This is a genomic window from Providencia lanzhouensis, assembly GCF_050469745.1.
GTDB lineage: Bacteria > Pseudomonadota > Gammaproteobacteria > Enterobacterales > Enterobacteriaceae > Providencia > Providencia lanzhouensis.
On record NZ_CP174123.1, the window covers coordinates 2,017,457 to 2,132,799 of the forward strand.

The 115,343-nt window shown below is 43.0% G+C and carries 101 protein-coding genes, 1 pseudogene and 1 other annotated feature (2 of these 103 running past the window's edge); of the genes and pseudogenes, 57 read left to right on the forward strand and 45 right to left on the reverse strand.

Going from position 1 to position 115,343, the window contains the following annotated elements; genetic code table 11:
* Together ACIH2S_RS09485 and ACIH2S_RS09490 are read right to left on the reverse strand one after the other, a co-directional pair.
* Positions 1-438, reverse strand: the 5' portion of a protein-coding gene (locus ACIH2S_RS09485; protein WP_196712355.1) for a threo-3-hydroxy-L-aspartate ammonia-lyase. 531 nt of this gene lie to the left of the window's left edge; only the first 438 of its 969 coding nucleotides appear in the window; its start codon is at positions 436-438; its stop codon lies off the left edge, out of view.
* Positions 439-482: 44 nt separating this feature from the next.
* On the reverse strand, positions 483-899 hold the full coding sequence (locus ACIH2S_RS09490) for a RidA family protein (protein WP_108478135.1): 417 nt from the start codon (positions 897-899) through the stop codon (positions 483-485).
* A 388-nt stretch (positions 900-1,287) separates the two neighbouring features.
* Here ACIH2S_RS09490 and ACIH2S_RS09495 point away from each other — a divergent pair, with 388 nt between their 5' ends.
* The 5 genes from ACIH2S_RS09495 (at position 1,288) to ACIH2S_RS09515 (ending at position 12,025) form a co-directional block, all read left to right on the forward strand.
* Positions 1,288-5,022 (forward strand): DUF4132 domain-containing protein, encoded by a 3,735-nt coding sequence (locus tag ACIH2S_RS09495; RefSeq protein WP_349487817.1) that lies wholly within the window; start codon positions 1,288-1,290, stop codon positions 5,020-5,022.
* 37 nt (positions 5,023-5,059) lie between these two features.
* Complete coding sequence (locus tag ACIH2S_RS09500; protein WP_108478133.1) at positions 5,060-6,169, forward strand: ATP-binding protein; 1,110 nt, start codon at positions 5,060-5,062, stop codon at positions 6,167-6,169.
* A gap of 78 nt (positions 6,170-6,247) precedes the next feature.
* Positions 6,248-8,806, forward strand: a complete 2,559-nt coding sequence (locus ACIH2S_RS09505) for a DUF5682 family protein (protein WP_430248568.1) — start codon at positions 6,248-6,250, stop codon at positions 8,804-8,806.
* Positions 8,799-9,959 carry a VWA domain-containing protein gene (locus tag ACIH2S_RS09510; protein ID WP_036948005.1) on the forward strand — a complete coding sequence of 387 codons (1,161 nt, stop codon included), beginning with the start codon at positions 8,799-8,801 and terminating at the stop codon, positions 9,957-9,959. The genes ACIH2S_RS09505 and ACIH2S_RS09510 overlap by 8 nt, the downstream gene beginning before the upstream one ends.
* Complete coding sequence (locus ACIH2S_RS09515; RefSeq protein WP_430248538.1) at positions 9,956-12,025, forward strand: SWIM zinc finger family protein; 2,070 nt, start codon at positions 9,956-9,958, stop codon at positions 12,023-12,025. Before ACIH2S_RS09510 ends, ACIH2S_RS09515 begins: the two co-directional genes overlap by 4 nt.
* A 48-nt stretch (positions 12,026-12,073) precedes the next feature.
* Here the strand turns inward: ACIH2S_RS09515 and ACIH2S_RS09520 are convergent, their stop codons facing one another.
* Positions 12,074-12,559, reverse strand: coding sequence for a MarR family winged helix-turn-helix transcriptional regulator (locus ACIH2S_RS09520; RefSeq protein ID WP_108478131.1), 486 nt, complete (start codon positions 12,557-12,559; stop codon positions 12,074-12,076).
* An 84-nt stretch (positions 12,560-12,643) separates the two neighbouring features.
* Here ACIH2S_RS09520 and ACIH2S_RS09525 point away from each other — a divergent pair, with 84 nt between their 5' ends.
* The 3 genes from ACIH2S_RS09525 to ACIH2S_RS09535 all read left to right on the forward strand — a co-directional run bounded on the left by ACIH2S_RS09525 (position 12,644) and on the right by ACIH2S_RS09535 (position 15,332).
* A complete protein-coding gene (locus tag ACIH2S_RS09525; protein ID WP_108478130.1) occupies positions 12,644-13,522 on the forward strand; it encodes an EamA family transporter in 879 nt (292 codons plus the stop codon).
* A gap of 51 nt (positions 13,523-13,573) precedes the next feature.
* Positions 13,574-14,215, forward strand: coding sequence for a DNA oxidative demethylase AlkB (gene alkB, locus ACIH2S_RS09530; protein WP_108478129.1), 642 nt, complete (start codon positions 13,574-13,576; stop codon positions 14,213-14,215).
* A gap of 91 nt (positions 14,216-14,306) precedes the next feature.
* A complete protein-coding gene (locus ACIH2S_RS09535) occupies positions 14,307-15,332 on the forward strand; it encodes a threonine aldolase family protein (protein ID WP_108478128.1) in 1,026 nt (341 codons plus the stop codon).
* Between the two features lie 46 nt (positions 15,333-15,378).
* Here ACIH2S_RS09535 and ACIH2S_RS09540 read toward each other — a convergent pair whose 3' ends face one another.
* Positions 15,379-15,966, reverse strand: a complete 588-nt coding sequence (locus ACIH2S_RS09540) for a TetR/AcrR family transcriptional regulator (RefSeq protein WP_108478127.1) — start codon at positions 15,964-15,966, stop codon at positions 15,379-15,381.
* 111 nt (positions 15,967-16,077) lie between these two features.
* Between ACIH2S_RS09540 and ACIH2S_RS09545 the strand changes: the two genes are divergently transcribed.
* The 4 genes from ACIH2S_RS09545 to ACIH2S_RS09560 all read left to right on the forward strand — a co-directional run bounded on the left by ACIH2S_RS09545 (position 16,078) and on the right by ACIH2S_RS09560 (position 19,002).
* Positions 16,078-17,283, forward strand: coding sequence for an MFS transporter (locus ACIH2S_RS09545; protein ID WP_196712357.1), 1,206 nt, complete (start codon positions 16,078-16,080; stop codon positions 17,281-17,283).
* A 70-nt stretch (positions 17,284-17,353) separates the two neighbouring features.
* Positions 17,354-17,812 carry a YaiI/YqxD family protein gene (locus tag ACIH2S_RS09550; protein WP_108478240.1) on the forward strand — a complete coding sequence of 153 codons (459 nt, stop codon included), beginning with the start codon at positions 17,354-17,356 and terminating at the stop codon, positions 17,810-17,812.
* A gap of 110 nt (positions 17,813-17,922) precedes the next feature.
* Entirely contained in the window at positions 17,923-18,570 is a 648-nt protein-coding gene (locus ACIH2S_RS09555; RefSeq protein ID WP_108478125.1) for a homoserine/threonine efflux transporter, read from the forward strand.
* 21 nt (positions 18,571-18,591) lie between these two features.
* Positions 18,592-19,002 (forward strand): hypothetical protein, encoded by a 411-nt coding sequence (locus tag ACIH2S_RS09560; RefSeq protein ID WP_036947981.1) that lies wholly within the window; start codon positions 18,592-18,594, stop codon positions 19,000-19,002.
* Positions 19,003-19,086: 84 nt separating this feature from the next.
* Here the strand turns inward: ACIH2S_RS09560 and mnmH are convergent, their stop codons facing one another.
* Complete coding sequence (gene mnmH / locus ACIH2S_RS09565) at positions 19,087-20,181, reverse strand: tRNA 2-selenouridine(34) synthase MnmH (RefSeq protein ID WP_108478124.1); 1,095 nt, start codon at positions 20,179-20,181, stop codon at positions 19,087-19,089.
* A gap of 144 nt (positions 20,182-20,325) precedes the next feature.
* Between mnmH and ACIH2S_RS09570 the strand changes: the two genes are divergently transcribed.
* Positions 20,326-20,589, forward strand: a complete 264-nt coding sequence (locus tag ACIH2S_RS09570; protein WP_036947975.1) for a DUF3811 domain-containing protein — start codon at positions 20,326-20,328, stop codon at positions 20,587-20,589.
* 172 nt (positions 20,590-20,761) lie between these two features.
* Positions 20,762-22,639, forward strand: a complete 1,878-nt coding sequence (gss, locus tag ACIH2S_RS09575) for a bifunctional glutathionylspermidine amidase/synthase (RefSeq protein ID WP_108478123.1) — start codon at positions 20,762-20,764, stop codon at positions 22,637-22,639.
* 71 nt (positions 22,640-22,710) lie between these two features.
* Here the strand turns inward: gss and ACIH2S_RS09580 are convergent, their stop codons facing one another.
* A complete protein-coding gene (locus tag ACIH2S_RS09580; RefSeq protein WP_108478122.1) occupies positions 22,711-23,805 on the reverse strand; it encodes a porin in 1,095 nt (364 codons plus the stop codon).
* A gap of 292 nt (positions 23,806-24,097) precedes the next feature.
* Here ACIH2S_RS09580 and ACIH2S_RS09585 point away from each other — a divergent pair, with 292 nt between their 5' ends.
* On the forward strand, positions 24,098-24,844 hold the full coding sequence (locus ACIH2S_RS09585) for a DUF4184 family protein (RefSeq protein ID WP_108478121.1): 747 nt from the start codon (positions 24,098-24,100) through the stop codon (positions 24,842-24,844).
* Between the two features lie 30 nt (positions 24,845-24,874).
* Here the strand turns inward: ACIH2S_RS09585 and ACIH2S_RS09590 are convergent, their stop codons facing one another.
* The 6 genes from ACIH2S_RS09590 to ACIH2S_RS09615 form a co-directional block, all read right to left on the reverse strand.
* On the reverse strand, positions 24,875-25,765 hold the full coding sequence (locus ACIH2S_RS09590; RefSeq protein ID WP_080675592.1) for a GNAT family N-acetyltransferase: 891 nt from the start codon (positions 25,763-25,765) through the stop codon (positions 24,875-24,877).
* A 14-nt stretch (positions 25,766-25,779) separates the two neighbouring features.
* Complete coding sequence (locus ACIH2S_RS09595) at positions 25,780-27,054, reverse strand: phenylacetate--CoA ligase family protein (RefSeq protein WP_108478120.1); 1,275 nt, start codon at positions 27,052-27,054, stop codon at positions 25,780-25,782.
* 68 nt (positions 27,055-27,122) lie between these two features.
* Positions 27,123-29,528, reverse strand: a complete 2,406-nt coding sequence (locus tag ACIH2S_RS09600) for an acyl-CoA reductase (protein WP_430248541.1) — start codon at positions 29,526-29,528, stop codon at positions 27,123-27,125.
* 1 nt (position 29,529) lies between these two features.
* Positions 29,530-30,657 carry an acyl-protein synthase gene (locus tag ACIH2S_RS09605; protein WP_430248542.1) on the reverse strand — a complete coding sequence of 376 codons (1,128 nt, stop codon included), beginning with the start codon at positions 30,655-30,657 and terminating at the stop codon, positions 29,530-29,532.
* Positions 30,658-30,914: 257 nt separating this feature from the next.
* Positions 30,915-32,096 (reverse strand): MFS transporter, encoded by a 1,182-nt coding sequence (locus tag ACIH2S_RS09610; RefSeq protein ID WP_036947957.1) that lies wholly within the window; start codon positions 32,094-32,096, stop codon positions 30,915-30,917.
* An 87-nt stretch (positions 32,097-32,183) separates the two neighbouring features.
* Entirely contained in the window at positions 32,184-32,606 is a 423-nt protein-coding gene (locus ACIH2S_RS09615; protein ID WP_132495973.1) for a MerR family transcriptional regulator, read from the reverse strand.
* 169 nt (positions 32,607-32,775) lie between these two features.
* On the opposite strand from ACIH2S_RS09615, the gene ACIH2S_RS09620 reads away from it, so the two are divergent.
* The 3 genes from ACIH2S_RS09620 to ACIH2S_RS09630 all read left to right on the forward strand — a co-directional run bounded on the left by ACIH2S_RS09620 (position 32,776) and on the right by ACIH2S_RS09630 (position 35,829).
* A complete protein-coding gene (locus ACIH2S_RS09620) occupies positions 32,776-33,321 on the forward strand; it encodes an AAA family ATPase (RefSeq protein ID WP_132495974.1) in 546 nt (181 codons plus the stop codon).
* A gap of 264 nt (positions 33,322-33,585) precedes the next feature.
* Positions 33,586-34,899: a type II toxin-antitoxin system HipA family toxin YjjJ gene (yjjJ, locus tag ACIH2S_RS09625; RefSeq protein ID WP_430248543.1), complete on the forward strand. Its 1,314-nt coding sequence runs from the start codon at positions 33,586-33,588 to the stop codon at positions 34,897-34,899.
* Between the two features lie 48 nt (positions 34,900-34,947).
* Entirely contained in the window at positions 34,948-35,829 is an 882-nt protein-coding gene (locus ACIH2S_RS09630) for a LysR substrate-binding domain-containing protein (protein ID WP_349487828.1), read from the forward strand.
* Here ACIH2S_RS09630 and ACIH2S_RS09635 read toward each other — a convergent pair.
* A complete protein-coding gene (locus ACIH2S_RS09635; protein WP_108478112.1) occupies positions 35,818-36,534 on the reverse strand; it encodes a sulfite exporter TauE/SafE family protein in 717 nt (238 codons plus the stop codon). The two genes, ACIH2S_RS09630 and ACIH2S_RS09635, sit on opposite strands and share 12 nt — an antisense overlap.
* Positions 36,535-36,851: 317 nt before the next feature.
* Here ACIH2S_RS09635 and bla point away from each other — a divergent pair, with 317 nt between their 5' ends.
* Both bla and ACIH2S_RS09645 read left to right on the forward strand, forming a co-directional pair.
* Complete coding sequence (gene bla / locus ACIH2S_RS09640; RefSeq protein ID WP_349487829.1) at positions 36,852-37,709, forward strand: class A beta-lactamase; 858 nt, start codon at positions 36,852-36,854, stop codon at positions 37,707-37,709.
* Between the two features lie 404 nt (positions 37,710-38,113).
* On the forward strand, positions 38,114-39,235 hold the full coding sequence (locus tag ACIH2S_RS09645) for a cupin domain-containing protein (protein ID WP_036947940.1): 1,122 nt from the start codon (positions 38,114-38,116) through the stop codon (positions 39,233-39,235).
* 48 nt (positions 39,236-39,283) lie between these two features.
* On the opposite strand, the gene ACIH2S_RS09650 is transcribed toward ACIH2S_RS09645, so the two are convergent.
* On the reverse strand, positions 39,284-40,192 hold the full coding sequence (locus tag ACIH2S_RS09650) for a LysR family transcriptional regulator (RefSeq protein ID WP_036947938.1): 909 nt from the start codon (positions 40,190-40,192) through the stop codon (positions 39,284-39,286).
* Between the two features lie 151 nt (positions 40,193-40,343).
* Between ACIH2S_RS09650 and ACIH2S_RS09655 the strand changes: the two genes are divergently transcribed.
* The 5 genes from ACIH2S_RS09655 (at position 40,344) to ACIH2S_RS09675 (ending at position 44,789) form a co-directional block, all read left to right on the forward strand.
* Positions 40,344-40,553 carry a tautomerase family protein gene (locus ACIH2S_RS09655; RefSeq protein ID WP_036947935.1) on the forward strand — a complete coding sequence of 70 codons (210 nt, stop codon included), beginning with the start codon at positions 40,344-40,346 and terminating at the stop codon, positions 40,551-40,553.
* 15 nt (positions 40,554-40,568) lie between these two features.
* On the forward strand, positions 40,569-41,594 hold the full coding sequence (locus ACIH2S_RS09660) for a quinone oxidoreductase family protein (RefSeq protein ID WP_108478109.1): 1,026 nt from the start codon (positions 40,569-40,571) through the stop codon (positions 41,592-41,594).
* Positions 41,595-41,831: 237 nt separating this feature from the next.
* Complete coding sequence (locus ACIH2S_RS09665; RefSeq protein ID WP_430248546.1) at positions 41,832-43,460, forward strand: DUF4139 domain-containing protein; 1,629 nt, start codon at positions 41,832-41,834, stop codon at positions 43,458-43,460.
* Between the two features lie 120 nt (positions 43,461-43,580).
* Positions 43,581-44,327 (forward strand): bifunctional NADP-dependent 3-hydroxy acid dehydrogenase/3-hydroxypropionate dehydrogenase YdfG, encoded by a 747-nt coding sequence (ydfG, locus tag ACIH2S_RS09670; RefSeq protein WP_108478107.1) that lies wholly within the window; start codon positions 43,581-43,583, stop codon positions 44,325-44,327.
* A 90-nt stretch (positions 44,328-44,417) separates the two neighbouring features.
* Entirely contained in the window at positions 44,418-44,789 is a 372-nt protein-coding gene (locus tag ACIH2S_RS09675; RefSeq protein ID WP_006659792.1) for a DUF1283 family protein, read from the forward strand.
* 82 nt (positions 44,790-44,871) lie between these two features.
* Here the strand turns inward: ACIH2S_RS09675 and bioD are convergent, their stop codons facing one another.
* The 3 genes from bioD to ACIH2S_RS09690 form a co-directional block, all read right to left on the reverse strand.
* The gene (gene bioD, locus ACIH2S_RS09680; RefSeq protein ID WP_036947919.1) at positions 44,872-45,549 is read right to left on the reverse strand and encodes a dethiobiotin synthase; all 678 of its coding nucleotides are present in this window, start codon (positions 45,547-45,549) and stop codon (positions 44,872-44,874) included.
* A 141-nt stretch (positions 45,550-45,690) separates the two neighbouring features.
* The gene (locus tag ACIH2S_RS09685) at positions 45,691-46,902 is read right to left on the reverse strand and encodes an ROK family protein (protein ID WP_108478106.1); all 1,212 of its coding nucleotides are present in this window, start codon (positions 46,900-46,902) and stop codon (positions 45,691-45,693) included.
* Positions 46,903-47,038: 136 nt separating this feature from the next.
* Positions 47,039-47,944 carry a LysR family transcriptional regulator gene (locus ACIH2S_RS09690; protein ID WP_108478105.1) on the reverse strand — a complete coding sequence of 302 codons (906 nt, stop codon included), beginning with the start codon at positions 47,942-47,944 and terminating at the stop codon, positions 47,039-47,041.
* 112 nt (positions 47,945-48,056) lie between these two features.
* Here ACIH2S_RS09690 and ACIH2S_RS09695 point away from each other — a divergent pair, with 112 nt between their 5' ends.
* The 3 genes from ACIH2S_RS09695 to tus all read left to right on the forward strand — a co-directional run bounded on the left by ACIH2S_RS09695 (position 48,057) and on the right by tus (position 51,065).
* The gene (locus ACIH2S_RS09695) at positions 48,057-49,319 is read left to right on the forward strand and encodes an MFS transporter (RefSeq protein WP_108478104.1); all 1,263 of its coding nucleotides are present in this window, start codon (positions 48,057-48,059) and stop codon (positions 49,317-49,319) included.
* A gap of 114 nt (positions 49,320-49,433) precedes the next feature.
* Entirely contained in the window at positions 49,434-50,006 is a 573-nt protein-coding gene (locus ACIH2S_RS09700) for a lytic polysaccharide monooxygenase (RefSeq protein ID WP_036947909.1), read from the forward strand.
* Positions 50,007-50,159: 153 nt separating this feature from the next.
* A complete protein-coding gene (gene tus / locus ACIH2S_RS09705) occupies positions 50,160-51,065 on the forward strand; it encodes a DNA replication terminus site-binding protein (protein WP_108478103.1) in 906 nt (301 codons plus the stop codon).
* A gap of 60 nt (positions 51,066-51,125) precedes the next feature.
* Here tus and fumC read toward each other — a convergent pair whose 3' ends face one another.
* Complete coding sequence (fumC, locus tag ACIH2S_RS09710; protein ID WP_036947899.1) at positions 51,126-52,523, reverse strand: class II fumarate hydratase; 1,398 nt, start codon at positions 52,521-52,523, stop codon at positions 51,126-51,128.
* A gap of 178 nt (positions 52,524-52,701) precedes the next feature.
* Between fumC and manA the strand changes: the two genes are divergently transcribed.
* The 3 genes from manA to add all read left to right on the forward strand — a co-directional run bounded on the left by manA (position 52,702) and on the right by add (position 56,777).
* Entirely contained in the window at positions 52,702-53,877 is a 1,176-nt protein-coding gene (gene manA, locus ACIH2S_RS09715) for a mannose-6-phosphate isomerase (RefSeq protein ID WP_108478101.1), read from the forward strand.
* Between the two features lie 108 nt (positions 53,878-53,985).
* Positions 53,986-55,626, forward strand: coding sequence for a YdgA family protein (locus ACIH2S_RS09720; RefSeq protein WP_036947894.1), 1,641 nt, complete (start codon positions 53,986-53,988; stop codon positions 55,624-55,626).
* Positions 55,627-55,775: 149 nt separating this feature from the next.
* Positions 55,776-56,777 (forward strand): adenosine deaminase, encoded by a 1,002-nt coding sequence (gene add / locus ACIH2S_RS09725; protein WP_108478100.1) that lies wholly within the window; start codon positions 55,776-55,778, stop codon positions 56,775-56,777.
* A 182-nt stretch (positions 56,778-56,959) separates the two neighbouring features.
* Here the strand turns inward: add and ACIH2S_RS09730 are convergent, their stop codons facing one another.
* Positions 56,960-57,937 (reverse strand): bile acid:sodium symporter family protein, encoded by a 978-nt coding sequence (locus tag ACIH2S_RS09730; protein WP_108478099.1) that lies wholly within the window; start codon positions 57,935-57,937, stop codon positions 56,960-56,962.
* 222 nt (positions 57,938-58,159) lie between these two features.
* Positions 58,160-59,203 carry an oxidoreductase gene (locus tag ACIH2S_RS09735; protein ID WP_108478098.1) on the reverse strand — a complete coding sequence of 348 codons (1,044 nt, stop codon included), beginning with the start codon at positions 59,201-59,203 and terminating at the stop codon, positions 58,160-58,162.
* A gap of 129 nt (positions 59,204-59,332) precedes the next feature.
* Between ACIH2S_RS09735 and ACIH2S_RS09740 the strand changes: the two genes are divergently transcribed.
* The 10 genes from ACIH2S_RS09740 to osmB all read left to right on the forward strand — a co-directional run bounded on the left by ACIH2S_RS09740 (position 59,333) and on the right by osmB (position 69,142).
* A complete protein-coding gene (locus tag ACIH2S_RS09740; RefSeq protein ID WP_036952319.1) occupies positions 59,333-59,773 on the forward strand; it encodes a DUF2569 domain-containing protein in 441 nt (146 codons plus the stop codon).
* 87 nt (positions 59,774-59,860) lie between these two features.
* Entirely contained in the window at positions 59,861-60,442 is a 582-nt protein-coding gene (gene rsxA / locus ACIH2S_RS09745) for an electron transport complex subunit RsxA (RefSeq protein WP_036952315.1), read from the forward strand.
* A complete protein-coding gene (gene rsxB / locus ACIH2S_RS09750) occupies positions 60,442-61,044 on the forward strand; it encodes an electron transport complex subunit RsxB (protein ID WP_036952312.1) in 603 nt (200 codons plus the stop codon). Before rsxA ends, rsxB begins: the two co-directional genes overlap by 1 nt.
* Positions 61,037-63,535: an electron transport complex subunit RsxC gene (rsxC, locus tag ACIH2S_RS09755; RefSeq protein WP_430247329.1), complete on the forward strand. Its 2,499-nt coding sequence runs from the start codon at positions 61,037-61,039 to the stop codon at positions 63,533-63,535. Before rsxB ends, rsxC begins: the two co-directional genes overlap by 8 nt.
* Positions 63,536-63,546: 11 nt before the next feature.
* Positions 63,547-64,626: an electron transport complex subunit RsxD gene (gene rsxD, locus ACIH2S_RS09760; RefSeq protein WP_036956568.1), complete on the forward strand. Its 1,080-nt coding sequence runs from the start codon at positions 63,547-63,549 to the stop codon at positions 64,624-64,626.
* A gap of 9 nt (positions 64,627-64,635) precedes the next feature.
* Entirely contained in the window at positions 64,636-65,265 is a 630-nt protein-coding gene (gene rsxG / locus ACIH2S_RS09765; protein WP_036956566.1) for an electron transport complex subunit RsxG, read from the forward strand.
* Entirely contained in the window at positions 65,265-65,981 is a 717-nt protein-coding gene (locus ACIH2S_RS09770; protein ID WP_108478095.1) for an electron transport complex subunit E, read from the forward strand. The genes rsxG and ACIH2S_RS09770 overlap by 1 nt, the downstream gene beginning before the upstream one ends.
* A gap of 19 nt (positions 65,982-66,000) precedes the next feature.
* Positions 66,001-66,642: an endonuclease III gene (nth, locus tag ACIH2S_RS09775; RefSeq protein WP_036956562.1), complete on the forward strand. Its 642-nt coding sequence runs from the start codon at positions 66,001-66,003 to the stop codon at positions 66,640-66,642.
* Between the two features lie 121 nt (positions 66,643-66,763).
* Positions 66,764-68,707 carry an exoribonuclease II gene (locus ACIH2S_RS09780; RefSeq protein ID WP_108478094.1) on the forward strand — a complete coding sequence of 648 codons (1,944 nt, stop codon included), beginning with the start codon at positions 66,764-66,766 and terminating at the stop codon, positions 68,705-68,707.
* Positions 68,708-68,935: 228 nt separating this feature from the next.
* Positions 68,936-69,142 (forward strand): osmotically-inducible lipoprotein OsmB, encoded by a 207-nt coding sequence (osmB, locus tag ACIH2S_RS09785; protein WP_006659769.1) that lies wholly within the window; start codon positions 68,936-68,938, stop codon positions 69,140-69,142.
* Positions 69,143-69,223: 81 nt separating this feature from the next.
* On the opposite strand, the gene yciH is transcribed toward osmB, so the two are convergent.
* The 5 genes from yciH to ACIH2S_RS09810 all read right to left on the reverse strand — a co-directional run bounded on the left by yciH (position 69,224) and on the right by ACIH2S_RS09810 (position 72,691).
* Positions 69,224-69,550 carry a stress response translation initiation inhibitor YciH gene (yciH, locus tag ACIH2S_RS09790; protein ID WP_036956560.1) on the reverse strand — a complete coding sequence of 109 codons (327 nt, stop codon included), beginning with the start codon at positions 69,548-69,550 and terminating at the stop codon, positions 69,224-69,226.
* The gene (pyrF, locus tag ACIH2S_RS09795) at positions 69,547-70,284 is read right to left on the reverse strand and encodes an orotidine-5'-phosphate decarboxylase (RefSeq protein ID WP_036956559.1); all 738 of its coding nucleotides are present in this window, start codon (positions 70,282-70,284) and stop codon (positions 69,547-69,549) included. Before pyrF ends, yciH begins: the two co-directional genes overlap by 4 nt.
* Before the next feature lie 45 nt (positions 70,285-70,329).
* Positions 70,330-71,502: a lipopolysaccharide assembly protein LapB gene (lapB, locus tag ACIH2S_RS09800; protein ID WP_036956558.1), complete on the reverse strand. Its 1,173-nt coding sequence runs from the start codon at positions 71,500-71,502 to the stop codon at positions 70,330-70,332.
* Positions 71,503-71,508: 6 nt separating this feature from the next.
* A complete protein-coding gene (locus ACIH2S_RS09805; protein ID WP_006659765.1) occupies positions 71,509-71,826 on the reverse strand; it encodes a LapA family protein in 318 nt (105 codons plus the stop codon).
* A gap of 154 nt (positions 71,827-71,980) precedes the next feature.
* Positions 71,981-72,691, reverse strand: a complete 711-nt coding sequence (locus ACIH2S_RS09810) for a phosphatase PAP2 family protein (protein WP_108478093.1) — start codon at positions 72,689-72,691, stop codon at positions 71,981-71,983.
* A gap of 229 nt (positions 72,692-72,920) precedes the next feature.
* Here ACIH2S_RS09810 and ribA point away from each other — a divergent pair, with 229 nt between their 5' ends.
* A complete protein-coding gene (gene ribA / locus ACIH2S_RS09815) occupies positions 72,921-73,517 on the forward strand; it encodes a GTP cyclohydrolase II (RefSeq protein WP_036956569.1) in 597 nt (198 codons plus the stop codon).
* Between the two features lie 247 nt (positions 73,518-73,764).
* Positions 73,765-74,742 carry a porphobilinogen synthase gene (gene hemB / locus ACIH2S_RS09820; RefSeq protein ID WP_036956556.1) on the forward strand — a complete coding sequence of 326 codons (978 nt, stop codon included), beginning with the start codon at positions 73,765-73,767 and terminating at the stop codon, positions 74,740-74,742.
* A gap of 101 nt (positions 74,743-74,843) precedes the next feature.
* On the opposite strand, the gene ACIH2S_RS09825 is transcribed toward hemB, so the two are convergent.
* The 3 genes from ACIH2S_RS09825 to cysB form a co-directional block, all read right to left on the reverse strand.
* Positions 74,844-75,293, reverse strand: coding sequence for a hypothetical protein (locus tag ACIH2S_RS09825; protein ID WP_036956555.1), 450 nt, complete (start codon positions 75,291-75,293; stop codon positions 74,844-74,846).
* Positions 75,294-75,479: 186 nt separating this feature from the next.
* The gene (gene acnA, locus ACIH2S_RS09830; protein ID WP_108478091.1) at positions 75,480-78,152 is read right to left on the reverse strand and encodes an aconitate hydratase AcnA; all 2,673 of its coding nucleotides are present in this window, start codon (positions 78,150-78,152) and stop codon (positions 75,480-75,482) included.
* Positions 78,153-78,245: 93 nt separating this feature from the next.
* Positions 78,246-79,220: an HTH-type transcriptional regulator CysB gene (gene cysB / locus ACIH2S_RS09835; RefSeq protein ID WP_108478090.1), complete on the reverse strand. Its 975-nt coding sequence runs from the start codon at positions 79,218-79,220 to the stop codon at positions 78,246-78,248.
* Between the two features lie 289 nt (positions 79,221-79,509).
* Between cysB and ACIH2S_RS09840 the strand changes: the two genes are divergently transcribed.
* Positions 79,510-81,543, forward strand: a complete 2,034-nt coding sequence (locus tag ACIH2S_RS09840; RefSeq protein ID WP_430247332.1) for a M13 family metallopeptidase — start codon at positions 79,510-79,512, stop codon at positions 81,541-81,543.
* A 331-nt stretch (positions 81,544-81,874) separates the two neighbouring features.
* On the opposite strand, the gene sodC is transcribed toward ACIH2S_RS09840, so the two are convergent.
* Entirely contained in the window at positions 81,875-82,408 is a 534-nt protein-coding gene (sodC, locus tag ACIH2S_RS09845; protein ID WP_430247334.1) for a superoxide dismutase [Cu-Zn] SodC, read from the reverse strand.
* A gap of 389 nt (positions 82,409-82,797) precedes the next feature.
* Positions 82,798-85,416: a type I DNA topoisomerase gene (gene topA, locus ACIH2S_RS09850; protein WP_036956550.1), complete on the reverse strand. Its 2,619-nt coding sequence runs from the start codon at positions 85,414-85,416 to the stop codon at positions 82,798-82,800.
* A gap of 287 nt (positions 85,417-85,703) precedes the next feature.
* On the opposite strand from topA, the gene ACIH2S_RS09855 reads away from it, so the two are divergent.
* The gene (locus tag ACIH2S_RS09855; protein WP_036956549.1) at positions 85,704-85,961 is read left to right on the forward strand and encodes a DUF2498 family protein; all 258 of its coding nucleotides are present in this window, start codon (positions 85,704-85,706) and stop codon (positions 85,959-85,961) included.
* A 94-nt stretch (positions 85,962-86,055) separates the two neighbouring features.
* Here ACIH2S_RS09855 and sohB read toward each other — a convergent pair whose 3' ends face one another.
* A complete protein-coding gene (gene sohB, locus ACIH2S_RS09860; protein ID WP_108478087.1) occupies positions 86,056-87,102 on the reverse strand; it encodes a protease SohB in 1,047 nt (348 codons plus the stop codon).
* A gap of 178 nt (positions 87,103-87,280) precedes the next feature.
* On the opposite strand from sohB, the gene ACIH2S_RS09865 reads away from it, so the two are divergent.
* Positions 87,281-88,042 carry a YciK family oxidoreductase gene (locus tag ACIH2S_RS09865; RefSeq protein ID WP_036956547.1) on the forward strand — a complete coding sequence of 254 codons (762 nt, stop codon included), beginning with the start codon at positions 87,281-87,283 and terminating at the stop codon, positions 88,040-88,042.
* Positions 88,043-88,065: 23 nt separating this feature from the next.
* Positions 88,066-88,656, forward strand: coding sequence for a cob(I)yrinic acid a,c-diamide adenosyltransferase (gene cobO / locus ACIH2S_RS09870; RefSeq protein ID WP_036956545.1), 591 nt, complete (start codon positions 88,066-88,068; stop codon positions 88,654-88,656).
* Between the two features lie 32 nt (positions 88,657-88,688).
* Here cobO and ACIH2S_RS09875 read toward each other — a convergent pair whose 3' ends face one another.
* The 4 genes from ACIH2S_RS09875 to rnm all read right to left on the reverse strand — a co-directional run bounded on the left by ACIH2S_RS09875 (position 88,689) and on the right by rnm (position 92,876).
* Positions 88,689-89,393 (reverse strand): hypothetical protein, encoded by a 705-nt coding sequence (locus tag ACIH2S_RS09875; RefSeq protein WP_430247337.1) that lies wholly within the window; start codon positions 89,391-89,393, stop codon positions 88,689-88,691.
* 641 nt (positions 89,394-90,034) lie between these two features.
* The gene (gene rluB, locus ACIH2S_RS09880) at positions 90,035-90,952 is read right to left on the reverse strand and encodes a 23S rRNA pseudouridine(2605) synthase RluB (RefSeq protein ID WP_036956541.1); all 918 of its coding nucleotides are present in this window, start codon (positions 90,950-90,952) and stop codon (positions 90,035-90,037) included.
* A 196-nt stretch (positions 90,953-91,148) separates the two neighbouring features.
* Complete coding sequence (locus ACIH2S_RS09885; protein WP_036956539.1) at positions 91,149-91,769, reverse strand: L-threonylcarbamoyladenylate synthase; 621 nt, start codon at positions 91,767-91,769, stop codon at positions 91,149-91,151.
* A gap of 240 nt (positions 91,770-92,009) precedes the next feature.
* Positions 92,010-92,876 carry an RNase RNM gene (rnm, locus tag ACIH2S_RS09890; protein WP_108478085.1) on the reverse strand — a complete coding sequence of 289 codons (867 nt, stop codon included), beginning with the start codon at positions 92,874-92,876 and terminating at the stop codon, positions 92,010-92,012.
* A 188-nt stretch (positions 92,877-93,064) separates the two neighbouring features.
* Positions 93,065-93,166: a sequence feature (Trp leader region), on the forward strand.
* A gap of 26 nt (positions 93,167-93,192) precedes the next feature.
* Here rnm and ACIH2S_RS09895 point away from each other — a divergent pair.
* The 5 genes and pseudogenes from ACIH2S_RS09895 to trpA all read left to right on the forward strand — a co-directional run bounded on the left by ACIH2S_RS09895 (position 93,193) and on the right by trpA (position 99,826).
* Complete coding sequence (locus ACIH2S_RS09895; protein WP_108478084.1) at positions 93,193-94,767, forward strand: anthranilate synthase component 1; 1,575 nt, start codon at positions 93,193-93,195, stop codon at positions 94,765-94,767.
* Positions 94,767-96,397 (forward strand): annotated as a pseudogene (trpD, locus tag ACIH2S_RS09900) (bifunctional anthranilate synthase glutamate amidotransferase component TrpG/anthranilate phosphoribosyltransferase TrpD). Before ACIH2S_RS09895 ends, trpD begins: the two are co-directional and overlap by 1 nt.
* Position 96,398: 1 nt before the next feature.
* Entirely contained in the window at positions 96,399-97,775 is a 1,377-nt protein-coding gene (gene trpCF / locus ACIH2S_RS09905; protein WP_321146596.1) for a bifunctional indole-3-glycerol-phosphate synthase TrpC/phosphoribosylanthranilate isomerase TrpF, read from the forward strand.
* Positions 97,776-97,829: 54 nt separating this feature from the next.
* Positions 97,830-99,020 (forward strand): tryptophan synthase subunit beta, encoded by a 1,191-nt coding sequence (gene trpB / locus ACIH2S_RS09910; protein ID WP_349487842.1) that lies wholly within the window; start codon positions 97,830-97,832, stop codon positions 99,018-99,020.
* Positions 99,020-99,826: a tryptophan synthase subunit alpha gene (trpA, locus tag ACIH2S_RS09915; protein ID WP_036956532.1), complete on the forward strand. Its 807-nt coding sequence runs from the start codon at positions 99,020-99,022 to the stop codon at positions 99,824-99,826. Before trpB ends, trpA begins: the two co-directional genes overlap by 1 nt.
* 397 nt (positions 99,827-100,223) lie before the next feature.
* On the opposite strand, the gene ompW is transcribed toward trpA, so the two are convergent.
* Positions 100,224-100,865 (reverse strand): outer membrane protein OmpW, encoded by a 642-nt coding sequence (gene ompW, locus ACIH2S_RS09920; protein WP_154599228.1) that lies wholly within the window; start codon positions 100,863-100,865, stop codon positions 100,224-100,226.
* A 407-nt stretch (positions 100,866-101,272) separates the two neighbouring features.
* Between ompW and ACIH2S_RS09925 the strand changes: the two genes are divergently transcribed.
* Positions 101,273-102,028, forward strand: a complete 756-nt coding sequence (locus ACIH2S_RS09925; protein WP_036956530.1) for a YciC family protein — start codon at positions 101,273-101,275, stop codon at positions 102,026-102,028.
* 76 nt (positions 102,029-102,104) lie between these two features.
* Here ACIH2S_RS09925 and ACIH2S_RS09930 read toward each other — a convergent pair whose 3' ends face one another.
* Positions 102,105-103,859, reverse strand: a complete 1,755-nt coding sequence (locus ACIH2S_RS09930) for a SulP family inorganic anion transporter (RefSeq protein ID WP_272533824.1) — start codon at positions 103,857-103,859, stop codon at positions 102,105-102,107.
* 268 nt (positions 103,860-104,127) lie between these two features.
* Here ACIH2S_RS09930 and ACIH2S_RS09935 point away from each other — a divergent pair, with 268 nt between their 5' ends.
* Complete coding sequence (locus ACIH2S_RS09935) at positions 104,128-104,688, forward strand: septation protein A (RefSeq protein ID WP_108478077.1); 561 nt, start codon at positions 104,128-104,130, stop codon at positions 104,686-104,688.
* A 189-nt stretch (positions 104,689-104,877) separates the two neighbouring features.
* Entirely contained in the window at positions 104,878-105,303 is a 426-nt protein-coding gene (yciA, locus tag ACIH2S_RS09940) for an acyl-CoA thioester hydrolase YciA (protein WP_006658727.1), read from the forward strand.
* 63 nt (positions 105,304-105,366) lie between these two features.
* On the opposite strand, the gene ACIH2S_RS09945 is transcribed toward yciA, so the two are convergent.
* Together ACIH2S_RS09945 and ACIH2S_RS09950 are read right to left on the reverse strand one after the other, a co-directional pair.
* A complete protein-coding gene (locus ACIH2S_RS09945; RefSeq protein ID WP_430247342.1) occupies positions 105,367-106,104 on the reverse strand; it encodes a TonB family protein in 738 nt (245 codons plus the stop codon).
* Positions 106,105-106,228: 124 nt separating this feature from the next.
* A complete protein-coding gene (locus ACIH2S_RS09950) occupies positions 106,229-106,402 on the reverse strand; it encodes a YciY family protein (RefSeq protein ID WP_132496008.1) in 174 nt (57 codons plus the stop codon).
* Between the two features lie 281 nt (positions 106,403-106,683).
* Here ACIH2S_RS09950 and cls point away from each other — a divergent pair, with 281 nt between their 5' ends.
* Both cls and ACIH2S_RS09960 read left to right on the forward strand, forming a co-directional pair.
* A complete protein-coding gene (gene cls / locus ACIH2S_RS09955; RefSeq protein WP_036956524.1) occupies positions 106,684-108,144 on the forward strand; it encodes a cardiolipin synthase in 1,461 nt (486 codons plus the stop codon).
* Between the two features lie 56 nt (positions 108,145-108,200).
* Positions 108,201-108,533, forward strand: a complete 333-nt coding sequence (locus tag ACIH2S_RS09960) for an HI1450 family dsDNA-mimic protein (protein WP_430247344.1) — start codon at positions 108,201-108,203, stop codon at positions 108,531-108,533.
* Positions 108,534-108,580: 47 nt separating this feature from the next.
* Here the strand turns inward: ACIH2S_RS09960 and ACIH2S_RS09965 are convergent, their stop codons facing one another.
* From ACIH2S_RS09965 to oppA, 6 genes are all read right to left on the reverse strand, one after another.
* On the reverse strand, positions 108,581-109,957 hold the full coding sequence (locus tag ACIH2S_RS09965; RefSeq protein WP_108478076.1) for an SMI1/KNR4 family protein: 1,377 nt from the start codon (positions 109,955-109,957) through the stop codon (positions 108,581-108,583).
* 197 nt (positions 109,958-110,154) lie between these two features.
* Positions 110,155-111,153 (reverse strand): murein tripeptide/oligopeptide ABC transporter ATP binding protein OppF, encoded by a 999-nt coding sequence (gene oppF, locus ACIH2S_RS09970; RefSeq protein WP_036956517.1) that lies wholly within the window; start codon positions 111,151-111,153, stop codon positions 110,155-110,157.
* Positions 111,150-112,139, reverse strand: coding sequence for an ABC transporter ATP-binding protein (locus tag ACIH2S_RS09975; protein WP_036956515.1), 990 nt, complete (start codon positions 112,137-112,139; stop codon positions 111,150-111,152). Before ACIH2S_RS09975 ends, oppF begins: the two co-directional genes overlap by 4 nt.
* A gap of 11 nt (positions 112,140-112,150) precedes the next feature.
* Entirely contained in the window at positions 112,151-113,059 is a 909-nt protein-coding gene (oppC, locus tag ACIH2S_RS09980) for an oligopeptide ABC transporter permease OppC (protein ID WP_108478075.1), read from the reverse strand.
* A gap of 15 nt (positions 113,060-113,074) precedes the next feature.
* The gene (gene oppB, locus ACIH2S_RS09985) at positions 113,075-113,995 is read right to left on the reverse strand and encodes an oligopeptide ABC transporter permease OppB (RefSeq protein ID WP_036956512.1); all 921 of its coding nucleotides are present in this window, start codon (positions 113,993-113,995) and stop codon (positions 113,075-113,077) included.
* Between the two features lie 66 nt (positions 113,996-114,061).
* Positions 114,062-115,343, reverse strand: partial view of an oligopeptide ABC transporter substrate-binding protein OppA gene (gene oppA / locus ACIH2S_RS09990; protein WP_420720245.1) — the 3' portion only. 305 nt of this gene lie beyond the right edge of the window; 1,282 of the gene's 1,587 nt are visible here — the last part of the coding sequence; its start codon lies beyond the right edge, outside the window; it ends in the stop codon at positions 114,062-114,064.

Consider the following 115,343-nt stretch of genomic DNA (forward strand, 5'->3'; position numbering starts at 1 on the left):
GGTCAATCCCTCTTTTTCAGCCAACTCGCGACAAAGTTGCTCTCTATCTTGGGTATAGCGGTCAAATCTAATCACTTTAGCGCCGTAGCCTTGGGTGGCGGCAACTTTGACTTCTGGAGAATCAATTGGCATCAAAATGGTGGCTGGAATATTTAACATTTGTGCCGCCAGCGCGATACCTTGCGCATGGTTTCCTGATGAAAATGCGATCACACCCGCTTTCTTTTGTGTAGGAGTGAGTTGTGAAAGGGCGTTTAACGCGCCACGAAATTTAAATGCCCCCATACGTTGGAAATTTTCACATTTAAAGAATAACTCAGCGCCAAACTCTTTGTTGACTGTCGTGGACGTCATCACTGGGGTTTTGTGAGCAATACCTGCAATGCGCTGTGCTGCGGCTTCGACATCTTGATAGGTCGGTAATGTTAATTCAGACATGATATACCCCATTATTAAATGGCTAATTGGTAATAACTTGATTTTTATAACAACGCGTTCGCTGCGACAGCGGTTGCTTCAATTTCGATCCCTGCACCAAAATGCAGTTCACTAACACCCGCAACGGCGCGAGCAGGACGAAACTCGCCAATCCAATTGGCATAAATTTGATTAAAAACCGGCCAATTGTCCATATCCGCGATATAAACCCGAACCTGAACCAATTGTTGCCGACCGATACCATTGGCAGATAAGCAAGCCTCTAAATTTGCTAATACCTGTTCTGCTTGCTGAGTAAAGGGTGTGTCCGCATGGACATTTCCTTGGCTATCTGTGGGTAATTGCCCCGATACAAACACGAAACCATTCGCCGTGACTGTGTGTGAATAGTGCCCTCTTGGTGGAACCAGCTGGGAAGCATTAGTGTATACGATATCTGTGTAAGCGGTATTTTGGCTCATTGATTTTCCTCATTCGGAAATTTAATTTATACAATAAGTCTAATATTGGACTATATGTTTAGTCAATGGCTTTTTGCTGTTTAAATGAACTAAAAATTTTCGTCAACTTGCCGATGATATCTGGGCAGATCAAGCTAAAAATGAGAAAGATTGTTATAGATGGCATTTTGCTCACAACGTCATACATTACTGATCAATCTTCCATAAACAGGCGGTATTTGAAGCAAGTGTTGGGAAAATAGCGGGGGAATAATTAAATTATTGGTATTTAATTCCAGATGAATAATTAAGCAATAAAGTTAAATAATCAGGAATAAGAATAATCAAATTGAGATGAATAACTAAAAATGATAAGAAGTTGTTATATAACTACATTTAGGAAATTAACATGGCTAAAATTACCTTTGACCTTCTGGCTATTTATGGCGAAAAAGGGGAAACCGCAGGATTACAATATTTACAAGAATCCCTGCTTCCTTTTGCCGCATTTGAAGAAAGCTTACCCAAATCGCTCTTTGATTATGTCATTGAGGGTAAATCCCCTGAAATTCTCATGAAACTGGGGCAGTTGGACAAAGAAAAAGCCACAATCTTATTAGACAAACCGGGAACGGTGGATTGGTGGTGGGGAAGCCACAGTTTTGATGCCGGCTCGTATAGCAAAGTGATCCGCCAAGGTAAGAATGCCCGCCATAAACTGTATTCCAAAGTGGGTGATGATATTACACCAGCGCAAATAGCGCGTTTTGCTAAAGTGGTCGCGGCGGCTTGCCAAGAGGTGAATATCAAAATTTTGACGCCAGAATTGCCTTCTTGGATGCTGTATTTACTGTGTGATGCATTTGTAACCACCTTTGAAAATTCACGCCATGCTAAATATGAACATCGTAAACATTGGAACTACGAGCTGCTAAGCCAGTTAGTGGAAAATGAAGCGGAACAACCGGGTAACACCGTGCTATACGGTATTTTTGATAGACAAAATCTGTCGGATTATCACTACGAAAATATGGTGTTATTGTTTGCTATTCCAGGTTTAAAAGAATACTTAATTGCTGAGCAAGATTTTATTCGCCAAAGCCTACTGAGCAATTTATCCGCCAGTGGTCAGATCCAATTGATCGATACGCTGAGAAAAGACGAAGCGCTGTATAGCGTGTTTGCCGATATTTTAGTGCTATTGGCAACCAGTTCACTGAAAACCGTGCGTTCAGCGGCTGAGCCAGTGATGTCTATTCTGCCGGAAGAGGCGGTTAAAACCCACTTAACCAAAGTACTGCTTGAAGGAACGCCAAAACAGCGTACGCAAGCGGCGGATCTGTTCGCCCGTATTGGTAAAGATCGAGATATTCTTGAAGCAGCGTTGAAAGTGGAGACCAACAAAACCGTCCTCAAGAGCATTGAAAGTGCGATTTCTCGCTTTGATGTGATGGATTGTGCGAGTGAAGTGGAAGAGGTCGAAATTCCAGAGATTATCCCGATGGAAGATACGCCACTACCAGAAAGCGCAGTCGATATTTTGGTATCTAACTTCCGTGAAATGCTGCAAAAAGCCAAAGAAAATGCTGAGCGCGAACTGGAAGAAAACAAACAAGAAAAGCATAAATACACGTGGTCACAACGCCATTACAAAGAGTTCAGTCAACACAGTGAAGACGAATGTGCTGGCTTATTAGCTAAACTAAACTCGGGTGTCGGAGTGATTACCGATCATGAATACAATGTCATTAAGCACAAAGAGCGCATTAATAATTTACCGGAATTCACGCTATTCCACGCGTTGCGTTTGCTGAGTCATAACCGCTCTGATGTTGAGCATTTTTCTCACTATCAACTCACTCGTGAAGTTCCCGTTCGCATCTTATCGCAACTCGATTTACGTCAATTAGAAAAAGGGCTTGAGCAGTGCCATTTTAAAAATGCGAGTCGCTTAATTGCTGACTTATGCCTGCGTTCATACAGTGATGGATTAGGGCTATTTAGAGCGCCGGAACAAATTTGGCCGTTCTTTATGCAGTACCCCGATTTCTTAAGTGAAGCGCTGGGGCTTATCCCGCAGCACCAAGGGCATCGTTATTACCAAGAGTATGATGCGTCTAATGCGGTAACCATTTTAGGTAAATACCCGACCATTCCGGCACGATTCATTCCTCGTATTATGGAGTTGGCGCTGGGTGAAAACAAAACTCACCGTTTAAGTGCTCAAAAATTGCTGGAAACCTTACCAAGCATTCACGTTAATGCGGCAGAAGGCCTTGATTCTGGTAAACAAGAGATCCGCGTTACTGCTATCGAATGGTTAGCTCGCTTAAAACATCCAGATTCACTAAAACCGCTGTACGCGTTGCTGAAAAAAGAGAAACGTGAAGTGGTAAGAGCCGCATTATTAACGGCATTAGAGCAATTTGGCGAAGATATTTCCGGTTACTTGGCACCGAAAGTTTTGTTGGCGGAAGCGCAAAAAGGCTTAAAAGCCAAAGCACCCGCGAGCATGGCATGGTTTGATTTGGACGCCATTCCAGCCATGACCTGGCAAGATAATAAAAAGGTGGATGCGGACATCATCCGCTGGTGGATCATTCTGGCGGTGAAATTAAAAATGCCGGCGGGTAATGGGCTATTACAGCGCTATATCAGCTTATTATCATTAGACAGCCAGCGTAAGTTAGGTAGCTTTATTCTCAACAGCTTTATTAGCCAAGATGTGGCAGGACCATCACTGGAAGCGGCGATGGCGGAAGCACAAAGAGATGCGCCATCACGCTTGAAAAACTACCAAGATTGGCTAAAACGCTGGCCTGAATACTATGCCAAGTATGAAAACTTCACCCTTGAGCAGACCATCAACGAGATCAAAAACGAAGTATTAGGCCGTTATTTAGGCTCGGCTATCAGTGAAAAAGGGATGCTTGCGTTGATTTGTGGTGTGGAGGGACATGTTGCCGTAACCATGCTGCGTAACTATATGCGTGACCATTACCAGCGCCGTGCCCAAATTGAAGCGATGATTGACGCGATTGCCGTCAGTAACGATCCGCTGATCATTCAGCTTTTATTATCATTATCGCGCCGTTATCGCACCGCATCAGTCCAAGAAAAAGCCCGCGGACTGGTGGCTGATATCGCACAACGTAACGGTTGGAGCGCGGATGAACTGGCAGACAGAACTATTCCAACTGCGGGTATGGATGAAACGGGGACTTTAGTACTGGAATATGGGGATCGCACGTTTACTGCCAAGCTCGATGCTCAGCAAAAACTGGTGCTATTTAACCCTGAAGGTAAAGAGATCAAAGCGCTGCCGGCGGCACGTAAAACCGACAACGAAGAGCTGATTAAAGAGTCGAAAAAACTCCTAACATCCAGCAAAAAAGAGCTTAAGCAAGTTATTGAATTACAGACTGCGCGTTTGTATGAAGCGATGTGTGCAGAACGTTTGTGGAGCACGGCGGATTGGCAGGAATACATTCAAAATCACCCAGTGATGCGTGGTCTGATTGAACGACTGGTTTGGTTAGAAGTGAAAGATGACCAAGTGATCAACCAATTCCGTCCATCCGATGATGGTTGCTTGTTGAACCTTGATGACGATGAAGTCGAATTGAGCGTAGATTCCAGCATCAAGCTCGCTCATGCGGCGTTATTATCAGACGCTGATCGTAAAGCGTGGATTGCTCATTTTAAAGATTACAAAGTCAAATTCCTATTCTCGCAGATGGATCACACCATTCCAGATCTGGCGTTAACGCTCACGGAAATCGAAGATAGAAAAGGCTGGCTAACGGATACCTTCACCCTACGTGGCGTGTTAACCAAAATGGGTTATCAGCGCGGCCAAGCGGAAGACGGCGGAAGCTTCTGTCATTACTTCAAATATTTCTCCAGCCTAGATTGCTATGTGTATATGGAATTCAGTGGTAGCTATGTCCCAGAAGAAAATATCCCTGCGGTGTTGTACTCCTTGAGTTTTGACCAAGCACAAAAAAGCTCGTGGGATAGAGGCTATGTGGAACTGAAAAACGTGCCGCCGATCCTGTTAGCCGAAAGCTATGCTGACTACCTGAAAGTCGCGGATGCCTGTAGCGGTTTTGACCCTGAATGGGAAAAGAAAACCCCGTGGTAATCATTGATTAATCGACGCATAAATTTAGGAAACCAACATGGCTAAGGCGAAACAAGTAACAGAAGGCGTTCTGCGTGAAAGCGCAGAAGTGCGCTTTGCGGATGAATTAGAACGATTAACCCAAGCGGATAAAGGCAACCCTAAACCACAAGGTTGGCTACGTTCCCCGCGGGCGGTACGTCAATTTATTCTTGGGGATGAGGCACTGCAAATTACCCCTAAATTTTTTGGTGACGATGCGCTGGTTGATCGCGCCATTGTGACCTTACTGGGTAAACAAGGGTTAATGCTGGTGGGGGAGCCTGGTACGGCGAAATCCATGCTGTCCGAGTTATTAGCGGCGGCGATTAGTGGTGACTCAGGTTTAACCATTCAAGGCACGGCGGGTACCACAGAAGACCATATTAAATATTCGTGGAACTACGCGCTGCTACTGGCGGAAGGTCCTACAGAAAAAGCCTTAGTGAGTTCACCGCTCTACCAAGGAATGCAACAAGGTAAAATTGTGCGCTTTGAAGAGATCACTCGCTGCCCACCTGAAATTCAGGATGTGCTGGTTAGCATGATGTCAGAAAAGCAAATGATGATCCCTGAGATGAAAGATAATGCACGGATCAGCGCCAAGTCAGGCTTTAACTTGATTGGTACTGCCAACTTACGTGACCGCGGTGTGCATGAAATGTCATCGGCACTTAAGCGTCGATTTAATTTCGAAACCGTCAAACCCATTCAAGATCCGGCATTTGAAATTGAACTGATCAACAAACAACTGACTGTTGAGCTTGGCGAGCTGGATGGCAAAGTGACTGTCCCAACGGACGTGATCGAATTATTAGTCACGACTTTTCAAGAATTACGTTCAGGCAATACCAAAGATGGCGGGAGCATCAAAACCCCAGATGCGGTGATGTCTACGGCAGAAGCAGTTAACATCGCCTATGCCTGTGCATTGGAAGCTCACTATTTGGGGAATGGAACACTGAACGCAGGCGCTGTCGCGCGTCAGCTGATTGGTGTGGTACTCAAAGATAATGCGGATGATATCAAACGGATGCGTTATTACATTGATAATGTTGCCCGCGAACGTGCGAAACAGAGCGAAGCATGGAAAGCCTTTTTCGATGCATCCCGTGAATTCTGGCAATAATATCCGTCGTCGCAGTGTGGTGGTAAATACATCGCCACACTGTCCCTATGAGAGACATCATCGGTGAGTTTATCAACGATCACATTGCAACACATCACATTGCCGGAACGGCTACAAAATGCCCTTGAACAGTGGCAAAGGCTAGGAGAGCATCAGCTCTATTTTGCGCCTGTTCGTCATCATAGCCCCGCCTGTGCTTATAGCGTATTGAGCTTAATTGAGCAGGTTAAGCCTGACTATGTGCTGATAGAAGGTCCTGACAGTTTTAACCCATTAATTGCGGGTTTATTGGATGGTGATACACGTCCACCCGTGGCGATTATGGGGCAGACTACCCTGAAAAGTGCGCCTACTGAATCAGATGAAAGTGACGCTGTCACGAGATCGGCGTATTTCCCATTTTGTGAATATTCCCCTGAGTGGCAAGCGTTACACGTAGGGCAGCTGCATCAAGCTCAACTGCGTTTTATTGATTTGCCGTGGACAGCACAGGTAGAACTTGATCTGGAAGGCGAAAGCCAGCATCAAAGCCTGCAACGGGAACGCTACCTTGCTCATAGCTTATTTATTGCTCAGTTGACGAAAAAGTGCGGGTGCCGTGATCACGATGAACTGTGGGAACATCTGTTTGAATTGCGCCCGTTAATGTCGGTTGCCAATTGGACTGATTTCTTCCGCGATACCTTTATTTGGTGTGCCTTGGCACGTTTAGATTTCGAGCCAGAAGTACTGGCTTCGGAGGGTTCAACTCAGCGTGAAGCCCATATGCAAGCGCACATTCAAACCATTAAAGCCGCAGAGCCAAACGCGAAAATTGTGGTCGTGACGGGCGGGTTTCATACCTTGGCACTGCTTGAAGGGCTTGGTAAAGCGGCGTCGCAGCAATTTAAACTCTCTTCCGAGCAACAAAAGCAATTTATGGCTCAGCAAAAGTTGGCAGACCGTGACAGCGCTTGGCTTATCCGTTATAGCTTTGACCGGCTTGATGCGTTAAATGGTTATGCCTCCGGCATGCCTTCGCCAGCCTTTTATCAAAAAGTGTGGGAAGGGTTGCTGGCACAACGCACTGATCAAGCTCAGCAAAAAATGACTGCTACCGCGGCTTATCAAAATCAGCTTGGTATTCAATTTTTGGCTTACGTGGCCGAAGTGTTACGGGAAAAGCAATTTGATGCAGCGCCAGGGTTTTTATCTGTTAAGCTCGCCGCAGAGCAAAGTCTGAGACTTGCCGTATTTCGTGGGCACACGGGCGCGGGTCGCTATGATCTATTGGATGGGCTGCAAAGTGCGTTTATCAAAGGCAGCTTAGATGAAAGCCAAGATGAACTGTGGCAGCAAATCAAAACCTGTTTTTCTGGTTTTACCTTGGGGCAGATTCCTAAAGGAACCATCACACCGCCATTGGTTTCTGAAACCTATTCATTGGCGAAAGGCTTTCGCTTCAAATTGGACGATACTTTAGCCAAAGTCAGCCGCTTAGATGTATACCGTAATAAGCAGCACCGTTTACGCAGCCGTTTTCTGCATCTTTTGAGTTTTTTAGAAATCCACTTCGCCAAACCGCTTTCTGGTCCCAATTTTTTTTCGGGCAACCAGCTGGATTTACTGTTTGAAGAGTGGCAATACGCGTGGACGCCAAATGTGGAAGGGGAGCTGATCGCGCTTTCTGAAAAAGGCACGCAATTAAAAGCCATTGCACTGAATAAAATTTTGGCGATGGAAAAGCAACTTGAAGAGCAAGGTGTCAGCCGTTCTAGCCAAAGCGCGGTGACATTGCTAATGCAAGCGGCATTGATTGGGCTTCATCAGCGCATTCCAACGTTATTTACGTTATTAGATAGCTATATTCAGCAAGATAGTCAGTTTGAATCATTGGTGACCTGTGCTCATAAACTGGTACACCTATGGCGCGGGCGTAGTTTCTTTGACCTCGAAGATGAAACGGGCATCAAACAGCGGATTGATAAAGTACTCTCCCAGGCCTTTTTCTGCTTAGATCAGGTGGCCCAAGGGGATGAACAGCAGCAAGAACACTATTTTAATGCGCTGCTGTCTTGCCGTGAATTAATCACCTTTATGCCGGAAATTAGCCGCGATACGGATTATTCCGCAGAATTTTATGCACAATTGAGCCGGTTGGATGGGCGCCTTAATCACGCACCGCTAATTAAAGGGGCGGTGGATGCTATTCGTTATCTTGGTGGTCAAATTGATGAATCGGTACTGACCGAGGAAATTCAGCGAACGTTCAGTTTAGGTAGCGACCCGGAACTGGCTATCGGTTATTTCATTGGCATTATGCGTACCGCACCGGAATTGGTTGTGCGCTTACCCCTATTAATTGAGCTACTCAATGAACTGTTGAGTGAGTGGGATGATGGACGTTTCTTGCAAGTATTGCCGGATCTGCGCTTTGCGTTTAGCCAATTAACCCCGAAACAAAATGCGCAAATGGCGCGGGTGGTCGCACAAAAATTATCGATGGATACCCAAGATTTAACTCTCCATCAGACACAATTCAATCAGCAACAATTACTCCAAGCCATGGAACTCGAACAAAAAATTCAGCTTCAGCTTGAAAACCAAGGGTTAACTGAGTGGTTTTCGTTGCAAAATGAGGGGCTATCTCATGGATAAGCAGCCAGAAGATGCGCAATTAACCGAAGAACAACTTCAATTAGCGAAACGCTGGCGCCTTATTTTAGGCCAATATGCGGATGGCGCTCTGGGACAAGCGGCACTAAATGGTGATGAGCTCAAAATCGAACGGTCATTGGATTTTTTATATCGCCGTGAATATCAACGTCGCGGTTTACGCCAAGAAGGAGGCCGCCATGGCTCGCTAGATGCGTCCCAATTGACGGCGGTTAACTGGCTGAACCAAGCCCGTAAATTGTTCCCGAACAGCACCTTTGAGCGAATGCAGTCGCAGGCATTAGAGCGTTATGAAATTAGTAGTTTATTAAAAAGCCCGCAAGCCTTGAATGCAATGGAGCCCACCAAAGCCTTAGCTAAATCGTTATTAAGTTTACGCGGTAAAATGAGCGAAGATACGCGGGATGCGGTGAAGAATATTATTCGCAAAGTGGTGGATGATATTTTAAGCCAGATGCGAAACCAATTTCGCCAAGCACTAACAGGGCGTCGTAACCGCTTTAAGCGATCGCTACTCCCTAATAGCCGTAATTTTGATTGGCGAGCTACTATTGCTGCGAATTTAAAGAATTATGATCAACAAAATCAGCGCCTAGTGATTAAAACCCCGTATTTTAACTCCCGCCAGCAACAGCATTTGCCGTGGGATGTGATTTTGTGCGTCGACCAAAGTGGCTCGATGGCGAGTTCGATTATGTATGCGGCGGTGTGCGCCAGTATTTTAGCGGCATTACCGACAGTACGTGTCTCTTTGGTGGTGTTTGATACCCAAGTGGTGGATCTCAGTCATTTAGCCCACGATCCGGTGGAAGTATTAATGACCGTGCAGCTCGGCGGGGGAACCGATATCGCGAAAGCGATGCATTATTGTGAAAGCTTGATCCGCAACCCAAAACGCACGGTGATTTCGTTGATCAGCGACTTTGAAGAAGGCGGGGCATTGAATAATCTGCTCAATTGCACCGAGCGCTTGAATAGCCAGCAAGTGAAATTGTTGGGATTAGCCGCTTTAGATGATGATGCATTGCCGGTTTATGATACGGAAATTGCCCAGAAGCTGGCGGATCGCGGTATGAGTGTGGCGGCGTTAACCCCAGAGCATTTTGCTCACTGGCTGGCTGAGGTGATGCAATGAGTTGGAAAACCGTTTATTTACATTATGATGACGATGCATTGGCCGTATTTGCCAACATCGGGTTGCTGCGCCGCGCCCGTAAGGATCTGGAAAGTGGTAAAGTTTCTCCGGTTTGTTTAGCGGATGGAACTTTTACCAGCGATGGTCAGCAAGTCACGTTAGATCCTCAAGGGGTGCAAAAAGCCAGCTGCGATTGTTCGGCCTCGGGTTGCTGCAAACATATTCTGGCTGCGGTGCTTTGGGTACAAACAAACAGCGATGAACAATCGATTGATTCTACAGAAGATAGTTCAGAATCTGTCGATATTGAACCACTATTACCCGAGTTGCTGGCATTCGATGTTCCCGCATTAATCAAGCAAAACAGTAAGCCAGATTGCCGCTTGGCAGTGAAGATCTTACAGGATTGGCAAGATCATGCAGTGATCTTGGATGACCAATCGAATCAGCTGAAAATCACGATCCCCAATTATGATGAGCCAATTATCTATATTCGGGGGAATGGCTTTCAAGGGATGCTGTCGTCATTACCGGAGAAGCAGCAAAAAGCCCTCCATTTGGCAGCGGTCGCTAAGGTATTTCTTCAGCATAACCAGTCGTGGAGTTGGCCTGATGATCTGATGCCTAACCGCGAGGTCACGCTAGCATTGAGCGACGATGAGCAAACGGTGATTGCGACTATCCAGCGTTTTATTCACGATATGCTGCGTCAGGGGATTTCTCATATAAGCCAAAGCAGTGCTGCGCAATTACATTTATTGAATATGTCGGCGCGTGCGGAAGGTTTACCTCGCTTAGCCAATTATTTAAAGCGTTTAAGCTATCAAGTGAAATTATTAGCCCAGCGCCATTTCACGATAGATGAAGGGCAAGTATTGCGGTTTATCGCGCAGATCAGAGGCTATCTTTACCAATTAACTCACGCCAGCGACGATAAAATTGCGCAATTGCGCGCTTTTGGTCGTCGTCAATATGACAGTAAAACGGACATTCTCTCTTTGATCCCAATCCATGCCGAGTGGTGGCAAACTCAAAGTGGCGCCATTGGGGGAACGTTTAGTTTTTGGGATAACCAAGAGAAAAAAGTGGTGCAGTGTAGCCAAGCACGCGCCAATACCCTCGACCCGAATTTCACCCGTCACAGTGTCTGGCAAACGCTAGCCATTTGGAAACAAACGGCAGATAACCTGATGCACAGTGGTTTTGAGTTGCACAATCCCCGCTTATCCGATGAGGGCAAACTTGCGGCTAGCGGCGATAGTCATGCAATTAGTCGCAGTGCAGTTAGCCAAGCGCCGCACATTTCATTCGATGATTACCAAGCATTGAAAAGTGAGCTGGGATTTGAGGATTGGAAAGCGGCAACGACCTATTTCAATGCGCTCACCGATGATGCTCAGTTTGAGCCTGCTGTGCTACATATCGATAGCTACGAACCGCTACATTGGAATGAAATCGAGCAGTGTGTCAGTTGGACTGTGCTGGATGGAAACCGGAATCGGGCATTTTTGCGATTAAATTGGCAAGGCACAGAAAATCACAAAATTGAAGAACTGCGTTTTATCACTCAGAAAGGTTGGGAAATTAGTGCGGTATCCGTTAAAGTAAGCGTCTCTCAGCAACAATTACAACTAACTCCGAAAACACTCTGGTTGAAAAAAGAGCAGGGTATTGAGCTGTTTTACCTCGATTTTGAATCAGTACCTCGTAAAAAACAGTCTTCCAAGTTTATGACGTCGATTGCTGAATATATGGCGAAAAAGCAGCAAGACCGCACAGCATTTGCGCCAGTGCCAACACTGGCACAGCAGATTACCCGTCCAATCTTGGCGGTATTGGAAACGCAAAGCTGTACAGGGCGCGCACAGTTATCCGCGAGTCAAATTGACGAGTTAAACTTTGTGGTCAGGACATTGCACGACTTGGGGATGTTATGGTTTGCTAAGCAACTGGTGCATTACGTAAAAAAGGAAAATCAAACCGCCGAAAATTTACTGCGCTTGGTGTACCTTTGCGACCAATTTGAGCGTTCGCAAAAATTGATGCCTTTTGAGTTGAATAGCTAATTTAGCTCGTAAAAATAGAGAGGGAAAAGGAATTCCCCTCTCTACATTTTATGATTCTAAATAGTTTAGAAACGTCCGTAGTAGCTGATTCAGCGCTTGTTGCTCTTCATTTGACAGTGATGCCACTAAACGAGATTGGTTTTCGGTATGGGCTGTCACTACGCGATTGATCAAATCCAACCCTTCAGTTGTTAAGCTCACCAAAAAACCGCGCCCATCATCAGGATTGACATGACGCGCCACATAACCGGCTTTCTCTAGCTGATCGATGCGATTGGTCATGGTACCGGATGTCACCATCAAGGTAGCAAGCATATCGCTGGGTGACAGTGTATAAGGGGAACCCGCACGGCGCAAAGTGGCGAGTACGTCAAAACTTGATCGGTTTAGGCCAAATTGGGCAAATACCTTTTCCATTTCACGGGTCAAGTGATGGGCAACGTTACCTAAGCGACCAATCAGCCCCATGGCGCTGATATCAAGATCGGGGCGTTCACGTTCCCATTGTTGAGTGATTTTATCTATTCTATCCATAGGCAAATCATACAATAATCTATCTTGACGTCAAGGTAGTTTGAATTTATCTTGACCTCAAGATAAATCAACGTGAGCGTATTCATGAATAGATATTGGGTTCTATTTTTAACGGCATTAGCACCGATAGTTTGGGGAAGTACCTACTTGGTGACGACGGAAATGTTACCTGCGGGTATGCCGTTGACGTTAGCCATGCTCCGAGCCTTACCCGCAGGATTGCTACTTTTACTATTTTTACGCAAATTGCCTCAGGGGATTTGGTGGGGACGAGTACTGATTCTCGGCATTTTAAATTTTTCGCTATTTTGGTGGCTGTTGTTTATCTCCGCATACCGTTTACCGGGAGGTGTGGCGGCAACGGTGGGGGCGATTCAACCGCTGATTGTGTTATTCCTTAGCCGTTGGCTATTAAGCAGTTCGCTATCGAGTATTTCGATATTTGCCGCACTGAGCGGTATTTTCGGGGTAGCTATTTTATTATTGACGCCAAGTGCCGCGTTAGATTTAACCGGGATTATTGCGGGCTTAGCCGGGGCGTTCTCTATGGCGGCAGGAACGGTATTAAGCCGTCGTTGGCAGCCTCCAGTCTCAGCATTAACCTTTACCTCGTGGCAATTAACCGCAGGCGGGTTAGTCTTACTGCCGTTTGCGCTGTTACTTGAACCTGCGTTACCTTCTTTGAGTTTGTTAAATATCGCAGGTCTGAGTTATTTAACTTTGATCGGTGGCGCACTGACTTATGCATTATGGTTTCGTGGCCTCGCTATCTTAGGACCCAGTTCAGTAGCATCGCTGGGATTCTTAAGCCCGATGAGCGCCGTTATCCTAGGATGGCTGTGGCTTGATCAACAACTCAGCCCATTACAGTTACTCGGCATGTTGGTGATTTTACTCAGCGTCTGGGGTAGCCAAAAAGCAGAGCGTAAATTGGCATTGAAAAGGCAGCAACAAGTCGCTTAAATGGTCAGGGTGTCTTATATAGGTAGACACCCATTTTACTGAGTGGTGACTATGTTATTTCCTGATGAAGAGAATATGATTGAGATTGCGCCAGACGCTTATCTTCTTAAAGGTTTTTTGCTTGGGCAAGGGGAGCCGTTATTAGCTGCATTGCATGAAGTGATTGCTCAAGCACCTTTGCGTTATATGGAAACCCCTGGCGGATACGCTATGTCTGTGGCAATGACCAATTGCGGTGATTGGGGCTGGGTTACGGATAATAAAGGCTACCGATATTCCTCTGTCGATCCGATGACTCTGCAGCCATGGCCCATGATGCCCGCATTATTTAAACAGTTGGCGATAAATGCCGCTGAAAAAGCTGGCTTTTCTCATTTTGATCCTGATGCCTGCTTAATTAACCGCTATGGTGTGGGGGCTAAAATGTCGCTGCATCAAGATAAAGATGAAGCGGATTTCTCCCAGCCGATCGTCTCCTTTTCACTAGGATTGCCCACTATCTTTGATTTTGGCGGAGATACGCGAGAACATCCGCGTCAAGCTATCCCATTAGAGCATGGGGACGTCTTGGTCTGGGGCGGACGTTCACGGCTCAATTACCATGGGGTACGACAAATCAAATCAGGCGTTCATCCTCAACTTGGGGCTTACCGTTTTAATCTGACATTTCGTCGCTCACAGCTTATGAAGTGACTCGTTTCTGCAAGCCAAAAAATATCATTGAATATTGAATAATATCCGCATATAACTGTTGGCTTGTTTTTAACTTAACGGTAGGTTGCCAATGTACAGCTTTATTAATGATTATAATGAAATAGCGCACCCAGCAGTGATGGAAGAACTCAATAGCTTAGCGGGTAAGCGTTTTGAAGGATATGGTACCGATACGTTATGTGCCAGTGTGGCTGAGCAAGTGAAACAGCGCATTGGACGCCCAGATGCAGATATCCATTTCTTTAATGGTGGTACTATCACCAATTTAACGACCATCTCTCATATATTAAGACCTCATCAGGCTGCTATTGCGGTAGATTCAGGGCATATCGCGGTGCATGAAACAGGGGCAATTGAAGCCACAGGGCATAAAGTTTTCACTGTTCCTTCAGCATCGGGTAAATTAACGCCAGCGCTGATTGAGCAAGTTTTAGCGCATCATACCGATGAACACTGTGTGCAGCCAAAATTGGTGTATATTAGTAACTCGACAGAGATTGGTACGGTATACCGTAAAGATGAGCTGGTTGCGCTGCGTAAAGTGTGTGATGAGCATGGTTTATGGCTGTTTATGGATGGTGCACGTTTAGCCTCAGGCTTAATGTCCCATGCGAGCGACGTAACGATTGAAGATATCGCTCAGTTGACGGATGTTTTTTATATCGGTGGCACTAAGATTGGTGCATTGACCGGTGAAATTCTGGTGATTTTAAACCCAAGCTTGAAATCTGATTTCCGCTTTAGCATCAAGCAAAAAGGGGGATTGCAGGCGAAAGGTTGGTTATTAGCGGCACAATTTAACGCACTGTTTAAAGATGACCTTTATTTCAAATTGGGTAAGCATCTCAATGATATGGCGATGCATTTAGCGGCATTCTTTACGCAACAAGGTTTTGAGTTCTTAGCGCCAGTTGAATCAAACCAAGTGTTTGTGGTGCTACCGGATGATTTAGCGAAGAAATTGTTGGAACATTACGTTTTAAGCAGTATGCCAGCGCCTGAAGCGGGTAAAACTTGTGTGCGTCTGTGTACTTCATGGTCCACAAGCGAACAAGATGTTGAAAAATTTATAAGCGTATTTAAGTCACTGCGTTAATTGCGTCATGAGTAAGCCCACTATATGGGCTTACTGTTATCAGCGATTATTTAGCAGGGAGTTTTAGTCCATTCAGTAGCATATTAATGCTAGCAATACTCTGTTTTAGCCGAATTTCACTCTTATCTTGCGCTATCCAGTAGGCCGCTTCGGATAAGCCTCCATTCAGTAACGCGGCGAGGGCGCGAGGCTCTACGTTGGCAATAACATTATCTTCTACCAGCTTGGCGATGATTTTTTCAATAGCGTCCGCACATTGTAAGTTAGATTTTGCAATGGCTTCTCCTAATACCGCTTTAGCATCTCGCAAAATAATTTGCTGATATTCAGGCTCTAGCGCCATTTCTAAATAGGCATGACAGCGTTGTTGAAAGCTTGACCACAGGTCATCGCTGTTGTCCGTAATTGTTTGTAAACGTTGGTTCATTTCAGCATCTATTTGTTCGACAACCGCCAAGAATAATCCCTGTTTGTCTCCAAAATGGTGATATAGCGCGCCGCGAGTCAATTCAACACTGGCAGTTAAATCATCCATTGATGTGTCTGCATAGCCTAAACGGCAGAAGAAATCCCGTGCCGTCGCCAGTAATAGGGCGCGAGTTTGTTCCATTTGGGCTTGTGTTCGTCTTGCCATAAAACCTCTTACATACATTGCGTATGATTGTTTACATTCATCTCGTATCAATATATCATTTTTATACATACACACCGTATATATATTGAATTTTTATTATGGAGATACTGCATGCTGAGTCGATACCAACAACTTTTTCACGCTTCAGGAAGCATCCAATTCGCCTTAGCAGGGCTTTTGGCTCGCTTAGCGTTACCCATGATGGGGATTGGGATTATTACCATGCTGTCAATGTTGCAAGGAAGTTATGCACTGGCAGGTGGCGTTTCAGCCACTTTTGTGCTGACTTATGCCTTATTATCGCCGCAGATTTCTCGCCAAGTGGATAGCCATGGTCAGTTTCGCGTATTGCCGTTAGTGACTTTTATTAGTGTTCTGGGCATGGGGCTAATCGTGGCGTCTACGTGGTTAGGGCTCTCTTATATTTGGTTATTTTTAGGAGCATTTCTGTCGGGCTTTATGCCGAGTATGTCGGCGATGATCCGCGCGAGATGGTCGCAGATCTACAAAGGGGATCCGCTACTGCAAACGGCGTACTCGTTGGAAACTGTATTCGATGATTTGACATTTATTGCGGGACCTCCCTTATCCGTCGGGCTGACAGTGGTTCTGTTCCCACAAGCGGGAATTATGATTGCGGGTATTTTATTGCTGGTGGGAGTCTTGCTCTTAGTTTCTCAACGTAAAACAGAACCTGCCTTAGTCGATAAGCACCAGATGATGAGCGCGAAGGCGTCTATTTTGCGCCTGCCAAGTTTACAACTGTTGATTATTCTCATGATTTCGCTGGGCGTGATTGTGGGGACGGTCGATATTTTGAGTGTGACGCTGGCACAGATACAAGGGCAGCCGGCGATGGCGAGTTTAGTGTTATCACTGTATGCCATTGGTTCTTGTGTGATGGGGGTGGTATTTGGAGGGATGCGTTTATCAATGCCTTTGCCGCGTATGTTGCTAATCAGCGGGGTTCTGACATTGCTGTCGATTATTCCGTTGCTGTGGGTCGGGGGAATTTTGTCGCTGTCGATGGTGATGTTTATATCTGGGCTATTTTTTGCACCAACGATGATTATCGGTATGTCGCTGGTGGAAAATATTGTTCCCGATCACCGTTTAACGGAAGGAATGACATGGCTACTTGCGGGACTCAATATTGGCGTGGCATTTGGGGCGATGCTCTCAGGTAAAATGGTGGATGAGCTTGGAATTTATGCAGGATATTGGGTTGCTATTGCTGGCGGTATTTTGGTGGTGGTGTGCTCACTCATGAGTTACGGGCTATTGATGCGACAAGAAACGGCAGTTTGTTCCTCTTAAAAGACCGCGTCATGCTATTATGCTCACCATTAATTTTTAAAAGATGAAATAGATAGGTTATATGTCAATGATGGTGATTTGGGTGGATGCGGATGCATGCCCTAAAGTGATTAAAGAAGTGTTATATCGCGCGGCTGATAGAGAAAAAGTGCAAATTACATTTGTGGCGAACCAGCGTTTATCGGTTCCGCCTTCGATGTTTTTAAAAACTCTGCAAGTTCCCGCTGGGTTTGATGTTGCAGATAATGAGATTGTTTTACGCGCACAAGCCGGCGATTTAGTGATTACTGCTGATATTCCGTTGGCAGCGGAAGTCATGGAAAAGGGCGCGGTGGCGTTGAACCCTCGAGGTGAACGTTACAGTGAAGCCACCATTCGTGAAAGACTGACAATTAGAGACTTTATGGACACGATGCGAGCTAGCGGCGTGCAAACTGGGGGGCTTGCTAGCTTAAACCAACGTGATCGCCAACAATTTGCAAATGAGTTAGATAAGTGGCTGCTGCAACGTCGAAAATCGTTGGGATAGTGTTTTTAGTTCATTCGCATACGGTGGATTTTCAATAACCTGACGTAGGTTGCACCTCGATGGGTTATCCCTGTCTATAATAAAAAAATCCTCCGCTAATGTGAGACACCATGATGGATCCACTACACAGCATTCTGATTACCTTGTTTTTGTTTGTTTTGACCTTTTTTAACCCTGGTGCCAACTTATTTACGGTGGTTCAGACAACGTTAAGTTCAGGAAAAAAAGCCGGATTAATTTGTGGTTATGGGGTTGTACTGGGGGATGCGATTTATTCAGGGTTAGGGCTATTTGGGCTGGTGGCATTAATGACACAGTTTGAGTCGTTATTTTCCCTGATTAAGATTTTGGGTGGATTATATTTATTTTATTACGCGATCAGTGTCTTTCGAAATAAAACGCAACTGTCTCTTGCCACCGAAAAAAATACAGAAAATTTTCCAACAGGCGTTTATTTTCGTCGAGGGTTAATTGCTGACTTATCTAACCCACAAACTGTTCTATTTTTCATGAGTATTTTCTCTACTACGATTTCACCCTCAACACCGCTGTGGACTAAGCTTGTGATTTGGCTAGGAATTGTGGTGGCTTCTCTAATTTGGCGTATTATATTATGCCAGACATTTTCATTATCTTCTGTAAGACGAACATATTCCCGTATCCATAAAGTGATAGGCAAAGTGGTCGGATTGATTTTAGGCGGGTTAGCTTCTAAATTAATTTACCAAGGTATTACTGAGATTGCCTTTAAAAAATAAGCCTCACTGAAAGGACCATAAATGGGAATAACTGCATTGTATTTGGCGGCTGTGCTAACATGGATTGTTGCACTATTGCATTTTGCGTGTCTGGTTTGGGGTGCAGCTGGATTTAAGTGGCTCGGAGCAGGGGAACGGATCGTTAAACAGGCTCAAGAAGGGCATTGGTATCCACCATTTACGGCGATTTTTGTCGGCACGGTATTAACCATTTGGGGATTGTACGCATTCAGTGCAGCTCAAGGTTCTTTTTCTTTACCCTTTACTCAATCCATTCTAATTGCCATTGCTGCTGTATTTTTAATTAGAGCGGCGATATTTCCACTGATCAAAAGCCGCTTTAAAGGCAATAGCGACCTATTTTGGTATGTCAGTTCCGGGTGCAGCTTGATATTGGGGGCACTATTTTTAGTGGGTGCACTGTTACGCTAAACAGGAAGTACGTTAAACAGGCTTGGAAATGGTCAATAAGGTGACAGCGTCACCTTATTTTAATATTGAAGGATACGTGTAACATTATTGAGCGGTGGATTTTACCCACTCAGTGACTTCCTCAAATGTTCCTTTGAAAACAATTCGATCCTGTTTCTTGCTTAACTGATAGCGGTACATCGGATCATAATATTCATGAAGAAGTGGTGTAAGCCATGAGAAATGAACGTCTGTTTTTTCCGTTTTACGTTGAGCAATCAGCGCATCATCAAGGAGTTTAGTTAGTTCAATCGCTCGCTGGGAACCTAAACGTTTACGAATAGCATGTAGACCATGATGTAGATATTCGCTGTAGGCATTCCAACCTTGTTCTTCACCAAATGCGGCAAGAAAATCGTGGGTCATTCGGTCAAAATATTCCTCTTTTAACCTTTCCATACGGCGCTCAATGGGGTCTTCAACCACCGCAATTGTTGCTGTTTCCATTGCTTGGCGTAGTGAATCGGGAAGGCTGTTCACGCCAATGGCTCGACCTTCATCTTCAAGCACCCACCGGTTGTGATTAGGAGCTTTTTTTAACATAGAAACCGCTAAATGGTTTTCAAACGTCGCCTGTGAAAATTGGGCTTCTAAAGTACGCCCAAAGGAAGAGCCTCGATGATGGGCAATACCTTCTAGATCAATACTATCTTCAAGGCTTTGAACTAATAGTGTTTTGCCATTTCCAGTGCAACCGCCAATCAATATTACTGGGCGTTGAGCGAGTTCGTTAATTGCATCGATGGCAGTTTGGCGTAAATTTTTATAACCCCCATTAATAAGCGGATATTCAATGCCCGCTTCTTTTAACCATTGTTGAGCAATATGGGAGCGCATTCCGCCGCGAGCGCAGCAAAGATAGCCTTCTGGGTTTTGTTGACACGCAGTTTTCCACGCATTAATTCGATTTTCACGTAATTCACCCGAGACTAATTGATGCCCTAACTCGACCGCTTTGTCGGAGCCTTTTTGTTTATAACAGATCCCGACGGTGGTACGTTCATCGTCATTCATTAAGGGTAAATTGAGTGCCGATGGCATAGCGCCTTGTTGAAATTCAACGGGGGCACGAACATCAATGATTGAGGTGTCAGAAGCGAGGATCTGGCGAATTTCAGGTGTGGAGAGCGCTAATTCCATAATAAATAAAATGATTCATATCAATTCGGATTTCGATAAGGGCTACTATACTCCTAAATAGGGATGATGGCACCTTATCTGGGACGAAAAGAGAACGGAGTGCTATATTGGAAGTCGTCTTTCAACTTTCGAAGGAGTAATGACATGAAAACCCTAACACTGCAAGAGATGACTGAAACGCAAAGAATGCGGGTGAGGCAACGGCTGGCTCAAGAACGTAAAAGTTTAGGGCGCGAGTTGACCAATTCAGAAGAAAGCAAAGTCAAAAAATTGATCATTACCGAAATCTCGGCTGAAGTTGAAAAAGAAGCCAAAGCCTTAAGAACCCAAAAGAAAAAAGAGCGCGTAACAGGGAGCAATGTGACCTACAACTGGTCATCTAACAACCATACTCGCGGTTATCGCTAACAAAATTTTCTCATTAAATTCAAGATCAACACCAAAAAGCACCTATTAATAGGTGCTTTTTTTATGCCATGAAAAAACGCAGTGTTTTGACTATTACAAGCGTATACTGATTATTAGCATTCATATAATTGCAATTTAAATAATATCAGTGAGCTGTAATAGGAGTCTGATCATGACAGAAGAACATGAACCGTTTGGCACTTTACTTGGCTACGCCCCCGGTGGTGTTGCAATTTACTCTTCCAATTACAGTTCCATTCCCGATTTAGGTGAACGGGATGATATCTCTTTTCGCAGTTATATCAATAATGAATACATGGGATATAAATGGCAATGCGTTGAATTTGCTCGTCGTTTTCTTTATCTCAATTATGGCGTGGTGTTTACCGATGTCAGCATGGCGTATGAAATTTTCGCATTACGTTTTTTGCGCCATGTAGTGGATGACGGCATTTTGCCATTGCGCGCGTATCAAAATGGCAGCCAAATGAAACCCACCGCAGGAAGCTTACTGATTTGGGCGGAGGGGGGTGAATTTGAGCATACTGGGCATGTTGCGATTATTACCCAAGTTTTTGATAACAAAGTTCGAATTGTTGAGCAAAATGTTCTACACCATAAACTCCCTGCGGGTCAGCAGTGGACTCGAGAGCTACCGCTAAACACTGATAATGGAAGTTATACGTTGTCTGATACATTCACCGATACCACGATCCTCGGTTGGATGATACAAACGGATAATAACCAGTATGCCTATAAAGAACCTGAAATTAATCCGCAATTGATGGAACTGCACGCGGCTCAGTTAGATAGCCAAGTCAACTTCAAGCAATGCTGGTTAGATGAATCTAACCCGATTGAATTAGCCTATGTGAAGGCTAACCATGGGCATAAATTGAATGCCAACCCTCACGAATATTTCACGATTTCCAGCACTGCCGAAAATCAGCTAATGCAGGCAACAAATGAAGTTCATTTGATGTATTTGCATGCGACTGAAAAAGTCCTCAAAGATGACAACTTACTGAAACTTTTCAATATTCCCGAAATTCTCTGGCCGCGTTTGCGTTTATCATGGCAAAACCGCCGTCATGATATGGTGACGGGTCGCCTTGATTTCTGTATGGATCATCGTGGATTGAAAGTTTATGAATACAATGCGGATTCAGCTTCTTGCCATACTGAAACAGGGTTAATTATTGATAAATGGTCAAAAGTAGGCGGCATCAACGCGGGCTGGAATCCTGGTGAACGACTGCAAGAGTTACTTACGGATACATGGAAACACACCACTGCAAAACCGTTTATTCACATTATGCAAGATCGAGATAGTGAGGAGGATTATCACGCTCTGTTTATGGCTCAATCCATTAAAGCGGCGGGATTTGAATGTAAAATTATCCATGGTTTGGATGAGTTAGTCTGGAATGAAACGGGTCAAGTGGTGGATGGTGAAGGGCAGGTGCTTCAATGTGTATGGAAAACATGGGCATGGGAAACCGCTTTGGAGCAGTTACGCCAAGAGAGTGAAAGTGACCTTTCTGGTTTACCTATCCGAACCGGTCATCCACATCATAATGATGTCCGGTTGATTGATGTGCTGTTGCGTCCAGAAATTCGTGTTTTTGAACCATTATGGACGGTGATCCCAGGCAATAAATCAATCCTGCCGATTCTATGGTCACTGTTCCCGCATCATCCATATTTATTGGATACTGATTTTGAGATTAACGATGAGCTACGCCAAACGGGGTATGCCGTGAAGCCTATCGCGGGGCGCTGTGGTAATAATATTGGGCTAGTTAATCATCAAGACGATATTCTGGATGAAACTTGTGGGCAATTTGCCCATCAAGAGAATGTTTATCAGCAATTATGGTGTTTACCGAAAGTGGCAGAACGTTATATTCAAGTCTGTACATTTACGGTGGGTGGACATTATGGTGGTGCATGTTTACGTTCTGATCCTTCTTTAGTCATTAAGAAAGATAGCGATATAGAACCACTTTGGGTGCTTGACGACGATGACTACCTGAAGCAACGTCAGTAAAAATAAGAATAAAAGCAAAAGAAATGGCGCTATCTTTAATACTGAAGATAGCGCCACTTTCGAGATCTAGATTAGAACTGATACACTAAGCCCAGACCTAAGACATTATCCGTATTGATGTTGTGCTCACGAGTAAACTCATTTTTATTCAATAAGTTAATTTTGTAATCAACAACAGCGGACATGTTGTTGTTGAACTCATAAGCTGCGCCAACAGCCACATATTTCACTAAATCTTTGCTGCCATATTCACCAAGATCTTTCCCTTTAGATTGGTTATAACCAATTGAAGGGGTTAAGCCGAAATCTAAGGTATAAGTAGCAACAACTTCTAAGTTTTCTGTTTTATTGGCAACAGCTTCAGCATCATCTTCGCCATAGCGAGTTGCATTCAGTGCTTGGCCATACATCGCTGCGATGTAAAGGTCTTCCCACTCAAATTTACCCCCGACGTTCCACACTTGCGCGCGTTCACCTTTTGCACCAATAGCGCCATCACGCTGGCTTGGTGTACGACTTGAGTTTGCATAGCTGCCCCCTAAGGTGACGCCGTAACCTAATTCATAAGCGGTGGATAAACCATAACCATCACCGTTATTTTTTAGTGCATCTTCACCAGAGGATTTATTCTGATCGCCATTCTTGCCTTGGTATTGCAGGGCGAAGCTTAAGCCATCAACATAGCCGAACATATTATTATTGCGATAAGTTAATAAGTTACGGTTACGTCCCATCATGAAATTATCTTCTTGATCCATGGTGTCCGCGCCCCAAAGTGGGAGAACATCAGTCCATGCATTGATATCGTAGTTCACACCATAATTACGACCGTAATCCAAAGAACCAAAATCAGCGAATTTTAAACCGGCATAAGCTAAACGGTTTTGGTTTTCATGATCACTTTCAGATTTATTGGTTGGAGTTTCCCATTCAAAACGACCATAACCTGTGAGTTGATCGTTGATTTGCGTATCACCACGGAATCCTAAACGAACGCGTGAATCATCACCATCTTCACCACTTTTTGAATCGGCAATATAGTGGCGAACATCAATTTGTCCATAGACATCAAATTTGTTGCCATCTTTGTTATAAACTTCTGCCGCGTTAGCTGCGCCTGCGAATGCCAGAGTTGTAATAAGTATTGCTAATTTATTGTATTTCATATAAAAATCCTTTAAATCACGTATAAAACAGTTGATTTTGTGCATGGATGGGAAATAAACCGCGTATATTATCAACGTAAGGTATCAATTCAGGCAATATATAATTAAATGAGAATCATTCAATGAGTGGATTGCACTGAACTAAATATAATTACTCGCAAATTATTTCGTAAAATCGCTATTTGGGAAGTGCGAATGGAAGGCGGGGGTTTCAGGATAATCGTATAGTGAACTGGAACGGCAACATTTAGAATGTGATGCATACCAAATGATCATAGAAGGATAATAATTGATGCCATGGACGTTTTCTCATCCTGCGGTTGTGTTTCCTATTAAGCATTCTTTCTTGGGAAAATGGCTAAGTTTGCCTGCGATGATCCTTGGGAGTTTGAGCCCAGACTTATTATATTCGTTTGGATTGTATCGATTAGCATCAGAAGCCCATCGTATTGTGGGATGGCTATCTATTGGATTACCTCTTTGCTTTATTATTTATGTCATTATTCTGAAGCTGGCTTCGCCATTATCAACCGTTATACCTTTTGCGATTAAAAAAACGCAGGATCGGTCTATCCGAAATATTTGTATTCTCGCTATATCTTTCTTTATTGGCGCATTAACGCACATTGTTTGGGATTCTTTTACGCATGATACAGGCACGATGGTGCGGTCATGGTCATTTTTACAGTTCAACCTCACCATGACGGATAAACAAGAAATTGCTATTTATAAAATTTTGCAGCATTCCGGATCATTATTAGGTTTGCTCTATTTAAGTTATCAATATTGGCGATATCATCGAAAACAGCCAAAAATACAGCAGCACATTGATAACCAAAAACTCAAAAAAATAATGGGGATAGGTGTTGTTTCCGCGCTATTCGCGCTACCTATTGCCTATTATCTCACACCGAAATTACCCAATTTTCACTTTAACCGCTTCGTTTATTTAGAACTTACCATGATGGTGCCATTTTTCTTTGGTGGTTTAGTTACTTATGGGATTTGGACATTTTACCGTCAATGCCGCTTACGTTAAAATATTCAAGGTTTTTGTAATTTCAACATTTCAGCACATTGCAGCCTCTTGTAACTTTTGTGCAATTGGACAGCATAACTGGAGATGTTGGGGGTTAAAACCACGCTGAAATAACCAGACCCATTCGCCATGACTATCGAGAATTAAACCTGCATCTCGATAACCGACTTGGTAAAAAAAGGGCAGATATTTGGCTAGCATGGCATTGATAGGAACCTGAATATAAATACGCCGCTCATAGGGTAGATGCGCGAGTTCATTGATGACCCCACCTGTTATTTGATGCAGTGTTACGTTTATGCGCTCCCCGCTATCACACACCTCAATGGGAAAAATGTGAAGGTTTGGCATAGCAAATGGCGGTTTATTACCGAATGGCGCGCTCAGTAATGCCAGTGTATTTGGCTGAGTTCTCATCGAACTGAGTGTTGGTACGGGTTTTGGCTGCAAAGTTTGTACGCCCACAACAACACTTTCAAATGACCCTGATTCAAAGGGGGAGCCGACATAATCCCGCAATAATGCGGTGGTATGAAACCCTAAATTTTTTGCCAATAGCTGTGAACCTAAATGGCTGCATACCATTTTAATGGTCAGTGTTGTTAATTGCTGCCGGCGAGCCTCTTCATAAAGGTACATACCAAGCTGGAATGCCACGCCACGATGCCGGGCAGCAGGATGGGTGACAATCATCGCCAATTCTGCATTAGTGGTAACGCTAGCGTCTCGTTTTAAGGCTGCATGACCGATGATTTTGTTATTTTTTATAGCCACAGCACTGCACCAAATGCGTTGTTTATTGCGCCGAGTGATCATCGCGGGGATATAAAGCTCGGGATAAACGTAGCGGTCTGCGTATACATCACGAAAAAGCGCGCTGATATCATTAGCATCTGTTGCGTAAAAATTTCGGATATTCATTATTTATTTTTCTTCTAAACGTATGTTCGGTTATCGATAATTCGCTGTAATTTACCTGTTCGAATATTGCAAATAAGCTCATCCTGTTGACACCATTCAATAACCCAATGTAGTTGGTCACTTTCGAGTTGCTTCACGGCATGGCTATATTTTTTTTGGATTGTATGACCAAGAGTTTTGGCGTGATTATCATCGCCCAAAAAAGCAATACGTAGTGTTAATTGGTCATAATAGCCATGATGTTCTATTAGCATTTGCCACTGTTGCTCGCCAAGTAGTTCGCTAATTAAAGCGTCAATCTCATCAGGGTAAATCGTGGAGTGGCCAACACGAATACGATGCCCAAAGCTACTTCGTCCATGTAAAAAGAACCGACGAGCTGGCTGTCCCTTTGGTTCAGACCAAGCAGCAGTATCGCCAGTTGGATAGCGGATCAACGGCATAAGCTGACGGGTTAAGTTTGTGATAACTAGCATGCCGGTGCGGCCTTCATCCTCAATTTGTTCGCCAGTGACCTCATCAATAATTTCAACGATAGTTTCAGGTTCAAAAACTCGATGCTCTCCAATTTGACATTGAGCGTCACTCTGACCTATTAGTCCCGAATCAACCCCCGCACAGCCGATAGAGGCAATACGGGCACAAGGAAATGCGCGTTGAAGTAACAATGATTGTTCGGCAAATAGGCTTTCTCCTCCAAATAGAAGCAGGGAAATCTCCAATAAGGGTTGGTGTTGTTGGGTAGCTTTTGCTGCTAGTTGTAATAACGTTGCAGGAACTCCCGCGAGAACATTGATTTTATGTTGGCGAATTTGAGTAAATAAGCCTTGAGGATCGATTGTGCCGCTAAATGGATATTCACATAGGGGAATATCTGCATGGAATAGGGCTTGATGGATAAATAAGAAACTCGAATAAAGATCCCCAGCGAAAAATAGATTTCCAACCCGATCGCCAGATTGTAATTGGTTTGACAGGCTACGGCTAAAGCGGGTCACAAAGGCATACCATTCGTTATGGGTATAAAGCGATAATTTACAGGCTCCAGTGGTGCCGCCTGTTTTAAATACCAAACCATGAGTAAATGGAGCCGTTAAGACAGGCCAACTGGCCAGGTCATGGTTCCCAGCCCAATATCCAGCAGAATTGACGAGGGGTAAATCACAAAGCTGCCAGCCATGTTTGGGGATCTTCCGGTAATGCTTCGCATAGTAAGGTGAGTGCTGACGAGCAAATTCAACTAGCTGTTCAAGCGATAAGATAGTGGCGTCATTGATGTATGTTTTCATTTGTCGACCCCAATCCTGTATTTATGAGAACTGTATTCATGAGTGCTATATTTCTGAACGCTTAACATTTATCGTTTATCAATGACTAATAGCGTTTTACCACTTTGAGGATTGCACTCAAATGTGGTTGATGGGCAACGGATAACTTCAAATTCAAGTAACGCTGCATCAAGTATCATGAGTAACACCGGGTCACTCTTAAGGCGATTTTGTACTTCTATTGTGTCACCATCAGCGAAAACACGCATCCGGTCTAATTGGCTAAGGGGGTTATGATCTAAGATGAACTGTATTGGAACGTCTGCCAGTCGAGCTAGCTGCTGCATTGGGATAAATGCACTGCCTATGCGGGTCAGGTTGTCATGGCGGTCTAGAAGTTCAAAGCGAGGCGTGAGTGCGCCACAAGGGCAGGCGCCTTTCACCCAACGCCCAAGATCACCAATGTCGTAGCGAGTGACCCGATGTCCATCTCGGTTGCGAGAAGTAAAAAGTAAACGACCGACTTCTCCTGATTTAACGGGAATATCGCTGGTTATTTCGACTATCTCTAACCACTGAATATCAGCCATTAAATGAAATATACCGTCTTTGCTTGCCTTACAGGCGTGGCCTAATGTACCAGCATCGGTGGAACCATAGAGCGCAGAGCGAATAGTTTGGATACCGAAGCTATGCCAGAAATCACGTTGGGCAGGACTTATTGGCTCACCACCGGTCAATATTTTTCGAATGCCGCCATAGCGGCGTAATGGTACTGCTTGTTGCGTAAATAGCTGAGAAAGCGTGCTTGGCATGCCGATAAGTGTATTAACTTGCTGACTCACGATCATTTCGGCAATTTCGCCATAGTCATCATTTTTGGGACCGCCCATAGGAAGATGGGTCACGTTAGCTTTATCGAGGATGGTGAAAAAACTAAGTAAACTACCGTATAAATTTCCTGAGTAGAGTAAATTCAGTACGTTATCATTGGCGGGGTCAAGACCTGCGGCGAAGATACCATCTGCGGCGGCTTGCATTTGAAGATGATAGTCACGATAAGTAAAGCCGGATAACTTAGGAGTGCCAGTGCTGCCACCACTGCGGAAAAATAATTTAGCGCTAGGCTGTATCGTGTTTTCAGTGAATGACAATTTGTCCATAATGGGTTGTTCTGTAAGTAAATTAGGTTCCTCGAGTGGGAGGTCAAGGGTGGCTAAACCGGATAAACTATTTTCATCGAGAGTTACACTAACTCGCCGAGTGAGTCGATTTAATGCAAACACTCCATCATGGGGCTCACCGTGATAACCTGAATGAATGCACCCAGGTGTGGTGATGCGATTAACCCCAGCAGCCAGCAATTGCTGACTCAGGTTCGCTGTATCATTTGTCGTTGAAATCAGAGCACAGGTTTGCAAGTAAGTACGCCATGGGCGTAAGGTTTCAATCAGTTTATGGCGAGGCAAGGGGCGTAATAAGAGCGTTCTATATAGTGGTGATGGCTCAAATTCAATGGTATTTTTTAACCAAATACGCCAATTATCCCCACTCCAGCAGAGGTTTTGTGCATCTGCAAATACGTTGTCTAATTCGTTAAAGGCGTTTGCAGTGGTAATATCCGCCGCGGATGTGATGTCTGGTTGTTGAAATGGCCAGTAATGACAACGTCGATGCATTGCCTGTGCTAGATTATTTCCCACGTCGATGAGTGTTGGTAAGGATTCAGTATCGACGAAGATACTCTGTGGGCTCGAACATGATAGCTGATTAAATCGACAAACTTCATCCGCAAGTTGATCCAAATTTTTGTCAGTAATGCCATTTGGGATTAACCAAGAAAAACTGATTTTATGACCCCAAGGGAGCCAACGGCAATTCGGCGAAAGTTGTTCTTTTATACTTGTTAGTGTTTTATCCGCCCCCCATGCAGAAACGCCATCAACCTGCTTTATTAATTGGGGAAGGTTTTCTATTGCCACAGGTAAGATGGCGACATAGTTCTTCAATACATGGGTTTCGTCACACGCCAGAAATGCGTGTAATAATTCGAAAGTTATCCCTTGTTGACGGGAGCTTGTACGCAACCAGTTAATATTACCCACTAACAAACTTTCGATTATGGCTAAAAAAGGAAGAGATGTGGCATTTGCGGGTGTGATATGCAATACGACTCCCAACGGCCGCCAACTTTCAAAATGAGGTTGAGATAAATGGGGACGGCGTAAAGAGAATGGTGAACGCCCTAATTCATGTTCGAGTTTAAAACGTAATGCGGTGGGATGACAAAATTGTTTGATTTCGTTTCTTAGTACCTCATCAATTTTAGGTAAAAAATTAGGGTCTTTTAATCGGGTGATAAAACGTTCCGCACAGGTCAATAGGGCTTCGAGAGGTAAAGGTTGCCCCAATGTGCTTGGCAGCATTTCAGTGAGTAAACTCAAGGACTGATTGGGATTGAAATCGGGGTAATGTTTTCCATAAATGAGGAACATATTATTTTCCTTGGTGTAGTTCTGAGGCGGCTAATGCGCAACTCCGTGTTTTATGTTGAGTTGCACGACCAAGCAGTTGAAACCAGTCAGTTCCTAGACCACATCCACATTCAGCACCTCGATGTAGGATCGCTAAATCGCTCATCAAAATGCTATGGGCTGGGCAGGAGGTTATATAGGGGGAAACCAATTGTAAGAAACCGCTTTTGCCATACCCTTTTATTTCAAAAGAGTAGGTATCTCGCACCCACGCTTTAGCATAGACAGGAAGGTGAAAATGGTGATGAATACATTCGATATAGGGAACACCATGCTCAATGGCACCATAACCATCTCGGCAACGTTCGTTGATGATCCCTAATTGTTTGGTCAGTCTTTGGTAGAGCGTAGTTTTAGGGATTTTTTGTTCTGCATATGTTTTCCAACTGCCGCCAAAAAGTGTTAATGAGTCGGGAGGTAATGTTAGCGGAGGCAATTGCATATCTTGCATCATTTCAAGTACAAACCAGATAAAAGCAGGGAAACCAAGTATACGTACAGGGGCATCATCAAGGGAAAAACGCTGTAATGCTTGGATCACGCCTAGCGGGTCAAATTGATGACCTTTTCCCGTATGTCGTAAGGCATAAACAACCTGTTTAATTGGCGCATATTTGCATAAATATTGATCAGTATACGTTGTGCCTAGGGTAATTGAATCGACGGGCTCATAACTGAGTAATAGGTAGTTACACGGTGTTTTCGGTGTAACCCAGTCATAATATTGGAATATATGATCAACCATGTTCAGCAAGGCGTTAATACTACGTTCATCAAAACGCATCCGGCTTTTTTGCCCCATAGTACCCGACGATGTTAGCTCTAACGCATCATTGCCTGTGTGGCTAACCAACAGATTATGTTTGAAATAGTTGGCAAAGATTGGCGGTAAGTCTCCCCATGAATTGATTTGCGGGTTTTCCGGGGAAATATGATGTTTAATCAGCCATTGGGCATATTTGGGGGTGTTTTTTATATGGAAAAAAACGAGTTCCTGCATAGCGTGATGGAATAATAATTCGCTTGCCGCCGTACAATTATAAGGTTGATTTAGTTTGCATAATTCATCGACAGTAGGGACAGATATCATAAGATATTCCTTTAGCCCAAGGAGTAATTGAATAAGAAAAAGGTGTTAAAAAAGTCTAGATTGCAACAGCAATCTAATATTATGAGTGATAATAAACAGATGGAAAAAAAACAAAATTATTAAGATTGTTACACCGTAATAGTAAAATAGAAGTCTTGTGCGGGAGGTTAGAGTACAGCTTCAAGGTTAACGTTTTTGATGGGTACTAAAGGAAATGGCAGTAATAAAACGCGTATTACTGCCAGTAATTCATGTGGTTAGTTGGCGGTTTGGTTATTGAGGCTATCTCGCAGTAATATCATCGCGATAATAATGCCAATTCCTACCGCTAATCCCATAATATTAACTGAATTCCAACCCATAAAGTAAAAAGCGAAGCCTGCACTTAAGCTTCCTAAGGCACCAAAACTGAAAATGAGAAAATCTGTAGCGCCTTGAATTTTGGCTCTTTCATGTTCATGGTAAGTTCTTGGAAGTAGCTGTGTGGTGCTAATTAAAATAAAGTTCCACGCTAATCCGACTAATGTCATGGTGATTAAAAAGTGTGTGTAGCTCGAGCCAGTGAAACCAATAATGTTGGCTATAGCTAAACATATTGCCCCCATCCAAACGAATATTTTCACCCCAAAACGGCTAATCAGATGCCCAGTAAAGAATGAAGGGGCGAACATGCCTAATATGTGACATTGAAAGACAAAAGTGATGGCTGCAAAATCAAATCCTTGAGCTTTCATCGCTAATGGGAATGTCCCCACCATATAAACGACAAGGGCATAACCGATAGCACTGACAATGGCAATCAGCATTAATAATGGCTGAGAATAGAGCCGTAAATAAGAGCGACTTACCCATGAATTAGCGGTTTTGGCTTGAATTTGATGCGGTTTTAATGGCAAAAAGAGTAACAGAATAAATGCAAGAATATAGATAATCGTCAGAGCACCAAAGGTTCCAATAAATGGATAGTTTTCAATTAAGGTTCGAGTTGAAACAGCAAGTGTTGGACCAATCAATACGGCAATAATACCGCCACTCATGGTTAATCCAATGGCTTTTGAACGTAATGCAACCGGCGTTTCTTCTAATGCAGCAAATCGGTACTGTTGTGCCGTACCAATAGCAATACCCGTAAAGAAAGTGCCAATAGAGAAAAGTAATAAATTCTGGCTATAAATACCGATTATGGCAAATAGTGCGCCAGCTAATCCGCCAACGTTTCCAAGAATGAACCCAGCACGACGGCCAAACCGCATCATAAAATGCGCCATCGGAACAGAAGTCAGAATTAATCCAATATATTGAGCAAGAAGAGGGATTGTCGAATAGGCAGGATCGGCAGAAAGCTGAGATCCGACTAAAACGGCAACCGACAATACAAGTGCATTACCGGTTGTAAATAGGGCTAATGCGGCGGCAAGCCAAAAAACTGAACGAGGCATAATCATTCCTTATTGTTCATAAAAATCAACAATAGTAGAGGGAGAAAACGAATATGCCGGATGATACAACTTCAAGTTAACTTTAAGTCAAGCGAGTTTTTTACTCAGTTTAGCAATGTTTTGTTTTAAGCTTACAGATAAAATTTTCTGAAATTTAGGACACTGCAAGTGGTTTTCTGACGGACATTGTTCAATATGTTGTAACCCTTGCTTAAGTTTCTGCAACTCTTGGATTTTTTGGTCAATTTCATCTATTTTTTCTCGCAAAATAGGGCGTTCAATTCCTTTTTCTGGCAAGTGATTTAACATTTCTGCTATTTCATCCAGTGAAAATTGAGCCTGTTTAGCAAGAATAATCAGCGAAAGATGAGTGAGGACTTCAGGTGCATATAATCGAGTTAAACCTTTTCGGCCAATAGGTTGGATTAACCCTTTGCTTTCATAGAAACGAATAGTTGCAGAGGTAAGACCCGTAAGTTCGGATACTTGGCTGATAGAGAGTGTTTTCATAATAATTTTGCGCTCTATATAAATAACGTTTATCCGCTAACTTATCACCTAACTATTCTGAATTGAATTATGGTTGATGACTTATTTACATTAAGAATGGTTAACTCAGTTCATTTGAAGAAAAATGGTGTTTTTTAGTCATAAGAAATAGTAAAAATGAAGGAAATATATGATTAATGATGGGCTAAAGATTATTATCACTGGCGGTCCCGGCGCAGGTAAAAGTGCAATTATTGAAAATTTAATGGCTAAAAAATACACCTGTTTACCGGAATCGGGTAGGGCCATTATTCAAGATCAAGTCTGTATTGGTGGTAACGCATTGCCATGGCTTGATAGACAAGCATTTGCTGAGATGATGCTTTGCTGGGAATTACGATCATGGCATTTGGCTGATCATCATAATGAAATCTGTTTTTTTGACCGGGGGCTGCCTGATATTGAGGGCTATTTGAATTTATGTTCAATTCCAGTTCCTAAGCATATAGAACGAGCAATCAATACGTTTCAGTATAAAAAAAGCGTATTTATCGCACCACCATGGCAAGAAATATATGTGCAAGATGCGGAAAGAAAACAAACATTTGATGAAGCAGTGATGACCTACCATGCGATGGTGACGACATATAAAAAATATAATTATGAATTAATTGAGATCCCTTGTTTACCTGTTGATGACCGAGTTAATTTCATTCTTTCTTATGTGAACCAATAATATGAATAAAAAATTCTTGTTAGCGCTTGTTTAATGGGACATAACGTTCGTTACAATGGAACAGAAAAGGTACATTTAGTGGAAAAACCATTCAAGAAATGGGGGTTGCCACTACATTATTATCTAAATCAGGGGTTTCTGTATTTTCTCACTCCAAGTAGTGCAGTGGTTAGATAGCTCAGAAAGATGACAATACTAGAAATAGCTGCTAAATTGTCTATTCATATATCTATTCATTTATCTATTCATTAAGTGGTTAATACCATGACTAATCGATCTGAGATGATACATCAATTGCTCCGTGATGGGCCAAGAAAAGCAAGGCAACTAGCTGATATTATTAATGTTAGTCAGCCAACTTTGTCTCGAGCGCTAAAAGTATTAGGTGACGATATTATCCGGATTGGCGCTGCATCCTCTATTCAATATGCATTGCGTGATACGTTTCGAGGGTTTAATTCTGCTCCTATTTATCGCATCACAGAAGAGGGTACGTTACGATCTATAGGTCAGTTAATTCCGGTTTATCCAGATGGATTTGTTATGGAGCAAGCTGACGGAGTATGCCTTCATAGTGATGGTTTACCATGGTGGCTATTTGATATGCGCCCACAAGGATACCTTGGTCGAGCTTATGCATCCGCCTATTCAACGCAACTTGGAATATCACCAAATCCAGATCGCTGGTCAGACTCCGATATTATAAGAGCCTTGATCGCTCACGGGCATGATGCAGTAGGAAACTTATTAATTGGGGAGCAGGCAAGAAACCAATTTCTGAACATGCAGGCACCGACTCCCGTTGATCGAGCCACTGTGTATCCAACATTAGCGCGAGCAGTTAGCTCGGGAGAGGCTCCAGGATCATCTGCAGGCGGTGAGCAACCTAAGTTTTGTACCTACACTGAACGAGGTCATGTCATCGTAAAATTTACGGCGAAAGATGATAACCCAATCAGTGAACGTTGGCGTGATTTGTTACAAGCGGAGCACCTTGCTTTAAAGGTACTTGGAGTAGAAACAGAGGTATTTGATTTTGAAGGACAACGCTTCCTTGAAATTCCTCGATTCGACCGTGTTGGTTTACTCGGTCGTCGAGGGCTTTTTTCTTTACAAGCTCTGGATGCAGAATTTGTAGAGCGGGCAAGAGAGCCTTGGCCTGTATTGGTCAATGAATTAGTGAAGCAAAAATATGTACATCCCGATGCGATCACCAGTACAGCACGGCTTTGGGCATTTGGTATGCTCATCGGCAATACCGATATGCATCATGGTAATTTATCGTTTATTAGTAGTCATGGCCGCCCATACCATCTTGCACCAGCTTACGATATCTTACCGATGGGGTTTGCGCCTAAGTCGGGTGGTGAAATCGTTAATACTCTTAGGCCAGTTACATTACTTGAAGGGATCCGTGGAGAAACTTGGCGGGAAGCGTTGGAATTAGCTGAGACGTTTTTTACTTTAGCCAATGATTGCCAATGTTTTTCTGAAAACTTTGCTTTATGCTTACAAACGTTACGCGGTCACATCGATGAGGCCAGTTCCCGGATATCGCGCCTCGCTGATGAGTTTTGATGCTAAAACGTAGTCTAAGCATGGGGCATAAACATTTTCGGAGCGATTATGCGTTTTGATATGGTTGATTTACGTTTATTTGTAAATACCCACAAGGCCGGGAGTATTACAGCAGGGGCCAATTTATCTAATTTAAGTTTGCAATCAGCCAGTGAACGTATTCGAGGTATGGAAAGTGAACTTGGTGTTTTATTATTGACGCGCTCTTCGTCGGGAATAAAGCTGACAAATGCAGGATTGGCATTATTGAATCACGCGAATCAGGTGCTATTGCAGATCGACCATATGCGCAGTGAATTACGTCAATACAGCCAAGGTTTACGGGGGTATATTGACCTGTTATGCAACTCTTCGGCACAAGCCGGTTTTCTTCCCAAAAAATTAGCTGACTATCTACAGAAACACCCAAATATTAGCGTTGGGATCCGTGAAATGTCGAGTGAGAAAATCATCAATAGCCTTAATAATCAAATGGCAAACTTAGGAATCGTTGCAAATCCATCGTCATTATATGACTTAGAATTTAAATTTTTATGTGATGACCATTTAGTTATTTTCGCGCCACCATCCAATGATTTGAATGACCACGGCATTTCTTCATTAAAACAAATTGGAAACCATGATTTTATTGGACTCTCTCAAGGTAATGCATTACAGGATTATATTGACCATCATGCACTAAGCGAAGGAGTTTCATTTAATTACCGAATGCGTTTAGCAACGATGGATGCGGTGATGCAATTGGTGAGTGAAGGGCTTGGCTATGCCATTTTACCGAGACAAGTCATATCACGCTTTATCGGAATATATCCAGGAAATATCACTCCTTTATCTGATGAATGGGCAAAACGCAAATTATACATTTGCGCCCGAAGGTTTGATGAATTACCGAGTTATATGGATGAGTTTGTTAAGTTCTTACTTGAATAACATGTAAATACCTAAAGCGATCAATCCTAAGAAGAAACAACGCCTGAATATTTTTTCACTGATCAAGTTTCTACAATATTGCCCCACATACATGCCAATAATCGCCGGAATAAGTACAATTGACGATGTGTAATAATCTATAGTTTCACTATTATTCTCTCTGATTAATAATATGGCCAACGCAATTGTTGACGCGGTAAACGCGAGTCCTAAAGTTTGTATTAATTCATTTTTATTAAGATTTAGCGATTGTAAGTAAGGAACGGCAGGGATCACAAAAACCCCCGTGGCTGCGGTAATAACGCCAGTAATATAGCCAATCAGTGGGGATAACCATCGTTCATTTTTACCCGATGTTGACGATTTAGGGAGGAACATGGCCACTAATCCATAGATGATTAATATCAGACCTAATGCAGGAAATACCCACTCTGATGCTGAGCTCAATTTTGGTAATGGGCTATAAACAGTGCCAATAAAAATAGCGATAATAAATAAGTAAAATCGTCGAATTAAGTTTAAAAACTTACCACCGATCATAAGCTGCCATATATTAGTGACGAAAGATGGAATAATTAGAATGCTTGCTGCAACAGCAGGTTCCATGACCGTTGTTAACAAACCCATAGATAATGTTGGCAAGCCTAGCCCAATGACTCCTTTAACAAATCCTGCTAAAAAGAAGATCAATAAAATTAACGCCATATTGGATTTACCTTTGAATTGATAAGGATTGCTTAAAGGGTAATCAATTAAATAAAAACAACCTATATGGATTATCTTCAGGGGGGCTTAGGAAAATACAGAGTAGGGGTTTTCAGTAAGTTACAGTTATTATAGCCATCAATACACCATTTAAATTAAGCTATAAGTTTTTCTATAGGCTACTAAAAATTATCATCATTTGTGAACCATACAAAAGAAAATATAATCATGAGTAAAAATAAAGCCCTACATAAATTAAATTTCAACTTATGCTGAAATAAACTCATTATATAAATATTGACCATCAAAGGTTTACTATGACTTTACGATTTAAAACATTTGCCGCATTAATTTTAAGCATGCCTCTTGTATCCTCTGCATTTGCTTTGACTTTACAGGATCAAGTTAAGCAATACGAAAAAGAGGGTTGGAAGGTTGGTTTGTCAATTATATTCCCAGATGATAAAACGATTTCTATAAATGGAAATCAACGTTTTCCTTTAGATAGTACAGTTAAATCAATTGCTTGCGCCAATATTCTGGCAAAGGTTGATGCAAGGAAACTTTCATTAAATCATTCGATGATAGTGACTGAAAAAAATATTGTGACATATTCACCAGTTGCTAAAGATTATATGAATAAGCCATTTACGCTTGAACAAGCTTGCAAAGCGGCCAATGAATACAGTGATAATACTGCCGCTAATTTTGCTATTTTTTCGGGTGGGGGACCAGAAGCTCTGACGGCATTTATGCGGGCTATCGGAGATACGGTTACTCGTTCTGACAGATATGAGCCAGAATTGACAGTCAATCCTGAGGGTGATTTGCGAGACACAACGACTCCTGATGCAATGAGCAAGAGTATTAAGAAAATTTTGACTGGCGAAGTTCTTAGTCATTCATCAAAAGAACAATTGAAAGAATGGATGGTCAATAATAAAGTCGCTGATAATATGCTTAGAGCTTCACTTCCTAAAGGATGGAAAATCGCAGATAGATCAGGTGCAAGTGACTATGGTGTCAGAGGGATAACGTCGATGGTCTGGTCAAATAATCATGATCCTGTTTTCATCAGCATCTATGTAAGAAAAGCGGATACTTCTTTGGATGAACGCTCAGAAGTGATTCGTGTTTTAGGTTCTCATATATTTGACGAATACCTAAGTCACTAGAATATTGGAATTACTTGTTGTAGGTTGGGGTTCTATGGAAGAACCCCGATAAGTAGTAGAGAGATAGGTATAAGGCTATTATCTGTCCATATATTCTATTTAACATAATATGCATTATGCGAACTTAAGTATAAAATAAAGAAATCCAGCATTCTGGCTGGTTAATCGTGTTGGTTTGTTTATCGCTGAAACTGTCTTTTATCTACGACCAATTAAGCTCTTCAGTAGTTGCTTCATGTCTTCCCGCAAAAGTTCTGTGAGATTTAATTTAACTTTGACGATTGTTTGGTTCTTGAATTCTGATTCCCCCAAAAGTTATCGACCTACGTTTGACGCCAAACAAAAATATAACGGCATATTACTTCTATAATGACTGGCTTATTTACTTATATAGATGTGGTCACATGGCTAACAAACTGAATCTTAACTGGCCTGAATTTCTAGAAAAATACTGGCAGAAAAAACCCGTTGTATTGAAAAATGCATTTCCTGGTTTTGTCGACCCTATCACTCCAGATGAACTGGCCGGTTTGGCGATGGAACCGGAAGTTGACAGTCGCCTAGTCAGCTTCATTGATGACAAATGGGAAGCGAGCCACGGTCCGTTTGAAGACTACAGCGAATTAGGCGAAAAAGGATGGTCACTGCTAGTACAAGCCGTCAACCATTGGCATATGCCTGCCGCTGAACTGGTAAAACCGTTCCGCGTGCTGCCTGAATGGCGTCTTGATGACTTGATGATCTCCTATTCAGTTCCTGGTGGTGGTGTTGGGCCACATATTGATAACTATGATGTTTTTATCATCCAAGGAATGGGACGCCGCCGCTGGCGAGTGGGTGACGCCCTTCCCATGCGTCAGTTTTGCGCACATCCGGCATTATTACATGTTGACCCATTTGAGCCGATTATTGATGTAGAAATGGCAGCGGGCGATATTCTGTATATTCCGCCGGGATTCCCTCACGATGGCTTCACCTTCGAAGATACCATGAACTATTCTGTCGGCTTCCGTGGTCCTACTGGGCGCGATTTGCTGAGCAGTTTTGCTGACTATGCACTGGAACAGGATTTGGGTGGAATAAACTATGGCGATCCTGACCTGAAAGTCAGTAAAAATGCGGGAACCATGGAGCCTCATGAGGTTGAACGCTTACGCGCTATGATGATTGAAATGATCAATAAGCCCGGTGATTTTGAACAGTGGTTAGGTCGTTTTGCAACCACTCCACGCCATGAGTTGGATATTGCCCCTGCTGAACCGCCATATCAGCCGGAAGAAGTACTGAGTGCTTTGAATGCAGGTGAAAAATTGATACGACTAAGCGGGCTACGAGTCATGCGCATCGGCGATCATTTCTTTGTTAATTCAGATGGTTGGAATACCACAGAAATAAAAGGTGCGGACGCATTGTGCCAGCTTACGGAAATTGGAATAAATGAACTCGATGAAGCACTGGATAACCCAATTTTTGTCGCTGAGTTGACCGAATTTATCAATCAGGGATATTGGTATTTCGAAGAATAAGTTACTTTAGCCTAATAAGATAAAACACCTGGTGATGGGTGTTTTATCTCATTTTCCATTACTCGTCATAAACTCAATAAACTTTTTTGTTTTCAACGGAATATAACGGGCATATGGATAAATTAAGATAAACGGACGAGTTGTTCCCGCATACTCTTGCAGAACTTCTACTAGCTCACCGCGTTGTAATTCTTGCTCGACAGTAAATCGATATACCTGCATAAGACCAGCCCCATTTTTCACTAATGTCAGCGTGGCCAAAAAATCCTGCTGGCATAACAAACGCCCTGTCGTCTCTATTTTTACAACATTCCCTTGTGAACGAAATGTCCACGGTATTTTTCTACCACTACTGGGTAAGGAATATTGAATACATTCATGATGCATAAGGTCAGAAAGAGCATGAGGTGTGGAATGCTGCTGCAAATATGAAGGTGCAGCCACAATGATGAGTTCAGCATCCTCAAGGCGACGGGCAATTAATCCTGAATCATGTAACTCGCTTCCTCTGATAGCAACATCATAGTTATCCTCTGAAAAATCAATATTTTCATTGCTGACTTCCAGATTTATTTTCAATTGCGGATACCGAGAACAGAACTGATTTAATCGAGGGAGTAATCGGTAATGCGCATAGAGTGTTGGAACACTAATACGGAGTATCCCAACTGGTATCTGATGTTCCCCAGAGATTTTGCTTTCGGCCTCAATGAGTTGATTTAACGCGTTTCTACAATCCAAGTAATATTGCTGCCCCGTGTCGGTTGTTCGCATACTGCGTGTCGTTCTAACAAATAATCGGGCTTGCAATCTTTTTTCAAGTCGGCCAACAGAACGACTGACTGCAGCTGGAGTAACGCCAGCTGCATTAGCCGCCGCTGTAAAACTACCGGTTTCTACGGTAAGGCAGAATAATTCGATACTGCCCATTTGCATATCATCAAAATAGCGTTGCATAGCCACCTGAAAGATTAGTTACATAATGTATAAACTATAATAACACTGCGATTATTTTTCAATTTTAAGTAATGAATTATTGTTATAGGCAACATCAATACAACAACGCCAACTTCTGTAATCAGTCGATGGCACGACAGAGAACAATAAAATGCCCTATATCAATATCAAAGTGACAGATGAAGGTGTCACCAACGATCAAAAAAAACGCTTAATTGAAGGCGCGACCACCCTGCTCAATCAGGTACTTGGAAAACCGAAGTCGTCTGTTTTTGTCGTAATTGATGAAGTCAAAACCGACAACTGGGGAGTTGGCGGGGAGATCGTAACCGATCTTAGAAAAAACGAAAATTCACGATAAGTTGGAGATAAAAGCATGAAAGCTGCAGTCATTCATCAATTTGGTGGCCCTGAAGAAATAAAATATGAAGATCTGAATATGCCTCTAGCGGGTCTAGGTGAAGTCCTCGTTAAAACACTGGCAATTGGCACTAACCGACTTGACCACTATGTTCGTTTAGGTGAAATTTCACCCGATATCACCTTTCCCCATGTTTTAGGTTCCGATGCGGTAGGTCAGGTTATAAATTGGGGCGAAGACGTCACTGGATTTAATGTCGGTGACCGCGTGATCTCAATGCCAGGTTATCCATTGGATCCGTCAGAAGCACATATTCGCCCAGTGACAGTTGCCAGTAGTTACGCTATTCCCGGGGTTCACACTCAGGGAACCTATGCTGAATATATTGTCGTACCTGCGCAGTGGCTATTGATTGATAATACGGACTTACCCGTTGAGCAAATCGCTGCACTTCCGGTGCCACTACTTATTGCTATTCGTTCTGTGGAAATTGTTGGTGAAGTTAAAGCCGGAGATACCGTTCTGGTGCAGGCGGGTGCGTCAAGTACAGGGTTGATGAGCATTCAGGTGGCGAAAGCGCTTGGGGCGCGCGTGGTCACAACGGTACAGAATTCAAACTCGGTTGAAACAGTCAAAGAATTTGGCGCCGATTTTATTATTAACACCTCTGAACAGGATTTTGTTTCTGCCATCCAAAAATGGACTGAAGGAAAAGGTGTTGACGTTGCAATTGATAACTTAGGTGGCGACATTCTTCAAAAAACAATCAACGTAGTGCGCCCAGAAGGCATTATTGTCTCAATGGGTTTTATGGCAGGTACGCAAGCGACAATCGATGTTCGTAATTTTTTCTTCACTCAAAAACAGCTACGAGGAACATTGGTTGGCGATATAGAAGATTTTTCAAGATGGCTTCCTGCTATTAAAAAAGGGCTAATCAGACCATTGATTGACAGTACGTTGCCGTTATCTCAGGCAGCTTATGCTCATGAGCGAATTGCAAACAACCAGGCACGTGGCGCAATTATACTTATTCCTTAATATTATTCGCTCTCAGCCACCGACCGCTATAAAAAAGTCGGTGGTTCAATTCTTATCTATCCTCAGAAATCAAAACCTCTTTTTTTAAAAGATAATCAAAACATCAGCCAACCATTCTGATTGCTCTTTATAAATAGAATCTTACTTTAAGCTTATTCTGTTATCTCAACGGATTAAATTCCAATATGATTAAAAACTATCAACAAAACTAATTTATCCAGCTAATGGAGTATCAATATGTTTGTCACTCGCAAATTCACCAAAGGAATTTTATTTGTATCGGCGTTAGCGTCATGGCAAGCATTTGCTGAATCAGCGCCGCTTTTGCACCCTCTTAAACTCAATCAAGCCACGATTTTTTTACGCGGTGCCGAGTTAACGAATAGCGCCACTGTTAATTTACCGCAAGGCGAAAGTAAACTGGTTTTTACCAATCTTGCTAACCACCTTGATCAAAAAAGCCTTTCTATTAGCTTAGATAATGAAGATGTTTTGATTCGCTCAATTGATGTGCAAACCATTGCAGTGGAACCTGTCTACACAGGTGAAGTGGCAAATTTAAAAACGCAAATAGACGCGATAACTAAGCAAATTTCAGAACTTAATATCAAAATAAAAGTGGGTGATGACCAACTTGCTTTACTGAAAGACCAGCGCTTTTTTGGTGAAACGACGACATTATCCCTTGAGCAGTCCGCATCCAAATTGGAGTTTATTCGCAAGCAAATGTCTGCGATATTGAGTGAAAACTTAGCGTATCAGCAGCAGATTGATGAATTGACAGAGAAACAAGCATTATTGCAGACAAAATTTGAAGGCATTCTTCCCGATAATATTGGTGAACAGACGCAAATTGTGTTGACGGTTGATGCTCCCAAAAATTTGAGTACTAACATGCAAATCTCGTATGTCACTCCCGATGCCGGTTGGTCTCCAAGTTATGATATTCGCGCTAAAGATATTGATAAACCAGTCAGTATTACCTACAAAGCTGATGTTATTCAAAATACCGGCATGGACTGGGACAAAGTTAAACTTACCCTTTCCTCTGCCAATCCAACGCGTAATATCACCCCGCCATTTTTAACGCCATGGTTATTGTCTGTTTATGACCAATATAATCAAGGCTATATGAGCGGAAAAATGTCCGCAACCATGGATATGGAGGTAGCAGCACCTGCGCCAGTAGCGGAACTCTCAGCAGTAAAAAAACGCAGCCCTGGAATGGCAAACTATGTGTCGACCAACACCAATGGCGTGAATCTCAGTTATAACATCGACTTGCCTTTTAGCTTAGCCTCTACCCCTAAAGCAAAATCCATTACCATTAAGCAAGCGGATGTTGATGCTAAATATCGTTATACATCAACGCCAAAAATGGCTGAAGAAGTCTATTTGCAAGCACAAATTGATGACTGGGATACACTGAACTTACTGAATGGCCCTGCAAATATTTACTTTATGAACAGCTATGTGGGTGATTTTTATGTGAATTCAGGGCAATTAACTGAGACTCTCGATATTCCATTCGGGGTGGATGATAACATTCAAATTTCTCGTGTGAATAATGCAGGTATGCGTAAAAAACCGACCTTTATGGGCTCCTCGGTTGAGCAAAAAGAAAGCTTCTTAATTAAAGTACGTAATACGCGGAAAAATGACATTAAACTGTCTGTTTATGACCAACTCCCGACGAGCCGAGATGCCGATATTAAAGTGCTCAACCCTGAATTTAAAGGCGGAAAATTAGATGAAACAGAGAATAAAATTGAATGGGATTTAACGCTTAAACCTCAAGAGACCGTCGAGTTACCGCTAAGTTATACGCTGAAATACCCTAAAAATAAGCAGATTAATGGATTATAACTCACTAAATAAGTTAATTATTTTACTGGTGTAAAAGAACTAAATAAGGGGCTTGGAAGCCCCTTAATAATAAGGTTAGAATGATTCAAAACAAACAACGATAACAACCTGAGGTACCTAATGATTATTCTAGTAACCGGCGCAACATCAGGATTTGGTGAAGCTATTGCTCGCAAATTTATTCAGCATAACTTCACTGTGATTGGAACAGGACGTAGAACTGAAAGATTAAATGCATTACACCAAGAATTGGGTGACAAATTTTATCCATTAACTCTGGATGTACAAGACCGAAAAGCCATTCAACACGCTGTAGCTAATTTGCCCTCCCACTTAAAAAATATCGACCTTTTAGTGAATAATGCGGGGCTTGCTTTAGGTTTAGAGCCTGCATTTAATGCTAATCCGGATGACTGGGAAACCATGATCAACACAAATACCAAAGGCTTAGTAAATATGACTTATGAAGTGCTGCAAGGTATGGTGGAAAAAAATCACGGACACATTATCAATATTGGCTCTACCGCGGCATCTTGGCCATATAAAGGTGGCAACGTTTACGGTGCAACCAAGGCATTTGTAAAACAATTTTCCTTAGGATTACGTGCAGATTTAGTGGGCAAAAAAATCCGTGTGACCGATATTGAGCCAGGGTTAGTCGGTGGAACTGAGTTTTCAAATGTCCGCTTTAAAGGTGATGATGAAAAAGTCACGAACACCTATAAAGGCGCGGATGCCCTCACTGCTGAAGATATTGCGGAAACTGTTTACTGGGTGGCAACACTTCCGGCTCATATGAACGTTAATACACTGGAATTAATGCCGGTGTGTCAAACATTTGCTGGCTTAACCGTACATAAACAATAATAAATTTTCGTACTATTCTATAAAGACGGCATTATTGTTTATTAGCTATACTCTGGTTATAGAGCGAGTATTGAAACGAAAGGAAATTACATGAGCACGTCACAAAAATTTATCAAAAATGGTCTGGCTGCAATCTGCTTCTGCCTCCCTTTGATGTGGGTTAATGCGGCGCAAGCAGCTAATACATCATGCGCTGCGGGTAGCACTTGTGTTTCTGTCGGCAATGGTAGTAATGATCCGTTGAATAAGGAACAGGCGCGACAAGATAAAGAACAGTGGGATGAGACTAAAATGCTGCGTTCTAAAGTTAACCGTCGCACTGAAAAAGAGTTTGATAAAATTGACGCCGCATTTGATGCTAAAGATAAATGTGAGAAAAGTTTGAATCTTAATGCGTATTGGGAGCCAAATACTCAACGTTGTCTTGATGTTAACTCAGGTCGTCCAATTATCAATCCATAGTTGAAAATAGATTATATCGATAAAACAAAGGGCGCTATTTGCGCCCTTTTGCTTAGATAATAAATTAAAATCTCTATAAAGATTAAAATGCAGGAACCGAAACAAATTCTTGCAGTTTTTCACCATCTAAATAATGTCCCAACTCTTTTTCTTCAGGACGCAATAAATAAGGAATTTCACCCAATAATGGCGCATTAATATGTTGTTGCATACGCTGGATAATTTGAGCGTAATGTGCCAAGCCTGGGTTGATTCTATTGGCTAACCAACCGACTAACGGTAAACCATCCGCTCGAATAGCTTCAGCTGTCAATAATGCATGATTGACACACCCATGCTGAATTCCGACGACTAAGATCACGCCAACAGATTGTTTTTTCAACCAATCAGCATAAAAAGTATTATCATCGAGAAGATAACGCCATCCACCATTACCTTCGATAACAACTATGTCACTTTGCTCGTGAAGGTGATCTAATCCTTTATTGATTTTATTAAAATCAATACTGTTTTCATGGCTGTAATTATCACCAAGTCGGACAGGGTTAACTTCATCATACGAGACTAGATCTTGCGAAACACGATGAATAAGAAGTGCATCCTTATTGCGCTTCCCTTCAGGTGTATCGATACATTGATCTGCAATAGGTTTGTACCCTACTGCTTTAATACCTTGATTATTAAGTGCTTGTAATATTGCTAGTGTCGATACCGTCTTCCCGACATCTGTATCTGTCCCGGTAATAAATAGATTGTTCATGGTTGTTCTATCCTGAAGTGACAGACTAAAGTCAGCAAAATGCTATAAAAATGATATGAATTCAGTTTATGGGAATGGGGAAATGATAAGTTTGCGTTAGCTCAATTTTGTGTAAGATAATGAGAAGTTTATCAAATTGTATTAGCCTTGCAGTAATTGCAACAACAGTGAGCCATCATAAAGTGCATTTTGAATTAATGCCGTTTCACTTTCGTTAATTGAAATTGTTGATTTCTCAAACATTAATTTATTACTGTAAAGTGGATTCCCATATAATGAGATAAAATATTGTAGGCGAGTAAACCAATAATTTTGCTCATCAGTTAAAGGCGAATTAATTAAAATTAATTCGGTTCCAAATAAATTAATCATCATAGCTAATGGATAAGCGAGTCGTTTGGCTGTTATATCGAGTAATAAAATACATAATGGATCATTTTCTATTGCACCTCGACTAATTGTATCAATATCGACGCTCTCTTTATGCAAAATAGATTCAGGATAATCTGCAAGTAATTCGCTTGCTTGCTGAATAATTGAAGGAATGGATACCTTAGTTTCTAAGCAGCTCTTTCCTCCACAATAGCAAGATTGTGGTCTTTCTGAATCAGTTGGAGTATGTGCAAATAATATAGGCTGACGTGTTATTGAATCCAGCGAATAGCCGTGATTCAGCACCGCGATATTAACTACTTCTTGAATCTGTAGATAAATAATATTTTTTTGTGCTCGAGATTCTGAATGTATGAGGTGGTCGCCGATAGCTAGAGCATTAACTGGCGGGTGAAGATAGACGGGTAGCCCTGTTTTTTCTGTGAGCATTTCGCCGATAGCCAGTTGGTGGACATGGTAGTCAGGCAACCTATAAATAACTCCAGAATAAGAGTCTAAGAGACCATCTAATAAGATACTGATCGCCGTAACTCTTTCTAAGTGAGATGCATTTTCTTCGAAAAATAGACTAATCAGTTCCGATAATCGATCACTAAATTGTTGATTACCTTTTACATCAAAAGGATAGCATTGCTCCGTGAGGGTTTTAGCATTAATTTCTTTTAACGAAATAATAGCGTGTTGCTGTTCAATTCGAATGGCTAAAAATTGCCAACCTTCACTTTCAATGACTAACCCAACGGCTGGGCGCCCTCTTAACCCTAATACTGGAAATTCACGTTCTTGTATCAAGTGAGCATCCATCAATTCACGGGTAATTTTGGTGATACTCGCCGGAGCCAATTGAGACTGTTTTGATAACGCAATACGGGAAATAGGACCATGCTGTGCAATAATTCGGTACACAAGCCCTGTATTTAATTGCTTTATTTGGTCGGTATTCCCCGTTTGGTTTATCATCTTAACACTCAGAAATCGTTATAAATTATGATAGATTATGCCTGATATAAATGAAAACTCGGCTACATTTACATATAAAACGTGATGCAAATCTCGTTAATCATTTCAAATCTTACGCTTTATATGCTCACAATACTTATATACCCACAATATTGTGCAGCAGTAATTCAGTCAGTTTTTTAGCCGCAGCAGGTGGCGTTCGTCGAGTATTGTAGACCAACCAGACTTCTGAAGTAGCTTGAATATTCGCGAGTTTTAGATACCTCACACCGTCAATCTTCATTCGTGTAAAGGATTCAGTGATGATGGATATTCCCATTCCAGCAGATACCAAACCTAGAATGGTCATAGCTTCTCCTGCTTCTTGGGAAATTGTAGGAACCACTCCTTCGGAAGCTAATAATTGGTTAATCTCATCATACAGTGCCGTCCCTACTTCCCGCTCAAAGAAAACTAACGGATAAGCGGCTAGTTGCTTAATGTCGACACCACTTTCTTCAAAAGCCAGTAAAGGATGCCCTTCATAAACCGCAACCATAAAAGGCTCTCTAAACAATAATTGATAGTCCAATTGTTCAGGCAATATTGTATTGCGCATGATGCCAATGTCTATGCGCCCGGTCACTAAAGGCGGGATTTGCTGCTTCGTATTCATTTGATGCATATGAATAGAAACATCAGGATATGCTTCTCGGTATTGGCGTAGGCTCATGGTGACTTTGTGCATGAATGGCGTTGTTGACGTAAAACCAATAGATAATTCGCCCAGTTCCCCTTTTTCCATCCGAGCCGCTTTGGTTGCAGCGGCATCGACCTGCCCTAAAATTTGGTGTGCTTCTTTGAGAAACATGGCGCCAGCTGGGGTTAAGGCGACATTGCGGTTATTGCGCTCTAATAATTTGGCATTCACCATTTCTTCAAGCGCCTGTATTTGCTGGCTTAGTGGCGGTTGAGACATGTGCAAGCGCTCAGCTGCACGTCCAAAATGTAGCTCTTCGGCAACCGCAATAAAATAACGTAGGTGGCGTAATTCTATGTTCATTAGATTGATATTTTAAATGTATCATTGTGTATTATTAATATATTAGACAAAAAAATAGAAAGTTTCTATTCTTTGATCGAAATCAAGTCCGTTTAGTCGTCAAGGAATTTACATGGAACAGCAGTCAAATAGCCTCTCAACGAGCCAATCTCTCCAAGGAAAACAAACCAAAACCTTGACCAATACAGAGCCGAAAAAACATTATATTCAACGGGACGATGCTCTGTACCTGCGTGTCACTCTGTCATTTTTTACTGTAGGTTTTGCAACATTTGCGTTGCTGTACTTTGTACAACCTATTTTGCCAATGCTGTCAGCGGATTTTAATATTTCCCCAGCGACGGCCAGTTTATCACTCTCTTTAAGTACAGGATTAATGGCATTGGGATTGCTGATCACTGGTCCTATTTCCGATGCAATTGGTCGTAAAAATGTGATGGTCATTTCCCTGACTTGTGCGGCACTTTTTACATTAATGAGCTCGATAATGGAGAGTTGGCAAGGGATTTTGATCGCTCGTGCATTAGTGGGATTATCACTTAGCGGTGTCGCCGCTGTCGCCATGACCTATTTGAGCGAAGAAATTCACCCAAGCTATGTTGCACTTTCGATGGGCTTATATATCAGTGGTAACTCTATCGGGGGAATGAGTGGGCGTTTAATGACCGGTGTCATTGCCGACTATTATTCATGGCGCGTTGCGGTGGTTATTTTAGGCTCATTGGCGTTGTTGGCCGCGATTGGATTCTGGCGCTTATTACCACCATCCCAACACTTTCGCGCGAGTTCGCTGAAACCTAGAAACCTTTGGGTTAACTTACACTTACATCTACGCGATACGGGATTACCTTGGTTATTTATTGAGGGCTTTATCTTGATGGGTGGTTTCGTCACCATGTATAACTACATTGGATACCGCTTACTTGAATCGCCTTATAATTTTAGTCAGTCTGTCGTAGGATTCTTATCTATTATTTATTTAACAGGAACTTATAGCGCGACTAAAACAGGAAGTTTGACCCAGAAACATGGTTTTGGGCGAATTTTAATTGCTGCCATTGCGATGATGTTAATTGGCGTAATTTTGACGTTACACAGTAATATCTGGGTCATTTTATTAGGCATGACAGTATTGACCACTGGATTCTTTGCCGGGCATTCCGTTGCAAGTAGCTGGGTTGGACGTCGCGCTAAACGGGCAAGAGGACAAGCATCTTCCCTCTATTTGTTTAGCTATTATGCGGGTTCCAGTATTGCCGGTACATTGGGTGGCTTTTTCTGGTCGGCATATGGTTGGAATGGCGTGGCATTATTTATTGCGGCTCTTCTACTGGCCGGTGTAGGTATCGCTTATAAGTTAAAAACAAAATGTTAGTGGCTTATAAATTACCGAATAATCCAATAAGTTAACTGCTACCAAAGGTTAGAATTCACATCCTCATCATAGTTAATAGAAAATATATAAATTAATCAATGATGAGGATCTTCAATGAAAAAATTATTATTATTTCCTTTATTACTCTGCTATAGCTACTTTGCCCTGCCTCATGGCTATATCGAGTATCCTGCAAGCCGAGCTTACCTGTGTAAATTACAAACCAATAAAAACTGTGGCGCTATTCAGTACGAACCTCAATCTGTTGAAGGATTGAAAGGATTCCCTCAAAAAGGACCGGTTGATGGTAAAATTGCCAGTGCGGGTGTTGCGGCTTTTTCATCTATCGATGTTCAGAATCCTTTTCGCTGGACGCGCATGTTAATAGAAACACCTGATTTTGATTTTTTCTGGCGATTAACGGCGATCCACAAAACGACGAAATGGGAATATTTTATTACACGAAAAGATTGGAACCCAAGTGAACCATTAACCCGATCCCAGTTTGAATTAACGCCATTCTGTAAATACGAAAAAGTAGAGACGCCGCCGAGTTTAGTACAGCACAATTGCAAGCTCCCCCAAAATTACCAAGGCTACCATATTGTTTTGGGGGTTTGGACCATTAATGATACGGGCAATGCATTTTATCAAGTGATTGATATAGAGATAGATTATAAGCAATAACAGCAAGAAAAAACCATGATGGGATAGTACACTACCCTACTGCGCTATCCCTTAATTTCCTGATTAAGCTTGTTGATATACACAGCTGTTAATGTTAATTTTGTTTATCCAACAATAGAATGTTGTAACTAAATATAAGGTTGAATACATCAAATGTCCAAACAACAGTTAATTAGCTCATTCAATCTATTAGAGTCGAATATTAATCTGCTATGCCAATTGCTTCAGGCGCAAAAAGGTGTCAATGCGGCTGTATTTAGTTTACCGGAAACCCTTAAAGGGGACGAAAACAATGAAATCAATTCTATCTTTGTGGATAAACATACGGGAAACGATGCAATAGCCCAAACAATAGAGCTATTTAAGCTTTTGTTTATTCATAAAAAATCAGAATTAGTTAGCAACAAAACAGCGATACGTTTACCAGGAGCGATTTGTTTAGCACCCTCTTACGCTGAATATAAACAATTTCAGCAGTTAATTTCCGATATCAACCAGTTAAAAATAGACATTAAGCAAATAGTGACCAATGTCGATGAGGCTCATCGGTTTGAATTTATAAGAGAAAGTTTGCATGGGCTACTTACGCTGAATACCTATCGAACATTCACCGCTGTTGTCGATCCTGATACTATTCGTTTTGGGTGGGCAAATAAGAAAGTGATCAACAAAGTGACTCAAGAAGAGATGCTCAACCGTTTACAAGCCAGTCTAGAAAGCGGAAGAACACCGGCTCATTTACAGCGCGAACATTGGCAGCTGCAGTTAGAAACTGAGATCCAGTTAATTCGCTCCCTTCCCCATGATTGCATTCTAAAAACACAGCGTCCGGTTAAAGTTCAACCTATCGCCCGAGTTTGGGACAAAGAAACTCAAAAGCAAACACAATATCCTTGTGCGACGCCGATATTGGTTTTTGCTGTCGATAAAACATTGAGTGACATAAAGTTGGGTGAGCTGGCGGATTATCATCAAGACAGTATCGCATTGCGTAATCGCCCAAAAGCAAAGCCTGTTGAATTACTGATACCACGCTTAAATCTGTATATAGAGCGATAAAAAAAGCCCCTGCTCTATTTCTAGTACAGGGGCTGAAAACCTTATCTTAGATAAAGATAATTACGACTTCATGCTACCAACCATATCTTCTGGACGAACCCACTCATCAAATTGCGCTTCAGTTAAGTAGTTCAATTTCAGAGCTGATTCTTTCAAAGTCAGACCTTCTTTGTGCGCTTTTTTCGCAATTTCAGCTGCTTTGTCGTAGCCGATATGGGTATTTAGCGCAGTCACTAGCATCAGAGATTCGTGCAGTAATTTCTCGATACGCTCACGGTTTGGTTCGATACCTTCCGCACAGTGTTCGTTGAAGCTACGCATACCATCAGCTAATAAGCGGATAGATTGTAAGAAATTATCGATAACCATTGGACGGAACACGTTCAATTCAAAGTTACCAGAAGCTCCACCAATGTTCACTGCAACATCGTTACCCATCACTTGAGCGCATAACATAGTTAATGCTTCGCACTGAGTTGGGTTCACTTTCCCTGGCATGATTGAGCTGCCTGGTTCGTTTTCAGGAATCGAAATTTCGCCGATACCACAACGAGGACCCGATGCTAACCATCTAACATCGTTAGCAATCTTCATTAAAGAAGCAGCTAAGCCTTTTAATGCACCGTGTGCGTGAACTAATGCATCACATGTTGCTAATGCTTCAAATTTGTTCGGTGAAGTAACAAACGGTTGACCCGTTAATTCTGCAATTTTCTTCGCAACACGAACCGCATATTCAGGGTGAGTATTTAAGCCTGTACCGACCGCAGTACCACCTAACGCAAGCTCGCAAACATGTGGCACTGCGTTTTCAATATGTTTTTCATTATGGGCTAACATAGCGGCCCAACCTGAAATTTCCTGACCCAATGTTAATGGTGTTGCATCTTGTAAATGCGTACGACCGATCTTAACAATGTCTTTGAATTCTTTTGCTTTCGCATCGAGGGTTTTATGCAGAACTTTCAGTTCTGGCAGCAAATGTTCACGCATCGCGACAACGGCCGCCACGTGCATTGCTGTTGGGAAGACGTCGTTAGAGCTTTGGCTCTTGTTAACATCGTCATTTGGGTGGATCAGACGGTCGTTACCGCGCTGTCCGCCGAGGATTTCGCTACCGCGGTTAGCAAGTACCTCATTCATGTTCATGTTACTTTGAGTACCAGAACCAGTTTGCCAGATAGCGAGGGGGAATTCTGTTGGATGCTTGCCAGCAAGGACTTCGTCTGCCGCAGCGATAATCGCATCACCGCGATCTTTTGGCAGTAAACCTAAATCCATGTTCACGCTTGCAGCCGCTTTTTTAGTGACAGCTAATGCGTGGATCAGAGCAACAGGCATTTTCTCTACAGAGATACGGAAATGTTCTAAAGAACGCTGCGTTTGCGCGCCCCACAAGTGGTCAGCAGGTACTTCAATTGGTCCCATTGAGTCTTTTTCAATGCGAGTGGCTGCCATTACTAGCTCCTTAGGTACATATTCAGAATAATTAATTTTAGAATCATCTGCTTGCAGGTAAGCAAATAACCGAGCAGTATAATGCCACAAATTGAATTTCAATTATGAGACTTGGTCGAGCTTATTGTGCTGTAGTAAAAAGGAAATTAGTTGATTTTTGCAAAAAGAGAGTTTTGATATGCTAAAAATGATAAACCAAATCCAACACTATGATTGGGGAAGTAAAACTGCCCTCAATGAGCTGTATGGCTATCCTAATCCGGATAATTTACCTATGGCTGAACTTTGGATGGGCGCTCACCCCAAAGCCAGTTCTGAGGTCATATCCCCCTTAACACATCAGAAAATCTCGTTAAACAGCTTCATTAAAGAAAATCCAGAGAAAATACTGAGCAAACATATCGCCGAGCGCTTTGGTCGATTGCCTTATTTATTTAAAGTATTGTGTGCTGCTCAGCCTCTCTCTGTTCAAGTTCATCCAAATAAGCATGATGCAGAAATAGGATTTGCTAAAGAAAATGTGCAAGGGATCCCTTTAGATTCTCCTATACGTAATTATAAAGATGATAATCATAAACCAGAGCTGATTTATGCATTAACGCCTTTTAAAGCAATGAATGCATTTCGTCCTATAGATGAAATTGTCGAATTATTTAGCTTTATTGCAGCCGCTCACCCTGAAATTCAACTTTTCGTTCAAGCACCAAGTGAAGAACGACTTAAAAAATTATTTGCACAGATTCTTAATCTGACAGGCGAACAAAAAGATCTTGCTATAGGGGTATTAAAAGCTGCATTAAATAGCAAACAAGGTGAGCCTTGGAATTCAATTAAACAAATGGTGAACTTATATCCAGAAGATAATGGTTTATTTACACCTTTAATGCTAAATATCGTTGAATTACAACCAGGTGACGCCATGTTTTTAGCCGCTAGAACCCCTCACGCCTATTTAGAAGGTGTCGGGTTAGAAGTGATGGCTAATTCAGATAACGTTTTACGGGCTGGATTGACCAGTAAACATATCGATGTTAAAGAACTGGTTGATAATATTGATTTTAAATCAATTAAAGCTGAAGATTTGTTCAACATTCCCGAAAAATCTGGAAATGTCTGGAAATATAAGATCCCAGTAGAAGATTTTTCATTTAATATATATTCTATTGACTGCTCTGGGTTATCCATAACTAACCATGTTGCTTCAATTTTGTTTTGTATTGAAGGTAAGTTAGTATTGCGATCAGGTAATCAAGAAATAAACATGAATTCTGGTGAATCTGTTTTCTTACCTGCTTATGAGGATAACATTTCTATTAAAGGAAATGGTCAATTAGCCCGAGTATTTAATTTTTAGGTCGTATTCTGTATTTAGCCGTTGGTACACACAGCCAAACGGGTAATAAAACTTATATTATTTTTACATAAGTACGTTTTGTACGTACTGAAAGGATGGATGTTGATAATGAAAAAGTCATTAGTTGCGGTAGGTGTTATCGTTGCTCTGGGCGCAGTATGGACTGGCGCATCATGGTACACAGGTTCAAAAGTTGAAGCTGAACTGAATAAAGTGATTACGAATTCCAATGCGTTTATCACCGCTAACAATCCAAGTGCTGATGTTGTCTTCAAATTAGAGAACTACAAACGTGGTGTTTTCTCTTCTCAAGCTGACATCGTCATTACTTCAACCACTTCTGCTGACGAAAACATCGTCTTTAAAGCGGATATCTCGCACGGTCCACTGCCATTATCTCAAGTGGCTAAATTCAACCTGATGCCAAAATTGGGCGCAGTGAATGTTGAATTAGCGAACACTAAAGCGACTAAAGAGCTGTTTGAAGCGACTAAAGGCAAGCCATTCATGCATGGTTCTGCGGTTATCGGCTACAGCAAAAATGTGGATTCTAGCATTGAGCTGATCCCACTTGAGTACACTAAAGATGATGGTAAGTTCTCTTTCAGTGGCGCTAAATTTGATATCGCAACCGGTTCTGACTTAAGCACCGTTGATGCATCTTTAGTGACTGATAGCTTAGTCATTAGCAGCACCAAGGAAGAAGGCTCTATCACCATGAAAGGCCTGAAGCTGGTTTCTAACGTCACGAAATCTCAGCACGGCTTCTATACTGGTACTCAATCTTTCGTGATCGCAGATACCGATGTTAGCATCCCTGAAACTAAGTTCTCGTTCAAAAACTTAGACGTTTCAAGTGATACATCTATCAACGGTGATGATGTTAAAGGTAATATTTCTTACAAAATCAGCGATGTAAAAGCGTTAGAGCAAAACTTAGGCTCTGGTGAGCTGACGGTTGCTATCGAGAAATTAGATGCGAAAGCATTAGGCAAGTTTGTGGAGCAATACAACCAAGCACTGGCTGATGGCTTAGCAACAGGCAACCCTGGTGAAGTTAGCGAAAAAATCGCAATGCAGATGATGACCACGACTCTGCCAGAGCTGATGAAAAGCAAGCCTGTATTCACAATGAGCCCGTTCTACTGGAAAAACGACGCTGGTCAAAGTTCTATCGACCTGAGCATCACATTCAACAAGTGGAATCAAGACGAAATCACTGCGTTAGCAATGCAAAACAAAGTGGATGAAGCGTTCAAACAACTGATCACTTCTTTCGACTTCAGCATGAAACTGAACAAGCCAATGATCATTGAGTCAATGACTCAAGCGATGATCTTAGATGGTGGCGTAGCAGTATCAGCAGAAGACAAGAAAGCGGTTCAAGAACAAGTTTCTGAAGAGTTCGCAGGCGTTCAACAAATGCTGACTGCGGATATGTTCTCTAACCCGTTCGAAGAAATGTTCATGACAGATGAACAACGTGCAGAAAAAGCGAAAGAGAAAAAACACCCTTGGATGATCGACAGCGAAAACGATTTAACCATGACTGTTAAATTCTCTGGTAACGATCTGACCTTCAACGACGACAAATATACCTTAGCTGAATTCTTAACTAAGATGAAAATGATGCCGGGCGCAGAAGATGAAATGGGTTACGAAGAAGAAGCTCAACCAGCTGATGGTGCAGAAGTTGCAGAACCTGCAATTGAAGCAGAACAACCAGCAGAAGCGCCAGCTGCACAGTAATTGATTCTTAAGATAATTTTTCCTTAAGATAAATCAAGTAAACGCCAGTCACACAGACTGGCGTTTTTCTTTTTATCACCCTCTTTTTCATTGATTTTTACTCAATTACAGACAAAATGGAGGCAATATATCTATAAGGATCATTTATTGTGATAAACAAACAACTCCCACTCACGGATTTACACCGCCACCTTGATGGCAATATTCGCCCAGAAACCATTCTTTCCCTTGCACAACAACATCACATTCAGCTTCCCGCCGATGAAATTGAAGCATTACGCCCTCACGTTCAAATTATGGGACAAGAAGCTGATTTAGTCGGCTTTTTGACTAAACTGGATTGGGGTGTTGCTGTCCTCGCGGATTTAGATGCTTGTAAGCGCGTCGCATTTGAAAACGTGGAAGATGCGTTCAACGCCGGTATCGACTATGCAGAGTTGCGTTTCTCCCCTTACTATATGGCCATGAAGCACCAGCTTCCTGTTGAAGGTGTTGTGGGCGCAGTTATTGATGGTATTGCCGCTGGTTGTCGCCAATATGATATTCAAGTGAACCTGATTGGTATTTTAAGCCGTACATTTGGGCAACAAGCTTGTGCCATAGAATTAGACGGTCTTCTTGCTCATCGAGATAAACTATGTGCTCTCGATTTAGCTGGCGATGAGCTAGGATTCCCTGGCGTCCTATTTGAAGAACATTTTACCAAGGCGCGTAATACTGGGCTCAATATCACTGTTCATGCGGGTGAGGCCGCAGGCGCAGCTAGTATTTGGCATGCGATCAAGCATTTAGGTGCTCAGCGTATTGGCCATGGCGTAAAAGCCATTGAAGATCCTGAACTTATTGAATTTTTAGCAAAAAATAACATTGGTATTGAAAGCTGTTTAACTTCAAATATTCAAACCAGCACCGTCCCTTCACTGGCTCATCACCCATTGAAAACGTTTTTATCCCACGGTGTATTAGCATCCATTAATACCGATGACCCTGCTGTTCAAGGTATCGAGCTACCTTACGAATATAATGTTGCTGCATCGCAAGCCGGCCTAACACAAGCTGAAATTGAGCAAGCACAACGTAATGGCTTAACTATGGCTTTCCTTTCCAACAGCGAAAAAGCCGCGTTAACGCGTAAAGCGGCCAGCCGATAATCCCGTTATAACCCCCTCCGTTATAACAACCAATAGGGCAGATGCTCTTTCTGCCCTATCTAACCTTTCAATATTTCAAGTTATCTCTGCTGCTAATCTATTTTATAGTATTAAACCCTCTAGTATGTTGTAACTAAATAGACGTATTGATAAAGGCAGCCATCGCTGCCTTATCGTGTTAATTACTTTTTTTCTAATCGTTTGGCATATTTCTGTGCTATCACTGCACACACCATTAATTGAATTTGATGGAAAATCATTAATGGCAGCAAAATAATCCCCACTGTTGCCGCTGGAAATAAAACGTTCGCCATCGGCACGCCGTTCGCTAAACTCTTTTTCGAACCACAGAACAGGATGGTAATTTCATCTTCCTTGCTAAATCCAAGAAGGCGCGCTGACATCACGTTAATCACCATCACCACCACTAACACGACGCAAGAAACTAATGTAATGATAAACAATGAATAAGCATCGATAGTTTGCCAGATGCCCTCCACTACCGCTTCACTGAACGCCACGTAAACTACCAGGAGAATCGATGAGCGGTCAGTGGTATTAACCAATCTTTTATGGCGATTAATCCAGTTAGCAATTAACGGGCGGCACAAATGCCCAACAATAAACGGCACCATTAATTGCAACATAATTGAGCCAATCGCGTTCAGAGTGTCCATGGCTTGGCTGCCGTCGGTATCCATTAGTACCCCCACCAAAACAGGTGAGAGGAAAACCCCTAAAATACTGGATGCCGAAGCGCTACAAATTGCGGCAGCAACGTTGCCTCCTGCTACTGAGGTAAATGCAATCGCTGACTGCACGGTTGCTGGCAATGCACATAAATAGAGAAAACCCATATACACCGTCGGTGACATCCAATGAGGCACCATGAAACGTAACGCAATACCAATAATGGGAAAGAGAATAAAAGTGCTAGCAAATACCAGTAAATGAAGCCGCCAGTGCCCCATCCCTGCAACAATAGATTCTCTGGATAACTTAGCTCCATGCATAAAGAACAATAGCGCAATTGCCGCTGTAGTTAAGTGCTGAAAAACGGTTTTGACTTCCCCTTCACAAGGGAAAATACTGGCGATAACAACTACGCCAATCATAATCAACAGAAAAGAGTCTATTTTAAGTTTTGCTAATAAATTCATTCGATTTTCCACAAATAAAAAGCCAGGTTTCACACTGGCAATATGTTGCTGACAAAGAGGGATAAAAGCGTGGTTTTTCCCTCTTTGTGTTATCAGGCGAAAATCAATGAATTGATTTTCCTCGTTAATTATTGCAACCAAAAATAGCCATTTTCAAACCAATTAGGTCTGAAAATCGTCTAAAGCCAGGTTTCACACTGGCTTTATCTTCAACGTTGAACCTTAGAAAATATTTTCGATGGTACGTTTTTCTTTTGCTGATTGGATACCGGCTTCAATCAGTTTCATAATATCGATGGCTTCACTTGGTGTTACTGGATTTGGCTTACCGAGACGGATAGCGTCATGAATAGCTTCATAATAGCCGCCATAGTTGCCTTTTTCATTGTTCCACGCCTTCGTCACCATTTCATCACCTTGTGACAGGGTCACAACTCCATGATTCGGATCTTCCCCCCAATACTCTCCTTGCGGAATCGCGCCGCTTTTTAACGCATCTTCTTGAGTATCCAGACCATATTTCACGTAACTGCCCTTCATTCCGTGAATGGTATAGATTGGCATTGGCGCAGCGGCAAGCGTCGTTGAATGAAGAATCACTTTTTTATCTGCGTAATCCAGCATTGCATGGAAATAATCCACCGCTTCCGCGCCTGGTCGAATAATACCAAGATCCACCGTAATCGCTTTTGGTTTGCCAAAATATTGCAGGACTTGGTCAATAACATGCGGTCCTAAATCGTACCAAATACCTGCTCCCGGAATATTGGCTTCACGCCAGCGTTGTCTAACCACAGGACGAAAACGGTCAAAATGAGATTCATAATATTTAATCTCACCTAAACAACCATCTTGTAGGATTTTTTTCACGGTGCGATAACCTGAATCCCAGCGACGATTATGATAAACCGACAACAATTTACCTGCTTTTTCAGCGCGTTGTTGTAAATCTTCGGCTTCTTTAACGTCGAGCGTAAAGGGTTTATCTACCACCACATGCTTACCCGCCGCTAGCGCTTTACAGGCTAATGGATAGTGAGTGTCATTCGGGGTTGGAATCACCACCAGTTCAATTTCATCATCCGCGAACAGTTCTTCCGGTGTCCCCACCACCTTAACATTAGGATGGTCGGCATGAACTTTGCTCGCATCGCTACTGGAGATTGTGGCTAATTCAAACTCCTCTAACATGGCTAAAAATGGGGCATGGAAAGTTTTGCTGGCATAACCGTACCCGACAATCCCAACTTTAATTGGCTTGGACATGTTGACCTCACATTAGTGGCATATTTTGCTATTTTAAAAAAGTACCATCAGAATGAATCAATTAGCAAATAAATCTATGATAGGATTATTATTTATCTGTATTATTTAATGATAAGGGATCCCTTATTTATGACTTCTGTTTATAACGCAGACCGCATTACTGGCTGGCTATTAGTCCCTGCAAGCTATTTACTGCTGACATTATTTGCTGCTTGCAGCATGACCGTGATGTACTGCATTAAGTTTTATGAGATAGTGACCACCGTTGAAAGCTGGAGTAGTTTCATTACTCCTCAGTGGTATTTATCATTTGCTATTAGCCTCGCTATGTCACTGTTTAGCGTGCATATGGCGCAATTGATGTTTAAACGTTCTCGCCACTTTCCCCGTCGTTTTACTATCTGGTTATTAGCATTAATGTTAATCGGGCTAAAAACCTTCGCTTTTTCCCCGATTGATGACCAGGCAGCCTTACAAATCCTCGCGTGGCCACTCTTAGGAGCTGCTTTTTTCGTCCCGTATATGAAAGTTTCTAAACGCGTGAAAATGACTTTCACACAAGATCGATAAGCATCACAAAAATAGCTTTGATATCATAGCCTCCGTTAAACTGACTGCGGTCAGTTTTTGGGCTTTTTTCTCTCTTCAGGCTATGACATGACCGACTATCTTCTACTTTTTATTGGGACAGTGTTAGTCAACAACTTTGTCCTCGTTAAATTCTTGGGATTATGCCCATTTATGGGTGTATCAAAAAAACTAGAAACTGCCATTGGGATGGGGTTTGCGACAACGTTCGTTATGACTCTCGCCTCTATTTCTTCGTGGCTAATCGATACGTTAATCTTAATCCCACTGGATCTAGTCTATCTGCGCACACTGAGCTTTATCCTTGTGATTGCTGTCGTGGTGCAATTTACCGAAATGGTTGTGAGAAAAACCAGCCCAACGTTATACCGCTTATTGGGGATCTTTTTACCGCTGATCACCACTAACTGCGCGGTTCTTGGGGTGGCCTTATTAAATATCAACCAATCCCATAATTTCTTGCAATCTGCGGTCTATGGCTTTAGCGCCGCCGTCGGATTCTCTTTTGTGATGGTACTTTTCGCGGCTATTCGCGAGCGTTTGGCTGTCGCAAATGTCCCAGCACCTTTTAAAGGTTCGTCAATTGGCCTGATCACGGCAGGGTTAATGTCCCTCGCATTTATGGGCTTTAGTGGTTTGGTGAAATTCTAATGATGTCTTTGTGGATTGCGATTGGCATATTAGCCGTTTTCGGGCTGATCTTTGGTCTGATCTTAGGTTATGCCTCATTACGTTTTAAAGTTGAAGAAGACCCTATTGTTGAAAAACTGGATGCGATTTTACCGCAAAGCCAGTGTGGTCAATGCAGTTATCCGGGGTGCCGCCCCTATGCAGAAGCCGTCGCCAATAACGGTGAGATGATTAACAAATGCGCCCCTGGTGGCGAGCAAGTGATGCTCAAAATAGCCGAGTTAATGAACGTAGATCCTCAGCCGATTGATGGCGATGAAGAGGCACAAAATCCCGTTCGTAAAGTGGCGGTCATCGATGAAGAAAACTGTATTGGTTGCACCAAATGTATTCAAGCTTGCCCTGTGGATGCCATTGTGGGCGCCACTCGCGCTATGCATACCGTGATTGAAGATTTGTGTACAGGCTGTGACCTGTGTGTAGCCCCTTGCCCTACGGATTGTATTGAAATGGTACCGGTTAAAACCACAACCGCTAACTGGAAATGGGATTTAAACACCATTCCTGTTAAAAACATTACGGATGTACCTCTTTCTTCAGTTAAAGAGGGTTCCCATGCTTAATTTATTTAAGTGGTTGAAAAAAGATAATGTTTGGGACTTCGATGGTGGCATTCACCCGCCAGAGATGAAACTGCAATCCAGCCAAACGCCTATGCGAGTGGCTTCCGTCCCTGGCGAATTGATTATTCCGCTACAACAGCATTTAGGACCTGAGGGTGAACTGATTGTTAAGATTGGTGACACCGTCCTTAAAGGGCAGCCGCTTACCAAAGGCTCCGGTCGTACTGTACCTGTCCACGCCTCAACATCAGGAACCATTGTTGCCATTGAGCCAATGGTGACTGCGCACCCTTCAGGGTTAAAAGAGCTGTGTGTCAAAATTAAATCGGATGGTTTAGATACTTGGGCACCTTTGCAGCCCGAGCCTAATTTCCAACAACTTTCACGTGCCGATTTACTCAATAAGATTGAACAAGCGGGTATCGCCGGTCTTGGTGGTGCAGGCTTCCCGACAGCATCCAAGCTAGCGGGCGGTAAAGATGCCATTAAAACATTGATTATCAATGCTGCTGAGTGCGAGCCATACATCACCGCAGATGACCGCTTAATGCAAGAACATGCCCAAGAAGTCATTGAAGGTTGCCGCGTTTTACAACATTTACTCAATCCAGACCAAGTACTTATTGGTATTGAAGATAATAAACCCGAAGCTATCAAGGCATTAAAACGTGCGCTGACGCCTATAGATTCACAGATTTTTGTACGCGTGATCCCAACCAAATACCCATCAGGTGGCGCGAAACAGCTCACAAAAATCTTAACCGGAAAGGAAGTCCCTTCTGGCGCACGTTCTTCCCAAATTGGCGTGTTAATGCAGAACGTCGGTACCGCTGTTGCCATTAAACGCGCGGTGATTGATGGTCAACCACTGATTGAACGTGTCGTAACAGTGACAGGCGAAGCGATTAAACAGCCTGGTAACTTCTGGGCGCGTTTAGGCACTCCCGTTAAGCATCTGCTTCAACAATCTGGTTTTGAACCTGAAAGTGAACAAATGGTGATTATGGGAGGCCCATTAATGGGCTTTACGCTGCCGGATCTGAATGTGCCAGTGGTGAAAATCTGTAACTGTTTATTGGTTCCTACCCAAGAAGAAATGGGTGAAAAGCCAGTCGAAGAAGCCTGCATTCGTTGCGGTTTATGTGTTGATGCCTGCCCTGCGGGATTACTGCCCCAGCAATTATATTGGTTCAGTAAAGGCAACGAACACGAAAAAGCGCAAAAACATAATCTGTTTGACTGCATTGAGTGTGGCGCTTGCGCTTATGTTTGCCCAAGTAATATTCCGTTGGTGCAATATTATCGCCAAGAAAAAGCTGAAATTCGCGAGATAGACCAAGAGGAACGTCGTTCCGCAGAAGCAAAACTGCGCTTTGAAGCCAAACAACAGCGAATGGAACGCGAAAAACTTGCCCGTGAAGAGCGCCATAAAAAAGCGGCTGTTCAAGTGGATACTGCGGATAAAGATGCAGTTAATGCGGCGCTGGCTCGTGTTAAAGCGAAGAAAGCCTCAACCTCTGAACCAATAAAAATTATTTCGGGCGAATTGCCGGATAATAGTGCCGTTATTGCAGCAAGAGAAGCGCGTAAAGCCCAAGCTCGAGCTAAGCAAGCGCAAAAAGTCGCGGAACAAACTCAATCTGATAACTTAGTTATTGCAGACGGCGCTGAGGGTGATGACCCACGCAAAGCTGCAGTCGCTGCTGCCATTGCTCGTGCAAAAGCGAAAAAAGCGGCTGCGCAACAGACTTCAGAGCCTGTTGTTGAAGCGCCTGTTGAAGCCACTGAGGAAGTCGACCCACGCAAAGCTGCCGTCGCTGCCGCAATTGCTCGTGCAAAAGCGAAAAAAGCGGCTGCGCAACAGACTTCAGAGCCCGTTGTTGAAGCTTCAGCTGAAGCCGCTGAGGAAGTCGATCCGCGTAAAGCTGCCGTCGCTGCTGCCATCGCTCGTGCAAAAGCCAAAAAAGCGGCTGCGCAACAGACTTCAGAGCCTGTTGTTGAAGCGCCAGTTGAAGCCGTAGAGGAAGTCGATCCGCGCAAAGCTGCCGTTGCTGCCGCGATTGCTCGTGCAAAAGCCAAAAAAGCGGCTGCACAACAGACTTCAGAGCCTGTTGTTGAAGCGCCTGTTGAAGCCACTGAGGAAGTCGACCCACGCAAAGCTGCCGTCGCTGCCGCAATTGCTCGTGCAAAAGCGAAAAAAGCGGCTGCGCAACAGACTTCAGATCCTGTTGTTGAAGCGCCTGTTGAAGTCGCTGAGGAAGTCGATCCTCGCAAAGCTGCCGTTGCTGCTGCCATTGCTCGTGCAAAAGCGAAAAAAGCGGCTGCACAACAGACTTCAGAGCCTGTTGTTGAAGCGCCAGCTGAAGCCGCTGAGGAAGTCGACCCGCGCAAAGCTGCCGTTGCCGCTGCGATTGCCCGAGTTAAGGCAAAGAAAGCCGCTGCTCAGCGATCTACAGAACCTCAATCAAACGAACAAACCACCACAGAGTAAGTGATAAACAGATGAAATTTAGACCGCTTGATAGCAAAGCACGCCGTTTAAAAATTGCTAGCGCCCCATTTACTCATGATAACCAAAGCACCAGCCAGGTCATGTTTTGGGTTCTGCTTGCCGCTATCCCCGGCATTGCAGTGCAAACCTATTTTTTTGGTGTTGGAACCTTATACCAAATCGCCATTGCGATGGTCACCGCCGCAGTAACGGAAGCCATATCCATCCGCTTACGCCAGCAGCCAGTGTTACCTGTTTTGAAAGATAATTCCGCGATTGTTACCGCGTTATTACTCGGTGTGAGCTTACCGCCATTATCACCTTGGTGGCTGATTGTATTGGGCACTGTATTTGCCATTATTATTGCTAAGCAATGCTACGGCGGCTTGGGGCAAAATCCATTTAACCCTGCGATGGTTGGTTATGTGGTATTGCTGATTTCATTCCCAGTGCAAATGACCAACTGGTTGCCGCCTCAAGAATTGCAACAGCTGCATATTTCAGGCTTTGATAGCTTGATGGTGATCTTTAGTGGGCATACCTCGACGGGAATAACGTTGGATCAATTACGTACCGGTATTGATGGTATGAGCCAAGCGACTCCGTTAGATAGCTTTAAAACGGGCTTACTCACCCATTCTATTTCCGATGTACTACAGCAACCAATCCTGCAAGGCTCTTTAGCCGGTATCGGTTGGCAGTGGGTGAACCTTGCCTATCTGGCAGGCGGATTAATTATGCTAAGCCGTCGCATTATTAGCTGGCATATTCCCGTGGCATTTATTGGAACACTCGCCCTGCTCGCTGTGGTTAGCTGGTTAATTGACGATAGCCGCTATTCCCCACCATTAATCCAATTATTGTCAGGGGCGACTATGTTGGGCGCATTCTTTATTGCCACCGACCCAGTTACTGCTTCAACCACACCAAAAGGACGGATTATTTTTGGTGTATTAATTGGCTTTTTAGTGTGGGTGATCCGCGTTTACGGTGGGTATCCTGATGCCATCGCCTTTGCTGTCTTACTTGCCAATATCACCGTACCGTTAATCGACCACTATACGCAGCCTCGCGCGTATGGACATAAGTAAGGAGCCAGCATGTTAAATACAATGCGCCGTCATGGCACAATCTTGGCTCTGTTCGCGGCGGGTACAACTGCACTGAGCGCCGCTGTATATACGCTAACGAAAGATATCATTGCGGAACAAGCCGCTATCGTGCAGAAGAAATTACTCGACCAAGTAGTGCCTGAATCCTTATATGACAATGAGCTCGCCAAAGAGTGCTATCTAGTCACCAATGAAGCTATACTGGGAAATAAACTCCCTCGACATCTGTATATTGCCCGTAAGGATGGTCAGCCTGTTGCAGCGGCTTTAGAAAGCACGGCTCCCGATGGATATTCCGGTGCGATCCACTTGTTAGTTGGTGCAGATTTTAAAGGCAATGTTTTGGGTGTACGCGTCACAGAACACCATGAAACACCAGGGCTTGGGGATAAAATTGAAACCCGCATTTCTGATTGGATCACCCATTTTACGGGCAAAAAGTTAGAGTCTGCGCAAGACCCTCATTGGGCAGTGAAAAAAGATGGTGGTGATTTTGATCAATTTACAGGCGCCACAATCACGCCTCGTGCAGTTGTCAATGCCACAAAACGTACCGCGGCATTTATCCAAACGGTACCTGAAGAATTAGCGAATTACCCAATTTGTGGGGATGAATAATGAGTAGCGAAACTAAAGAATTATTTGCACAAGGGTTATGGAAGAATAACTCTGCATTAGTACAACTACTGGGTTTATGCCCATTATTAGCGGTATCATCAACAGCGACTAACGCATTAGGTTTGGGGCTAGCAACAACCCTCGTTCTCGTCTGCACTAACGTAGCAGTATCCGCATTTCGTCGCTGGGTTCCTGCTGAAATCCGTATTCCTATTTATGTGATGATTATCGCCTCCGTGGTGAGCGCCGTACAAATGCTGATCAACGCGTATGCGTTTGGTTTGTATGAATCGCTGGGGATCTTTATTCCGCTGATTGTCACAAACTGTATCGTCATTGGACGCGCTGAAGCTTATGCTTCTCGCAACACAGTGCCTTTATCTGCCGTCGATGGTCTGGCGATGGGATTAGGAGCAACAGCCGCACTGTTTGTACTGGGTGCTATACGTGAAATTCTTGGTAACGGCACCTTGTTCGATGGCGCTGATCTACTGCTAGGTTCATGGGCAAAATCGTTACGGATAGAAGTCTTACACCTTGACTCACCCTTTTTACTCGCTATGCTGCCACCGGGCGCGTTTATTGGCTTAGCCTTAATGCTAGCTGGTAAATACCTTATTGATGAAAAAATGAAAAAGCGCACGGCGCTAAAATCAGGTCAACAACCTGCTCGTGAATACCAAAAAGAACAAGGTTGTGGCACTCATATTTCTTAAATTTGAAGCTTTGTGAGCAATGAATAAAACTAAACGAATCGAAATTCTCACTCGCCTGCGCGATAACAATCCTCATCCGACAACGGAGCTAGAATTTAGCTCCCCTTTTGAATTACTGATTTCAGTGCTGCTGTCTGCGCAAGCCACCGATGTCAGCGTCAACAAAGCGACGGCAAAACTTTATCCGGTCGCCAATACGCCAGAGCAAATGGTCGCTCTCGGCGTTGATGGCATCAAAGAGTATATTAAAACCATTGGGTTATTTAATACCAAAGCCGAAAGCGTCTATAAAACCTGCCAGATCCTGATTGAAAAACATCATAGCCAAGTCCCTGAAAACCGCGAGGCATTAGAAGCTTTGCCAGGTGTTGGACGTAAAACGGCAAACGTTGTGCTCAATACCGCCTTTGGCTGGCCAACCATTGCCGTTGATACCCATATCTTCCGCGTGTGTAATCGCACCAAGTTTGCTCCCGGCAAAGATGTTGTGGAAGTCGAGGAAAAACTATTAAAAGTGGTTCCTGCTGAATTTAAAGTCGACTGCCACCACTGGTTTATTCTCCATGGTCGTTATACCTGTATCGCCCGCAAACCGCGCTGTGGATCTTGCATCATTGAAGATCTTTGCGAGTTTAAAGATAAAATTTACCCTGAAAATTAATCAACTTAGCCCAAGATGCGAATTTCCACACAGTTATAAAGTCATTCGCATTTTTTTCTTGCTCTAAGACTTTGTCTTACGCAACAATAGAGCCAAACTCAACATCAAATAAACGGTAAGTATGTTTCAAGACAACCCATTATTAGCGCAACTCAAACAAACGTTGCATGCCAAAACACCTCGCGTCGAAGGTCTGGTAAAAAGCACTGAAAAAGGCTTTGGCTTTTTAGAAGTCGATGGACAAAAAAGCTATTTCATTCCACCGCCGCAAATGAAAAAAGTGATGCACGGGGATAGAATTTCTGCCGCTGTTCATACGGATAAAGACCGTGAATTTGCCGAGCCTGAAGAGCTTATCGAGCCATTCCTTAACCGTTTTGTTGGTAAAATTCAGAAGAAAGATAACGACAATCGCCTGTTCGTTATTCCTGATCACCCACTGCTAAAAGATGCTATCTCCTGTCGCCCAATCAATGGTATCACTCATGAATTTAAGCAAGGTGACTGGGTTGTCGCAGAAATGCGTCGCCATCCATTAAAAGGCGACAAAGGTTTCTACGCAGAAATTACAGAATATATTACCTTCGGTGATGACCATTTCGCACCGTGGTGGGTTACGTTACGCCGTCACCAATTAGATCGCGCTGAGCCTGCAATGGTGGAAAGTGAGCGTGATGATGAAGGCTTAGAACGTGTTGATTTAACTGACCTTCACTTTGTCACCATCGACAGTGCAAGCACTGAAGATATGGATGATGCGCTGTATATCGAAAAAACCGCTGAAGGCAACCTGAAACTGTATATCGCGATTGCCGACCCAACCAGTTATATCAAAGAAGGTAGTGAGTTGGATAAACTGGCATTAGCCCGTTCATTCACTAACTACCTGCCAGGCTTCAACATTCCAATGTTGCCTCGCCAACTGTCTGATGATTTATGTTCACTGCGTCCTAATGCTCGTCGCCCTGCTCTGGTTTGCGTTACGCAGATCCTGCAAGACGGTGCCATTGATAGCAATATTGAGTTCTTCAGTGCGTGGGTTGAATCGAAAACTAAGTTAGTTTATGACGAAGTTTCTGATTGGTTAGAAGAAGCTGGTTCTTGGAAACCACAGTCTGACGCTGATACTCAGCAAATCCTGCTATTAAAAGAGATGGCTGATAAGCGCTTACAGTGGCGCCATAATAATGCCTTAGTCTTCAAAGATAGACCGGATTACCGTTTTGTTTTAGACGAAAATGGCAACGTGGTGGATATCGTCTCAGAAAGCCGTCGTACTGCAAATCGCATTGTTGAAGAAGCGATGATCACCGCTAACTTATGTGCGGCTAACGTGCTGAAAAACAAATTAGGTTTCGGTATATTTAACGTCCATATGGGCTTTGAACCTCTGCAAATCGAACAAGTGGTTCAGACCTTGAAAGATAATGGCATCGAAGCAAAAGGCGAAGAGCTATTAACCCTTGAAGGTTTCCGTCAATTACGTCGCCTCTTGGATTCACAGCCGACTCAATTCTTAGATAGTCGTATTCGTCGCTTCCAAACTTTTGCGGAAGTGAAAGCGGATCCGGGTCCTCACTTTGGTCTAGGCTTTGACGCGTATGCCACATGGACATCGCCAATTCGTAAATACACCGATATCGTCAACCACCGTTTGCTGAAATCGATTATTGCGGGCGCTCCAACACCCGAAAAACCAAGCGAAGAGTTATCCCTTAAGCTGGCAGAACGCCGCCGTGCTAACCGTATGGCTGAGCGCGATGTGGGTGATTGGTTATATTCCCGCTATCTGAAACCGTTTGAAGGCACTGATACTAAGTTCCCTGCGGAAATTATCGATATTACTCGCGGTGGTGTGCGTGTACGTTTAGTGGATAACGGCGCCGTTGCCTTTATTCCTGCGCCATTCCTGCACAGTGTTCGTGATGAAATTCAGTGCAGCCAAGAGACTGGCAGTGTGTTGATCAAAGGCGAAAAAGCCTATCAATTAAACGATATTATTGATGTCAATATCGCCGAAGTGCGTATGGAAACCCGTAATATCGTGGCTCGCCCAGCCGCGTAGTCATTCTCCATTTCGTATCAAAAAGGCCATCACCTTAAGTGATGGTCTTTTTTCGTTTGGTCAAAATACATTCAATATGAATAGGTTAGCATTTAATGTTAAACATCTAACGTTTCTTGACATTTCTTTCTGATTATTCCGATCCGCCTATTCTTTTTTCATGATATTTTATTTTGGCTATATGCTAATACGTAATTATCATTATAAAAATAAGTTGGAGTAAACATCATGAAACGCATCCTCTCTTTTGTCATTATCGCAACGGTGGCACTGGGTCTCAGTGCTTGTTCAAATATGTCAAAACAGAATAAAAACACAGCGATTGGAGCGACTGTCGGTGCTGTTGGAGGCGCAATATTAACGGATGGAAGCGCACTGGGCACAGTAGGCGGCGCGGCTATCGGCGGGATTATTGGACATCAAGTGAAGAAGTAAATTTAACACACACTTTAATGACAAATGGGGGAATAATTTCCCCCATTTTTATTAGGATGGTTATTTTTTAAATATTGCTAATCAACCACCGGCCAATTTAACTTGGTAGCCTTTAGCTTCAAGTAATTGTTTCAGCAAGTCACGCTTATCACCTTGGATTTCGATATCACCATCTTTTACTGCACCGCCGCAACCGCATTTTTTCTTCAATTCAGCGGCCAGCTTTGTCAATTCCGCATCATCCAGATCTAAGCCCGTCACAACGCAAACCCCCTTGCCTTTACGACCGGATGTTTCACGGCGAATACGCACGATACCATCGCCTTTTGGACGCTCGGCTTTCGGTTTTTCTTCCTCAATGCGTCCTATATCTGTGCTATAGACGAGACGGCTGTTAGCGTCACTCATGCGATATCCTTAATGGATTGGTTAATTTGTTGTAGGGTCAGCGCTGGGTCTTCACTACGGGTGATCGGACGCCCAATTACCATATAATCGACACCTACTTCAATCGCTTGTTGTGGGGTCATAATACGACGCTGGTCACCCACTTCGCTGCCTACAGGACGAATACCTGGCGTGACTAACTTGAATTCTTGCCCGCATACTGCTTTTAGCGCTTTTGCTTCGTGTGCTGAGCACACGACGCCATCAAGACCACACTGCTTAGTTAACAGCGCTAAACGCTCAGCATGCTCTGCCGGCGTTAAATTAATACCAACACCCGCTAAATCCGATGCATCCATACTGGTTAATACGGTGACAGCCGTTAATAAAGGAGCATCTTTACCATAACTTTCAAGAGCTTGGCGTGCCGCCTCCATCATTCGTGCGCCGCCGCTAGCGTGAACATTCACCATCCAAACGCCCATTTCTGCCGCTGCGGAAACTGCACGAGCAACCGTATTCGGAATATCATGGAATTTAAGATCCAGAAAAACATCAAAACCACGGTCATGGAGTGACTTAACAAATTGAGGACCATTAAATGTGAACATTTCTTTGCCCACTTTCAAGCGACAGTCGCGCGGGTCAATCCTATCAACAAATGCGAGTGCGGCATCTGCAGTTTCATAGTCTAGAGCCACAATGATAGGCGAGTCAGTGTTTACGCGAACGAGGTTCTCAGTTGAGGAGATCATTTCATAGCCTTTATTGAGTATTGTCAGAAATTAAAAGTGACGCTGTCACTGACCATCCAGCCCGCGAATTGGCTTGATGGTGTCCCAAGAGCGACAAGATGGACAGTGCCAATAGAGCGAACGGGAGGTAAAACCACATTTGTGGCAACGGTAATCCGGTTTAGTACGAATTTGCTCACCCACCATTTTACGCAGCAAAATCAAGCTCTCTTTGGCTCGACCTTCTTCCGCTTCCGCCAGATGGTAATCCATCAAACGGTAGAATAAGCGCATGGTTGGATGACGTTGAATTTGGTCATTGATATAGCTAGCAGCCGCTTCATGATTCTGCTTTTCAACAATAATATCGGCGAGATAAAGCTCGGCAATTGCCCCTGTATTTCCATCAACACATTGACGCAAATAGGTTTCCCAGCCTTCCGCCAGCCCAGTGTGTCGATAGCATTCGTACAGCATTGGCAGCGTTTCAGACACCAGTTCTCTATCTTGATGATAAACCTGCACTAAGGAAGAAATCGCTTTATCATAATTGCCTTGCTCGATAAAAATACGCCCTTTCATAATCGAAACGCGTGCGCAGTTTTTGTCAGCTTGCTCGCCTTTATTTAATAGGCTTAAGGCTTCGTCGATATCATCACTCGCCAATTCTTGAGTCGCCAACTCACAGTAGAAATGGGCGATTTGTTCCCGTAACTCTTCAGAGCCTAATTTCACCAGCTTGGTTGCCGTTTCAATCGCTTTACCCCAGTCACTGGTTAACTGATAAATCGATAACAAAGATTGCAGCGCACTCTGTTTAAAATCCACTTCATCGGTTAATTGCTGGAACATGTTTTCGGCACGGTCATACACACCCGCGGCCATATAATCGCGACCAAGCTGTTGAGTGGCTAATAAACGTTGTTCAAAAGAAAGCGCGGCACTTTCCACCAGCGACTGGTGAATACGAATCGCGCGTTCAACTTCGCCACGAGAACGGAATAAGTTACCGAGAGTTAAGTGAGCTTCAAAGGCGGAGCTATCTTCCGTTTTGAGCATTTCGAGGAATAAATCAACGGCTTTATCTTGTTGATTAGATAATAGGAAGTTGACGCCTGTCACGTAGTCACGGGACAAGCGATTTGCATGCTGCTGCTTATCTTGCTGAGCACTTCTGCGCCCCATGTACCAGCCATATGCAGCGGCAACAGGTAGCAACAGAAAAAGCAACTCGAACATTGAGGATTATTCCTTGTTCTGAGCTGTCACTAATTCGGTTGAGTCAGAAATAGTTTTCTCTCCAGCACCTAATTGTGATTCTAAACGTCTAATTTTACGACGTGCATTCTTAAGGCTAACAATGGTACGCAAATAGAACACCGCACACACCAGCCACCCCAGCACAAAACCGACACCAAACAAGGTTGCAAGTAAGGAAGATAAAGAAAAATCCCCTTTTGCAATCAGGTAGTTAAATGTAATAACCTGATCATTGCTTGAACCTAGCGTAATCGACACAATAAAAACGGCGACCGCTAGTAATAAAATCAGAAAATATTTCACATTTTTTCCCGTTATCAGTTCTTATCGTTCCAAAACATATCTCTGATAAGGTAGCATTTTCAGCGCATTCAGACAAAGTAAATTATTCGCCTGCCAAGAGTATTCGCTCTAAAAACCGCCCTTTTTCATCATGATAATCCGATTAGCGTTAAATTCATTTCTCTAAGAATCGAGATTGATATATCCAGTAACCTAACAACGCGAAAAGCGCACTCATCAACGTGGAGGCAATAATATCAAGGGGCCAATGCATTCCTAGTAGCATACGGCTTAATCCGATGCCCTGCGCCCAGCATAATATGATGATTCCCAATGCATATTGACGTTGTTGCCAAAACAGCGCAATTAATAGCAATGCCCATCCCGCAGCAAAGAACATATGACCTGAAGGAAATGAGTAGCCCGTTTCTGCCTGCCAATGTTTACGCTGCCATTTAGGAATAAGCGTATTCGACTTCACGGTATTTTTAATTAAATCCGCTCGCGCCCCACGTTTTAAATCATAAAATTCCTGATGGGGAATTTGATAGGTTTTCTCCAGCCACACCACATAGGGACGCGGTTCTTGGAAGGTGCTTTTCATTAAGGATTTCACCCCTTGCGCACCGAGAATACATAATGCGATAACCACCAGCAACTTTAGCCATTGATTCCGCTTATGACGAAAGACGATTAACGTTAAAAGAGTTAAAAATACAAACGTCACATAGCTATAAGGCAATCCCGCGCTATCCGTCAACCAAAGTAGCCATTTCATCGATGGCTGATGCTCAGGAGTCCACTGCCAGCCTGTGGCTATCATAACTATCGGCGGTAACAGCAAAAAAATGACACTTATTGCGATAAGGTAGGCACTCTTTCTCATCTAGAATATTCCTTACGTTTTAATTATTTCCTAATTAACAAATTTTACATAGCCTGCAAATATCTCTGTTATAGTAGTATAGCGTCGGCTGTGTGCAAAGAATGCCGGACTCTATATGCAAACGTCATATAGCATCGATATATTTAACTTTAGTGACCATATTACTTTAGTACCATATCGATTTACGTGTTTAATTCAGCAAGAGTTACTTTAACTAATGAAAGAAAATATGCAGCTAAAACGTATTGCCGAAGCCAAACTACCTACCCCTTTCGGTGAATTCCTAATGGTAGGGTTTGAAGAAATCGCAACAGGTCGTGACCACGTCGCGCTGATTTTTGGTGATATTACAGGCGCAACGCCAGTACTCAGTCGAATTCATTCCGAATGCTTAACTGGCGATGCATTATTTAGTTTACGTTGTGACTGTGGTTTTCAATTAGAAGCTGCGCTCAAGCAAATTAGTGAAGAAGGCCGTGGGGTACTGCTGTATCACCGCCAAGAAGGTCGTAATATTGGGTTACTGAACAAAATCCGTGCTTATGCATTGCAAGACCAAGGATTAGATACCGTTGAAGCTAACCTAAAATTAGGATTTAAAGCCGACGAACGTGATTTTACCCTGTGTTCTGATATGTATAAATTATTAGGCATTAATGAAGTTCGCTTACTGACTAATAACCCGAAAAAAATTGATATTATGCGTGAAGCGGGTATCAACGTCGTTGAACGTGTGCCATTAATTGTTGGACGAAATCCTAGCAATGAACATTATTTAGATGTGAAAGCACAAAAAATGGGTCATATGTTATTTAAGCACCAATAATTATCCTTCTCAATCAGGAGGAGTGTCCCTTGCTCTTCCTATTATTCTTGCCTTAATTCCCATTTTCATCATAACAGTCGAATCCATAACATTTGACGAGTGCTATATTCACATTCTTTTTATAAGGTTTATACTGTTCACAACTTAATACCATTCATAATTAAATACACCGAAAAATAAGAGTGGAACATTCCCACATAATAATCCGAATGGGAAATGTCTATTTTTCGTCTACCAAGGAGATAGTGTGAATAACCTGCATTCCATCCAGCGCATGAGAAGACTGCGTAAAAGTGAACAATTCCGCGACCTATTCCAAGAAACCCACCTCTCCATCAATGACTTATGCTTGCCTATTTTCGTTGAAGAAGGCTTAGACGATTACGCACCGATTGCGAGTATGCCTGGCGTTGTGCGTATTCCAGAAAAACGCTTAGCCTATGAAATTGAGCGTATTGCAAAAGCCGGCATTAAATCTGTTATGACCTTCGGTGTGTCTCATCACTTAGATGAAAATGGTAGCGATGCATGGCAAGACAATGGTCTGGTGGCTCGTATGTCTCGTATCTGTAAAGAGACCGTCCCAGAAATGATTGTGATGTCGGATACTTGTTTTTGCGAATATACGTCTCACGGCCACTGCGGTGTGATGCACGGTGATGTGGTTGATAACGACCAAACTATCCATAATTTAGGTCTGCAAGCCGTTGCTGCTGCGCGTGCCGGTGCTGACTTTATCGCTCCTTCTGCTGCAATGGATGGGCAAGTTGCCGCAATCCGCCATGCACTTGATGAAGCAGGATTTACCGATACAGCGATTATGTCTTACTCCACGAAATTCGCATCAGCTCTATACGGCCCATTCCGTGATGCAGCAGGTTCATGTTTAAAAGGTGACCGTAAGACTTACCAAATGAACCCAATGAACCGCCGTGAAGCGCTGCACGAGTCGCTGATTGATATGCAAGAAGGCGCAGATGCGCTGATGGTAAAACCCGCGGGTGCTTACTTAGATATTATCCGTGACCTACGTGAGTGTACCCAATTGCCTATTGGTGCGTATCAAGTCAGTGGTGAATACGCCATGATCAAATTTGCCGCGCAAGCAGGTGCAATTGATGAAACTCGCGTCACGTTAGAAAGCTTAGGGTCCATTAAACGCGCTGGAGCAGATTTAATCTTTACTTATTTCGCACTGCAATTAGCTGAAAATAAGATCCTGTAGTCTCTCTTTAAGATAATAAAACGCCGATACTGGATATAAATACAGTATCGGCGTTTTTGTTCTTTTGTTCATTTCCGCTCATTTATTCAACGATATGAAGATTAACTCGCCTTTTTCTGTTGGAATTCTAGCTGCTCGGATAGCCGGTCTGCATACATTTTTGCTGTTTCTGGGGTCAGTAGCCCTGCAATCAGGAGATCTTTTTTACCATTTGCAAGGTCAGCAACGACGCCCCATGTTTCGATATCCATAGCTTCACAATCAAGTTCGTGATCGGTGACAGGCAAAATATCAAAGAAATCTTTTAGTGGTGCAATAGAAATTGCGGTGTACTCGGCATTCAAGCCTAATGGGAACTCTTTATCTGCATATAATCTTAAATCATGGACTTCGGTTTCTGGGGTTCTCATGACAACTGAATAAAGATTCGGAATATGTTCTAAAATGTCACGAACTTCATCATTCGCACCCGCACAATGTGAAGTGCTTAATAGAATGTCTGCCGCCCATAATGCACCCTTGAAAAAATCAGTTTCATTGATATTTGCCATATTGATTTCCTTTACGCTATTTTCGATAAATGCGGTCACTTCATTCCATCAAACTACTGAGCTTTTTCTGAATACTGACTATCACAATAACTGAGAAACTGGCTAAAAAACTTGAGAAATAACAATATTAAGCGTTAATAAAGAAAAAACGCCCACAAGAAATCTTGTAGGCGCCATAAACGGAGATTAATTGAGCATTTGGCGGATCACATAATGCAAAATCCCACCGTGTCGGTAATATTCCATTTCCGTCGCAGTATCGATGCGGCAACGAGTATTCACTTCTTTCACTGTGCCATCACCATACGTAATTTTTACGGTGATACTTTGGCTTGGTGTCAGAGACTGTAAACCAGTAACATCAATACGCTCATCGCCTTTTAAACCCAGGGTTTTACGGGTTTCTCCACCTGTAAATTCTAATGGAATAACCCCCATCCCAATTAAGTTAGAGCGGTGAATACGTTCATAGGATTCGGCGATCACCACACGAACACCCAGTAAATTGGTGCCTTTTGCCGCCCAGTCACGGCTAGAGCCTGAACCATATTCTTTACCCGCAATAATGGCTAACGGACGTTTTTGTTGCTGATACAACATCGCCGCATCAAAGATAGCCATCTGTTTGCCTGTTGGAATATGTAAGGTATAGCCGCCTTCCACCCCCGGTACCATTTCATTACGAATACGAATATTGGCAAACGTACCGCGCATCATGACTTCATGGTTACCACGGCGAGAACCATAAGAGTTAAAATCTGCAACCGCCACACCGTGTTCTTGGAGATAACGCCCCGCTGGACTTTCTTTCTTAATATTCCCCGCTGGAGAAATATGGTCAGTGGTTACCGAATCCCCGAGAATAGCGAGAATGTTTGCCCCGTGAATATCCGCAACGGGCTTAGGTTGTGCAGGCATATTTTCAAAGAATGGCGGATGGCGAATATAGGTTGAATCCCCTTGCCAATGGTAGGTTGAGGAGCTTTCAACATCCAGCGCACGCCAAGCTTCATCCCCTTCAAAGACCGCGTTATATTCTTTATGGAACATGTCAGTTTTGACTTTCTCCACCGCACTGGCAATTTCCGCACTGGATGGCCAAATATCTTTCAAGTAGACAGGCTGACCCTGTTGATCCACACCTAATGGGTCAGTTTTTAAATTAACGTGCATATTGCCAGCCAATGCATAGGCAACGACGAGTGGCGGTGATGCCAGCCAGTTGGTTTTTACCAACGGATGAATGCGCCCTTCGAAGTTACGGTTACCTGAAAGCACCGCCCCAACCGTCAGATCATGTTGCTTAATTGCCTCTTCAATCGGTGCAGGTAACGGACCAGAGTTACCAATACAGGTAGTACAACCATACCCCACAAGGTTAAAGCCCAGTTTGTCCAGATAAGGTGTTAATCCCGCTAATGCCAGGTAATCAGTCACGACCTTAGAGCCCGGTGCGAGAGAAGACTTAACCCATGGCTGACGAGAAAGCCCTTTTTCTATCGCTTTTTTCGCCAGTAACCCTGCCGCCATTAATACACTAGGGTTAGAGGTGTTGGTACAGGATGTGATAGCGGCGATCACTACCGCGCCATCGGTAAGGTCGAATTCCTGCCCTTGAAAGTTCACGCGAGGATGCGCATGTTTATCTTGCTTATTCAGCTCTAAATCCACTGCGCCTTGGAATGCTTTCGGAACTTGGCTCAGTTCAACGCGGTCTTGTGGGCGTTTAGGTCCCGCTAGGCTGGATTCTACCGTGCCCATATCCAGTGCTAAGGTACTGGTGAAAATCGGTTCATCCCCTGGGTGACGCCATAAACCTTGTTGCTTGCTATAGGCTTCCACCAGCGCGATTTCATCGTCTTCACGCCCTGTCAGTTTCATATACGCAAGGGTAATTTCGTCTATCGGGAAGAAGCCGCAAGTTGCCCCATATTCTGGTGACATATTGGCAATGGTCGCGCGATCGGCTAATGGCAGGTCAGCTAATCCATCCCCATAGAATTCAACAAATTTACCCACCACACCATGCTTACGTAGCATCTGAGTGACGGTTAACACCAAGTCTGTCGCGGTGATCCCTTCGGCTAATTTACCAGTTAGCTTGAAGCCCACCACATCGGGGATCAGCATAGAAACAGGTTGCCCCAGCATCGCGGCTTCCGCTTCAATTCCGCCAACACCCCAGCCTAATACCCCCAAACCGTTGATCATGGTGGTGTGGGAGTCCGTTCCAACCAAAGTATCGGGGTAAGCAACTAATTTTCCGTCAATCTCTTCATGCCAAATCGCTTTACCGAGGTATTCAAGGTTAACTTGGTGGCAAATCCCCGTTCCCGGCGGTACCACCCTAAAGCGGTTAAACGCTTTTTGTCCCCAACGTAAAAATAGGTAGCGTTCGTGGTTACGCTTCATTTCAATTTCGACGTTATCCTCAAACGCTTGGGAATTACCAAACTCATCGACCATCACTGAGTGATCGATGACTAAGTCAACGGGAGATAAAGGGTTAACTTGGTTGACGTTGCCACCAAGGGATTTAACCGCTTCACGCATAGCGGCGAGATCGACAACCGCAGGAACACCAGTAAAGTCTTGCATCAGCACCCGCGCGGGGCGATAAGCAATTTCTCTGTCCGCATGTGCGTTTTTTTGCCAATCGATGATGGCTTGGAGATCGGCGTCAACGACGGATTTACCGTCGATATGACGCAGTAGGTTTTCGAGTAGAACTTTGAGGGATTTAGGAAGTCTCGCCCCGCTGCCTAATTGTTTCTCTGCAAGGGCAAGACTGAAGTAATTATACTGTTTGTTACCGACATTCAGTGTTGCTGCACTGTTTGTTTTTAAACTCAACGACATAACTCCTCCTTGGCGTTTTTATCACCTTATTTTTTTACGCAGTATTATTAATCATAGTCCTCATAATCATTTCCTCTATAGATTTTGTGCCAATTAAAGAATAGGAAGCTCAATTTCTTTGAAAAATTCTTCGATATCTTCGTTGTTACGCAAGGCAATGGCTTTATCCACCACATCACGTGTGAGATGCGGGGCAAAACGCCAAATAAAATCATACATATAGCTGCGCAGGAAACTGGTACGTTTAAAACCGATTTTCGTGGTGCTGTAACTAAATTTATCGCGCATATCGATAACCACGAGATCTTTATCCACCTCAGGATCCACCGCCATGCTGGCGATAATGCCAATCCCTAAACCGAGCTTCACATAGGTCTTGATCACATCCGCATCCGTGGCAGTGAAAATAATTTTGGGCTCTAAGCCTACTTTTTGGAATGCAACATCCAACTCTGAACGCCCAGTAAACCCGTGGGTGTAAGTCACAATTTGATATTCGGCAATATCTTCAATCGTAACGTTCTTTTTATCGGTCAGTGGGTGCCCTTTCGGTACTACTACACAACGATTCCAGTGGTAGCACGGCAACATGATAAGGTCACTGTACAGATGGAGCGCTTCTGTCGCGATAGCAAAATCACTATTCCCTTTGCAAACTTCTTCAGCGATTTGGGTTGGAGATCCTTGCTGCATATGCAAGGAAACATGAGGATAACGCTCAATAAAGGTTTTGATTACAGGCGGTAAGGCATAGCGAGCTTGGGTATGCGTCGTGGCAATTTTTAAGCTACCGCGATCAGGAATGGTATGTTCACCGGCAACAGAACGGATAGCTTCAATTTTGGAGAGCACTTCACGGGAAATGCGCACAACTTCCTCACCAGCTGGAGTCACGTGAGTCAAATGCTTACCACTACGCGCAAAAATTTGAATGCCTAGTTCATCTTCCAGCATTCTGACTTGCTTACTGATCCCCGGTTGGGAAGTAAATAACCCTTCTGCTGTTGATGAAACATTCAGGTCGTGATTAACCACTTCAACAATATATCGCAGTTGCTGTAACTTCATACTCACTCCACCTCTTACAGGAAATCATTTTTGCTATAGCTAAAAAACATTACATATAACAAAAAGTAATATTGTTTAATTTATATATAACCAATATAACATCAAACTAATGAGAATAAACAGTATGATGATATTATTTCATCTTGCTGTGAAAAAAAGACGGCGCCCAAGTAAGGTATTGCAAAGTCAGATTATTTTTTTCTTCGACTATGCTTGAATAATTAGCATGCGAATTTTATTTCCATTTTTGCGGTGAGCATCCTATTTAGACTACAGAGAGGTTATCTAGATGCGTATAAAAGTTTTAGCCATGATGGTCGGTTTATCAACCCTATCCTTTGCGCCTCACTTATTAGCGAAAGAGCTATCTTACGGTCAGCAAAAAATCGTGTTATCAGACACCATCGTGCCGGGTAATGACTTTTACCAATATGTTAACCATGATTGGATTAATAAGGCGAAAATCCCAACGGGCATGCCACGAATTAACTCTTTCGTGGATTTGTATTTAAGTACCGAAAAGCAGACTCAATCTATTATCGATGAATTAAAGCAAGCTCCAGAAAGCAGCTTGGATCATAATCAGAAAAATATTCGTAACTTATATTTAAGCTATTTAGATGAGACCAGCATTGAAAAAGCAGGTTTAATGCCAATCAAATCCGACTTAGCGGCTATTGCAAAAGCCAAAGATCATAATGATATTAGCCGTCTGATGACGCTGCCGGGTTATACTTCCGTGCTCTCTTATTGGGTGGATTTAGACGCCAAGGCGCCAGATACCTATATTCTGTATCTTGGCCAAGGTGGGCTTGGATTACCTAATCGTAATTACTACCTTGACGATACCCCGCAAATGAAAGAGATCCGCAAAAACTACATTGCGTATATTGCGACAATCTTGAAATTAGCCGGTGAAAAAGACGTTAAGAAAAAAGCACAACAGATCTTCGACCTTGAAAAATCCATTGCTGAAGTGCATTGGAGCCCAGAAGCTCGCCGTGACACCATCAAAAATTATCACCCTATGACCCTCGCTGAAATGAAGAAATTTACCGATGGCTTTGCGTGGGATAGTTTTATTCAGCACTGGAAGTTAACCGATCAGCAACTGGCGAAAGTGGTGGTTGAGAACGATACGGCGGTAGAAAAAACGGCACAGATTTTTGCCAAGACCCCGGTTTCAGTCCTGAAAGATTACCTAACGTTCCAGTACGTGAACGATCATGCAAGTTATTTAAACAAAACCTTATCTGACGCACGCTTTGATTTTTACTCGAAAAAACTCAATGGCGTTGAAAAACAGCGGACTCGTCAAGAACGCGCTCTTCAAACAGTCAATTCACTGCAAGGTGAGCCTCTCGGACAGATTTATGTAGAGAAATATTTCAATCCACAATCTAAAGAGAAAATTCAAGATTTGGTCAATTATGTGCGCGGTACCTTTAATGCACGTCTGAAAGATAATGATTGGATGGATGAGCAAACTCGCCAAGAAGCACTGAAAAAGCTAGAGCAGTTTACGGTAAAAGTCGGCTACCCTGATAAATGGAATGATTTTAGTACCATTAATTTGAAACCGAACACATTGATGGATAACTTTAAGCAAGTGGAAGCATGGTCATATAACGATGCCATGAGCAAAATTGGTCAGCCTGTTCGCAAATGGGAATGGGGCATGACACCACAAACCATCAATGCATATTTCAATCCAGTACAAAATGAAATTGTGTTCCCTGCCGCTATTTTGCAAGCTCCATTCTTCGACCCAAATGTGGATCCTGCTTATAACTACGGTGCGATTGGTGCAGTAATTGGTCATGAAATGGGTCACGGTTTTGATGATCAAGGCAGCTTATATGATGGTACAGGTCAGCTACGCAATTGGTGGAGCGATAGTGCCAAAGCGCATTTTAAAGAGAAAACTGCCAAGTTGGTGGATCAATATAATGGCTTTGCTGTCGATGGTCAAAAAGTGAATGGTGAATTAACTCTCGGTGAGAATATTGGTGATTTAGGCGGTTTAAATATCGCGCTAAGCGCTTATAAGCAATTTGCTAAAGAGAACTACCCAAATGGCGAGCCACCTATTATTGATGGTATGACTGGCTTGCAGCGTTTCTTTATTTCATGGGCCAGAACCTGGCAAGAGTTGTCAAATAAGGAATCCGAGCGCAATAAAATCCTCACTGATCCACACAGCCCAAATCAGTTCCGCGCCAATGGTGTTGTCCGTAATATTGATGATTGGTACACCACCTTCGGCGTCGATAAGGATAACGCCCTGTACCTCGCACCGGAGAAACGAATTAAGATTTGGTGATTGGTTAAATCGGTAAGATTACGTTGAAAAGCCTCTTGTGTAAGAGGCTTTTTCTGTTTGAGTCTTTTTATGACCGATAGCATCGCTGTTTCTTCTAAATAATTCGCGTTAGAACAAGGCGGCTAACGCGGATATCTCGGGGGAGCATACACAAGTATGTGACCCGAGTAGCCAAGTGACGCCAACGCAGTTATCACACGAATTATACCCCAGAAACTTCCTTCTAAATAATTCGTGCTGTAGCAAGGCGGCAAATGAGCTAATCCCCTAGGAACATACACAAGTATGTGACTAGGGTTAGTGAGTGTAGCCAACACAGCTACGGTGCGAATTATGACGAAGGAATGATGCCGCAAGCCATCCTTGCGCCACCACCGCCTAAAGCCTCTGGATGATCGGAATAATTATCCCCACCCGCATGCACCATCAGCGCACGGTTTTGAACATCTTTCAGGGATTTTAATTTTGGCGCTAGCACGCTGTAGGTAGCATTACCTTGGCTATCAACCACTAAACCCGGTAAGTCTCCGAGGTGACCTGTTTTGTCATAAGGCCCTTTGTGAACCCCTGTTTTAGCTGGATCTAAATGTCCGCCCGCTTTTAATGCGGGTACAGTTTTACTGTCTTTTTCACCCGCTTCGCAACTTGGGTTTTCATGCACATGGAAACCATGCACACCACCTGCTTGTAAACCAGATAGTTTTGGCGTGAAGAGTAATCCGTATTCAGTTTCAGAAATCACCACTTCACCAATGGTTTTTCCCTCGCCTTTAGCTGTCGCTTCTTTCAGCTCTACCGTAGTTTGTGCCGCATACGCTGCACCAGTTGTGAATAGTGCCGCTAACAAACATAATTTGAACTTCATACTGCCTCCAGTCATTCATCGTGATTATTATCCTTAAGCTAAACGTTAGCATAATAAATGAATGAAAATGGGCGATTACTGCTTTTGTTATGTGAGAGCTATCGAATTATGAACAAAAAAAGAGCCCTAAGGGCTCTTTTATAATGATTGCGGCTTTAGCGTTGAAGATCTAAACAGAATTCCAAACTATTATTCTAAATAGTTCGCGTTAGAACAAGGCGGTGGCTAGCACCAGAGTCATCCTGAATATAATCAATAGATTTATTCAAAATAATTTGTGCTGTAGCAAGGCAGCAATCGAGCTAATCCCTAGGAGCATACACAAGTATGTGACTAGGGTTAGCGAGTGCAGCCAACGCCGCTACGGTGCAAAGTATGAAGAATAAAAACTATTCTTTGGGTTTCCATTGCCCATCAACATAAAAAGCACTCCACCCCGTCGCTTTACCATCTTTCTCGGACGAAACATATTGCTGTTTTGTCTTGCGGCTAAAACGAACCACTGTTGGGTTGCCCTCTTCGTCTTGTGCTGGTGCTTCCGCTAAGTACGCCAATTTTGCCGGTAATCTGTCTTTAAATCGTTGTAGTTCTGCCACTAATGGCGCACGTGTTTCCCTTGATTTCGGGAAGGTGTTTGCGGCAAGGAATACGCCAGCTGCACCATCACGTAACACAAAATAGGCATCCGATTTTTCACACGGTAATTCTGGTAGTGGTACAGGGTCTTCTTTCGGTGGTGCAATTTCACCGCTTTTTAAGATCTTGCGGGTATTTTTACACTCTTCGTTGGTGCAACCCATGTATTTCCCAAAACGTCCCATTTTCAGGTGCATTTCAGAACCACATTTATCACACTCAATCACCGGACCATCGTAACCCTTGATGCGGAACTCGCCTTCTTCGATTTCATAGCCTTCACATGCTGGATTGTTACCACACACATGTAATTTACGACCATTATCAATCAGGTAGCTGTCCATCGCAGTGCCACATTTTGGACAACGACGTTTTGCTCTTAAGGCGTTAGTTTCTGCATCGTCACCTTCGAGGATGTTTAATACTTCATCTTCAGGGATCAGATTGATGGTTTTCTTGCATCGCTCTTTTGGTGGCAGTGCATAGCCGGAGCAGCCTAAGAATACCCCAGTGGATGCGGTACGAATTCCCATATGACGTTCACAGTCAGGACAGATAATCGAGGTGATCACCATTGGGTTGGTACGCATGCCGCCTTCTTCCGGATCTTTTTCTGCGACATCAAGCTGTTTGCTGAAGTCAGAGAAAAATTCATCCAATACCGCTTTCCACTCTGCTTCATGATTCGCAACGTGATCCAGCTGGTTTTCCATGCGAGCGGTGAAGTCGTAGTTCATCAGGTCATTGAAGTTTTCTTCTAAACGGTCTGTAACGATTTCACCCATTTTTTCTGCATAGAAACGGCGGTTTTCCACTTTAACGTAGCCACGATCTTGGATCGTTGAAATGATTGCCGCATACGTTGATGGGCGACCAATACCACGTTTTTCTAATTCTTTAACCAAAGAAGCTTCACTAAAACGCGCTGGTGGCTTAGTAAAGTGCTGGCTTGGTAGTAATTCCAGCAATGATAATTCAGCACCCACTTGAATCGCAGGTAATGTTTTATCTTCGTCATTTTTACGCAATGCTGGCATGACTCTTGTCCAACCATCAAAACGTAACGTACGACCTTTGGCTTTTAATTCGAAATCTCCCGCTTTCACCGTTAATGTGGTGGAGTCGTATTTTGCTGGTGTCATTTGACACGCAACAAATTGATTCCAAATTAACTGGTAGAGGCGCTTAGCGTCGTTTTCCATGTCTTTCAGTGAATCAGGTAATACATCAACACTGGATGGGCGAATAGCTTCGTGCGCTTCTTGGGAGTTATCTTTACTGGTGTAAACGTTGGCATCTTTTGGTAAATACTGTGCGCCAAAGTTATCAGAAATATAACCACGAACCATGTTCACTGCATCTTGGCTCAAGTTCGTTGAGTCCGTACGCATATAAGTGATGTAACCCGCTTCATATAAGCGCTGAGCCATCATCATGGTTTTCTTCACACCAAAACTTAAGCGAGTGCTCGCCGCTTGTTGGAGTGTCGACGTGATAAACGGTGCGCTTGGTTTACTGGACGTTGGTTTATCTTCACGATCAATCACTTGATAACGTGCATTTTCCAGTAATTTAACCGCAGCTTCCGTTTGGACTTTATTGACAGGTTTAAAAGCTTTTCCCGCTTGGGAAGTCACTTCTAAACGCAAGTTAACGGCGTTTTTATCCGCTAAATCCGCATGGAGTTCCCAATATTCTTCAGGAACAAACGCTTTAATTTCACGTTCACGCTCAACGATAAGTCTTACTGCGACGGACTGTACGCGTCCAGCAGATAATCCGCGCGCCACTTTTTTCCATAATAATGGAGAGACCATATAACCCACGACACGGTCCATAAAGCGACGAGCTTGTTGGGCATTAACACGGTCGATATTCAATTCGCCAGGGCTTTCAAATGCTTGAGTAATTGCATTTTTAGTGATTTCGTTAAACACCACTCGGCTAAAACGAGAATCATCACCACCGATCACTTCGCGTAAATGCCACGCAATAGCTTCCCCTTCGCGGTCAAGGTCCGTCGCGAGGTAGACGTGGTCAGCATCTTCGGCTAACGCTTTTAATTCAGAAACCACTTTTTCCTTACCCGGCAGAATTTGATAATTCGCTTTCCAACCATGATAAGGGTCGATCCCCATGCGTTTAACTAACGCTTCTTGCGGATCCTTTTTAACTTTCTTTGTTTTGTCGGTCTTTGCTTTATCGGTAGATGAGCCTGTACTCTTTGGTGAGCCGGATTGTGAACCAGAGCCGCTTTTCGGCAGATCACGAATGTGACCAACGCTGCTTTTTACAACGTAGCCACTGCCAAGATACTTATTGATCGTTTTGGCTTTTGCCGGGGACTCCACTATAACAAGAGCTTTACCCATATTTACCTTTACCTACTATCAACGAAGGCGCATTTTTCTATTCAAATGCGCAAAATGAGAATCTCTTTTTTATATTGCGACAGAATCACAATATATCAATATTTTTTCGCACAATAATTTGTAACGAAACGAATTTTATCCATCAGTCACATTATTTTGTAAAGCATACAAATTGCTCTAGTTGACTGATTTTAACCACATAATGCAGTTTAGCCGCATTGAAAAACACACACTGTACCTGATAAAATGCTAGAAGCAACCAATTATTTTTTCAAGAGAGGCATTCTATGAACAATGAGATTCAAACTATTTCAAAGCAAGAACTGCTTGAAAAAGCCAACGAAATCATCAAAAACCACGATGAGTACCTTGATGGCATGTTCGTGGATAATGTCGAGCAACATCGTGGTGTTTTAGTTTTTAAAGGCGAGTTCTTCCTTGATGAAAACGGAATACCATCCTTAAAAAGTCCAGCGGCTTTTAATATGTATAAGCATTTGGCGCACCTCTTTTCTGATAAGTACCGACTGCAAGAATCAGAATAGATATAAAAAAATACCGGCTTTTATCGCCGGTATCTTTAAGGGTAGTCCAACTTAAATATTGTGTCATGAATATTCAGTGAACATTATGGCTTTTTTATAAAAGCGGCTTTTGTCCACGCTGCCACCAGCGTAATAATAGCTTATCCGCACTCTCTGCCGCGCTACTGGTAAAACGCTCGACCATTTTCTTACTCATCACAAAACGGATGCTGATAATTTCTTTGGTTTCGATTGCGTTAATGATCAAATCATCACTAACACCAATTTGGTCAACGAGCCCTTTCTCTAGCGCTTGCGTTCCATACCAATACTCGCCTGTTGCCACCGCTGCAATATCAAGGGATGGGCGATTTTGATGAACAAAATCTTTAAATAGTTCGTGAGTTGAATTCAGATCTTCAACAAATTTCTTACGCCCCTGCTCTGTATTTTCACCGAGCATTGTCAGTGTACGTTTATATTCCCCTGCGGTGTGCAGCTCCACATCCACATCGTGCTTTTTCAATAATCGGTGAATATTTGGAACCTGAGCGACAACACCAATAGAGCCTATAATAGAAAACGGTGCCGCAACGATTTTATTCGCAATACATGCCATCATATAGCCGCCGCTTGCCGCAACCTTATCAACTGCAATTGTTAGCGGAATATTTTTCTCTTTCAATCGCATCAACTGAGAAGCGGCTAAGCCATAGCCATGGACTAAACCACCAGGGCTTTCTAAACGTAATAAAACTTCATCTTGCTGATCCGCAACTGCAAGAATTGCACTGATTTCCTCACGTAAAGAGCTAACTTCACGAGCATCCATACTGCCTTTAAAGTCTAAGACATATAAGCAAGGCTTTTTGACGGCGGTTTGCCCCATTTTCGCCCCAGCCTTTTCATTTTTAGACTTGGCTTTTTCCTGCTTTTTAAATGCCTTTGACCACGCTTTTTGCTCAGAATCATTCATTTTGATCTGCTGCATTTGACGTTGGCGTTCACGGTAATTTTCGCCTAGGTCAGTAATTTTTAATGCGCCTTTACTTCCTTGACGTCTCATACCTACGCCAAATACAAATACTGCAATCACAGCAATCGCGACCACAATGGTAACCACTTTTGCTAAAAACAGTCCATACAAAGAGAAATACTCCACAAGTTGATCCTTCTAATATTTAACGCTAATAAAAAAATGATCGCATGATTGTTCATAAACAACCAGTAAAAAAACTGTTATCAATAACCACAGACATGAAACAAATGTGGTAAATTGCCCTCCCGTGCAATCTACGCGATGATAACCTTCAACGCGGCTCAAGACGATAGGAAAAATTATGCTTCATTATCAGCCTAGACAAGATCTTTTAAATGGTAAAACTATCTTAATTACCGGTGCTACTGACGGGATTGGTCAAGAAGCAGCATTAACGTATGCACGCTTTGGCGCCTCCATCATTTTATTAGGCCGTAACTCGCAAAAATTAGAGGCGGTTAAACAACAAATTATTAATTCTACCGGTGCATCCGTAGAAACCTATGTGATTGATTTACTGACTGCAACAGAGGCAACTTGCCAAGCTATCGCTGACGATATTGCCAAACAACACCCTTACTTGGATGGCGTATTACATAGCGCAGGTTTGCTAGGAAATATCGCACCAATCAGTGAACAACCGACTCAGCTCTGGCATGACGTCATGCAAGTTAACGTCAATGCGGGCTTTATGCTCACACAAGCATTACTTCCTTTATTAGAAAAAGCCCCACACGCATCGCTGATTTTCACCAGTTCAAGTGTCGGTAAACAAGGACGCGCTAATTGGGGCGTTTATGCCGTTTCAAAATTTGCGACTGAAGGTTTAATGCAAGTCTTGGCCGATGAGTATCAAGGCACTGGATTACGTATTAACTGTATTAACCCTGGGCGCACTCGTACCGCTATGCGTGCAGGTGCGGCACCCGGTGAAGATCCAATGACCCTAAAAACACCTGCCGATATCATGCCGACTTATCTATACTTAATGGGTGATGATAGCGCCGAGCAAACAGGAACCAGCGTAGACGCTCAGCCTAATTTAAAACCGATTAAAGCTTAAACTCGACCGAAACGGAGCAAGCTATGAGCCAAGACCGACACGAAGAACGCCAACAACGTTTAAAGCAAAAAGTGGATGAGCGAATTGAAGCAGCCCAGCTGGAGCGCGGGATCCTGATTGTCTTCACTGGCAATGGAAAAGGAAAAACGACGGCAGCATTTGGCACCGCTTGTCGTGCTGTCGGTCATGGCAAAAAAGTAGCCGTTGTCCAGTTTATTAAAGGTGGCTGGGATAATGGCGAACGCAATCTTTTAGAGCCTCACGGCGTCCCCTTTTATGTGATGTCCACCGGGTTTACTTGGGAAACGCAAAACAAGCAGACTGACACACAAGCTTGCCTTGAAACTTGGCAACATGCAGTGGAATTATTGCAAGACCCTCAATATGACTTGGTGATCCTCGACGAGCTGACCTACATGATCAGTTACCATTATCTTCCTCTTGCTGAAGTAATGAATGCATTAAGTTGCCGTCCTGAAAATCAATCCGTCATTATTACAGGCCGTGGGTGCCACCGTGATCTATTAGAGTTTGCTGATACGGTGACAGAAATGCGCCCTGTTAAACATGCTTTTGATGCAGGGATCAAAGCGCAAAAAGGAATTGACTGGTAGCCTTTGGTAACATGCGAGTTAGCTGCCACCAGCTATTTCGGTGTTACATCCAGTTTTAAAACCCCAGCACTAAAAATGGCGGCAGTTTGTGATAAGAATTGCAAATATTTTTGTCGCTCCTCAAGGCAATTATCCCCTGTCTCCCATTGGCTATAGCGCTCCGCCATATTCGATACGGCTACATGGTATTGATTATAAAAGTTCTGTTTTTTTTCTGGGTCAGCGGATCCTCGATACGCTTGAATCAGCGTATTCACCTTCACCGCATACTGCTGAATTTGCTGATCTTCAAAAGCAGGGAGTGTGACTGGATAGTCAAATGTTAAACTTACCGTATTGTTTTGCACTGGCTCATTTTGACGCACAACCAGTTGTGTCATTTGTTTATCATCCGACGAAATCGCCGTAATGAGTTCTGAATAAGAAAAACATTTTGTTTTTATTTTGCTGACTGTTGTTAGCGAATTTAATTCATCAGGGATCCGCGTTCCGACCGGGTAATCACAGTTGAATACGTTATTATCAATAATGATATCATCACTACTCTCAACTCTTCCTTTCACTTGATAATCACCAATAGTTAATTCCTGTATTGTTTGATTATGAACAGAAGGAATTCCATTATTACCGTATACAAAGCTGTAAGAATAATAAAGTTGCTTTTGAGGATTTAATATCCCTCCTTTATTACCTGGGTAAATCATAAAATAAATGTGCTGACCTTCTTCGGTTGTCATGGAATGTAATCCCTGCTTTAAATACAGACTACCCACTGATGCTTTCGGGATCACCATCAGTTTATTATCAATAAAGAAAGAATAATTTTCCGATGAGTCATTACTAAAAAAGAACCGCCCACTTTCAGATATATGTGGTTGATAAACATCACAACTTGTTATGCTGAAACTCAATAGTGCTATATATTTCATCGACTTTGCACATAACATAAACATTAAAACCTTTTATTTTTTCATTATGATAAAAATAGTTTAGATAGAAGAGTTGTACAATATAAAAGCCTCATAATGTGACAGATACCTTATAAACTCCATATTGGCGTATTTTAAGTTTTAAATATCTAAATAACAAAGAAATAAAAGTAATAAGTGGAATAACACAACCTTTTTTAACTTTATCATTTTCTAGTCAAAAAAAGACACCTAGTAAATAATAATTTAAGATTGGGATAGCTTATTTATATTATTCGAAAATAGAATTCCGAATGAATCGATTTTTAGAAAAATCAAAGTTGAATGAATTATTGAAATGACCAAACAGAATGACAGAACATTTCGCTATTCTATTAAATTGAAATAAAAAAAGGCTATGGTAAATACCATAACCTTCATTTTAAATCATTCGAATAACGTTAAAACGATTAGATTCGAGTACGGCGCTTAGCCGTTGGGCGTGAAGTTTGGCGTTTCGCTGCTGGGCGAGATGCCACTTGAGTGTGACGTTTCACCGCACGGCGAATTTGGTTAGCTTTGATGCGGCGCTGATCGCGCTCAACAGACACTTTACTTTCTGTTTCAACATCCAGTTCAACTAACTCTCTTAAATAGTTAGTTTGCTCTAAACCTAATTCAGTCCAACCACCACGTGGTAAACCTTTTGGTAAATCAATATCTCCGTAGCGAACACGGATCAGGCGGCTCACTTGCACACCAACAGATTCCCATAAACGACGAACTTCACGGTTACGACCTTCGGTTAAAGTGACGTTATACCATTGGTTCATTCCTTCACCACCGCGATACGACACAGTCTTAAAGGATGCCGGACCATCTTCTAATTGCACGCCAGTGGTTAGCTGACGAATTTTTGCATCCGTGATTTCACCAAATACACGTACTGCGTATTCGCGTTCCACTTCACGGCTTGGGTGCATTAAGCGGTTAGCTAATTCACCATCGGTTGTGAATAACAATAAACCACTGGTGTTCACATCTAGACGCCCTACAGCAATCCAACGAGCCCCAGTCAGTTTTGGTAAACGGTTAAATACCGTTGGACGACCTTCAGGATCATGGCGCGTGCACAATTCCCCTTCCGGTTTGTAGTATGCCATCACGCGGCAAATTTCTTTTTCTGGCTCTTTTATCGCTAAGACACGACCATCAAGACGAATTTTTGTGGAGGCTTTGACTTCAACACGATCACCCAATGTTGCCATTTTGCCATCAACACTAATGCGGCCTTCTTTCAATAGGCCTTCGATTTCTCGGCGAGAACCATGCCCTGAACGGGCAAGAATTTTTTGTAGCTTTTCAGTTTGTTGCGGTTTAGAACTCATGAGATCCTCAGCTGTCGCCTTCACAGGCGTCAAATAGCTTCTTGCGCTATTAAAACAAGCCTCGCTCAATTAACAAGTCTTGTGTCATCGGCAAAAAGTGATGAATTTGAAAACCTGCGCATTATACACAGGTTTATTGTGATCCCCTATGACTAATCGTCTTCCCTGAAAGAATGAATTTTCAAGGAAGATTGGCTTATTCAAATGGGGTTGGGTCGCCAGTTCCGACACGAGCGACAACTGGAGTGTCATCAGTAAAATCAATTACCGTGGTTGGTTTTTGCCCGATGTAACCACCGTGGATCACTAAATCCACTTGTTTATCCAGTAAATCGCGGATTTCTTCTGGATCAGATTGAGTAAAATCATCGCCCGGTAAAATCAAACTGGTGGACATAAGTGGCTCCCCCACGGCTTCCAGTAAATCGCGGGCAATTGGGTTTGATGGTACACGTAACCCAATAGTTTTACGCTTTTCGTTCATCAAACGACGAGGCACTTCTTTGGTGGCTTTTAAAATAAAGGTGTAATTACCCGGCGTATTGTTTTTGATTAAACGAAATACGGTGTTATCCACATGGGCATAATTTGAGATTTCGGATAGATCACGGCACATCAAGGTAAAGTTATGGTTCGCATCCAATTTTCGGATACGACAAATACGCTCTAGGGCATTTTTATCTTCTAAACGACAACCAATGGCATAACCTGAATCTGTCGGGTAGACGACAACACCGCCTTTATTCAGGATCTCAACACTTTGGCTAATTAGCCTTGCCTGAGGGTTGTCCGGATGGATATAAAAAAACTGGCTCATAGTGACCTCTATAGTTGAGTATCGACAGCATCATCCGGTGAACGACCTAAAAATGGCACTATCTATCTATTCTTACAAAACAAAACGGCGCTTAGAAAACACAACGGTCACAATAATATTTTCATCAAATAATATTGTGACTCAACAAAATAATTCATATACAGACTATTTTACACCCAAACCGTGATCCATCAACGAATTAGGTAATATTCTTACAAACTAAGAGGTTTTAGCTTTCTATCAATTCACTTTATCCCAGAGGGTCCAAACCGCTTGCTCATCATCAGGAAGCCATAAATTCCGCCCTAACTCAATCCACGAACAAGGGCGATGGAAATCTGACCCAACAGAAGTTTTCAAGTTAGCCTCTTGTGCCAACTCTCCTAAAAATCGCTTCTCATTTGCCGGCTGCTGGCAATGAGAAATTTCCATCGCATCCCCTTGGCAAGCTTTAAAGTGATCGATCAGGCGTCTTAGCCATTTATTCGATAATTGATATTTTGATGGATGCGCCAGCACCGCGACACCGCCAGATTGATGAATAGCATCCACAGCTTCTTGAATGCTGCACCACTGCGCGGGCACATAGCCGGTTTTCCCTTTCGCCAGATAGCGCTTAAACACATTATTGATGGTTTTCTCTTTGCCAATTTTGACAATGTACTGTGCAAAATGCGCGCGAGTAACCTGGCCGCCACCTGAAATCGCTTGGGCATTTTCCCACGCATCCTCAATCCCTGCCTTTTGCAAGCGACGACCTATCTCAATCCCACGGTCTAGGCGGCGTTGTGATTGCTGCGAGAGTAACGTTTCCATCGTAGGATGGCTCGGTGAAAAATTCAGCCCAACAATATGAATTTCAATATTTTCCCACAGGGTGGATATTTCAACCCCGTTAACTAATGTTAATGGACGTGGATTGTCAGCAAGATACGCTTTGGCAGCAATTAAGCCATCACAAGTATCATGATCCGTAATTGATAAAATATTCACACCCATTGCTATCGCACGTTCGACTAACTCAGCGGGAGGCAATTCTCCATCTGATGCATTCGTATGGCTATGTAAGTCATAGCGAGTCACTATTGGCGTCGAATCTTGCGACATATTGTTACCTTCTCCCTTTTCGACTTAACGAAAATTAAAAATAAATACAAACAGCTATTGACATCAACCGCGCGATCCAGTTTACTAGTACACAAGATTTGTTGTATTCAAAAGAATTAGTATGCAAAAGCATTTAAAACTTAATTTGTTTATCCAGTGAGGCATGTATGACTGTTTTCAATTTATCAAATCGTTGGTGGCGCGACTTCCCAAATTGGGCGGAAGCCGCACGCGCATAAATTGTTAATGCCTCAGTGCCGAACCCGCCCTCAACCAGCGGGTTTTTTTACGTCTAAAATTAGCTTAAGGCAGCAAAATGAACAAACAAAACACCACATTAGCACATTTTAATCATCTGGATAGCCCAATTAACTATCAACCGGATCCTACGTTGTTATTTAATCACCTGTGCCAGAATAAAGCCGCTACCATGCTGCTAGAGTCGGCTGAAGTCAACAACAAAGCCAATTTACAAAGCTTATTAATCATCGACAGTGCATTACGCATCCGTGCATTTGGTCAACGAGTTGAAATTGAAGCGTTAACTGAAAATGGTCAAGCTCTATTACCTTTAATTAATTTACAATTAGCCGAGAAAGCGATTTCTCGCGATTTAACCGCAAACCATCTGACCGTCATCTTTGCTCAACCAGAAAGCCAATTAGATGAAGATAGCCGTTTAAAAAGTGCTTCATGCTTGGATGTATTACGCGCATTGCCAGCAATTGCACAAGCCCATTTCCCAAGACCAGAAATCCTGTTTATGGGCGGATTATTCTCCTATGACTTAGTGGCAAATTTTGAAGCATTACCGGAAGTGACTGCCACAAACCAATGCCCAGATTTCTGCTTTTTCGTTGCAGAACACTATTTAGTGATAGACCATCAAAACCAAGCCGCGCGTTTAAAAAGCCTATTATTTACCGCAGACACCCACATTGTTGCGCAAGTACAGCAGCGTCACAGCGAAATTATCGTTGCGTGCCGCCCTTACTTACCAGCATTACCTCTGGGTGAACAAGACAACTTCAGCGTTACTATCAATAAAAATGATGAAGAATATGGACGTGTCGTCAATACCTTAAAAGAAGCTATCTACCGCGGTGATATTTTCCAAGTCGTCCCATCACGCAAATTCAGTATGCCATGTGCTCAACCGCTGATTGCCTATCAAAAACTTAAGGCGCAAAACCCAAGTCCGTACATGTTCTATATGCAAGACAACGATTTTACCCTGTTTGGCGCTTCACCAGAGAGCGCCTTGAAATACAGCAAACAAACTCGCGTGGTGGAAATCTACCCAATTGCAGGTACCCGCCCTCGTGGACGCAATGCGCAAGGAAACATCGACTTAGATTTAGATAGTCGCATTGAATTGGCCATGCGTACCGATGAAAAAGAGCTGGCAGAACACATTATGTTAGTAGACTTAGCACGTAATGATTTAGCGCGAATTTGTGAAGCAGGCAGCCGCTATGTTGCCAACCTGACAAAAGTTGACCGCTACTCTTTTGTCATGCACTTAGTTTCCCATGTTGTGGGAACTTTACGCAGCGATTTAGATGTTTTCCATGCGTATCAAGCATGTATGAATATGGGGACATTAACAGGCGCGCCGAAAGTCAAAGCGATGCAACTGATCGCGGAATGTGAAAAAGAGCGCAGAGGCTCCTACGGCGGCGCAGTGGGTTACTTTAATGGTAAAGGCGACTTTGATACCTGCATCGTTATTCGTTCTGCATATGTCGAAAACGGCATTGCTACCGTTCAAGCTGGCGGCGGCGTTGTCCTCGACTCATCTCCACAAGGTGAAGCCGACGAAACTCGTAATAAAGCCCGCGCAGTGATCCGCGCTATTGCCCAAGCCCACCAAGTTGAGGAGTTATTTTAATGGCTAATATCTTACTACTCGATAACGTCGACTCCTTCACCTACAACTTGGTCGACCAATTACGCGCCAGCGGTCATCACGTAGTGATCTACCGCAACACCGTTAATGCGGCGCATGTTTTATCCGTACTGAATCAGCTCGATGATGCGATTTTAGTCCTTTCACCGGGTCCAGGAAAGCCAAGTGACGCGGGCTGTATGCCGGAAGTACTTAAATCAGTAATAGGCACCATTCCAGTGATTGGCATCTGCTTAGGGCATCAAGCCATCGTTGAAGCTTATGGTGGAACGGTTTCCCCTGCGGGTGAAATTTTACATGGCAAAGCATCAATGGCAACCCACGATGAACAAGCTATGTTTGCAGGCTTAGAAAACCCTATTTCAGTGGCACGTTATCACTCTTTAGTGGGTAGCCAAATCCCTGAATCATTAACGATTTGCGCACAATCCAATGGCATGGTCATGGCGGTACGCAATGATGAACAGCGAGTGTGTGGATTCCAGTTTCACCCCGAATCCATCTTAACCACCCAAGGAAAATTGTTGTTAGAAAATACGGTGGCATGGGCGCTTTCTTCCCCCAACAAAACAACATCACATTCGCACTAATGGGACACAGAGAGCCAATCATGCAAAACATTTACGATAAATTATTTAAGGCGCAAGCGTTAACTCAACAAGAGAGCCAATATTTATTTAACGCAATTATTCAAGGTGAACTCACTGAGCCCCAACTTGCTGCCGTCTTGATCAGCATGAAAATGCGTGGCGAACAACCACAAGAAATTGCCGGTGCTGCATTGGCATGCTTAGAAAATGCCCAACCTTTCCCACGCCCTGACTATCAATTCAGTGATATTGTCGGCACAGGAGGAGATGGTGCAAACAGTATTAATATCTCCACTGCCAGCGCATTTGTGGCGGCAGAATGTGGGATAAAAGTCGCAAAACATGGCAACCGCAGCGTTTCCAGCCGCTCAGGCTCATCGGACTTGCTCGCCGCCTTTGGCATTGCCTTAGATTTAAGCGCTCAAAGCGCCCGCGATGCATTAGACGAGTTAGGCTTATGTTTCTTATTTGCGCCGCAATATCACAGTGGATTCCGCCATGCCGCGCCGGTACGTAGCCAATTAAAAACCCGTACTTTATTTAATGTACTGGGTCCATTAATTAACCCAGCTCGCCCACCGCTAGCCTTAGTGGGCGTCTATCAGGATTCATTGGTTGAACCGGTAGCAAAAACCATGCAAATGCTTGGGTTTACCCGTGCAGCTGTGGTACATAGTGGAGGGATGGATGAAGTTTCACTTCATGCACCAACCCATGTTGCCGAATTAAAAAATGGTGAAATTCAGCAATATACTCTGACAGCTGAAGATTTTGGCTTAGCGCCTTATCAATTGAAAGATTTGGAAGGCGGCACCCCAGATGAAAACCGTTTTCTGCTGACGCAATTATTACAAGGTCATGGTCAAGCGGCTCATGAGGCGGCTGTCGCCGCAAACGTCGCCATGTTGCTACGTATTAATGGTTACGAAGATTTAAAAGAAAACAGCGAGCACGCACTCAATATTATTCGTAGCGGCAAAGCATTTGACCGCGTTCTGGCACTAGCTGCAAGGGAGCACTAAGATGAAAGGCACGGTATTACAAAAGATTGTAGATGATAAATTTGTCTATTTAGCGGAGCGCAAACAACGTCAACCGCTGGCAAGTTTTCAATCTGAAGTGCAACCTGCGCAACGAAATTTTTACTCAGCTCTACAAGCGAAGCGCCCAGTATTTATTTTAGAGTGCAAAAAAGCCTCTCCATCGAAGGGGCTTATCCGTGAAGATTTCGACCCCGCGGTGATTGCGGGCATGTATGCCCCTTATGCTTCTGCAATTTCAGTCTTGACTGACGAAAAATATTTCCAAGGTAAGATGGATTACCTGACGATTGTTAGCAACACAGTAAAACAACCTGTTCTGTGCAAAGATTTTATCGTTGATCCTTATCAGATTTACCTTGCTCGCTATTACCAAGCGGATGCTATTTTACTCATGTTGTCCGTATTGAATGATGAACAATATCTTGCCCTTGCCGATGTAGCACACCAACTGAACATGGGCGTTCTCACTGAGGTAAGCAACGATGAAGAACTGGAACGTGCGATAACATTGAAAGCTAAAGTGGTTGGGATCAACAACCGCGACCTACGCGATATGTCTATCGATTTAAATCGTACGCGTCAACTCGCGCCGCGTTTACCGGCAGGAACCGTGGTGATCAGCGAGTCAGGTATTCTTCAACATCAACATATTCAAAGCCTTACGGATGTCGCTAACGGCTTCTTAATTGGTAGCGCCTTGATGGAGCAAGAGGACTTACCAAAAGCACTGCGTAACCTGCTGATTGGTGAGCATAAAGTGTGTGGCTTAACCCGTGAGCAAGATGCTAAAGCCGCATTTGCTGCAGGCGCCAATTTTGGTGGACTGATTTTTGCTGAAAAATCTCCTCGTAAAGTGACGCTGTCACAAGCAAAGCAGATTATTCATGCTGCACCACTTAAATTTGTGGGGGTTTTCCATAATCAATCCGCGGATTTTGTGGCGCATATTGCCCAACAATTGGCGTTACATGCGGTTCAGCTCCATGGTGATGAAGATAATACCTACATGGCACAATTACGTGAAATGCTGCCAGCACATTGCCATATTTGGAAAGCGCTGAATATGGCTGATAGTCAAATCGCCGATTATGACCCTACGTTAATTGATTTGCTGCTATTAGATAACGGCGCTGGCGGTACAGGAAAAACCTTTGATTGGTCATCAATACCAACAAATAGCGGTCACAAGCTAATGGTGGCTGGTGGGCTTACCCTTGAAAACTGCCAACAAGCCGCGCAACTCGTCTGCAATGGGCTTGATTTTAACTCTGGCATTGAAATCGAACCGGGTATTAAATCCGAACAAAAATTAAACCAAGTCTTTGATGCATTGAAATCAGCCCGCATGGCGATTTAGCTCAAAGCCATATTAATCATACTGAACATATAAACTTAAAATGGATAATAAATAATGAGCAAATTAGATCCCTATTTCGGTGAGTTTGGTGGGCAATATGTCCCAGAAATTTTGATCCCAGCATTGAACCAGCTAGAAGATGCCTTTATTGACGCACAAAATGATCCTGCGTTCTTAACGGAATTCCATGATCTACTTAAAAATTATGCAGGTCGTCCAACCGCATTAACCCTGTGCCGCAACCTGACGGCGGGTACCAAAACGAAGCTTTATTTAAAGCGCGAAGATTTACTCCACGGTGGCGCACACAAAACCAACCAGGTGTTGGGTCAAGCATTGCTCGCCAAACGTATGGGTAAAAATGAAATTATCGCTGAAACTGGCGCGGGTCAGCATGGTGTTGCTACCGCCCTTGCTTGCGCCTTATTAAATATGAAGTGCCGCATCTACATGGGTGCAAAAGACGTTGAGCGTCAATCTCCAAACGTGTTTCGTATGAAGCTAATGGGCGCCGAAGTGATCCCTGTACATAGCGGCTCTGCAACCTTAAAAGATGCTTGTAATGAAGCGCTAAGAGACTGGTCTGGCAGTTATGAAACTGCACACTATTTATTAGGGACTGCGGCAGGCCCTCACCCATATCCGACTATTGTACGTGAATTTCAACGCATGATCGGTGATGAAGCAAAACAGCAAATTTTAGATAAAGAAGGTCGCCTACCGGATGCGGTGATCGCCTGTATCGGTGGTGGTTCCAACGCTATCGGTCTGTTTGCTTCGTTTATTCCTGAAGAAAACGTCGGGTTAATTGGTGTTGAGCCTGCCGGTCACGGTATTGAATCAGGGCAACATGGTGCACCGTTAAAACATGGTCGTGTTGGGATTTATTTCGGTATGAAATCCCCTATGATGCAAACCTCTGAAGGGCAGATTGAAGAATCTTACTCCATTTCAGCAGGGTTAGATTTCCCATCAGTGGGGCCTCAACATGCGCACTTAAACAGTATTGGTCGTGCTGAATATGTTTCGATTACCGATGATGAAGCGCTAAACGCCTTTAAATTGCTGTCACGCAAAGAAGGGATTATTCCTGCATTAGAGTCATCTCATGCATTAGGGTATGCCCTCAAAATGGCAGAGCAAAATCCAAATAAAGAGCAGTTGTTAATTGTCAATTTATCCGGTCGTGGTGATAAAGACATTTTTACGGTACATGATATTTTGACCAGCAAAGGGGAAATCTAATGACGCGTTATACTCAACTTTTTCAGCGTTTAAACCAACAAAACCAAGGCGCTTTTGTTCCCTTTGTCACGTTAGGTGACCCTGATGCCGAGCTTTCTTTAAAAATTGTCGATGCATTAATTGCAGGAGGTGCGGATGCCTTAGAAATTGGCATCCCCTTCTCTGACCCTTTAGCGGATGGTCCCACAATTCAAAATGCCAATTTACGTGCCTTTAAAAGCGAGATCACACCGACGTTATGCTTCGAGTTATTAGCGCGTATTCGAGCCAAACACCCCGATATGCCGATAGGATTATTGGTTTATGCTAATTTAGTTTTCACCAATGGGATCGACTATTTTTATCAACGTTGCCAACAAGCTGGCGTAGATTCCGTTTTAGTTGCCGATGTACCAATGCGTGAATCAAAGCCGTTCCGTGAATCAGCCATCACCCACGGCATCGCCCCAATCTTTATTTGTCCACCAAATGGGGATGACGCACTGCTAAAAGAGATTGGAGAACATAGCCAAGGTTATACGTATTTACTCTCTCGCGCAGGCGTCACTGGTACAGAGCAGCGAGCGCAAATGCCATTAACTCATTTAGTGAGCAAATTAACCCAATATGGCGCAGCACCTGCACTTCAAGGATTTGGTATTTCGGAGCCTGCTCAAGTGACTGAAGCGATTCGTAATGGCGCTGCGGGGGCAATATCGGGTTCTGCTGTGGTAAAAATCATTGAAAATAACCTACAACAACCACAAGAAATGCTCAGTAAATTAACAACGTTTGTGGCAAATATGAAAGCCGCCACACAAAAATAGTACCTTAATTTATTTTCTTCATTGTGTCAGAAAGCCATCAATAATTTGATGGCTTTTTTCATTTCAAATAGCCGTTAATGCATTCAATGGTTTCTGTCAAATTTCCACTTTGCGGATAATATTTAAAATATATTAGGTAAAGTTACTCAGGCTAATTTAGTTTAAATATCCATCTTGATATTTAATTATAAAATTAAATTTTCACTCTGATTATTGGTCTTTTTTGATATTGTGAATTTAATGTTAAATAAAATACAAATGATTTAACATTGAGTTTTCTGCTTATTATATTCTTTATTCTCTAAAAACGAAAAATCCGGGAATAAATTCCCGGATTTCTTTACTGCTTTCTAATCCATTAGCGAGCAAGAATAAACTTGCCTAAGTCCTTAAGAAATTAGAAGCGGTAACCCACACCAAACATAAATACAAATGGGTCTAAACGTGTATCAACTTTAACGCGGTCTTCACCAGCTTTGAATTTAACTTCAGTATCGATATCCATCCACCACACAGAGGCATTTAACATCCAGTTATCAGTCAGGTTATAGTCCATACCAGCTTGCGCTGCAAAGCCCCATGAACTGGACAGGTCTAAATCACTTAAACCTGGGCCAAAGTTTTTACCTTTACTATTAAATTTCTCATCAAAGAAGAATGTATAGTTCAGACCTGCACCTAAATAAGGACGCAGTTTATCTTCTTTGCTACCAAAATAGTACTGCGCCATCAGTGTTGGTGGTAAATGTTTTACAGATGCAATTGTACCCAAATCACCTAAACTAACTTTATGTTCGAAAGGCGTTGCTGCTAATAACTCCACACCAATATTATCGGTGATCATATAACCGAAAGTTAAACCTAATTGGGTATTATTATTTGCATCAAATTTACCTAAGCCTAATACATCTTCAGAGTTCGCATTTGGTCTTACAGTAGCTGTACCTGCACGGAATAAAAAGTCGCCAGCTTCATGAGCAAATGAAGCCGCTGGAGCTAAAGTTGCAGCAGCCAATACAAGCGCAGTGAGTTTTTTCATTGTCAATCCCATTCCTATGTTTATTATTTAGCAAAAATATAGCCTATTCTTAAATTTAATATTCAAATCAAGATCACATCTTTTGCTAATTTATATATTTCTTAATAAAGCTGAGTTTATTATTCCATTACTGGTTTTTTCTATTTTGATTTGAATCAATTTTCATGAAATAACTATTAAAATAAAAAATGATTTTATATTAATGGCTAATTAAATCACGATTTAAATATATATTTAAAATACACCTTTAAGATTATTCTTTATTAATAGTGATACACTCATTTATGGTGTAGCACACTTATTTAGGCTAACTCCCAGACTTTTCTTATCTTTCTCTACCTATACGTCCGATACTCAGTTACAATCACCGTCAAATTTTTATTCCGTTTGTAGATAGGAGCAGTTACATGTCCATTTCGGCCAACTCACTCTTTCGTGACAGCATCAACTTTTTTAAAAACCAGTTGAATGGCCTCTTCACCATTGTGTTAATCGCCACCGCAATCAGCGTGATTGTCTACGCAATGTTAATTCCTAATGAACGGATGATTGGCGTGTTACTTGAAGCGCAGAACCAGCTACTTGATGCGGGCAATGCTGGGTTACAGAATTGGGTACTGAACTTACCTGAAGATGAGAAAAACAGCATTCTACGTGTGTCTATGGGCTTGATTTTATCCGTAGCATTGGGAAGCTTGGTCCTGATGTGCGGCGTGCTCTCTTATATCGCCAATTTATCTCGCGGTGAAGCCGTGAACGGGACTCAAGCATTAGTTTCATCATTACCTAAAGCCCCTGCGATGTTCCTGCTGCTGATTATCTGTTCCCTATTAATTCAGCTTGGTATCACCTTGATGGTACTTCCTGGTCTGATTTTGGCGATTGGCTTTTCTCTTGCCCCTGCCATTTTAATGAATGAAAAAGTGAATCCGTTTAATGCCATGGGCAAAAGCTGGAAGTTGGCATTTGCCAATTGGCGTATCGCTGCCCCAATGATTTTAATTTGGATGGCAACGCAAATGTTAGTCAGCATGCTGTTAAGCAGCCTGCAACTAAATCACATTGTGGTCAATGGTATTTCATTCCTGATCAACAACATGATTGCCGCTTTTGCCTTAATTTACTTTTTCCGTTTATATATGCTGAGCAGCAAAAACGCATAAATAGAAACAGATTTAATGATCAAAAAGGGCGTCTCTTCAAAGTGACGCCCTTTTGTTTTTCATCCTATCAATACCATTACTCTGACAGCTTACTATCGACGGTTCCTTCCTCGCTCTCCTTGCGCTCTTCAACACTTTTTTGCTGAATATGCTGCTTACTCTGGATCAAGCGGATAGCGAAATAGATATCTGGCACCACCAGTAAATCATCATCAGAACGACTAATTTTATTTTGTGATAACCAACGGTTTAGGGATGTCCGTCGCCCTGCTAGCACCAGCGTGACCCCTTTCGCTTTTAATGACGTCACGAGCTCGTTAAGTGCCGAAAATACACTCACATCGTTATGGGTAAAGCTGACCGCTGCATCGACAATGACCCACGCCGGACGTTTACGTTCGCTATCTATATGCTTATTTAACCGATCTTTAAAATAGTTCACATTGAAATAGGTCAGCGGTGAGTTAAAACGATAAATCAGCACGCCTTCAACCGCCTGAATATCATTATCCGGGTTCATTGAGTGCAACATACCCTGCTCGTCAACACCCAATAACTGATCTGTCGGGCGGAATATCACCCGCAAAAATTGCAGCAAACCTAACAACACGGCAAAGCCCACTCCGCTGATCAAGCCGACCACTAACACCGCACATAAAGTAAAAACGCATAAGAAAAAGGCTTGTCGGTTACGTTTACGCATGGCATAAATGCTGCGAAAGCTGATCAGTGAAAATGTCGAGACCACCAGCACCATACCTAATGCGGGCATCGGAATATAACCCAGCAGATCTATTGAAAATAGCAATACCACCAAAATAGTGAGCGCAGCAATGACCGATACCATCTGTGTTTTACCGCCCATCATATCGTTCACAGCAGTTCGGCTACTGGCCGCACTCACAGCAAACCCTTGAGATAATGCAGAAGCGATATTCGCCATGCCTAAGGCTCGTAGCTCTTGATCAGCATCCACGGTATAACCATTTTTGCTAGCAAAGCTCCGCGCCGTCATCATAAAGCTCACAAAGCTGATGACTGCCAAGTTTAAGGATGGCGTCACCAAATCCCGCAATAAGCCGGGGTTAAAATCAGGAGCCGCTATCGAGGGTAGCCCATTACCAAGATTACCGACGGTGCTAATGCCATATTGCTCAAGATTGAAAACAATGCTGGCGCTCGTTGCCAAGACCATCGCAATTAACAGTGATGGCCACTTACTGCGTATCCGTTTGATAACCATCGTCACAGTAAGTGTTAACACCGCCACCGCTAATGTCGGAATATGGGTTTCAGGTAGCGCAAGCGGTAATGCCACTAAACGCTCAATAAACCCGGAAGGAAGGGAATCAATACCGAAAATTTTACCTAGTTGACTGACAATAATAGTTAGTGCGACCCCATTTAATAACCCTTGTAAAATCGGCCCTGATAAAAAATCCGCAAACATCCCCAGACGAAAACGTGCCGCAATCAAGCACCATATTCCCGTCATTAAACTCATTACAATAATTAATTGCCAACGGGTATTCTCATCCCCCATCGCCAAGGGCGCAACGGCAGCGGCGATCACCGCACAAGTTGCCGCATCCGGTCCAATGATTAATTGTTTAGAGGTTCCAAACAATGCATACATCAGCATTGGTAAAATACAAGCATATAGCCCGACAATGGCATTGATCCCCATGAGTTCAGCATAAGCAATTGCCACAGGCAGCGCCACGGCGGCGACCGACAACCCCGCTTTCACATCCGGTCCCAAGTTCGCCAACTGATATTGGCTAAAGGTTTGTAAACCGGGCATCAGATTAAATAATCGCGCCTTTATCATGGGAAAAAATCTCTAAAAATTAATCAGTTAATTTCTTGTGTAGACTATTTATATCCGAACTATTAAAGTTTATCTAGGACTAAGTCAAATAAGGGTAAAATAGTGCAAATTTGATTGGTTTGCAGGCTTAACTCTTGGTAAAAAAGAGCAAACTTTTAACAATCTGCGCAAAATCAGTTAAACTACGCCACTATGTTTAAGTTGACTCCGTTTGAATTGACTATATTTAAGCTGACTATATTCACGTTAAGGATCTGAATCCACTGTTATGAAACAACTTATTGATTTTATTCCTTTGGTTATCTTTTTTCTCTTTTATAAGCAATACGACATTTATGTTGCTAGTCAGTCATTACTGATAACCACCCCAATTTCCTTACTGGTCACTTACTTCATTTATAAAAAAGTGGAAAGAGTGGCAAAAATCACCTGTGCGATTGTGATGGTATTTGCAGGGTTAACGGTGTTATTTCACAGCGCTGACTTTATCAAATGGAAAGTCACCATTATTTATGCTCTGTTTGGTATTGCTCTATTTGCGAGCCAATGGTTTACAGAAAAACCGCTCATTCAAAGAATGCTGGGGAGTAACCAAGAAATTAAGTTAGCAGACAGCTATTGGTTAAAATTAAATACCGCTTGGGGTATTTTCTTTATTGCTTGCGCTGTTATTAATATTTACGTGGCATATTGGATGGCTGAGAGTGTTTGGGTCAACTTTAAAGTGTTTGGATTGACGGCTGGCACCTTAATTTTCACGATCCTTAGCGTGGTATATATTTTCAAACACATGACTAAAGAACCTCAGGCGGAAAAGCCAAAAGAGTAATTTATTTCTTCGAAATATTATGATGATAAATAAGCTGCGCACTTTCGCAGCTTTTTTATGCCTATCACAGTGATTTGTTACAATTATCTGTGACTGGATGTACTCTAGCGGTTTACTATACTTATGTTTGTTTGCTATAAATGAGCAACAAAATCATAGTGTTTAATTCCTTTTAATAAAGAGTTTGATATGCAATTACCTAACGGTGAACTCGTTTTACGTACTTTGGCAATGCCTTCAGATACCAATGCGAATGGCGATATTTTTGGTGGCTGGCTAATGTCTCAAATGGATATTGGCGGCGCGATTTTAGCAAAAGAAATTGCTCTGGGTCGCGTAGTAACAGTGGCAGTCAATGGCATAAAATTTCAAAAACCAGTTGCTGTTGGTGATGTTGTTTGTTGTTATGCTCGCTGCTTAAAAACAGGGAAAAGCTCCGTCACTATCAATATTGAAGTGTGGGTGAAAAAAGTGGCAACCCACCCTGTAGGTCAGCGTTATCAAGCTACTGACGCAGTATTTACTTATGTGGCGGTCAATGATGACAATACGCCCCGTGCATTACCTGAAGATAAGCAACACTTCGAATTAGAAAGTTCGCAGCCTCAAGCTTAATCATTCATATACAGTAAGGGCGCTTCATAAGCGCCCTTTTTTGATCCCGATACTTCCTAGCATTTAAGCTTGGCTTACTGTGCCATCTACTTTGAAGTAAATTTCAGTGGTATAACCTTTCGCTGGTAGCTTTTCATATTTCCAACGGTTCATTGCACGCTTCACATCGCGCTCAAACATCCCTTTAGGTGAAGCTTCAACAAACTCAATATTTTGCACTCGCCCATCTTCATCGATGTCATAACGTACTTTCACATAACCATTTTTTCCTAAGCGACGAGCGCGGTCTGGATATTCAGGCGCTTGTTTACTTAATGCTTTTGGACCACGCTGACCAGTGGATTGGTTAGATGCTGTTGCATTATTTTTGACGTTAGTATCAGTTCCGCGCGTGTTGGTGACTTCTTTTGGCGTAGTATCTGTATTTGTGGATGGCGTTTTGTTCATCGCCAGTTGTTTTTCAACAGGTTTAACTGGCTCCTGTACTTTTTTCGGCTCTTTTTTAGGTTCTTTTTTCGGTTCAGGTTTCTTTTTTACTTCTGGTTTTTTCTGCGGTAAGACTATCGCTGGTTCAACAATAGGCTCGGGTTCAATGATAGGTTCAGGTTCAACCACAGGCTCTGGCTCTGCCTGTGTTTCAGCTGGTGGAGTGGCTGCTGGTTCAGCAAAAGAAAGCATTGCTATCGAGATTGGCTCCTCAAGTTGAGGAAATTTCGGTTGATTAAAAATCCATGCCATTGCCAAACCCGCATGAATTGATAATGAAACAGCAATGATCACTAACAGTCTGATACCACGCATATGCAATTTTTACCCTACACCGTTTACTTATTGAATATGGCTAATAGTTTAAATGCAAATAGCAATCATATTCAATAAGGTTTAGCGAACAAAGTTAAAAATGTGAGTATAAACGTGAATACCCTTACTCAATCCACTGTGTAAATAACAGGGAATGACGGCGTTTATAGATGTCCATTTTGCGGAGCGAATAAATGTGCATATTGCGGCGAGAGTGTCTTTCTAACCAACGGCGACGGCGGCGAACGACTTGTCTTAGCATTCTCCAGCGACCCACTTCTTGCCTACTGCGTCTCATCTTTTTAATCCTTATCAGGTGTATGTTCGTAACAGCGAAATATTATATGCCTTTGCTCACGAGAACCAAGTGGAAGTTATCAAAGTGTTGATGAAATTTACCCCGTAAAAGAGAGGTAGATTCATTGAATTTGTCATTAATTGCACTTTTATCTATTTAACTCAGTTTTTATTCAGAACTTTTACTAAATTCTGGTATGTTTATTCTTAGTCTATATTTAATAAGACATATTTTCTTTTTTCGACTCTTTTTCTCTCTGTCAGTGAGGCTTGTTATCCATTATGGCAACCGTCTACACCTTAATGAGTTGGTTACTGTTTTTCCTGTATTGGTTAATTGTTGCTGGGGTTACTGTTCGTATCCTCGTCACACGTCGCCCCGTCACTTCGGCGATGACATGGTTACTGATCATTTATATCCTGCCTCTGGTGGGGATCATCGCGTATGCCGCATTTGGTGAACTCCATTTAGGTCGACGTCGTATCGATAAAGCCCATCAAATGTGGCCATCGGTTGCCACTTGGCTGGAAAATCTACGTCTCTCCAAACATATTTTTGCTAATGATAACAGCCCCGTTGCGGAGCCATTATTCCAACTGTGTGAGAAACGCCAAGGCATTGCAGGCGTCAAAGGCAACCGTATTCAATTACTGACCACCAGCGAAGACTCACTAAAAGCCATTGCCAATGATATTAATAATGCCAAGAACTCTATCGAAATGGTGTTCTATATTTGGCAGCCAGGTGGGCTTGTCGATGAAGTCACCGAAGCCCTTCTCAATGCGGCAAAACGTGGTGTTAAATGCCGCATTATGGTGGACTCTGCAGGAAGCTGGCATTTTTTCCGCAGTGATTATCCTGATAAAATGCGTGCCGCAGGGATTGAGTTTGTCGAATCTCTAAAAGTAAACCTTATGCGTTTTTTCCTGCGCCGTATGGATTTACGTCAGCATCGCAAAATCGTTGTGATTGATAACTATATTTCTTACACCGGCAGTATGAACATGGTGGATCCTCGCTACTTTAAACAAGATGCGGGGGTCGGTGAGTGGGTAGATATTTTAGTCCGTATGGAAGGCCCTGTGAGTACCACATTAGGGATTGTTTACGCCTTTGACTGGGAGATGGAAACCGGACAACGCATTTTACCGCCACCACCAGATAGCAATATCATGCCGTTCGAGCAAGATAACGGACATACCACCCAAATGATTGCATCAGGTCCTGGGTTCCCTGAAGAACTTATTCAGCAATCATTAATGACGGCGATGTTCTCAGCTCGTAAGCAGCTGATCATGACTACCCCATACTTTGTCCCAAGTGATGATTTACTGCATGCAATTTGTACCGCAGCGATGCGCGGCGTTGATGTCAGTATCATCATGCCACGCCATAATGATTCTTTCTTGGTTCGCTGGGCCAGCCGCTCTTTTTACACGGAATTACTAGAAGCTGGCGTAAAAATCTATCAGTTTGAAGATGGATTACTGCACACCAAGAGTGTCTGTGTTGATGGGGAATTAAGCTTAGTCGGTTCAGTGAACTTAGATATGCGCAGTTTATGGCTGAACTTTGAAATCACAGTCGTGATAGACGATAAAAGTTTTGGTAGCGATCTGACGCTGGTTCAGTATGATTATATGGCTCGCTCTACACGTTTAGATATTGAAGAATGGGAACAACGCCCGTTCTGGAATCGTGTGATTGAGCGTCTGTGCTATTTCTTTAGCCCATTATTATGATAATAGCTGTGATCAAATAGCTATTATCACCATTGCTTAACCGTTAGGAAAACGTCATGAGCCAGAACCCAAGTATTAACTTAATCGATGAAGATGAAATCATTGAAATTGCCTATGACCTTTTCCTTGAAGGTGCGATGGATAACTTAGAGCCTGCCGACCAAGTGATTTTCGCGTTACAGTTCGAAGTGTGTGGCGCGGCTGAAATTGTGCCATTTAGTCAAGATTGGCATATTCTTGCCACCCAAGGATTACCTTTAGCGCAAATGAGTGAAGTGGTGATCGGGCTTGCTAAAAGCCCAGAGGATGAAATTGACGATATCTTTGCACGAATTCTTATCAGCCGTAACCCTAAGCACCCTTTCCAACATATCGAATGGAAACAGTAATCCAAAATAAAAGATGGGGGAAATATTCCCCCATCTTTTATTAAACTTTATTCTGCTAAATCCAACTGTAAATGATGCTTCTTAATATAGTGACGTAGATTATTGCGAATATAGTCACTCTTATCTAATGGGTATTTTTCCCACGCAGCCACAATATACGGTTCCACCCCGTCGACAAACTCAGGGGAACGCGCGACAGCTTGGATCGCGGTTAATGCAACTTCACTCTTATCCGCAATCATATATTCAAAGTAATTAGTGACCTTTTGGCTAAAATTTACATCATGGGAAGCCGCATATAACGCACTGACGGCAATCTGACCATCCGCATGATTAAATAAGTGTTGGAAATCTTCCACTTTGACCGCTTGCAAGTCCTTGAGGATATATCCTGCAAAGCTCACCGTGTCTGCGTGTTCGCACTGTGCTAATTTGGCTAAAATAGCCGATTGAAACTTTGCTAAATCGGATTTTTGATACCAATAAATCAGCTGCAATCCACGATTGATTTGCACTGAATTTTGGCTTTCAAGCGTTTGGGCTAAATAGTCCGATGAAGCATCAACGGAGTATTTTGCTAATACTTCCAACGCCTTCACATGGTAAACGTTGAGTGTTTCGTTATCTAATATACGAGTGAGTTGCTCAATGCCCTTTTCCGATAATGACGGTAACTTTTTCAGTCCTTCTAGTGCTGCCAGCTTCGTCTTTTCATTATCGTCATGATGAAATAGGTTGAATAACGTAGTTTCATTGCCGCCCATTCGATGCCCAAACCAGCCTGTATCGTATTGCTGAATAATTTCATCCAGCCAGCGCTCATACCAATCCAAAAAGTGGCTTTCATAAGCAAACTGATACGGTGTTGGTGAGTCACACCATTCGTGGGTATAAACCAGTCGCCCAGCATGTTTTCCCGTCACCACCAGCAGAATGTCATATGTACAGCCGCAAGTCCCAAGGTAAAACAACCCTTGGTGAAGCAAGCTTTCCCGTGAGTCGTACTCTTCATCACTGCAATCTTCCGCTAAGTGGCTGAGTGTTTGCCACTCTTTATCGCTCATGGTTGGGCTAAGCACGCAAGGTAATGCCACCGAATCATAACGATTTTCGCTGTCTTCAAAACGTTCTACGCCGTAATAAGGACCTGCGCCACCATCGCCCAATTGCGTCATAAACTGCACATATTCTTGGGGTAAATTCACCCCAATTCGGCGCTGCCACTGCGCTATCTGTGCCATATCCAAAGGTGGGTTGAGCTGATAATGGTGGCTGTCCGCTCCGAACAACTCTTCATCGCTGTCCATTTGCTTAGCAAGGGGGAGTTTTTGTTGTATACGTTGAATTTGGTCATCCGCATAACGCTGGTTGATGGCTTGCCATGTCTGATGTATTTGATGGATCTGCTGCAAGTGGTCACTCATTAATGGTTACTGTCCTATCAAGTTTTAATTATTTATTTTTAGCCTTTAATATCATTGCCTTTAATATCATAGCTAACTGATTATTTTAAGTAGCAATTGGGTTTGAATTCTCTGAAAATTGTTTCGCATAAAAAAGGCTCCACTTTATAAATGATAAAGGGAGCCTTAATACAACAATAAAACGCAAATCTTACCAATTACAGTGGATCAATTTTCAAACAAGATACTGCGTGCTTGAAACTTCCTTCGAGTAATGGGCGGGTTTTGGCGCATTCTGCATCAGCACTTGGGCAGCGTGTTCTGAATACACAGCCTGAAGGCGGATTAATGGGCGATGGCAATTCCCCTTCAAGAAGCTCAATTTGCTTATTTTTTTCCTTATCTGGATCCGGTACTGGCACCGCAGACATCAATGCGCGCGTATAAGGGTGCAGCGGGTTGTTATACACTTCATCATAAGTCCCCAGCTCCACTGCATGTCCTAAATACATCACTAATACGCGGTCAGAAATGTGTTTTACCACCGCAAGATCGTGGGCAATAAAGATTAAGGAAAGTTTCATTTCCCGCTGAAGTTCTTGCAGTAAGTTCACCACTTGCGCTTGAATGGAGACATCCAGTGCAGACACAGGCTCATCACAAATCACCAATTTCGGCTCTAAAATCAGCGCCCGTGCAATCCCAATGCGCTGACATTGACCACCAGAGAATTCATGAGGATAACGATTGATCAGGTTCGGCAATAAGCCAACTCGCATCATCATTTTCTTTACTTTTTCAGTAACTTCTTTTTGTGGCATCTTCGGATGATAAGTTTTTAGTGGCTCCGCGATAATATCTCCAATCGTCATCCGTGGGTTTAAGGATGCCAGTGGATCTTGGAAAATCATTTGGATATCGCTACGCACATTACGCCACTGCTTGTCGTTCATGGTGAGCAAGTTTTGTCCTAACCATGTCACCGTGCCGCTAGTGGATTTAACCAAACCAATTAATGCACGCGCAAATGTGGATTTACCACAGCCAGATTCCCCCACCACGCCCAAGGTTTCCCCTTCGTATAAACGCAGTGTCACTCCATCGACGGCTTTTAAACTTTTATCCGGCTGCCAGAACCATTGTTGTTTATCTCTAATGGAAAAATGCACTTTTAAGTCATTGACTTCCAGCAGCACCTGCCTATTTTCTTGGCTCATACTAATTCCTCCACAGGCTTAAAGCAGGCACGTAAACGAGATTGTGCAAAACTGGATAATTGAGGCTCTTGCTCTACACAGTGCTGGTTTGCATATTGGCAACGCGGCGAGAACGGACACCCTTTTGGTAAGCGTAACAAGTTTGGCGGATTGCCTGGAATCGTGGCTAAGTTATCGTCATCACCATCTAAGCGTGGCACTGCTGCTAATAAACCCAGAGAATACGGATGAGATGGCTGATAGAAAATATCTCGTGCGCTGCCATACTCCATCGTGCGCCCCGCGTACATCACGAGTACCTTGTCACACACACCGGCGACAACCCCTAAGTCATGGGTAATTAAGATGATCGCGGTATCAAATTCCTGCTTCAGTTCATTCAGCAAGGTCATAATTTGCGCTTGTACCGTAACGTCCAATGCGGTTGTCGGTTCATCAGCGATCAGCAATTTTGGTTGGCACAGTAGCGCCATCGCAATCATCACACGCTGGCGCATACCACCAGAAAACTCATGCGGATACATATTCATACGTTTACGGGCTTCCGGCATTTTTACCGCATCCAGCATGCGTACAGATTCTTCAAAAGCCTCTTTCTTGCTCATCCCTTTGTGCAGCATCAACACTTCAGATAACTGCGTACCGATTTTCAGGTATGGATTGAGGGAGGTCATAGGGTCTTGGAAAATCATGGAGATCTCTTCCGCACGCATGCGGTTAAGCTCTTTCTCCTTGAGGTTTAAAATCTCACGTCCATTAAACATGGCAGAGCCACCTACACGACCATTTTTTGCCAGTAACCCCATCAAAGCAAAAGCAGTTTGGGATTTACCCGAACCGGATTCCCCCACAATTCCCAGTGTTTCCCCTGCACTCAATTCAAAATTGAGTTTATTCACCGCGGTCACATCCCCATCTTGGGTAGCAAATGTGACGTTTAAATCCTGCACTGATAATAAAGGGCTTTTGCGTGTTGAATGTTCCATAAATTAGCCCCTTAGCGATCTTTCGGGTCGAGAGCATCACGTAAGCCATCGCCGATAAAGTTGAAACAAAACAGCGTGATAACTAAGAATCCTGCGGGGATCAGCAGTAACCACGGTGTGACTTCCATAGAGTTAGCGCCATCACTGAGTAAAGCACCCCAGCTACTGAGCGGCTCTTGAGTTCCTAAGCCAAGGAAGCTTAAAAATGATTCAAACAGAATCATACTTGGGACTAATAATGATGCGTAAACCACCACCACCCCCAGTACGTTAGGGACGATATGACGCAAGATAATGTGACGCGTGCTGACACCACAAACTAATGCCGCTTCAATAAACTCTTTGCGTTTTAATCCTAATGTTTGTCCACGCACGATACGCGCCATATCCAGCCATGACACCATCCCAATGGCGACAAATATCAGCAGGATGTTGGTACCGAATAAAGTCACTAACAAAATAACGAAAAACATGAACGGGAAGGAGTTTAAAATCTCCAGTAAGCGCATCATGATAGAGTCAACTTTACCGCCCACATAACCTGCCAGTGAGCCATATAAGGTTCCGACCACCACCGCGACTAATGCTGCCGCAACGCCAACCATTAAAGAAATTCGTCCACCAATTGCCACACGCACAAGTAAATCGCGCCCAGAAGCATCGGTACCAAAATAATGTCCGGTCGCCCAATCAGGTGGCGTTGACATCATTTCCCAGTCGGTATCGTCATATAAAAATGGCGATAACATCGGGGCAAAAATCACAAACATCGTAATACAAAACAGCACACACAGGCTGACAATCGCCGCACGGTTATGCATAAAGCGTCGTCTTGCATCTTGCCAAAGGCTGCGCCCTTCAATATCTAATTGCTCAGAAAAGTTTTCCAGAGCTTCACTATTTTTGTTGTTTAGTAACATAGTGTTTCTCCGGTCTTAGTAACGAATTTTCGGGTCGATGACGGCGTACAGCACATCGACGATAGCATTAAAGGCAATGGTCAATACCCCAACTAAAATCGTTAAGCTAAGCACTAACGAGTAATCACGGTTTAATGCGCCATTGACGAACAACTGTCCAATTCCCGGTAAGCCGAAAATGGTCTCAATCACCATGGAACCCGTGATGATCCCCACGAATGCAGGTCCCATATATGAAAGCACTGGCAGTAATGCAGGTTTTAACGCATGGCGGAAAATAATGGTACGCAGCGGTAATCCTTTTGCGCGCGCAGTACGAATAAAGTTTGAGTGCATGATCTCAATCATCGAACCACGGGTAATACGCGAAATACTGGCGATATACGCCAAAGAGAGTGCCACCATCGGTAAAATCATGTGCGTGACGTTACCACCATCCCAACCTCCACCGGGGAGCCATTTCAAGTGAATGGCAAAAATCAGCACCAAAAGTGGTGCCACAACAAAGCTTGGGATGACAACCCCCGTCATGGCAAATCCCATGACTGTAAAGTCCCATTTGGTATTTTGATTTAATGCGGCAATCACCCCCGCAGTAACACCAAATAACACGGCAACCACAAAGGCTGTGGCGCCTAATTTTGCAGACACGGGAAAGGCTTTCGCAACTAAATCGTTGACGCTATAGTCTTTATATTTGAAAGAAGGACCGAAATCCCCTTGAGAAAGTTGGAATAAGTAGCTGAAATACTGCTTATACATTGGGTCATTAAGGTGATATTTCGCCTCAATGTTAGCCATGACTTCGGGTGGAAGCTTACGTTCACCAGTAAACGGGCTGCCCGGTGCGAGTCTCATCATAAAAAATGAGATGGTAATAAGAATAAATAAAGTCGGAATTGCTTCAAGCAAACGACGCAAAATAAATTTAAACATTGCCCTTTCCTACTTCTATTGCCATTAAGGCTAATGGCTGGCCCTCAAGGAGCCAGCCTGTTGTGATTAGTGCTTGATGATATACAGATCTTTAGTATGTAAATTATCTAATGGATCTTTACCCGTATATCCACCCACGTATGGCTTCACTAAGCGGGTGTTCACATAGTAGTAGAGAGGCACGATACCAGAGTCTTTATCTAAGAGCTTTTCGGCTTGTTGGTACAACTCAGCACGCTCTTCGTCCGTTTTCACCTGAAGTGTTTTCTTCATGATGGCATCGAAATCTTTGTTTTTATAATGCACGGTATTGTTACTGCTATAAGAAAGCAGCATGTTTAAGAAGGATGACGGTTCGTTATAATCCGCACACCAGCCCGCACGCGCCACATCATAGTTACCTTGGTGACGACTATCTAAGAAGGTTTTCCACTCTTGGTTTTCCAGTTTCACGTCAGCGCCAATGTTTTTCTTCCACATGGATGATGCAGCGATCGCGATACGTTTATGTAAATCTGACGTGTTATACAGTAAATTGAATTTCAGTGGATTTGATTTGTTGTAACCCGCTTCTTCCAGCAACTGTTTGGCTTTTTCATTACGCTGCTCTTGGGTCATATTGGCATACCAATCTGGTTTTTCTGTCTTCATGCCGCTAGTAAACGGTGGTGTGAAGCCATAAGCCGGAATATCACCTTGCGCTTTCACTTTGTAAGTGATGACATCTCTGTCCATTGAAAGTTTTAATGCTTCACGAACACGCGGGTCATTAAACGGCGGTTTTTCGTTATTAATTTCGTAATAATAGATACAGAGATACGGATTTACACGCAGCTCTTTTGGCATATTTTCTTGTAGTGACTTAAATTGTTCGATCGGTAAATTGCTATAGGTCATATCAATTTCACCACTGCGGTAACGGTTAACATCCGTGACTTCAGAGGAGATAGGTAGGAAAGTCACTTGGTCAATCACGGTGTTTGCGTTATCCCAATAAGTTGGGCTACGTTCTAAAACAATACGTTCGTTAACTGTCCAATCTTTTAATTTATAGGCGCCATTACCCACAAAATTGGCTGGTTGAGTCCACTTAGCACCATATTTTTCGATTGTTTTTTTATTCACTGGCGACATCGAGGAGTGTGCCAATAATTTTGGAATATAAGGGACGGCTTCACTCAAACTAATCACTAAAGTTTTATCATCCAGCGCTTTAATGCCCAGCTCTTCTGGCTTTTTCTTACCGGCAATGACGTCATCAATATTTTTGATATGTGCATACTGCAAATAACTCGCGTATGGGGATGCGGTATCAGGATCAGCGAGTCTGCGCCAGCTATAAACAAAG

What these genes read in the sequence shown, in the direction of transcription:
- ACIH2S_RS09490 (WP_108478135.1), bottom strand. Translation starts at nt 899, where the DNA reads ATGAGCCAAAATACCGCTTACACAGATATCGTATACACTAATGCTTCC.
- ACIH2S_RS09495 (WP_349487817.1), top strand. Translation starts at nt 1,288, where the DNA reads ATGGCTAAAATTACCTTTGACCTTCTGGCTATTTATGGCGAAAAAGGG.
- ACIH2S_RS09500 (WP_108478133.1), top strand. Translation starts at nt 5,060, where the DNA reads ATGGCTAAGGCGAAACAAGTAACAGAAGGCGTTCTGCGTGAAAGCGCA.
- ACIH2S_RS09510 (WP_036948005.1), top strand. Translation starts at nt 8,799, where the DNA reads ATGGATAAGCAGCCAGAAGATGCGCAATTAACCGAAGAACAACTTCAA.
- ACIH2S_RS09515 (WP_430248538.1), top strand. Translation starts at nt 9,956, where the DNA reads ATGAGTTGGAAAACCGTTTATTTACATTATGATGACGATGCATTGGCC.
- ACIH2S_RS09520 (WP_108478131.1), bottom strand. Translation starts at nt 12,559, where the DNA reads ATGGATAGAATAGATAAAATCACTCAACAATGGGAACGTGAACGCCCC.
- ACIH2S_RS09525 (WP_108478130.1), top strand. Translation starts at nt 12,644, where the DNA reads ATGAATAGATATTGGGTTCTATTTTTAACGGCATTAGCACCGATAGTT.
- alkB (WP_108478129.1), top strand. Translation starts at nt 13,574, where the DNA reads ATGTTATTTCCTGATGAAGAGAATATGATTGAGATTGCGCCAGACGCT.
- ACIH2S_RS09535 (WP_108478128.1), top strand. Translation starts at nt 14,307, where the DNA reads ATGTACAGCTTTATTAATGATTATAATGAAATAGCGCACCCAGCAGTG.
- ACIH2S_RS09540 (WP_108478127.1), bottom strand. Translation starts at nt 15,966, where the DNA reads ATGGCAAGACGAACACAAGCCCAAATGGAACAAACTCGCGCCCTATTA.
- ACIH2S_RS09545 (WP_196712357.1), top strand. Translation starts at nt 16,078, where the DNA reads ATGCTGAGTCGATACCAACAACTTTTTCACGCTTCAGGAAGCATCCAA.
- ACIH2S_RS09550 (WP_108478240.1), top strand. Translation starts at nt 17,354, where the DNA reads ATGGTGATTTGGGTGGATGCGGATGCATGCCCTAAAGTGATTAAAGAA.
- ACIH2S_RS09555 (WP_108478125.1), top strand. Translation starts at nt 17,923, where the DNA reads ATGATGGATCCACTACACAGCATTCTGATTACCTTGTTTTTGTTTGTT.
- ACIH2S_RS09560 (WP_036947981.1), top strand. Translation starts at nt 18,592, where the DNA reads ATGGGAATAACTGCATTGTATTTGGCGGCTGTGCTAACATGGATTGTT.
- mnmH (WP_108478124.1), bottom strand. Translation starts at nt 20,181, where the DNA reads ATGGAATTAGCGCTCTCCACACCTGAAATTCGCCAGATCCTCGCTTCT.
- ACIH2S_RS09570 (WP_036947975.1), top strand. Translation starts at nt 20,326, where the DNA reads ATGAAAACCCTAACACTGCAAGAGATGACTGAAACGCAAAGAATGCGG.
- gss (WP_108478123.1), top strand. Translation starts at nt 20,762, where the DNA reads ATGACAGAAGAACATGAACCGTTTGGCACTTTACTTGGCTACGCCCCC.
- ACIH2S_RS09580 (WP_108478122.1), bottom strand. Translation starts at nt 23,805, where the DNA reads ATGAAATACAATAAATTAGCAATACTTATTACAACTCTGGCATTCGCA.
- ACIH2S_RS09585 (WP_108478121.1), top strand. Translation starts at nt 24,098, where the DNA reads ATGCCATGGACGTTTTCTCATCCTGCGGTTGTGTTTCCTATTAAGCAT.
- ACIH2S_RS09590 (WP_080675592.1), bottom strand. Translation starts at nt 25,765, where the DNA reads ATGAATATCCGAAATTTTTACGCAACAGATGCTAATGATATCAGCGCG.
- ACIH2S_RS09595 (WP_108478120.1), bottom strand. Translation starts at nt 27,054, where the DNA reads ATGAAAACATACATCAATGACGCCACTATCTTATCGCTTGAACAGCTA.
- ACIH2S_RS09600 (WP_430248541.1), bottom strand. Translation starts at nt 29,528, where the DNA reads ATGTTCCTCATTTATGGAAAACATTACCCCGATTTCAATCCCAATCAG.
- ACIH2S_RS09605 (WP_430248542.1), bottom strand. Translation starts at nt 30,657, where the DNA reads ATGATATCTGTCCCTACTGTCGATGAATTATGCAAACTAAATCAACCT.
- ACIH2S_RS09610 (WP_036947957.1), bottom strand. Translation starts at nt 32,096, where the DNA reads ATGCCTCGTTCAGTTTTTTGGCTTGCCGCCGCATTAGCCCTATTTACA.
- ACIH2S_RS09615 (WP_132495973.1), bottom strand. Translation starts at nt 32,606, where the DNA reads ATGAAAACACTCTCTATCAGCCAAGTATCCGAACTTACGGGTCTTACC.
- ACIH2S_RS09620 (WP_132495974.1), top strand. Translation starts at nt 32,776, where the DNA reads ATGATTAATGATGGGCTAAAGATTATTATCACTGGCGGTCCCGGCGCA.
- yjjJ (WP_430248543.1), top strand. Translation starts at nt 33,586, where the DNA reads ATGACTAATCGATCTGAGATGATACATCAATTGCTCCGTGATGGGCCA.
- ACIH2S_RS09630 (WP_349487828.1), top strand. Translation starts at nt 34,948, where the DNA reads ATGCGTTTTGATATGGTTGATTTACGTTTATTTGTAAATACCCACAAG.
- ACIH2S_RS09635 (WP_108478112.1), bottom strand. Translation starts at nt 36,534, where the DNA reads ATGGCGTTAATTTTATTGATCTTCTTTTTAGCAGGATTTGTTAAAGGA.
- bla (WP_349487829.1), top strand. Translation starts at nt 36,852, where the DNA reads ATGACTTTACGATTTAAAACATTTGCCGCATTAATTTTAAGCATGCCT.
- ACIH2S_RS09645 (WP_036947940.1), top strand. Translation starts at nt 38,114, where the DNA reads ATGGCTAACAAACTGAATCTTAACTGGCCTGAATTTCTAGAAAAATAC.
- ACIH2S_RS09650 (WP_036947938.1), bottom strand. Translation starts at nt 40,192, where the DNA reads ATGCAACGCTATTTTGATGATATGCAAATGGGCAGTATCGAATTATTC.
- ACIH2S_RS09655 (WP_036947935.1), top strand. Translation starts at nt 40,344, where the DNA reads ATGCCCTATATCAATATCAAAGTGACAGATGAAGGTGTCACCAACGAT.
- ACIH2S_RS09660 (WP_108478109.1), top strand. Translation starts at nt 40,569, where the DNA reads ATGAAAGCTGCAGTCATTCATCAATTTGGTGGCCCTGAAGAAATAAAA.
- ACIH2S_RS09665 (WP_430248546.1), top strand. Translation starts at nt 41,832, where the DNA reads ATGTTTGTCACTCGCAAATTCACCAAAGGAATTTTATTTGTATCGGCG.
- ydfG (WP_108478107.1), top strand. Translation starts at nt 43,581, where the DNA reads ATGATTATTCTAGTAACCGGCGCAACATCAGGATTTGGTGAAGCTATT.
- ACIH2S_RS09675 (WP_006659792.1), top strand. Translation starts at nt 44,418, where the DNA reads ATGAGCACGTCACAAAAATTTATCAAAAATGGTCTGGCTGCAATCTGC.
- bioD (WP_036947919.1), bottom strand. Translation starts at nt 45,549, where the DNA reads ATGAACAATCTATTTATTACCGGGACAGATACAGATGTCGGGAAGACG.
- ACIH2S_RS09685 (WP_108478106.1), bottom strand. Translation starts at nt 46,902, where the DNA reads ATGATAAACCAAACGGGGAATACCGACCAAATAAAGCAATTAAATACA.
- ACIH2S_RS09690 (WP_108478105.1), bottom strand. Translation starts at nt 47,944, where the DNA reads ATGAACATAGAATTACGCCACCTACGTTATTTTATTGCGGTTGCCGAA.
- ACIH2S_RS09695 (WP_108478104.1), top strand. Translation starts at nt 48,057, where the DNA reads ATGGAACAGCAGTCAAATAGCCTCTCAACGAGCCAATCTCTCCAAGGA.
- ACIH2S_RS09700 (WP_036947909.1), top strand. Translation starts at nt 49,434, where the DNA reads ATGAAAAAATTATTATTATTTCCTTTATTACTCTGCTATAGCTACTTT.
- tus (WP_108478103.1), top strand. Translation starts at nt 50,160, where the DNA reads ATGTCCAAACAACAGTTAATTAGCTCATTCAATCTATTAGAGTCGAAT.
- fumC (WP_036947899.1), bottom strand. Translation starts at nt 52,523, where the DNA reads ATGGCAGCCACTCGCATTGAAAAAGACTCAATGGGACCAATTGAAGTA.
- manA (WP_108478101.1), top strand. Translation starts at nt 52,702, where the DNA reads ATGCTAAAAATGATAAACCAAATCCAACACTATGATTGGGGAAGTAAA.
- ACIH2S_RS09720 (WP_036947894.1), top strand. Translation starts at nt 53,986, where the DNA reads ATGAAAAAGTCATTAGTTGCGGTAGGTGTTATCGTTGCTCTGGGCGCA.
- ACIH2S_RS09730 (WP_108478099.1), bottom strand. Translation starts at nt 57,937, where the DNA reads ATGAATTTATTAGCAAAACTTAAAATAGACTCTTTTCTGTTGATTATG.
- ACIH2S_RS09735 (WP_108478098.1), bottom strand. Translation starts at nt 59,203, where the DNA reads ATGTCCAAGCCAATTAAAGTTGGGATTGTCGGGTACGGTTATGCCAGC.
- ACIH2S_RS09740 (WP_036952319.1), top strand. Translation starts at nt 59,333, where the DNA reads ATGACTTCTGTTTATAACGCAGACCGCATTACTGGCTGGCTATTAGTC.
- rsxA (WP_036952315.1), top strand. Translation starts at nt 59,861, where the DNA reads ATGACCGACTATCTTCTACTTTTTATTGGGACAGTGTTAGTCAACAAC.
- rsxB (WP_036952312.1), top strand. Translation starts at nt 60,442, where the DNA reads ATGATGTCTTTGTGGATTGCGATTGGCATATTAGCCGTTTTCGGGCTG.
- rsxC (WP_430247329.1), top strand. Translation starts at nt 61,037, where the DNA reads ATGCTTAATTTATTTAAGTGGTTGAAAAAAGATAATGTTTGGGACTTC.
- rsxD (WP_036956568.1), top strand. Translation starts at nt 63,547, where the DNA reads ATGAAATTTAGACCGCTTGATAGCAAAGCACGCCGTTTAAAAATTGCT.
- rsxG (WP_036956566.1), top strand. Translation starts at nt 64,636, where the DNA reads ATGTTAAATACAATGCGCCGTCATGGCACAATCTTGGCTCTGTTCGCG.
- ACIH2S_RS09770 (WP_108478095.1), top strand. Translation starts at nt 65,265, where the DNA reads ATGAGTAGCGAAACTAAAGAATTATTTGCACAAGGGTTATGGAAGAAT.
- nth (WP_036956562.1), top strand. Translation starts at nt 66,001, where the DNA reads ATGAATAAAACTAAACGAATCGAAATTCTCACTCGCCTGCGCGATAAC.
- ACIH2S_RS09780 (WP_108478094.1), top strand. Translation starts at nt 66,764, where the DNA reads ATGTTTCAAGACAACCCATTATTAGCGCAACTCAAACAAACGTTGCAT.
- osmB (WP_006659769.1), top strand. Translation starts at nt 68,936, where the DNA reads ATGAAACGCATCCTCTCTTTTGTCATTATCGCAACGGTGGCACTGGGT.
- yciH (WP_036956560.1), bottom strand. Translation starts at nt 69,550, where the DNA reads ATGAGTGACGCTAACAGCCGTCTCGTCTATAGCACAGATATAGGACGC.
- pyrF (WP_036956559.1), bottom strand. Translation starts at nt 70,284, where the DNA reads ATGATCTCCTCAACTGAGAACCTCGTTCGCGTAAACACTGACTCGCCT.
- lapB (WP_036956558.1), bottom strand. Translation starts at nt 71,502, where the DNA reads ATGTTCGAGTTGCTTTTTCTGTTGCTACCTGTTGCCGCTGCATATGGC.
- ACIH2S_RS09810 (WP_108478093.1), bottom strand. Translation starts at nt 72,691, where the DNA reads ATGAGAAAGAGTGCCTACCTTATCGCAATAAGTGTCATTTTTTTGCTG.
- ribA (WP_036956569.1), top strand. Translation starts at nt 72,921, where the DNA reads ATGCAGCTAAAACGTATTGCCGAAGCCAAACTACCTACCCCTTTCGGT.
- ACIH2S_RS09825 (WP_036956555.1), bottom strand. Translation starts at nt 75,293, where the DNA reads ATGGCAAATATCAATGAAACTGATTTTTTCAAGGGTGCATTATGGGCG.
- acnA (WP_108478091.1), bottom strand. Translation starts at nt 78,152, where the DNA reads ATGTCGTTGAGTTTAAAAACAAACAGTGCAGCAACACTGAATGTCGGT.
- cysB (WP_108478090.1), bottom strand. Translation starts at nt 79,220, where the DNA reads ATGAAGTTACAGCAACTGCGATATATTGTTGAAGTGGTTAATCACGAC.
- ACIH2S_RS09840 (WP_430247332.1), top strand. Translation starts at nt 79,510, where the DNA reads ATGCGTATAAAAGTTTTAGCCATGATGGTCGGTTTATCAACCCTATCC.
- sodC (WP_430247334.1), bottom strand. Translation starts at nt 82,408, where the DNA reads ATGAAGTTCAAATTATGTTTGTTAGCGGCACTATTCACAACTGGTGCA.
- topA (WP_036956550.1), bottom strand. Translation starts at nt 85,416, where the DNA reads ATGGGTAAAGCTCTTGTTATAGTGGAGTCCCCGGCAAAAGCCAAAACG.
- ACIH2S_RS09855 (WP_036956549.1), top strand. Translation starts at nt 85,704, where the DNA reads ATGAACAATGAGATTCAAACTATTTCAAAGCAAGAACTGCTTGAAAAA.
- ACIH2S_RS09865 (WP_036956547.1), top strand. Translation starts at nt 87,281, where the DNA reads ATGCTTCATTATCAGCCTAGACAAGATCTTTTAAATGGTAAAACTATC.
- cobO (WP_036956545.1), top strand. Translation starts at nt 88,066, where the DNA reads ATGAGCCAAGACCGACACGAAGAACGCCAACAACGTTTAAAGCAAAAA.
- ACIH2S_RS09875 (WP_430247337.1), bottom strand. Translation starts at nt 89,393, where the DNA reads ATGACAACCGAAGAAGGTCAGCACATTTATTTTATGATTTACCCAGGT.
- rluB (WP_036956541.1), bottom strand. Translation starts at nt 90,952, where the DNA reads ATGAGTTCTAAACCGCAACAAACTGAAAAGCTACAAAAAATTCTTGCC.
- ACIH2S_RS09885 (WP_036956539.1), bottom strand. Translation starts at nt 91,769, where the DNA reads ATGAGCCAGTTTTTTTATATCCATCCGGACAACCCTCAGGCAAGGCTA.
- rnm (WP_108478085.1), bottom strand. Translation starts at nt 92,876, where the DNA reads ATGTCGCAAGATTCGACGCCAATAGTGACTCGCTATGACTTACATAGC.
- ACIH2S_RS09895 (WP_108478084.1), top strand. Translation starts at nt 93,193, where the DNA reads ATGAACAAACAAAACACCACATTAGCACATTTTAATCATCTGGATAGC.
- trpCF (WP_321146596.1), top strand. Translation starts at nt 96,399, where the DNA reads ATGAAAGGCACGGTATTACAAAAGATTGTAGATGATAAATTTGTCTAT.
- trpB (WP_349487842.1), top strand. Translation starts at nt 97,830, where the DNA reads ATGAGCAAATTAGATCCCTATTTCGGTGAGTTTGGTGGGCAATATGTC.
- trpA (WP_036956532.1), top strand. Translation starts at nt 99,020, where the DNA reads ATGACGCGTTATACTCAACTTTTTCAGCGTTTAAACCAACAAAACCAA.
- ompW (WP_154599228.1), bottom strand. Translation starts at nt 100,865, where the DNA reads ATGAAAAAACTCACTGCGCTTGTATTGGCTGCTGCAACTTTAGCTCCA.
- ACIH2S_RS09925 (WP_036956530.1), top strand. Translation starts at nt 101,273, where the DNA reads ATGTCCATTTCGGCCAACTCACTCTTTCGTGACAGCATCAACTTTTTT.
- ACIH2S_RS09930 (WP_272533824.1), bottom strand. Translation starts at nt 103,859, where the DNA reads ATGATAAAGGCGCGATTATTTAATCTGATGCCCGGTTTACAAACCTTT.
- ACIH2S_RS09935 (WP_108478077.1), top strand. Translation starts at nt 104,128, where the DNA reads ATGAAACAACTTATTGATTTTATTCCTTTGGTTATCTTTTTTCTCTTT.
- yciA (WP_006658727.1), top strand. Translation starts at nt 104,878, where the DNA reads ATGCAATTACCTAACGGTGAACTCGTTTTACGTACTTTGGCAATGCCT.
- ACIH2S_RS09945 (WP_430247342.1), bottom strand. Translation starts at nt 106,104, where the DNA reads ATGCGTGGTATCAGACTGTTAGTGATCATTGCTGTTTCATTATCAATT.
- ACIH2S_RS09950 (WP_132496008.1), bottom strand. Translation starts at nt 106,402, where the DNA reads ATGAGACGCAGTAGGCAAGAAGTGGGTCGCTGGAGAATGCTAAGACAA.
- cls (WP_036956524.1), top strand. Translation starts at nt 106,684, where the DNA reads ATGGCAACCGTCTACACCTTAATGAGTTGGTTACTGTTTTTCCTGTAT.
- ACIH2S_RS09960 (WP_430247344.1), top strand. Translation starts at nt 108,201, where the DNA reads ATGAGCCAGAACCCAAGTATTAACTTAATCGATGAAGATGAAATCATT.
- ACIH2S_RS09965 (WP_108478076.1), bottom strand. Translation starts at nt 109,957, where the DNA reads ATGAGTGACCACTTGCAGCAGATCCATCAAATACATCAGACATGGCAA.
- oppF (WP_036956517.1), bottom strand. Translation starts at nt 111,153, where the DNA reads ATGAGCCAAGAAAATAGGCAGGTGCTGCTGGAAGTCAATGACTTAAAA.
- ACIH2S_RS09975 (WP_036956515.1), bottom strand. Translation starts at nt 112,139, where the DNA reads ATGGAACATTCAACACGCAAAAGCCCTTTATTATCAGTGCAGGATTTA.
- oppC (WP_108478075.1), bottom strand. Translation starts at nt 113,059, where the DNA reads ATGTTACTAAACAACAAAAATAGTGAAGCTCTGGAAAACTTTTCTGAG.
- oppB (WP_036956512.1), bottom strand. Translation starts at nt 113,995, where the DNA reads ATGTTTAAATTTATTTTGCGTCGTTTGCTTGAAGCAATTCCGACTTTA.